Genomic DNA, 111,809 nt, shown 5'->3' on the forward strand with positions numbered 1-111,809 from the left:
GCCGGGCTCCGGCGACCTGCCGGATGTCCTGTCGCGCCCCGAACCACCCAAGTGGCTTGCGCGGTTGTCCCTGCGGGCACCGTGAATACGCGCTTGTATCTCTTGAACGACGCCCGCCCTGTGCGGGCGTTTTTCATCAGTGCGCAAGCTGACCGCCGATCGCTGGAGCCACAGCGAATACCTACAGGAATCTAACCGTGGACTATCCAAAGAGTGTCCCCAGCGCCGGACTGGTGAATGGGAAATTTGTCGATGAAAACCCGCTGACCGGAACGCCGGGATCGTTGATCCCGGCGGATTGGGGGAACAGCGTCACGCAGGAAATTCTCAATGTGATCAAGGCCGGGGATCTGACCCCGGACGAGAAAAAATACGATCAACTGCTGCAAGCGATTCAAAGCGTTTCGGCCAAGGGCTGGAGCCTGGATTCAGCGTTGCCTGTCGGCTCACTGCCTTTGCCGACCGTAGCGACACCTGACGGGCGCATGCCGATCACGCCAACGGCGGTGCTGACCAGTGGCGGACGTTTGTCGATTCCTGCCGGCGTGTTTTTGAGCATTGGCCAGGAGGTTGTTGCGGGGCAACTGGGCAGGTCTCGTACGTTCACCACGCAGGCCTGGAGCAGTGCGGATCTGTTGCCGACGACCGGCTATTTCCTGAGGGCGCAGGTCAGCGGCGGGGCCCTGACGTTCTACATGCAGCGCGGAACGATCTATGACCCGGCCCCCGAAGGATTGAAGGGCACCGTCAACAGTGCGGCGGGGGGTGGGTTTCAATCCACGCCGCTGGATATGTGTCTGGCCTGGGTGGTGACCGCAGGGCCAGGGTCGGTTCCGATCGTCAGGCCGGTCTACAACCGCAAGCATCTGGCATGGAGCCAGACGGTCAACGGTAATGGTGTGGTCTATTTGCCGGTCGATCCTCACGCCCGGGCGGCACGTCTGGTGGTAGGCAACCCGACACCGCACCCTACAGGCATTACCGGCGTGTCCTTTGCCCCGGGCGGTTGGCTGGGCGGCAACTATTGCTACCTGAATCCGACCGTGGGGACTTCGGGCAATTGGGACGGTTGGTCCACTGCCGGTGCGACGGCGTGCATCTTCACCAGCAACGTGCTCAACGACACAACGGTGTCGACCCTGACTGCCAGCTTCGACCACAACGAGTTGCGCTCTCTCTGGCAGGTCTATCAGGCCGAGCACACGTTGGGCGCCAGTAATGCTTCCAGCGACGAACTGCTGTTCAGCATGGGTCTGAAAAACCTGTCACCCGGCGACTACGCCAACGGGGTCGCCATCAATTTCAGCTCGGCGGTCAACGTCAATTTTTCATGGGAATTGATTCGATGAACATCATTCAGGAACTGCATCAATTCGAAGAGGGGTTGCGTCCGCTTCAGCCGTCCGCTGCCCATGACTGGGACGGCAAAGCCTGGGTGCTGGACAGCGCGCGGGCCGGACAACTGGATCAGCAGGCCGCCGAACAGCTGTGCGTGCGGGTCGACGCGGCCGCCGACAATGCCCGTGCCGTGCTGGCCGGTGATCCGCTCAAGGCGCTGGAATACGCTCAGGCTGCCGTCGACGCGCAAGCCTTTCAGGACGCCGGCTACCCGAGAAACGATGTGCCTCTGTCCGTCGCAGCCTGGGTCGCCAGAGGGCGCAGTGCCCGGCAGGCTGCCGATCAGATTCTGGACAAGGCGACCCGGCTCAGCGACAGCCTGCTGACCCTGCGCACCTTGCGCCTGAAGGCCAAGACCCAGATTCGTGCGCTCGCAACCAAAGGTCAGATGGATCAGGCCCGCGCTGCCGCTGATGAGGCGTTGCTGGCCATTCGTGGACTGACCGCCAACCTGACTTCGTAACCGCAGTTCGCGTCACCCAAGCCCACTTCATTGTGGGCTTTTTATTTTCAGGAATAGAAGCGTCTGCGCCGTAGCGAAAGCTTGCGCGCGGCCACGTTTCATTTGTCATTACAGAGGAACGAGCACCAATGGATTACCCAAAAAGTGTCCCCAGCGTCGGCCTGGTCAATGGCCGGTTCGTCGATGAAAACCCGGTGGCGGGAACGCCCGGGTCGTTGATACCGGCGGTATGGGGCAACAGCGTTACGCAAGAAATTCTCAACGTGATTACCGGCGCCGGGCTGACAGCCGCCGAGGTCGATACCGGTCAGTTGTTCAAAGCCATTCAGTCGATTGTCGGCAACGCCAGTCCGATGCGTTCGGTGGTGACGCGGTTGACTGCATCCAAGGCGCTGACCGACCCGGAGCTGGGCCTGGTACTGATCGATGGCGGATCCAGTGCTGTAACGGTGACATTGCCGCCGGCAAACGCCGCGCTGGGTGTACGCGATGTGATTGTTCGGCGGATGGACAACAGCGGCAACCGTCTGGTCGTCCAGGCATCGGGTTCCGACCGCATTCGTTTTCACACGCATCTTTCACCCAGCGGTTATCCGTTTCTGGTGTTGATGGGCGGCGGCGACTGGTGGCAGTTGCGCAGTGATGCTGCGGGTAGCTGGTGGCCAGTCGGCCGGTTTGACAACACCCCCCTTGGCCGGCCGTTTTTCGAGACGACCACCTTGCTCAATCCCGGTGGTTACGGTGCGCTCAACGGTACTGTCATGAAGCGTGTCGAGTGGCCCTGGCTGTGGGACCACGCCCAGCTTTCCGGGATGTTGGGCACTGAAGCTGCGCGTGCTGGCAACGAAGGCAAATGGACCTCGGGTGACGGCGCGGCAACCTTTCGAGGTCCGGAGGGGCGAGGCGAGTTTCTGCGGGTTCTGGACGAGGGCAGGGGCGTGGATACGGGCCGTGCCATGGGTACCTTTCAGGTCGGATCGACTCATTCGTATGCCATGGGTGCCAATGGTGCCGGTGCGGTAGGGGCGTGGTGGTCGGACGCCCTGACCGGTTTCGGTGCCGATACCCGTGAAGAGCCGCAATACGTGTCCGGGCTGGTCAACGGTGGCCCCGTCTTCCCTGTCGGTACGAGTTATCAGCGGGATGCGGCCAACGCCTTGCTGCTGGCGTTCAAATCCCGCCCTCGCAACATTGCCTATCCCGGCCGTATCAAACTCATCTGAGGTGCCTATGTTCAATTATCTGTTTGACGGTGCGGGCGTTTTGTCCGGGCCTGTCGAGTTTTTCGTGACCCCAGGCATTGGTATTCAACTGCCCGGCAACGCGGTGGAGTTGTCGTTCGAATTACCCGCGCCTGAAGCCGGTCGTATCTGGGCTTTGATCAACGGTGTACCGCGAGAGGTGATTGACCGGCGGGGTCCGGTTTTTCGCAAGGACGGCGGCGGGCAACAGATCTGGAGTGAGCTGGGAGAGTTGCCCGATACGCTCACAACGCAGCCTTGGCCGGGGGAGTTCCATGTGTGGCGCGACGACGCCTGGCAGCTGGATGAGCAGGCCCGTTTGCTCAGCATCAGCCAACAGGTTCTGGAAAAGCGCGACGCACTGTTGCGCGACGCCGTCCTGCGCATCGCCCCCCTGCAATACGCCGAAGACATCGGCGATGCCAGCCACGAAGAGCAACTGCAATTGCTCGAGTGGAAGCTCTACAGCGTGGAGCTGAACCGCATCGAGAAACAGCCCGGTTTCCCGGAGCAAATCACCTGGCCTTCAGTGCCTGGAACCCGCACAGCAGATTGATAAGGAGATGAATCTTGGACTATCCCAAAAGCGTACCCAGCGTCGGGCTGGTGAACGGGCAATTTGTCGATGAGGATCCCGTCGCCGGAAAGCCCGGCTCGCTGATTCCCGCCACATGGGGCAATGGCGTCACACAGGAAATTCTCAGCGTCGTACAGGCCGCCGGCATGACGCCCAACGAGGCCAACACTCATCAACTGCTTGATGCATTGCGCAGTCCGGCGCTGTTCACGACGGCAGCACAATTTGATGTCAGCCGATCGGCTGCAACGGCCGAGTTTGTCCAGCGAGCGCTAGGCAACTACGCCAGCGCTCGCGGCATCTCCGGCTCGACCCAACTGACCCTGGCCGATATCGGCTGTTCGATCGGGATGGGCGGAAACGCCGCGTACACCGTGACTTTGCCGGACGCCACTGCGGTGCCCAGCGGTGCGACGATCAGCCTGCACTGCCGAAACAGTGCAGCGGTCACGGTTGCCAGTAAAACCGGTACGCAGATAAGCCCCCAAGGGGCTTATCTGGGTTCGATCACGATGAACGCCGGCGAGAGCGCGACCTTTGTCCGGGAGTCGGGTGTCTGGGTTGTTTATGGCACTGCTGCGTTGAAGTATTCGGCGCTCTATGCGTCGCAGTTCGCCACGGCCGGATATCAGAAACTTCCCAGCGGCTTGATCGTGCAGTGGGTGACCGGGGGCTCCGATGCGAATGGCATCATGACGGTGTCGTTGCCGATGATGTTTCCCAATGCTGTCCTCGGCGGGATCGCCAATGAAGGTTATCCGGCAGGCTGGGGCAGTTCAAACGTCACTGTCTGGGCATTCGACGGGGCCAACTCCACGACATCGACGGTTGTTGCCAGGGTTCGCAATGTCCTGGCGTCGAGTGTGAAGGCTGAACCTGGAATCTCCGGACGCATATTGGTTTGGGGGCGATAACCATGGCTATTTATTTTTATGCACAGACACGCGGCTTTGAAGTGGTCGACAGCCCCCATCCGGAGCCGCCTGAAGGCGCCGTGGAAATCACCCGCGTCCAATACGCCGAACTGTTTGCCGGGCAGGCAAGCGGCAAGGTCATCAGCGCCAGTGCCAGTGGACAACCCGTACTGATAGACGCGGTCATCTCCCCGGCAGTGCTGTCTTCCCGGGAACGCGCGTGGCGCAACAACATTCTGCAGGACACGCAATGGCTGGTATGGCGTGACGCTGAAGAGCTGGAAGTCGGCGAGGGCACCACTCTGCGCACCGACGAATTCAAACAATTGCTCGCCTATCGACAGGCCCTGCGCGACTGGCCCAATGATCCGGAGTTTCCGGATACCCGGGCTCGCCCGGTAGAGCCTGACTGGCTTGAAGGCTTGCTGCGGTCGAACGGCTGAGCCGTTGACCCGATCAAAGAGGAATTAACGTGGATTATCCTAAAAGCGTTCCCGGCTCAGGCCTGGAGAATGGCAAATTCGTCGATGAAGACCCGATCGCTGGCAAACCGGGATCGTTGATCCCGGCCAGTTGGGGCAACAGTGTGACTCAGGAGATTCTCGGCGCGATCACGGCCGCCGGCCTGACGCCGGATGAGGAGCAGACCGATCAACTTGCCCAGGCCATTCGACAACTGGCGAAACCGGATCCGCTGCAGCAGTTTCCTGTGCAGGTGTATCGCAAGAATCTGTTGATTAACGGTGGATTCAATATCTGGCAACGCGGCACGACCAATCAGGCGCCGAGCATCGGTGGGTATGTGGCGGATCGCTTCCGGTGCGACTGGAACGGCAACGCGGGTATCAGCATTTCGCGCCAGGATTTTGCCCTCGGTCAAACCGAAGTCACGGGCGAACCCGCTTTCTTCCTGCGTTGGCAGCAGGTCACTGCAGGCACCGGAGCAACGGTGCATAAAGTCTCCCAGAGTATCGAATCGGTCAGGACCCTGGCCGGGCGAACGGCGACGGTCAGCTTCTGGGCCCGATCCGATGCGACGCGTCCGCTGCGAGTCACGATCACCCAGCAGTTCGGGACGGGTGGCTCGGAAAGTGTGGTGAAGGTTGTCGACGTTTTTCAGCTGAGTACTTCGTGGAAGAAATACAGCGCAACGTTTCAGGTGCCGACCATCGCCGGGAAAATGCTCGGCGTGAATGACTGCCTGACCTTGTCGTTCGATCTGCCGCTCAACGTGTTGCAGACCGTCGATCTGGCACAGATGCAATTGGAGGAGGGGCCGGTTGCAACACCGTTTGAATACCGTCCCGCGGCGGAAGAGCTGAGCCTTTGTCAGCGTTATTTCGAGAAGTCTTTTGCTAACCGTCTGCAGATCCGTTCGAACAATGGTGCCGCCACCTGCATTGGTAACTTCACCCAGGCTGCGGCAGCCAATACCGGTCAGTACGGTATGAGCGTCGATATGCAGGTGCTCAAGCGCGTACAACCTACCATCGTGCTGTATTGCCCGGGAGATGCGAGCAATCAAGTCTGGAACCAGGGCTTGATGAAAGCGTGTACCGGGACCTATTTGCAAAGTGTTACCGAACGGAGCTTTGCCATTGGCACCGTGACCCCTGTAGGCAGCGCTCCCGGGCATATCTTGCAGATCGAATGGACCGCAGACGCGGAAATCTAGGAGGCAAATCCATGAGCTATCAACTCACATCGTCTGGCGTTATGCGCCTGAGTGATTCAGCGTTTATTCCACAAGAGCCGACCAACCGTGACTGGGCGGAGTACCAGGAGTGGCTGGTGTCCGGGGGACAGGTACTGCCACTGGATCCGCCGCTAGAGAGTGCGACGGCCAATCAAGGCATGCTGGGTTTGTTCAAGCGAATGATCCAGGTTTCCCCGGACAGCACTCTGAAAACTGAGGTAAACAATGGCTGATCAGCTTCGGTCGCCAACCGTGATTCAATCGGAGCATCCAGGGAGGATCGAGCATTATGCAAATTACTGAAGACAACCTACTCAACATCATGCCCAACGCCCGCCGCCAAGCGGGCGTTTTTGTTTCTGCACTCAACGATGCCATGGCGCGCCACCGCATCGACACACCTAAACGCGTGGCCGCGTTTCTCGCCCAGATCGGACACGAATCGGGGCAGTTGCAGTACGTGCGTGAACTGGGCAACAACCAATACCTGAGCAAGTACGACACCGGTACGCTGGCTCTGCGTCTGGGCAATACGCCCGAGGCCGATGGCGACGGGCAGAAGTATCGCGGGCGCGGGCTGATCCAGATCACCGGCCGCAGCAACTATCGCCAGTGCAGCCTCGGCCTGTTCGGCGATGAGCGCTTGCTGGCGCTGCCGGAACTGCTGGAACAACCGCAATGGGCGGCCGAGTCCGCCGCATGGTTCTGGGCGCAGAACGGCCTGAATGAACTGGCCGATCAGGACCAGTTCAACAGCATTATCCGGCGGATCAACGGCGGGTTGAACGGCTTGCAGGACCGGCTGGAGCTTTGGGGGCGGGCGAGGGCGGTGCTATGCCTGCCTTCGGTATGAGCGTTTGGCGGCTGATCGGCCTGGTGCTGCTGGCTGCGGGTTCGGCGGCACTGGCCTGGCAGTTCCAGGACTGGCGCTACGGCCGCCAACTGGCCGAACAGGCGCGGTTGCATGCCGAAACCCTCAATCAATTGACCCTGACGGCCGCCACTGCACAACAGACCGAGCAGGACAAGCGTCTGGCCCTGGAGCAACGGCTCACGGCCAGCGAACAAACCCATTACCGAGCACTGAACGATGCCCAACGTGATCAGGATCGCCTGCGCGATCGCCTTGCCACTGCTGATCTGCGCCTGTCAGTCCTCATCGACGCAGGTGACGCTGCCCAAGGCTGCGGTGTGCCAGCCACCACCGGCGCCGGCGGCGTGGATCATGCAGCCGTACGCGCCCGACTTGACCCGGCGCATGCTCGACGAATTGTCGCCATCACCGGTGAAGGCGACCGCGGACTGATTGCCTTGCAGGCCTGCCAGGCCTATATCAGAGCGCTGGCGCCTGCACATTTTGAATAAGCTTGTGTATTGAAAGCGCAACCGGCTCGTGTACGGTGGTACCCATTCCATCCGATCCGGAGCGCGCCGTGAAAGAAATCACTCAACTGGCGGCCGAACTTGGCCGACGTCTGCAGTTGCTCAACGCCCACGTCACGACGGCCGAGTCCTGTACCGGTGGCGGGATTGCCGAAGCCATTACCCGCATTCCGGGGAGTTCGGCGTGGTTCGAGGCGGGTTACGTGACCTACTCCAACCGCCAGAAAACCCAGCAGTTGAATGTACCGACGGAGCTGTTCGGCACCGTGGGCGCAGTCAGTCGCGAAGTGGTCGAGGCCATGGTGCGTGGCGCCCAGGACAAAAGCCTGGCGCGGTTTGCCGTGGCGGTCAGCGGCGTGGCCGGGCCGGACGGTGGTTCGCCGAACAAACCGGTAGGCACGGTGTGGCTGGCCTGGGGCGTGGGCGACATGGTTTCCAGCGAGGTCCAGCACTTCCCCGGCAACCGTGACGAAGTCCGCCGACAAACGGTGAAGGCCGCGCTAGAGGGCTTGCTGCGACTAGCGGCACGAGAAATCGAAAATCAGGGGTAGGCGATCCGTGAACGCTGTGGAATAATACTGGCTACTTATACAGGTGTTGGCCGTCAGGCCTTATTGATTACGTGAGGACTTTAATGGACGACAACAAGAAGAAAGCCTTGGCTGCGGCCCTGGGTCAGATCGAACGTCAATTCGGCAAGGGTGCCGTAATGCGTATGGGCGATCAGGACCGTCAGGCGATCCCGGCCATTTCCACCGGCTCTCTGGGTCTGGACATCGCACTCGGCATCGGCGGCCTGCCAAAAGGCCGTATCGTTGAAATCTACGGTCCTGAATCTTCCGGTAAAACCACACTGACGCTGTCCGTGATCGCCCAGGCTCAAAAAGCCGGTGCGACCTGCGCCTTCGTCGACGCCGAACACGCCCTCGACCCTGAGTACGCCGGCAAGCTGGGCGTCAACGTCGACGACCTGCTGGTTTCCCAGCCGGACACCGGCGAACAGGCCCTCGAAATCACCGACATGCTGGTGCGCTCCAACGCCGTTGACGTGATCATCGTCGACTCCGTGGCCGCCCTGGTGCCAAAGGCTGAAATCGAAGGCGAAATGGGTGACATGCACGTGGGCCTGCAAGCCCGTCTGATGTCCCAGGCGCTGCGTAAAATCACCGGTAACATCAAGAACGCCAACTGCCTGGTGATCTTCATCAACCAGATCCGCATGAAGATCGGCGTGATGTTCGGCAGCCCGGAAACCACCACCGGTGGTAACGCGCTCAAGTTCTACGCCTCGGTCCGTCTCGACATCCGCCGTACCGGCGCGGTGAAGGAAGGCGACGAAGTGGTCGGCAGCGAAACCCGCGTCAAGGTTGTGAAGAACAAGGTGGCTTCGCCGTTCCGTCAGGCCGAGTTCCAGATTCTCTACGGCAAGGGTATCTACCTGAACGGCGAGATGATTGACCTGGGCGTGCTGCACGGTTTCGTCGAGAAGTCCGGCGCCTGGTATGCCTATGAAGGCACCAAGATCGGTCAGGGCAAGGCCAACTCGGCCAAATTCCTGGCGGACAACCCGGAAGTCGCGGCCAAGCTCGAGAAGCAACTGCGTGACAAGCTGCTGTCGCCAGCTGTGATCGCTGACTCCAAGGCTTCTGCGGTCAAAGAGACCGAAGACGACCTGGCTGACGCTGACATCTGATTGCACCGATGACAACCGCCGTACTCGATACCCTCGTCGCGGTGCGGCGAACCGCCATGGACCTGCTCGCACGCCGCGAGCATGGTCGAGTCGAGCTGACGCGCAAACTGCGTCAGCGTGGCGCTCCCCCCGAGATGATCGAAACAGCCCTCGACCGTTTGACGGAAGAAGGGCTGCTTTCCGAAGCCCGTTATCTTGAAAGCTTTGTTTCCTATCGCGCCCGCTCCGGTTACGGCCCACTGCGGATTCGTGAAGAACTGGGCCAGCGCGGTTTGCAACGCGCCGATATCGAACTCGCCTTGCGTGAGAGCGGTATCAACTGGCAGGAGCAGCTAACGGACACTTGGCAACGGAAGTTCTCCGGACAGCTTCCCGGCGATGCCAAGGAACGCGCCAGACAAGGTCGATTCCTGGCGTACCGGGGATTCTCGATGGAGATGATCAACCGCTTGTTCAGCGGCAGAGGGATGGACGATTAAATCGCTCCAGCTTCAATCAAAAAATAAAAAAACGGCCCGCTATTTCGATAGCGGGCCGTTTTTTTTTGCCTTCACGTTACCTTCGACGGTTCGCGGTTGCGTTGCGCGGTTTGGGGTTTTGACTGGGCCCAGTTTTCCGGCAGGTTGATGTAGTCCACCAGCTCACGCAGACGTCCGTGATCCCGGGCGTTGAAGGCGAAAGCCAGGCGCGTGAGGTGGCTGAATTGGGCCTCGTCGTGTTCTTCGCCGCTGTAGGCGTGTTGATGGAACTGGTCGCTCAGGCACAGATCGGCAAACGCTTCCTGCATATGGTCCAGGGCCTGATCGCTCAGCTTGTGGTTCATACGGATGACAAACTGGCGCTTGAGCCAGCGGCTTGAGTGGAAGTTGCCGTAGAACTGGTTGATCTGCTCTACCGCCTCTTCAACGTTATAGACCAGGCGGATCAGCTTCAGATCGGTCGGCAGGATGTAGCGGTTTTCTTCCAGTTGCTGGCGGATGAAGTCCAGCGCGCCTTGCCAGAACGTCCCGCCCGGTGCGTCCAGCAGCACCACCGGCACCAACGGACTTTTGCCAGTCTGAATCAATGTCAGCACTTCGAGTGCTTCGTCCAGGGTGCCGAACCCACCGGGGCACAGCACAAGCGCATCGGCTTCCTTGACGAAGAACAGCTTGCGAGTGAAGAAGAAATGGAACGGCAGCAGGTTGCCGGTACCGTCCACGGTAGGGTTGGCATGTTGTTCGAAGGGCAGGGTGATGTTGAACCCCAGGCTGTGATCGCGGCCGGCACCTTCATGGGCGGCGGCCATGATTCCGCCGCCGGCACCGGTGATGACCATCATGTTCGACCGAGCCAGCGACGCCCCGAGTTCACGAGCCATGGCGTAAAGGGGATGTTCGACTGGTGTACGGGCCGAACCGAATACCGTCACCTTGCGTCGCCCCTTGAACTGTTCAAGGGTGCGAAAGGCCTGCTCCAGTTCGCGCAGGGCTTGCAGGGTGATCTTGGCGTTCCAGCGGTTGTGGTCTTCCTGGGCCATGCGCAGCACGGTCAGGATCATATCGCGGTAGATGGGAGTGTTCGGGCTGTTGGGAGAAACCAGGTTGAGTTGTTCTTCGACCTTGCTGATGAGGTCGTGGCCGCTTTCCTGAAAATGACGGCTGAGCAGGTCATTCGGTTGGTAAGGCATGCAACTTCTCCTTCTGCACAGAGCTTTCGGCCCTGACGTGCGGCGTCAGTGCCGCGCTGCAAAAAAACAAACGTCCGGCAGCTCCTTTCCTGCCGCTAATAAAATGAACGGGAATACGTTGAATCTAGACCCTCAAAGCATTTTTCGCTCATTGAGCATTGCGCCGCAAAGTCTTTCCTGGCAACTGCTTATTGTTGCTTTGCGAAGTGTTTTCACCGCTCGTCCGATGCCACGTCGAGGGCTGAATGCTCTGATTTACTAAGTTAAAGGCGCCGTACGACAACTTAGCGTCAGCGACCGTACGCAAGGTGCACGCTATTCAAGGATTTGCGGGTGGCAAGGAGGCAGGGCACATGACCAGAGTGATTCTGGAGATCGATACGCAGCTGTATCGGTTGTTGAAAGCATCGGCCGAGACCAATCATGTAAGTCTCGAAGAGGAGTGCTGCCGACGCCTGGCGGGAGGGGATCGCCGCTCCCGTTACTTGCAGGCCTTGCTGGCCGAACTGCGCGCCGATGATGAACAGCGGCGCGCTACATCGCGATGATTACTTCTTCTTGGCTGGAGCCGCTTTCGGGCAATCCGATTCCTGGTAGCTGGCGGAGCCGATTGCCTTGTTGCTTTTCACTTCGGTGAAGTCGTAACGCATGATCGCGCCCTTGGCCATCAGCTTGCGGTACGACGGGTTGTTGCAGACCGAGGCGCCCAGCTGGAAATACACGGCTTTGGGATCGGCGCGCATTTTGTCGGCGTGGCTCTTTTGCACGCTCAGGTGATTGACCAGCGTGGTGCCTTCGACGGTGTAGCCCTGATCAAGAATGTCTTCGTTGATCGCCCGTGGCGTGCCGACGCTGCTTTGTGCGGCGACATTGCGCAGCTCTCGGTTCAGATTCTGCTCACTCAGGGATGCAGCCTGAGCGCTGAAGGACGAGGCCAGCAGAATGGCAGCGGTGGGAACGATAAGGCGCAGCATGAAACTCTCCTGGTTCAGTGACTGGTGGTTCGACCAGCCACGTGACTGTGCGTTCAGTGGCGGCGAATTATAGGGGAGCCGGTCGGGAGGGTACAGGCTTGTGCCCGTCGCTCTGGTAAACTGCCGGCCTTTATTGCCCTGCCGAGTGTCGTTCGTGTCGAGTTTCCCTGTCTGCCGGTGCCCCCTGCGATGAATCATGCCCCCAACGCCGTGGCCCGCCTGCGCGATCAGCGCGAGGACGAAGGCATCAAGCCGATTCAGGCCCGTGGCTTTCGCTCCCCGCGCTGCCGTGATTGCCGGGTAATCATCAGCCATTGCCTGTGCGCCTGGCGGCCAACTGTCGATACGCGCTCGGGCGTTTGCCTGATCATGACTGGCAAGGAAGTGTTCAAACCCAGCAACACCGGTTGGCTGATCGCCGACATTGTGCGCGACAACCATGCCTTCATCTGGTCGCGGACCGAGCCCGACGAGCAACTGCTGGCGCTGCTGAACGACCCGCAATGGCAGCCGTATCTGGTGTTCCCCGGCGAGTACGTCGAACCTTCGCGCGTGACCAACACCGTGGATCTCGATAACAGCAAGCGTCCGCTGTTCATCCTGCTGGACGCGACCTGGACCGAAGCGCGGAAGATTTTCCGCAAGAGCCCGTATTTTGACCGGTTGCCGATCCTGAGCCTGTTGCCCGACAAACTCTCGCGTTATCGCCTGCGCCGCTCGACCCGCAGCGAGCACCTGTGCACCGCTGAAGTGGCGGCGCTGTGCCTGGAACTGGCCGGTGATTCGGACGCCGCGTCGGCACTGGATGCCTATTTCGATGTGTTCAGCCAGCATTACCTGGGGGCCAAGCAGCAACTGGACGTCAATGTGTCGACGCCGGCCCACGCCGAATTGCTGCCCTATATCCGAAACGCGGCGCCAGTACCGGCCTGATCCTGGCCCATACTGCTAAAGCAGTGGTCGTGCGGCTTGACCACCTAGGCTTCGCTGGTCATGCTTGGCGCCGATTGGGGTGCGGCCAAGGTTTGAAACGCCGTTTTTGCTCGTGATTGGCGTTGAACGTGCCCCTGTGGATGCCGCTGCCGGGCGGTGTCTTGAGTTGCTTTGGCAAGGTCCGAATGCGCGGGCCGGCCATCAAAAACAGGATCATTTGAAAAATGGCCACATACGACATCCTGATTGCCGATGATCACCCTCTTTTTCGTAGCGCACTGCATCAAGCGGTGACGATGGGCCTTGGCCCGGATGTACGCATGGTGGAGGTGGCGAGCATCGCCGAACTGGAAGCCCGCCTGACCGAAAAGGCTGACTGGGATCTGGTGCTGCTGGACCTGAACATGCCGGGCGCTTTCGGGTTTTCCGGGCTGGTGATGCTGCGCGGTCAGTACCCGCAGATTCCGGTGGTGATGGTTTCGGCCCAGGAAGAAGCCTCGGTGATGGTCAAGTCCCGGGAATTCGGCGCCAGTGGCTTCATTCCCAAGTCCAGCGACCTGAGCGTGATTCAGGAAGCGGTGCGCAAAGTGCTGGACGGCGACGTGTTCTGGCCGCCTCAGGCGTTCGAAGCGGTCAGCGTTTCGGATGAAGCCAAAGCCGCCAGCGATGGCCTCGCCAGCCTGACGCCGCAGCAGTTCCGCGTGTTGACCATGGTCTGCGAAGGTTTGCTGAACAAGCAGATCGCCTACGAGCTGAGCGTGTCCGAAGCGACCATCAAGGCCCACGTCACGGCGATTTTTCGCAAGTTGAACGTGCGGACCCGGACCCAGGCAGCTTTACTGCTGCAACAACTTGAGTCAATTCCGAGCCAGTAAGCGCTGGCGTCTTCACGCTTTTTTGACTTTGGTTGATCTAGCTTCCCCACTTCTTTTCGGTCGGTTATCTACTTTATGTCACCTTTCAAGGGCCAGACGGGCCTGAAACGCATCCTCAACGCTTCCGGTTACTCGCTGGACGGCTTGCGCGCCGCCTTTACTGGTGAAGCCGCTTTCCGCCAACTCGTGCTGCTCAACGTGGTGCTGATTCCGCTGACGTTTTTCCTCAATGTCAGCCGGGTCGAGCAGGCGCTGCTGATCGCCGTGTGCCTGCTGGCGCTGATCGTCGAGCTGTTGAATTCGGCGGTGGAGGCGGCCATTGACCGCATCTCGCTGGAGTTGCACCCGCTGTCCAAGAACGCCAAGGACATGGGGAGTGCCGCGCAATTCGTGGCACTGAGCATGATCGCCCTGGTGTGGGCGGTGATTCTGCTTTAAGCGATGCTCGGCAGAACGATCTCGTCGCTGCGCTGCACCCCGGCGGTGAAGGCGCGGCACAGGTCGAGGAATTCGCGCATGGCGGAGGTCTGGTACTTCTGCTTGTGCCAGATGAAGTAGAACTGCCGCGCCAGATCCAGATCCGGTGTCTCCACCGGCACCAGGCTGCCGCGCCGGAAGGCGTCGCGCAGCGCCAGGCGTGAGATGCAGCCAATCCCAAGACCTGATTCCACCGCGCGCTTGATCGCTTCGGTGTGTTCAAGCTCCAGTCGGATGTTCAGCGCGCTGCGGTGATGACGCATCGCCTGATCGAACGTCAGGCGCGTACCCGAACCCTGTTCCCGCAAAATCCACGCTTCATGGGTCAGTTCCTCCATGGTCGCGCTGCCGCGCTTGGCCAAGGGATGCTGCGGGGCGCAGAACACCACCAGCTCATCCTCGACCCAGCTCTGCACTTCGATGTCCGGATGGCTGCAATCGCCTTCGATTAGACCCAGATCAATTTCGTAATGAGCCACCTGTTGCACGATATTGGCAGTGTTCTGCACATGCAGCTTCACTTGGCTTTCGGGGTGGCGCTGCATGAAACCGCCGATCAGCAGGGTCGCCAGGTAATTGCCGATGGTCAGGGTCGCGCCTACCGACAGCGAGCCGAAACCGGATTTGCCGTTGAGCAGGTCTTCGATTTCCTTGGCCTGATCGAGCATGGCCACCGCTTGCGGCAACAACTGTTTGCCGAGGGCGTTGAGGCTCAGCCGTTTTCCGGCGCGATCGAACAGCTGGCAGCTGGACTGGCGCTCCAGTTCGGTGATGGACGTGCTGGCAGCCGATTGCGACAGGTTGAGCAGGCCCGCAGCACGGGACACGCTTTCCTGCTGAGCGACAGCGACGAAGACTTGCAGTTGACGAAGAGTAAATCGCATATCGATATAACCGATAACCCTTATCTTAATAATCCAGTTAACAGATATTGTCGGCGCTATTAGAATGCGATGCAATTGCGCACCGTCGGCATTCTTCAACACGAGCCGGGCAGGCGCAGATCAATCTCCAGGAGTCCCACGTACATGAGCAACATGAACCACGAGCGTGTCCTCAGTGTTCATCACTGGAACGACACTCTGTTCAGCTTCAAGTGCACCCGCGATCCGGGCCTGCGCTTCGAGAACGGTCAGTTCGTGATGATCGGCCTGCAACAGCCAAACGGCCGCCCGCTTATGCGCGCTTACTCGATCGCCAGCCCGAACTGGGAAGAGCATCTCGAGTTCTTCAGCATCAAGGTGCAGGACGGTCCGCTGACCTCCCAGTTGCAGCACCTGAAGGAAGGCGACGAGATCATCATCTCGAAAAAACCGACCGGCACCCTGGTGCTGGACGACCTGAACCCGGGCAAGCACTTGTACCTGCTGAGCACCGGCACCGGTCTGGCGCCGTTCATGAGCGTGATCCAGGACCCGGAAACCTACGAGCGCTTCGAGAAAGTGATCCTGGTTCACGGTGTTCGTTACGTCAACGAAGTCGCCTACCGCGAATTCATCACCGAGCACCTGCCGCAGAACGAGTTCTTCGGCGAGGCGCTGCGTGACAAGCTGATCTACTACCCGACCGTGACTCGCGAGCCGTTCGAGAATCAGGGTCGTCTGACCGACCTGATGCGCAGCGGCAAGCTGTTCAGCGACATCGGCCTGCCACCGATCAACCCGCAGGACGACCGCGCGATGATCTGCGGCAGCCCGAGCATGCTCGACGAGACCAGCGAAGTGCTCGACAGCTTCGGCCTGAAGATTTCGGCGCGGATGCGCGAACCGGGTGACTACCTGATCGAGCGTGCGTTCGTCGAGAAGTAAGCACATTCAAATCTGTGGGGCGAGCTTGCTCGCGAATAAGGTGGAGCATTCAGCAGTTGTGTTGACTGATACGCCGCCTTCGCGAGCAAGCTCGCTCCCACACAAAGAAGCCCGCGTTGCCTGAGAAGGCAGCGCGGGCTTTTTCGTTTTTGGAATTCAGTCAGCGGCGGGGATCACTTCCAGGACGCGGATCTGTTCGGGCGTCGGGTAATGCCAGCGCACGTCCAGATCCCAGAACTGCGCGCCGTATTCGCGCTCTGGCGCGGGCGTCTGATAGGCCGGACGCGGATCCTGGGCCAGGCACTGCTCGATCAGCTCGACCAGCGGCTCGACCAGGCGCTGAGCGTGCGTGTGCGCCTGTTGCAGCGCTGCGTCCGTCCACTGCACGTCGATCAATTGCGGCGCGGCACTGGCGATGCGGTTGGAGGCGTCAGCGATGATGTCGGCGTACGGCACGTAGGGTTTGATATCGAGAATCGGCGTGCCGTCCAGCAGGTCGATACCGGAAATGAACAGGCGATTGGCCTCGACCTTGTCCAGCTTCACCACTGACTGGCCGATGCCGTTCGGCCGATGGGTGGCGCGGGTGGCGAACACGCCCATGGACTTGTTGCCACCCAGGCGCGGAGGGCGGACCTTGAGGCGCGGCTTTTCTTCCAGCGCCTGATGGAACAGGAACAGCAGCCAGACATGACTGACCTGCTCCAGTCCCTGCACCGCATCGCCCTGATCGAACGGCGCCACCAGTTCCAGCACGCCACGGGCGGCGGGGGCCAGTTGCGGCTGGCGCGGGATGGCGAACTTCTCCTTGAAGCAGGAGTGGACGAAGCCGATGGGGGAGACGCTGTAAGTCATGGTTTGCATTCGAAGCGGAGCAGGGCGGGCATGATAACCCGGCAGGCTCCAAGTCTGGTGGTGGCAGGGCTTTCGCTATCGCCGGCAAGCCAGCTCCCACAGGTTTTGTGGTGTACACAAATCCTGCTGACATTGAGATCTCCGTGGGAGCTGGCTTGCCAGCGATAGCCGCACCGCCGATATCAGAGACTGAACCCGCCATCCAGCGGAATGATATTCCCGGTCATGTAGGCCCCGGCGGTACTCGCCAGGCTGATCGCCAGCGCCGCCATTTCCTCTTCGCGACCCCAACGTTTCATCGGGATCAGCGCAGTGTCTTCGGCCAGCGCCTGCTGGTCATTGCCGATGTGCTGGGTCATCTTGCTCGGGAAGCGCCCTGGCGCGATGACATTGACGTTGATGTGCTGACTCACCAGCTCCCGGGCCAGAATCCGTGACAGTTGATGCAGGGCAGCCTTGCTCGGCCCGTAGGCGTAAGCCTGTTCGCCGAAGGAAGAAATCCCCGCCACCGAGCCAATGTTGATGATCCGCGCCGGATTGGCCGCCGATCCGGATTGGCGCAGCAACGGCAGAAATTGCTGGATGCAACTGAACACTGAGGTCACGTTGAGCTGCATGACCTTCTCCCAGCCCTTGACCGGGTAGCTCTCCAGCGGCGCGCCCCAGGTGGTACCGGCGTTGTTCACCAGAATGTCCAGATGAGTGATCTGTTCGCCCAGTCGCGATGCCAGCTCTTTTACGCCTTCTTCTGTCGCCAGATTCGCCGCCACGCCATGACACGTGCCCAGAGCACCGAGTTCTTCAGCGGTTTGATGACAGGCTTCAGCATCGCGGGAGCAGACGTACACGCGGGCGCCGGCCTCGACAAAGGCCTTGGCGATCATCTTGCCGATACCGCGAGTGCCGCCGGTCACCAGGGCGGTGCGGCCTTGCAGGGAAAAGTACGGGTGCATGGCGAATCCTGAGGGCTAGGGTTCAGTACACCCTAGTCGCCGGCCGCGAAAAGCGGAGCCACTATTTTTGGAGGGAATGGAGGGGCATGCATGAAAACGGCGACCGAAGTCGCCGTAATCGAATGGGTCAAGCGCGAACGCGCAGGGTCAGGCCCTTGAGGAAATTGCGCAGCAACTGATCGCCGCATGGACGGTAGTTGGTGTGGCCGACCTTGCGGAACAGCGCGCTCAGCTCAGGCTTGGACACCGGGAACTCGGCAGCCTTGAGGATCGCGTGCATGTCGTCTTCCTTCAGTTCGAAGGCCACGCGCAGCTTTTTCAGGATGATGTTGTTGGTCACCGGCACTTCGATCGGCAGCGGCGGACGGCTTTCGTCCTTGCCGCGCTTGAAGATCACCAGACCATCGAGAAAGTGCGCGATGACTTCGTCCGGGCAGCGTACGAAACCTTCTTCGTCTTCTTCTTTCTTGTCGAGGTACGTCACGACATCAGCCAGCGTGACGTCCAGGCCGCCTAGTTTGATGATCTCGACCACTTTCTTGTCGCTGATGTCGAGCATGTAGCGCACGCTGCGCAGAACGTCGTTGTGAACCATGTGTGCAATCCTGATTGTTCGCTGTGGGCACCGCGCGGGCGCAATGCCGGAAATGTAGGGTGGCCTCTGGCCTTAAAATTTCTCTTTACTGGTGAGGTAGCGCCATTGGCCGACCGGCACCTTGCCGATGGACACGCCGCCGATGCGGATGCGGCGGATGCCGATCACCTTCAGGCCGACCGCTTCACAGAACTGGGCAATGATTCCCGGCTGCGGGTTCTTCATGGCGAAGCGCAGACGGTTTTCGTTCTGCCAGCTGGCCTTGACCGGCGGCAGTTCCTTGCCCTTGTGGGTGAGGCCGTGCTGCAAGCGATTGAGGCCGTGGGCAACCATGTCGCCTTCAACTTCGACCACGTATTCCTGCTCGATCTTGGCCGCGTCGGCGGTGAGCTTGCGCAACACCTTCCAGTCCTGGGTGAACACCAGCAGGCCGCTGGCCTTGGGTTGCAGGTCGGCGCTGGCGGTCAGGCGCAGGAAATGCCCGCGCAGCGGACGCTTGCCGTAGCGGTGTTCTTCGCTGAGGGTTTCGGCGTTCAGCGACTGCATGGCGCTGTCCACATCCATGCCCGCCGGCACGTTGAGCAGGAGGGTCACCGGCTCCGGCGCGGTGGCCTTGGCATCCTTGTCGAGCTCGACTTTCTGGTCGCCGACCTTGAACTGCGGCTCGTCGATGACTTCGCCGTCCACGGTGACCCAGCCGCCTTCGATGAACAGCTCGGCCTCCCGGCGGGAGCAACCGACCAGCTCGATGAGGCGTTTGGAGAGGCGAATCGGGTCAGTCATGACAGGGGCCGTAACAAAAAAGGGGTGGGCATTGTACCTGCCTGGGGCCGGTTAAGCCCGATTGCATTTACAGGTGCTGAACTCAATGTGGGAGCGAGCTTGCTCGCGAAGGCGTCCTGTCAGTCTATTTCTGCAGTGGCTGTTGCACCGCATTCGCGAGCAAGTTCGCTCCCACAGTGGTTTTGTTGTGTGTCAGGCATGGTTCGAGCGTTGCTGATTCTGGCGCAAACGCATGTGCAACAACGGATACGGCTGGCCCATGCCATCGACTTCCGAACGGCCGATCACCTCGAAACCTTGCTTGAAGTAAAACCCCAGGGCCTGCGGGTTCTGTTCGTTGACGTCCAGTTCGTCGGCGTTCAGGTGTTCCATGGCGTACTTCAGCAGTTTCTTGCCAAGGCCCTGGCCGCGATGGGCCGGGTCGATGAACAGCATTTCGATCTTGCCCGCCGCAACCCCGGCGAACCCGGTGATGCGCTGGTGGCTGTCGCGGGTGCAGATCAGCATCACCGCATCGAGGTAGCGGGTCAGTACCAGATTCTTCAGCAGCTCGATGTAGGATTCCGGCAGGAAATCATGAGTCGCGCGGACCGAGGCCTCCCAGACCCGGGTCAGTTCCTGGTAATCGCTGAGTTTCGGCGTGTGGATGACCGAGTGGTGACGCATGCCCGATAGCCTCTTTGTCATGGATGAGGGAGTCCTTCCCCTCACAAACTCTAGCCGTAAAAAAGCCCCGCATCTCGTAAAAGAGAGCGGGGCTTTCTGTATTTTTCGCGCTTAGATCTGTTCGGCCCAGAGGTCGTATTCGTCGGCGTCGGTCACCTTGCACCAGACCTTGTCGCCCGGCTTGAGGTTGCTGCCGTTGTCGATGAACACGTTGCCGTCGATTTCCGGGGCATCGAAGAAGCAGCGGCCGACCGCGCCTTGCTCGTCGACTTCATCCACCAGCACTTCGATTTCACGGCCGATGCGCATTTGCAGGCGCGCCGAGCTGATGGCCTGCTGGTGCGCCATGAAGCGTTCCCAGCGATCCTGCTTGACGTCGTCCGGAACGATGTCGAGGTTCAGGTCATTGGCTGGTGCGCCTTCGACCGGCGAGTACTGGAAGCAGCCGACGCGGTCGAGCTGGGCTTCGGTCAGCCAGTCCAGCAGGTACTGGAAGTCTTCTTCGGTTTCGCCAGGGAAGCCGACGATGAAGGTCGAACGGATGATCAGGTCCGGGCAGATTTCGCGCCAGTTCTTGATCCGCGCCAGGGTCTTGTCTTCGAACGCCGGGCGTTTCATCGACTTCAGGACTTTCGGGCTGGCGTGCTGGAACGGGATGTCCAGGTACGGAAGGATCTTGCCGGCGGCCATCAGCGGGATCAGTTCGTCGACGTGCGGGTACGGGTAAACGTAGTGCAGACGGACCCAGACGCCGAGGGTGCTCAGCGCTTCGCACAGTTCGGTCATGCGGGTTTTCACTGGCGCGCCGTTCCAGAAACCGGTGCGGTATTTGACGTCAACGCCGTAGGCGCTGGTGTCCTGGGAAATCACCAGCAGTTCTTTCACGCCGGATTTGACCAGGCGCTGGGCTTCGTCGAGCACGTCGCCGACCGGACGGCTGACCAGTTTGCCGCGCATCGACGGGATGATGCAGAAGCTGCAGCTGTGGTTGCAGCCTTCGGAAATCTTCAGGTACGCGTAGTGGCGCGGGGTCAGCTTGATGCCTTGCGGCGGCACCAGGTCGATCAGCGGGTTGTGATCCTGCTTCGGCGGCACGACTTCGTGCACGGCATTGACCACTTGCTCGTACTGCTGCGGACCGGTAACGGCCAGCACGCTAGGGTGCACGTCACGGATATTGCCTTCTTCCACGCCCATGCAGCCGGTCACGATGACCTTGCCGTTTTCCTTGATCGCTTCGCCGATGACTTCCAGGGATTCGGCCTTGGCCGAGTCGATGAAGCCGCAGGTGTTGACCACGACCACGTCGGCGTCCTGATAGGTGGACACCACGTCATAGCCTTCCATACGCAGCTGGGTCAGGATGCGCTCGGAGTCGACCAGTGCTTTCGGGCAACCCAGAGAAACGAAGCCAACCTTTGGATTGGCCGGCGCAGGAGTGGTGGACATGTCTAACCTCGGTGTTTTGTGACGTCGCTTGCCTGATGGCGGAAGCCGACGGACGGACGCTTGAAGTGCGCCTCTGATCAAAAAGTGCGCAATTCTAGCGACGAGCAGCGCACTTGACCAGCTTTATGCAGGGAAATACGACGAGTGCTGCGCTATGCTTCGCGCCGTTGCGCTTTACTGAATTTTTACAGTCAAGAAAACGTCTGTTACAGGGCGTAAAAACGCGCATGCTGCACACAAAGCATAGTGCTTCATATAAGAAGCCGGTCTGGGAATCAGGAGTGTTGGATGGGTCAGGCAAGTAGTCACGCGGCGGGCGCCGAAGGTTCGGCAACCAAGCCGCTGAGCATGCTGGTCGCGGCGGTCGGGGTAGTTTACGGCGACATCGGCACGAGCCCGTTGTACACCCTCAAAGAAGTGTTTTCCGGCGCTTACGGTGTGCCTGTCAATCACGACGGGGTGCTCGGCATTCTGTCGCTGATTTTCTGGTCGCTGATCTGGGTCGTTTCAATCAAGTACATGATGTTCGTCCTGCGCGCCGACAACCAGGGTGAAGGCGGGATCATGGCGCTCACCGCGCTGGCGCGGCGGGCGGCGGCGGGGCGCAAGCGGTTGCGCACGCTGCTGGTGGTCTGCGGGCTGATCGGCGCTGCGCTGTTTTATGGCGACAGCATGATCACCCCCGCGATTTCCGTGCTTTCGGCCATTGAAGGTCTGGGCCTGGCCTTCGACGGCATCGACCACTGGGTGGTGCCGCTTTCGCTGGTGGTGCTGGTGGGTCTGTTTCTGATCCAGAAACATGGTACGGCGCGGATCGGCATCCTTTTCGGGCCGATCATGGTCACCTGGTTCCTGGTCCTCGGTGCCCTCGGCGTGTACGGCATCAGCCACACCCCGGAAGTGTTGCACGCGCTGAATCCGGCGTGGGCGGTGCGGTTCTTTACCGTCCATCCGGGCATGGGCGTGGCGATCCTCGGCGCCGTGGTGCTGGCGCTGACGGGTGCCGAAGCCCTCTACGCCGACATGGGCCACTTCGGTCGCAAGCCGATTGCCCGTGCGTGGTTCCTGCTGGTCCTGCCGGCCCTGGTGCTCAACTACTTCGGTCAGGGCGCCTTGCTGCTGGAGAACCCGGAAGCGGCGCGCAACCCGTTCTACTTGCTGGCGCCGAGCTGGGCGCTGATTCCGCTGGTGGGGCTGTCGACCCTGGCCACGGTGATCGCCTCCCAGGCGGTAATTTCCGGCGCATTCTCCCTGACCCGTCAGGCGATCCAACTCGGTTACATCCCGCGCATGTACATCCAGCACACCTCCAGCGATGAGCAGGGCCAGATCTACATCGGTGCCGTTAACTGGTCGCTGATGGTTGGCGTGGTTCTGCTGGTGATCGGCTTCGAATCCTCCGGTGCCCTGGCCTCGGCCTACGGCGTGGCGGTGACTGGCACCATGCTGATGACCACGATCCTGGTGTCGGCAGTGATGTTGCTGCTGTGGAAATGGCCACCGATTCTGGCGGTGCCGGTGCTGCTCGGCTTCCTGCTGGTGGACGGCCTGTACTTCGCCGCCAACGTGCCGAAAATCGTCCAGGGCGGTGCCTTCCCGGTGATCGCCGGTATCGCGCTGTTCGTGCTGATGACCACCTGGAAACGCGGCAAGCAACTGCTGGTCGAGCGCCTCGACGAAGGCGCGCTGCCACTGCCGATCTTCATCAGCAGTATCCGCGTCCAGCCGCCGCACCGCGTGCAGGGCACCGCCGTGTTCCTCACCGCCCGTTCCGACGCCGTGCCGCACGCTCTGTTGCACAACCTGCTGCACAACCAGGTCTTGCACGAACAAGTGGTGCTGCTGACGGTGGTCTACGAAGACATCCCGCGCGTCCCGCCATCCCGGCGCTTCGAAGTCGAAGCCCACGGCGAAGGCTTCTTCCGGGTGATCCTGCACTTCGGCTTCACCGACGAGCCGGACGTGCCGCAGGCACTGAAGCTGTGCCATCTGGACGACCTCGACTTCAGCCCGATGCGCACCACCTACTTCCTCAGCCGCGAAACGGTCATCGCCTCGAAACTCGAAGGCATGGCCCGTTGGCGTGAAGCGCTGTTTGCGTTCATGTTGAAGAATGCCAACGGGAACCTGCGGTTCTTCAATCTGCCGCTGAATAGGGTGATTGAGTTGGGGACGCAGGTGGAGATGTAGGTCCCGCCACAACTGAAAAGCCCCCGTCAGCTTTGCGGCTGGCGGGGGCTTTTTTGTGTTTGTGCACTTATCGGAACCCGGTGGAGGTCCCTGTGGGAGCGGGCTTGCCCGCGAATGCGGTGTATCAGTCAACAAATCAGTTGCCTGACCCATCGCATTCGCGGGCAAGCCCGGCTCCCACAATGATTTCTAACGTCTGCTAAAAAGAAAAAGCCCCCGCAACCTTGCGGCTGCGGGGGCTTTTCGTTGGTGCGCTTCAGATCACTCTTCCGCCACCTGCGCCGTGTTCTGACGCTTCTCGATCAAATCCACCAAACGCTTGGCCAGCGCCGGGTAGTTCTCGTCGAAGTGATGACCACCAGGCAGTTTCACCGCTTCGCCCACCGCGGTCTTGTCGGTGCAGCCGCTTTCATCGGTTTCTTCTTCACCGTAGATGCACACGACCTTGGCCGGTGGCAGCTTGGCCATTTCCGGGCCGGTGGCGGCTTCTTTGCCGGCGTTGCCGAGCCAGCCTTCGACTTCGATTTCGAAGCTGCCGGTGCGGGCGAAGGCCAGCAGGATGATTGCGTCGACGCGCTGCTGCTCGGTTTCCGGCAGGCGGTTGTAGATGGCCGGCAGGACGTCGGCGCCGAACGAGTAGCCGGTCAGGATGAAGCGCTTGGTGCCCCACTTCTGGCGGTAGTGCTGCATCAGTTCGGTCAGGTCCAGGGCGCTCTGTTCCGGGCTTTTGTGCTGCCAGTAGTAGCGCAGGGTGTCGATGCCGACGACCGGGTAGCCGATCTTGGCCATTTCACCGGCCACGTCGCGGTCGAGATCGCGCCAGCCACCGTCACCGGACAGGAACAGGGTCACGGTGTCCTTGGCCTGGCCGGCCGGGACTTCCACGACCGGGATCTGCAGACCACCGTTGGCCTTGTCGCCGCCGACGAGGATCTTGCGCAGTTCGTTGTTCAGCACTTGCGGCAGGTTGATGTCGTAGTCGCTGATGCTGGTTTCGGCGTTCGGTTGATCGCGCACGAAACCGGCGCTGGTGTCGTCCGGGTTGTCGTTCCACGCCACCAGCCAGTGGCCGTGGGCGGCGGCTTTCGGCAGCAGGTGCGTGCAACCGGGTTTTTCCAGGGCCAGGTCGACGGAGACGGCTTGAGCCTTGTCGTCTTTTTGCTCGGACAACCAGCGCCATGCCAGCACGGCGCCGGGGCCGATGCCGCTGACCAGCGTCGCCGGACCGTTCAATTCGCGCAGGCCGGCTTGCAGGGCGCGGCTTTGCAGCAGGCAGTCCTTGGGCAGAATTACCTGAACGATCTGCGCCGAGGCGCTGCGGCTCAGGGTGCTCAGTTGCTTGTCGCTGAGTTTCTGGTCGTCGTTGACCGCCACCAGCACCTGCGCCTTGGGCTTGGTGCCGGGGATGACCCGGGTCATGGCGGCGCCATCGGCCGGGGTGAGCTGTTCGAGGGTCGGTTCCGGTGCCGGGCGTTTGAGGTACCAGAAACCGCCACCGGCAATCGCGGCCAGCACCAGCAGTGCGACCAGGATGTACTTCAGGGAGCGTTGAATCATCAGCGTTTCACCAATCCAGTCAAGCCGCCCGCGATCAGGGCAGCAGTGTCGGCCAGCGCCACCAGCGGATCGAGTCCGGCGGGCACGGCCATATAACGGGGTTCCCAGTCAGGCTGGAACTTGTCTTTGAAGCGGCGCAAGCCTTGGAAGTTGTACAGCTGCTCACCACGGCGGAAAACCATCGAGCCCAGACGCTGGGTCAGCGGTGCCCCGCGCCGGGGTTGCAACCCCGACAGCGGCACCATGCCCAGGCTGAAGCGCGCGTATCCGTGACTCTTATAGTGTTGAATCAGACCGACCATCATGAATTCCATGGTCAGCTTGGGGGCGTCCGGGTGCGCGCGCATCAGGTCGAGACTGGCCAGGTCATGGCTGTAGGTCTCGAGCAGGTTGGCGAACGCCACCGGGCGGCCTTCGAAGCGAATCACCGCGATGCGGAAATACTTCAGGTAATCGTCGCTGAAACGGCCGAGGGAGAAGCCTTTCTCGCGCACGTTCTTGCCGGTCAGCCAGGCATCGGAAATCACCTTGAGTTCATCCATCGGCGCGTGGCCCGGCTCATGGATTTCCAGCGACAGGCCGTCGCGGGTACCACGGTTCCAGGTGTAGCGCAGGTCCTTCATCTCCTTGCCCTTGGCTTCCAGGTCAAAGCGATGCAGATCGACCCGTGCTTCCTCGCCCAGCTTGATCGCGGTCAGGCCGATGTCCATGTAGTACGGCAGGTTCTCGGCGCGCACTTGATAGAACACAGGGCGGGCGTGATGGATGTCGCACAGGTCGCGGAACTGCCAGATCATCTCGGCCCGTTGCTGGCCGGGGCCGATCGGGTCGTACAGCGCCACCAGACTGCGGCCGCGACGGGCGTACATCAGGAAGGCTTCGTCGTTGGGGTGAAACAGCAGCGCCTTGTCGCCGGTCAGGGCCAGGCCGCCGTCCGGTTGTGACGAGGCCATCAGGATCTTCGAGGCGCGTTCCAGCTCATCGGGTGTCGGCAGGTGAATCACCGGGCGAGCGGTGCGCAGCAGCCACGTCAGGGCAATCACCAGCAACAGCACGGCGGCGCCGAGCAGCGAGCGCAGACCGCGCGGAGCGTCGGCGTCGAGGGTGAACTGCCACCACAGTTGATGGCTGTACGGAACGTCCTGATAAGCGAAAAGCAGCAGCCACGTCGAGGCACCGAGTACGCACAGGCTGGCCACCAGATACAGCGGCGAGAACGGCAGTTCGGTCAGACGGCTCGGGCGATAGAACGAGCGACGGAACACCCCCAGCAGCGCGGCGGTGAGGGTCATCAGGGTCGCTTCTTCCCAGTCGAAACCCTTGAGCAGCGAGAGCAGGGCGCCCACCAGCAACAGAATGGTGGTCAGCATCCACGCCGCCGACAACCGGCGACGCAGGCCCTGGGCGAGCATCAGGCACAGCACGCCGATCAGGCTGGCGCCAAAGTGCGAGGCATCGACCAGACGGTGAGGAATCAGAAAACCGATGTGTTCCAGACGGGTGTCGATTTCTGGCGTCGCGCCGGAAAACAGCAGCACCACGCCGGACAGGAACACCAGCACTGCGAGGATCGGAGCCGCCAGACCGGAAGCCGCACGCATGGTCTGCGACTGAAACAGGCGCTGGCCTTCGTTGAGCAGCAACAGCACGCAGGCCACCAACAACGGCAGCACCACATAGATCAGGCGATAAAGAAGCAGGGCGGCAGCCAGTGGAGCGGCGCCGAGCTTGTCGGCGAACGCCGCGAGCAGAATGGCTTCGAAGACACCCACACCGCCCGGAACGTGACTGAGCACGCCGGCAGCCAGGGCCAGCAGATAAACCAGCAGGAAGGCACCGAAGGGCGGCGCTTCCGGCAGCAACAGATAAAGGACGGTTGCTGCGGCAGCCACGTCGAGGGCGGTGATGACCAGTTGCAGGAACGTCAGGCGGCGACCCGGCAGACGCAGGGTGCGACGACCGGCCCGGACCAGCAGATTGTCCGGGTAAGGTTGTTCCGGCAGGCGACGGCGATAGATGCCGATGGCAAGGATCGCGCCGAGCAGCAGCACCACGCTGGCAATCGTCCCCAGCAAGGTCTCGGACAGCCCCAGTGCCTGTGAGGCGGCAGGCAGGTTGCTCAGGGTCGCAAGCGCAGCCAGCGGCGGCAGGGCGCAGCCCAGCGACAGGCTGGCGAACAGGGTCATGTGCGCGACTTCGGAAGCGCCCAGGCCATGCCGTGCGTATAGACGGTAACGCACCGAGCCACCGGACAGCATCGACAGGCCGATGGCATTGCCGATGGCAAATGCGGTGAAGCCGCCCAGAGCCAGGGTTTTCGGTGCCAGCGTCACGCGGGCATAACGACTGGCCGACCATTCGTAGCCGAGCAGAATGATGAAGCCGACGACTGTCGCGCCGAGGGCACCGAGCAGGGCCGGTTTCGGCACGTCGAGAATCGAGTCATGCAGTGCGTCGAGATCGAGTTCGCTGAGCAGATGGCGACAGGCAATCAGCGCAATGGCGAACAGCAGCAAAGTAACCGCCAGACCGATCGGTTGCCGGTATTTGCTGATCCGATCCAGCAGGCGCAAACGCTCAGGCTTGATCGGTGGGTTCGCTGTGACGGTGTCTTGTGGATCAGACGAGTTGGCGCGCATCAATCACCTCTTGGATTGTGCGCGACAGGATGGGGGTATCCAGCCAAGTTACCAATCCCTGTAGAAAAAAATAATCACAAAATACTACGCCTCTCACCGGGTATCGGCGAGGGCAGGTCTTGGATTGCAGACGCCTTGCCCGCGACTTCAAGCATAGTCGCAACTTGGCGGGTCTGAAGATCCTGAACGGTTCACTGCACAGTGACAGATCATTGTTGCGAAAGGACTTTTTCCACAGATACAAAAAAGGCCACTCTTTCGAGTAGCCTTTTTTGATGTTTGGTTGCGGGAGCCGGATTTGAACCGACGACCTTCGGGTTATGAGCCCGACGAGCTACCAGACTGCTCCATCCCGCGTCTGTGTGGCGGCATTCTACAGGCGAACGGCGGGGTGTCAACCGATAATCCCGAGAAGGGTCAAATAAGTGCGCAATCGCGGCAAACGGTCGCAGGGGAGGCGCTAAGTTTCGGAATCGGAACGATTTCCGGAATACGCGACCGGATCCGAAAAACAGACGCGCACAAAAAAGGCCAATCTTTCGATTGGCCTTTTCTGATGTTTGGTTGCGGGAGCCGGATTTGAACCGACGACCTTCGGGTTATGAGCCCGACGAGCTACCAGACTGCTCCATCCCGCGTCTGTGTGGCGGCATTCTACAGAGGAACGCCGGAGTGTCAACCTTCAATTCGGATAAAACCTCTTCAGCTTCAATCGGTTAGCGCTGACGGACGGTCTTTTGATGGGCCGCAGGTCAGGCAGGGCAAGGGTTTCAGCTCTATTGGAGGCTGGCATTCGATTGAGAAAATAAATTCAAAGTCCGTTTCCTACAAGTTGAAAAGAACATTCATACCACTGGTGCTATATACAGGTGTCAGTGAGATACTGCGGGTCCGGCTCGCCATGTTTCCTTTTCTGTCATGACTCAGCGAAAAATCATCCACGTCGACTGTGACTGTTTCTACGCCGCCATCGAGATGCGGGATGACCCGAGCCTCGCCGGCAAGCCGTTGGCGGTGGGTGGCTCGGCGGACAGGCGCGGGGTGATCGCCACCTGCAACTATGAGGCGCGGGCATACGGGGTTCGCTCGGCGATGTCGTCCGGACATGCCTTGAAGCTGTGCCCGGACCTGACCATCGTCAAGCCGCGAATGGACGCCTATCGCGAGGCGTCGAAGGAAATTCACACGATCTTTCGCGATTACACCGACCTGATCGAGCCGCTTTCCCTGGATGAGGCCTACCTCGACGTCTCGGACAGCGCGCATTTCGGCGGTAGCGCCACGCGGATCGCCCAGGATATTCGTCGTCGGGTTTCCAATCAGTTGCACATCACCGTCTCCGCCGGCGTGGCGCCGAACAAGTTTCTGGCCAAGATCGCCAGCGACTGGAAAAAGCCCAACGGCTTGTTTGTGATCACCCCGGATCAGGTCGAAGAGTTCGTCAGTGGCCTGCCGGTGAGCAAGTTGCACGGGGTGGGCAAGGTCACGGCCGACAAGTTGAGTAAGCTCGGTATCAATGACTGTCTGCAATTGCGCGAGTGGGACAAGCTGGCGCTGGTGCGGGAGTTCGGCAGTTTCGGCGAGCGCTTGTGGAGTCTGGCACGTGGGATCGATGAGCGGTTGGTGCACAACGACAGTCGCCGTCAGTCGATCAGCGTCGAAAACACCTACGACGTCGATCTGCCGGATCTGCGCAGTTGCCTCGACAAGCTTCCGGAGCTGCTGGAAACCCTGAAAACCCGCATGGCGCGGATCGACAGCAGCTACCGGCCGGGCAAGCCGTTCGTCAAAGTGAAGTTTCACGATTTCACCCAGACCACGCTGGAGCAGGCCGGGGCAGGGCGGGATCTGGGCAGTTACCAGTTGATGCTGACGCAGGCGTTCAACCGCGGTGGCAAACCGGTGCGGCTATTGGGAGTGGGCGTGCGGCTGGAGGATTTACGCGGTGGGTTCGAACAAATGGAGCTGTTCGAGCGATAGACGGACAAAAAAATGCCCGAAGCAGGTTCGGGCATTTTTTCAGGGGTTTCAGTTCGGCCCCGGATCCGCCACCAGACGCCCCGCATCCCGGGTCAGAGACTTGAGGAATTCGGCCTGCAACTCGGGATCGTTGCGGGTCAGTTCGATCAGGCTTTGTTCCAGTTCACTGGCTTCTTCTTCCAGACCCAGTTCCGACAGACGCTTGACCCGGTGCACCCACTGGCTCACTTCGTCGTCTTCCAGATCGTCGTAGATCAGCCCGTGAGCTTCCAGCAACTTGCCGCGCAGGTGAGTGCTGATCGCCAGAGACGAGTCGGAATGCACGTCATCCTTGCTGTCTTCGACGCTGATCTGCAGTTTGCCTACATGATTGAGGTCGTTTTCGGCGAACGGGCTGTCCAGCAGGTTCAGGCGCAGCACGCCGTTGCGATCGGTGGTCATGTCGAAGGTCTGCTTGCCGGCCTTGACCTGCACCGGGCGCTCGCTCCACGGCAGGCTCGAATATTCCGTGCGCTTGTCGCGCTGGACTTCGTCGATGCCGGCCAGGTTCTGTTGCGCGCGACCGTTGGATTGCACGTTCATGAACGGGTTGAGCCCGGCGAAACCGTAGCTGAGCCAGTCCCGTGTCACGCTGTCCGGCAGATTGCCGAGGGCAAACACGTTGACCACGTTCGCGCCGACGCCGCCGACCACCGCCACCGCGCCCAGCGGAATCTCGTAGATTTCCCGCCATGGCTGGTAAGGCGTGTAACGGTCGTAATGGCGCGTAACCTCGAACTCGGTGACTTCGAAAGTCTTCTGTTCGTTGATCTTCACGCGCCGTTGCGGCAGCTCAAGCACCTTGGGCTCGCCGACATCGATCTGCAAACTGTGATCGAGCAGTTTGCGCTCGACACGTTCCTCGTGCTCGCTGCGTTGTGACATGTGATTGGCACAGCCGCTGACCAGCAGGGTGCCGCACAGGGCGGCACCACCGAGGCCTAAGGTGTTTCGCTTGAACATGACGTCTCTATCTGGTTTCAGCGGCGGATACGGGCCTGAAGGAAGGACAGCACGTCGGCAACCGGCAGCGCTTGCGCCTGGCCTTCGGTACGGCTCTTGTATTCCAGGTTGCCTTCGGCGAGGCCGCGATCGCTGACCACGATCCGGTGCGGAATGCCGATCAGCTCCATGTCCGCGAACTTGATGCCCGGGCTGGTTTTCTTGTCGCGGTCGTCCAGCAGCACTTCGAAGCCGGCCGCGGTGAGTTCCGCGTACAGCTTGTCGGTGGCTTCGCGCACCAGCTCGGTTTCATAGCGCAGCGGCACGAGGGCGATCTGGAACGGCGCCAGAGTGTCGCTCCAGATGATGCCGTTCTCGTCGTTGTTCTGCTCGATGGCGGCAGCCACCACGCGGGACACGCCAATACCGTAGCAACCCATTTCCAGGGTCACCGGCTTGCCGTTGTCGCCCAGCACTTCGCACTTCATCGCCTTGCTGTACTTGTTGCCCAGCTGGAAGATGTGCCCGACTTCGATGCCGCGCGCGATGCTCAGCGTGCCTTTGCCATCCGGGCTTGGGTCGCCGGCCACGACGTTGCGCAGGTCGGCCACGGTCGGAACCGGCAGGTCACGCTCCCAGTTCACGCCGAAGTAGTGCTTGTCGTCGATGTTGGCACCGATACCGAAGTCGCTCATCAGTTCGACCGAGCGGTCGATGATGATCGGCAGCGGCAGGTTCAGCGGGCCGAGGGAGCCGGCGCCGGCGCCAATGGCGTCCCGCAGTTCGGCATCGGAGGCCATGACCAGCGGGCTGGCAACGCCAGGTTGCTGGGCAGCCTTGATTTCGTTCAGTTCGTGGTCGCCACGGATGATCAGCGCGATCAGCTTGCCTTCTTCTTCGGCGTGCACGATCAGGGTCTTGATGGTCTTTTCAATCGGCAGACCGAATTTTTCCACCAGGGCCGCGATGGTCTTGGTGTCTGGCGTGTCGACCAGGCGCAGCTCTTCGCTTGGCGCGGCGCGCGAGGTTTCACGCGGCACGGCTTCGGCTTTCTCGATGTTCGCCGCGTAGTCGGAACCGTCGCTGAAGACGATATCGTCTTCGCCGGACTCGGCCAGCACGTGGAATTCGTGGGAGCCGGCGCCACCGATCGAACCGTTGTCGGCTTCCACCGGACGGAACTTCAGGCCCAGGCGGGTGAAGATGTTGCAGTACGCTTCGTGCATGCGGTCATAGGTAACCTGCAGCGACGCCTGATCCGCATGGAAGGAGTACGAGTCCTTCATGATGAATTCGCGACCGCGCATCAGGCCGAAGCGTGGACGGATTTCGTCACGGAATTTGGTCTGGATCTGGTACAGGTTGATCGGCAGCTGCTTGTAGCTGCTCAACTCGTTGCGCATCAGATCGGTGATCACTTCTTCGTGGGTCGGGCCCGCGCAGAAATCACGACCGTGGCGGTCTTTGATGCGCAGCAGCTCAGGGCCGTATTCTTCCCAGCGCCCCGACTCCTGCCACAGCTCGGCCGGTTGGGTGCTCGGCATCAACACTTCCAGAGAGCCGGCGGCGTTCATTTCTTCGCGAACGATGGCTTCCACCTTGCGCATCACTCGCAAGCCCATCGGCAGCCAGGTGTACAGGCCCGAGGCGAGTTTGCGGATCATGCCGGCGCGCAGCATCAGCTGATGGCTGATCACGACCGCGTCGGAAGGCGTTTCTTTCTGTGTGGCGAGCAAAAATTGACTGGTGCGCATGGTTGGCCGTTGTCGGTTGCTATGACTGGAAATGACGGAGCAGTGTAACGGCGAGATCCGCCGACGTACAGAAGTGCAGCCCCGGCGCAAACCCTCTCGCCGGGTGCGAGATGTCTTACGATTCTTCCACGACGGAGGTCGGTGCAGGTTCCGGCGTCGGCGTCGGGCCTTCCCGGCGGCTTTCCTGGAACCAGTGCAGGGCGATCAGCAGAAGGGTCGGAACGCCGAGCAGCGCGGTGATCAGGAAGAAGTTGTGATAGCCAAACTTCTCCACCATCACCCCCGAATAGCCGCCGATCAGGCGCGGCAGCAGGAGCATGATCGAGCTGAGCAGGGCGTACTGGGTGGCGGAGAACTTCAGGTTGGTCAGACTCGACAGGTAGGCGACGAACGCCGACGTGGCCAGGCCCGAGCTGAAGTTGTCGAGAGAGATCGTCACCACCAGCATCTGCAGGTTCGGGCCCATGTCGGCCAGCATCAGGAACAGCAGGTTGGTGGCCGCCGATGCAGCGCCGCCGATGAACAGGATCGGCAGGATACCGAAGCGTACGATCAGCAGGCCGCCCATGCCGGCGCCGACGAGGGTCATGATCAGGCCGAAGATCTTGCTGACGCTGGCGATCTGATCCTTGGTGAAGCCCTGGTCGATGTAGAACACGTTGGCCATCACCCCCATCACTGTGTCGGACATCCGATAGGTGGCGATCAGACCGAGCAGCAGCAGCGCCTGCCAGCGGTAGCGCAGGATGAAGTCGTTGACCGGCGTCAGTACCGGCGCCAGACCGCGACGGCCCATGGCCGAGAGGCACAGGCAGGTCAGCGTGGTGTAGAGAATCGCGCGCAGGAACGCCCGGTCTTCCAGCAGCAGGTCCAGCGGGCTCATGTCGCCGAACAGCACACTGGCGAAATCGGTGTTGTAGAGCTGGGTGAACATCGCCGGCACAGACACCAGCAAAATGATCAGCACGAATACCGACATCAACTGATGCATGAAGGTGTAGCGCCCGGCCTGCAACTGGGTGCGCAACGGCACCGGCGGCTCGCGCATCAGCAGGGTGGTGAGCAGGGCAGGGACCATCAGGGCGCCGAACAGTACGTAGGTGCCGGTCCAGGCCGAATGCTGGTAGTTGAAACCGGTGGAGCCAAAGCCCTCGGCGAAGAACAGTGCACCAGCGGTCGCGAGCAGGGCCGCGACCCGATAACCGGACATGTAGCTGGCGGCCAGAGCGGCCTGACGGTTATCTTCGGCGATTTCCAGGCGATAGGCATCGACCGCGATATCCTGGGTGGCGGAAGCGAATGCAACCACTACCGCGATGGCGATCAGCCAGGACAGATGTTTCTGCGGGTCGCAAAAGCCCATGCCGATCAGACCGAGGATCACCAGCGTCTGTGAGAGCACCAGCCACGAGCGGCGACGACCCAGCTTGCCCAGCAGCGGCAGGCGCCATTGGTCGAGCAGGGGCGACCAGACCCATTTGAAGGCATAGGCCAGACCGATCAGGCTGGCGTAGCCGATCGTCTCGCGGGCCACACCGGCTTCACGCAGCCAGACCGAAAGTGTCGAGAACACCAGCATGTACGGCAGGCCGGCGGCGAAACCCAGCAACAACAGCACGAGCGTCGAAGGACTGGCATAGGCGGCGAGCGCGGCGCGCCAGGTTTTACGGGGCATGGGCTGAAGTCTGCCTCAAGATTGCGAAAACAAAGCGCGCACTCTAACCGCTGTGCTCTACCGGACGCCAGCCATGGCGCCGAATATCCACACGATTGTTCAGGACGGTGACGCCTTCCATGCGCAATCGTGCCCGCTGTTCGTCCCCGGATGGGCTGCCCGCCGGCAGGCTGATCCGACCACCGGCGCCAAGCACGCGATGCCAGGGCAGTTTTGTGTCGCCGGGCAATTGGCTCAGGGTCCGGCCGACCCAGCGGGCGGCGCGCCCCAACCCCGCCAGTTCGGCCAACTGACCATAGCTGACGACTTTGCCCTCGGGCACTTGGGCGAGGGTGGAATAGAGTGCCGTGCGTCGGATTTGCGGATCGTTTTCGCAGGCATGCATCGGGTCTGTCACGTGCGCGGTTCCTGAACTTGATCGCGTTATGTCCTTAAGCGTAATCGGTGGAGGGGCAATTGAGAAATGAACTCAACAGAAATAGCCGGGTCACTCCTTGTCAGGGAATTATTCCTACGGATAATGCCGACCCTTTTTCGCAAACTTGAGTCCCCGATTCGCTTATGTTGTCCAGAACCCTGCTGTGCCTTGCTGTCTTCAGTGCGTCCACACCCTTGCTTGCCGATACCGTCTGGTTGAAGAACGGTGACAAGCTGAGCGGCAAAATCACGCTGTTCGACGGTGGCAAGTTGCTGGTCCAGACCCAGTACGCGGGTGCCGTGACCATCGACTGGAAGCAGGTCAAGACGCTGGAGAGCGATCAGGAACTGCTGGTCAAGCAGGACGCCTACAACGGTGAGAAGGCCAAGTCGCTGAGCGCCGCCGAAGACGGCAAGGTCATCCTGGCCAACGGCGAAGCACCGAAAACCGTGGAACTGGCGAGCATTCAGCAGATTCTCAAGCCCAAACCGGTGGTCGAGGATCTGGTGTGGAAGGGCAACGTCGACCTTGCGCTGGATTATCAGCGTGCGGAGAAGGACACCGACGATTACGACATCGGCTTCAAGACGTCCGCCCGTCACGGTCGCTGGCGGCATACCGCCGAGGGCGAGTACAACCGCGAAGTGCAGGACGACGTGACCACCACCGACAACTGGCGCGCCGAGTACGCACTCGACCGATTCCTGACGGACAAGTGGTTCTGGCAGGGGCGTCTGAACTACAAACGCGATCACATCGAAGAGCTGGCGCGTCAGCGCGTGGTCGGTACGGGTCCGGGCTACCAGTTCTGGGATGACGAACTGGGAGCGTTCTCCCTGGGCTCGCTGCTCAACCGCACCGACTACCAGTATCGCGATGGCAGCAAGGACAACTTCTATTCGGTTGCCATGAAGTGGGACTACAACCGCTACCTGATCGGCAAGAAGGTCGAGTTCTTCACCAATGGCGAAGTCGGCAAGCCGCTGTCCGGCGTAGCCGATTATGCGCTGGATGCGGAAATGGGCCTGCGCTACAAGGTCACCGACTGGGCCTCGCTCAACCTCAAGGCCGAACGCGACATCATCAGCGGCACCGAGGACGCGGACCTGAGCAAGACCCGCTACACCGCCGGCTTCGGCGTCGCCTGGTAAGCAACGCAAAAGATCGCAGCCTTCGCAGGCTGCGATCTTTTTTTGTGCACGGAAAACAGACGCCCACAAAAAAGCCCCGCTTTTGAGGGCGGGGCCTTTTACTAAAGAAGCTACAAGTTAGATAACTTGTACTTCTTCAGCTTGCATGCCTTTCTGACCGCGGGTAGCGATGAAAGAAACCTGTTGGCCTTCTTTCAGGCTTTTGAAGCCGTCGGATTGGATAGCTTTGAAGTGAACGAACAGGTCGTCACCGGATTGTGGAGTGATGAAGCCGAAGCCTTTTTCATCGTTGAACCACTTAACGGTACCGGTTTGGCGATTAGACATGGTGTAACTCCTTGGACAAAGATAACTGCGACTCAGGAAGAACCCTGGCCGAGACTGAGTGCAAAGAGCAGGAAAAATTCTTGTAGATGGTTGGATCGAAATTCAACATATCGTGTAGAGATTCTCAGTGACACAAGCAGCACAGTGGCGCCACCTTAACCCTTTTTCCGGAACGTGCCAATGCTTCTTGCGAAGGTTTCTCTGTTTTAAGGATCGACGGTGTGACGGTTCGTCGCCAGGCCGCGTAATTCCTGCACGTTCGGCGAGATTTGCAGCCCGGACTTTGAACCCGGCGGCGCGCCCGGTAAGATGCCGGACAGATTTTTTCCACCTCGCTATTCAGGACACCCGCCATGAGCATCAAATCGGACAAGTGGATTCGCCGCATGGCGCAGGAACACGGCATGATCGAGCCGTTCGTCGAGCGCCAGGTTCGCGGCAGCGACGACAGCCGTGTGATCTCCTACGGTGTGTCGAGCTATGGCTACGATGTGCGTTGCACCAATCATTTCAAGGTGTTCACCAACATCAATTCGGCCATCGTCGATCCGAAAAACTTCGACGCCGGCAGTTTTGTCGATGTCCACAGCGACGTCTGCATCATTCCACCGAACTCCTTCGCCCTGGCCACGACCGTTGAATACTTCCGTATTCCACGCAACGTCCTGACCATCTGCCTGGGCAAAAGCACTTACGCTCGCTGCGGCATCATCGTCAACGTCACTCCGCTCGAGCCCGAGTGGGAAGGCCAGGTGACCCTGGAGTTCTCCAACACCACCAACCTGCCGGCAAAAATCTACGCCAACGAAGGCGTGGCGCAGATGCTGTTCCTCGAATCCGACGAAGAATGTGAAGTCTCCTACAAGGACCGCGCCGGCAAGTACCAGGGCCAGCGTGGCGTGACCCTGCCGCGCACCTGATCCGTCCATCCGGCAGTTACCGGGAATTCTTCGGCGGGTAGACACTCTATGGGGTGTACTGCCCGTTTCGCGAACAGCGGGACGGGCCTTCGCCGAGGAGTGCTCCATGAAGATCGATCCGCAAATCACTGCCGAACTGGCAAGGCTCGAGCCCAATCAGGTTGGCGTATTGGCCTGGTCCTTGTTGGCACACCCACCCATCGCCATGGCTGGCGGAATTCCTCACCAGCCCGATCCCGATACCCCCAACGAAGAACCGACCGAGCCCGGCGAACCGACGTTGCCGGACAAACCGCCACCCGCGCCCGTCGCTTGAATGAACGTATGGCCCGTCGGTTGAATCCAGAACAGGACTTCAGCCGACGGGCCATATTTCGTTGTCGCCGATGACAAAGATCCGACAACTGCCTTCCTTCTCCACCGGATAACCGCCGGTGAAGGCGCCGAAGGCCGGCAACAGGCTGATGCGTTCTCCCAGCCTGAAACACGCCAGACGCAAACGCTGACGCCCCTTGCCGTTCAACCGATAGACAGGGTGGACGTGGCCAGCCAGCACGTGGCGTTCAGGATGCGGATTCGGTTCGTGCTGCAACGCGAAGGGCCCGAGCAGCAACGGTTCCGGCACCACCCGAATGTTCAGCGTCTGCGGAGGGTCACCGGCGCGCTTGTCATGATTGCCGCGAATCAGTGTGATCGGCAGATCGGCATGACGTGCCCGCCACTGCGCCAATGCCAGCAGGGTGTCGGGGGCGTGGGAGCCGGGCCCGTGCAGAAAATCCCCAAGAAAGATCAGTTGCCGACACGGCAGTTTCGCCAGCAACTGCTCGATCACGGCGATGTTGCTCGCCGTGGTGCCCTGCGGCACCGGCTGCCCCAGGCGCCGATAAGCGGCCGCCTTGCCGAAATGCACATCGGCAATCAGCAGCGCCTGTTGCGCCGGCCAGTACAGCGCTTTTTCCGGCAGCAGCCAGAGGTCTTCGCCTGCCAGACGCACCGGGTAGGGCGCGTTCATCAGGATTGGCCCTTGTCGGCGGTTTTCTCCAGATCGCCGACCATTCGGCGGATGCGGTCGGCGAGTTTTTCCGAGCTCATGCTTTCGCGCATGCGTTCCACCAGCAATGGAAAGCCGAGTGGTGTAGGACGTTTGATCAGGTGCATGTCCAGTTTCATCCGGTTGATTCGCTCCAGCGTCTGTTCCAGCCGACGAATATCCAGTTCTTCCCGCAGGACTTCTTCCCCGGCCTGGGCCAGTAGCAGGTTGTCGGCGTCGTATTGTTTGAACACTTCGAAGAACAGCCCGCTGGAGGCCTGCACCTGACGGGTGCTTTTCGGCGCACCGGGGTAGCCGGCGAATACCAGTCCGGCAATCCGCGCGATTTCCCGAAACCTGCGCAGCGCCAGTTCGCCTGCGTTGAGGCTGGCGAGTACATCGCGCAGTAAGTTCTCGGGACTGAGCAGGGCGTCATCCAGTTGCACAGACCAGTCAACCGGCGTGGCGCTGAGCAGTTCCAGTCCGTAATCGTTGACCGCAATCGAGAAGGTCACAGGCAGGCGCTGACTGACCCGCCATGCCAGGAGGCTGGCCAGCCCCAGATGCACCTGACGTCCGGCAAACGGGTAGAGGAAAAGGTGCCAGCCTTCGCGGGATTTCAACACTTCGGCCAGCAGATTGTTGACGGTCGGCAGGCCCGACCAGCGCATCTGGGTTTCCAGCAACGGGCGCAAGGCCTGCATTTCCGGGCCGACAAACTCACCGTGTGCCGCCGCGCTGAAACGGCTGACCACCGCTTCGGCCAATTCATTGGAGAGCGGCATGCGTCCGCCATTCCAGCGCGGCACCGCGGCTTTTTTCGCCGTGCTTCGTTTGACGTAGGCGGTCATGTTTTCCACCCGCACCAGCTCCAGCAAGCGCCCGGCGAACAGGAAGCCGTCGCCGGGTTTGAGGCGGGCGATGAAGCCTTCTTCAACGCTGCCCAGTTGCTTGCCGCCCCCGCCCTTGCTCCAGAACTTCAAATGGATCGCGGCATCGCTGACGATGGTGCCGATGCTCATGCGATGGCGGCGCGCCAGGCGGGCATCGGGGACGCGCCAGATTCCGTGCTCATCCGGCTCGACCCGACGGTAATCCGGGTACGCCGTCAGCGACATCCCGCCGTGGCGTACGAACGCCAGCACCCAGGCCCAGTCCGCGAGCGTCAGGTCGCGATAAGTCCAGGCACCACGGACTTCTTCGTACAGCTCATCGGGAACAAAGCCACCGCCCAAGGCCATGCTGACCAGATGCTGCACCAGCACATCCAGCGGTTTGTGCGGTGACAATCGCGGTTCGATCCGCCGCTGCGCCACGGCATCGCGGGCGGCAGCGGCTTCGATCAGTTCCAGGCTGTGGGTCGGCACCAGGGTCACCCGCGACGTTCTACCGGGCGCATGACCCGAACGTCCGGCACGCTGCATCAGGCGCGCCACGCCTTTGGCCGAACCGATTTGCAGCACCCGCTCAACCGGCAGGAAATCCACCCCCAAGTCCAGACTTGAAGTACAGACGACTGCTTTGAGTTGGCCGTTCTTCAGCGCCTGCTCGACCCAGTCGCGGGTGTCACGGGACAGCGAGCTGTGGTGCAGGGCGATCAACCCGGCCCAGTCCGGTCGCGCCTCCAGCAAGGCCTGGTACCAGATTTCCGATTGCGCCCGGGTGTTGGTGAACACCAGGCTGCTGGCGCAGACGTCCAGTTCGGCGACCACCTGCGGCAACATTTTCAAACCGATATGCCCGGCCCAGGGAAAACGTTCGATTGCCGGTGGGAGCAGTGTGTCGACCTTGAGCGACTTTTCGCTTTGCCCCTGAATACTCACGCCCCCGCCTTGTGGGATCAGTACCTGTTCGGCGTGGGACTGATTGCCGAGCGTCGCGGAAACACCCCAGACGATCAGCCCCGGATGCCAGTGGCGCAAACGGGCGAGGGCCAGTTGCAATTGCACGCCGCGCTTGTTGCCGAGCAATTCGTGCCACTCATCCACCACGACCATGCGCAACGTCGACAACGCCGTTTGCGCGTCGGCGCGGGCGAGCATCAGGGTCAGGCTCTCCGGGGTGGTGATCAGGGTGGTGGGCAGGCGCCGGTTCTGCCGGGCGCGCTCGCTGCTGCCGGTGTCGCCGGTGCGCAGGCCGACGCTCCATGGGATCTGCAGATCGTCCAGCGGCGTTTGCAGAGCGCGCGCGGTGTCGGCGGCCAGCGCGCGCATCGGCGTGATCCACAAAACGGTCAGCGGTTCGGCGGGTGGTGGGCGTTTGCGAGCGGTTTCAGCAACAGGCCCGGAGCGGGCAAAGCGATTGAGCGCGGCAAACCACACTGCGTAGGTTTTACCGGCACCGGTGCTGGCGTGCAGCAGGCCGGATTCGCCACGTTTGACCGCCGCCCACACCTGCTTCTGAAAGGCGAATGGCTTCCAGCCGCGGGCGCTGAACCAGTATTTGGCGAAGTCGGTGGAAGTGCCCATGCCGGCGACGTGTGCTCTGAAGGTATTCCTTCAATGACCGCGCCGGTAAAGGACAAGTTTAATTTTGTACAAGCACAAACCACTGTGGGAGCGAGCTTGGTCCCACAGGGTTTGGTGCAAGTCGTTATTTGAGATTGCCGCTGAGGAATTGTTTCAGGCGTTCGCTTTTCGGATTGCCCAGCACTTCCTCCGGCGCGCCTTCTTCTTCCACCAGTCCCTGATGCAGGAACAGCACCTGGCTCGAAACCTTGCGCGCAAAGCTCATTTCATGGGTGACCATGATCATGGTCCGGCCTTCTTCGGCCAGGCCCTGGATCACCTTGAGCACTTCGCCGACCAGTTCGGGGTCGAGCGCCGAAGTCGGTTCGTCGAACAGCATGACTTCCGGCTCCATCGCCAGGGCCCGAGCAATCGCCACCCGTTGCTGCTGGCCGCCGGAGAGGAACGCCGGGTACTGATCGGCCACCCGCGCCGGCAGGCCGACCTTTTCCAGATAACGCCGCGCGCGGTCGTCGGCTTCCTGTTTGCTGCAACCCAGCACCCGGCGCGGGGCCATGGTGATGTTTTCCAGCACGGTCATGTGGCTCCACAGGTTGAAGTGCTGGAACACCATCGCCAGGCGGGTGCGCAGGCGTTGCAGTTCATCGGCGTCGGCGACGTGCATGCCGTGGCGGTCGGTGACCATGCGGATCGCCTGGCCGTCGAGGCTCATCGCGCCGTCGTTGGGTTGTTCAAGAAAGTTGATGCAGCGCAAAAAGGTGCTTTTGCCCGAGCCGCTGGCGCCGATCAGGCTGATCACGTCGCCTGTCCTGGCCTTGAGCGAGACGCCTTTGAGCACCTGATGGTCGCCATAGCTTTTGTGCAGGCCTTCAACGGTCAATTTGTACATGGGACAGGCATCCTCAAGGCGAAAGTAGATAGCCGCTGCGATAGGCTTCGGCGCCCGCGACGTGGGCGATCACCATCCCGGCGGTGGCCATGCGCCGCAGCGAGCGGGCATAGAGCAGACCGGAAGCGGTGCAATGGACTGGCGTGACCCGGTCGCTGATAGGGTCGATGATTTCGGCGATTTTCTGCCCGGCTTCCAGCCACTGGCCGGGTGTGGCGCTGTACACCAGCAGCCCGCCGACGGGAGTGGCCACCGGTTCCACGCCGGCCAGCGGTGTGGCGGGATGTGGCAGCGCCGGCAAGGCTTTCGGTTCGCCGACGATGGCGCCGAAATGGATCAGGTAATCGATCAGCGCCTGGCAATCGCGACTGGCCAGCGGATGGGTGACATCCCCCTGACCGCGCAACTCGACGGTTACCGAGAAACTGCCGAGCGGAATTTCGAAGTGTTCGCCGAAGCGCTCCTTCAATTGCCACCACAGCAGGGTGAAGCACTCGTCGAACGACTGGCCGCCGGAGTCGGTGGCCAGCAGGCTTGCCTGGGATTCGATGTAGCGCGCCAGCGGCTCGACCTGCGGCCAGGCCTCGGGCGTGGTGTAGAGGTGAACCACGGATTCGAAATCGCAATGCAGGTCGAGCACCATGTCCGCATCGCAGGCCAGCCGTTGCAGGGTCAGGCGCTGGGATTGCAGCTGAGTCGTGGCGGTGTGGCGGGCGAGGGCGTTGCGCAGGCTGGACCGAATCAGTTCGAGGTTGCGCTGCGGGTTGTCGCACAGCTGCGCTTCGATTTCGTTGCCGATTTCTTCGCTGAGGTCGACGAACCAGCGATTGAAATTCTGCCCGCTCTCCAGCTCGTAGCGGCCCAGCGGCACATCCATCAGCACCTGTTCGAGGCCGACCGGGTTGGCCACCGGCACCAGCACGATTTCGCTGCGCAGGCGGCCGGCGGCTTCCAGCTCCGCCAGGCGCTGCTTGAGGTGCCAGGCCACGAGCATGCCGGGCAGTTCGTCGGCATGCAGCGAGGATTGAATGTAAATCTTGCCTTGGGCCTTGTCCGGGCCGAAGTGAAAACTGTGGATCTGTCGTGCGGTCCCCGGTAGCGGGGCCAGCAGGTCGTGTATCTGGTGGCGCATCTCAAAAGGGTCCTAGTGGGTCGGGCCGAGGAAGGCCAGCCATCGGCGTTCGGCAAGGCGGAACAGGCCGACCAGCGCAAAGGTGATGGTCAGGTAGATCAGCGCGGCGATGCCGAACGACTGGAAGGTCAGGAAGGTCGCCGAGTTGGCGTCCCGCGCGACTTTCAGGATGTCGGGAATGGTCGCGGTGAAGGCCACGGTGGTCGAGTGCAGCATAAGGATCACTTCGTTGCTGTAGTACGGCAACGAACGGCGCAGCGCCGACGGCATGATCACGTAGGCGTACAGCTTCCAGCCGGTCAGGCCGTAGGCCTTGGCTGCTTCGACTTCGCCATGGTTCATGCTGCGGATCGCCCCGGCGAAAATCTCCGTGGTGTAGGCGCAGGTATTGAGGGCGAAGGCCAGGATCGTGCAGTTCATCGCATCGCGGAAGAAACTGTCGAGTACCGGTTGCGCGCGCACGGCGGCCAGGCTGTAGATCCCGGTGTAGCAGATCAGCAGCTGGATATAGAGCGGCGTGCCACGGAACAGGTAGGTGTAGAACTGCACCGGCCAGCGAATGTAGAAGTGCGGCGAGACCCGAGCGATCGACAGCGGGATCGACACGAGGAAACCGAAGAAGATCGAGGCGCTGAGCAGCCACATCGTCATCGCAAGGCCAGTGATGTTCTGGCCGTCGGTATAAAGGAAGGCTTTCCAGTATTCCTGCAGGAGTTCGATCATCGTACGGCCTCCCGGGCACCGGCGGCGTAACGGCGTTCGAGCCAGCGCAGGATGATGTTCGAGGCACTGGTGATCAGCAGGTAAATCAGCGCGGCGAGAACCAGGAAGTAAAACAGTTGATAGGTGCTCTTGCCGGCGTCCTGCGCGGCCTTGACCAGGTCAGCCAGGCCGATGATCGATACCAGCGCGGTGGCCTTGAGCATCACCATCCAGTTGTTGCCGATGCCCGGCAGGGCGAAGCGCATCATTTGCGGGAACACCACGAAACGAAAGCGCTGGCCGCGCTTGAGGCCATAGGCGGTGGCGGCTTCGACCTGACCGCGCGGCACGGCGAGAATCGCCCCGCGAAAGGTTTCAGTGAAGTACGCGCCATAAATGAAGCCCAGGGTCAGGACCCCGGCGCTGAACGGGTCGATCTCGATGTATTCCCATTCCAGGTAATCGGTGAGCGTCGTCAGCCAGGTTTGCAGGCTGTAGAAGATCAGCAGCATCAGCACCAGGTCCGGCACCCCGCGAATCAGCGTGGTGTAGAGCTGGGCGGGCAGGCGCAGCAGTTTGACTTTTGACAGCTTGGCACTGGCGCCGAGCAGGCCGAGCAACACGGCCACCAGCAGCGACAACGCCGACAATTTGATGGTCATCCAGGTGCCTTCCAACAGCAAAGGGCCAAAACCCTTGAGGCTGAAGGCGGAGAGCCCCAGATTTTGTAAGAGGTTTTCGAACATAAATCAGCAACCTGACTGAATGAAAAAGGCGCCCATCGAGGATGGGCGCCGGGGCATTATTTGCCGCTGTACAGATTCAGATCGCCAAAGTGTTTCTTTTGAATCTCGGCGTATTTGCCATCATCGTGTAACGCTTTGATACCTTTATCCAAAAGCGCTTTCAGCTCGGTGTTACCTTTCTTAATACCGACAGCGGTCTTGGCTGGCAGCAAGTGGTTGTCGACCGGCTCGCTGACGGCATAGTCGGCACCCTGTGGCGACTTCAGAAAGCCCAGTTCGGCCTGCAGCATGTCCTGAATGCCCGCATCGAGACGGCCGGAAGTCAGGTCGGAATACACCTGGTCCTGATTCTGATAGGCCTGGGTTTTCACGCCGGCCTTGTCCAGCACGGCTTTGGCATAGGCTTCCTGAATGGTGCCTTGCTCGTAGCCGACGGTTTTGCCTTTCAGCGAGGCGACGTCGTCGGTGATGCCCGAACCTTTTTTCGACACGTACGCAGTCGGGCCGGAGAACAGCTCGCTGGAGAAGTCGATGACTTTTTCGCGGGCTTCGGTAACGGTCATCGACGAGATCACACCGTCGAATTTATTGGCCTTGAGGCCCGGAATCATACCGTCGAAGTCACTTTCGACCCATTTGCACTTGACCTTCAGCTCGGCGCAGATCGCGTTGCCCAGATCGATGTCGAAGCCAACCAGGCTACCGTCTGCCGCTTTCGACTCGAACGGTGCGTAGGAAGGGTCAACGCCAAACCGCAGTTCTTTGTATTCCTTGGCCAGCGCGGAGCCGGCGGCCATGCACAACGCCAGTGCAGAAAGGGTCAGCAATGCTTTTTTCATTATTCAATCCCTAAGAACCAATATGAGCGCTTGTGGCGCGGAATGATTGTTACTGGAGCGCTTACGACTTATAGAAAGTAGCAATTTCCGAACCAGAGTCCCGAACAAGTGTTTTAAAAGGTGTAGGAAGTGCATGCCGGGGCCGGTCAGTGCACGAAAACGGGCGCTCCGGAAATGCTGCACCAGGTTGGTTCGGGGGGATCGTTCCCACGCTCTGCGTGGGAATGCAGCCCGGGACGCTCCGCGTCCCAAAGAGCGGACGCAGAGCGTCCATTGAGGCATTCCCACGCGGAGCGTGGGAACGATCGGGGTTAGGGGGGAGTATCGTTGGGAAGGAGTCAGACCAACAGGTTTTGCAAGGTCGCCAGGCTGTCGGCCTCGTCCACGGTCTTGTCCTGGCGCCAGCGCAGCATGCGCGGGAAGCGCACGGCGATGCCGCTCTTGTGCCGGCGGGAGAGGGCGATGCCTTCGAAGCCCAGTTCGAACACCAGGCTGGGGGTCACACTGCTGACTGGACCGAATTTTTCCACGGTGGTCTTGCGCACGATGCTGTCGACTTCGCGCATTTCCGCGTCGGTCAGCCCGGAATAGGCCTTGGCGAAAGGCACCAGCGCCCGCGCACTGGAACCGGGCGGGCCGTCCCACACCGCAAAGGTGTAATCGCTGTAGAGGCTGGCGCGGCGACCATGCCCGCGCTGGGCGTAGATCAACACCGCGTCAACGCTGAACGGATCGACCTTCCATTTCCACCACACGCCCATGTCCTTGGTGCGGCCGACGCCATACATCGCGTCCCGGGCCTTGAGCATCATGCCTTCGACCCCAAGACGTCTGGAGGCCTCACGCTGGCGGGCGAGGTCGAACCAGTCGCTGCCCGTCAGAATCGGCGAAGGCAGCAGCACCGGGTTGTTGCAGCGGGCGATGACCTGCTCCAGTTGCTCACGACGTCTGGCCTGGGGCTGGTTTCGCCAGTCTTCGCCCTGCCATTCGAGCAGGTCGTAGGCGAGTACCACCACGGGCGCGTCTTCAAGGATTTTCCGGTCCAGCGACTTGCGACCGATCCGTTGTTGCAACAGCGCGAAGGGTTGCACCGCCGGGGCTTCTGTCGACTGCGGATCGAAGGCGTCTTCGGTGACCGGGCGCTGGTTTTTCCACACCACGATCTCGCCGTCGATCACCGTGCCGTCGGGCAAACCGTGCACCAGTGTGTCGAGTTCGGGAAAACGTTCGGTGACCAGTTCTTCGCCCCGGGACCAGATCCACAGTTTCCCGTCACGCTTGACCACCTGCGCCCGAATGCCATCCCACTTCCACTCCACCTGCCAGTGGCTGGCCGGCCCGAGCAGCGCGTCAAAGGTTTCCACCGGTTGCGCCAGCGCGTGGGCGAGGAAGAACGGGTAAGGCTGGCCGCCGCGCTGGGCGTGCTCTTCGCTGGATTCAGGGGCGATCAGTTTCAGATAACTGGCTGCGGTCGGCCGGTTGGACAAATCGGTATAACCCACCAGCCGTTGCGCCACGCGTTTGCTGTCCAGCCCGGCCATGGAGGCCAGGGCACGGGTCACCAGCAGTTTGGAAACCCCGACCCGGAAACTGCCGGTGATCAGTTTGATGCACAGCATCAGGCTCGGCCGATCCAGTTGCTCCCACAGTGCGGGCAACTGATGGGCGAGGTATTCCGGGGTTTCACCCCGCAGGGGCAACAGTTTGTTTTCGATCCATTCGGCGAGCCCGGCCTCGGACGTGTGCGGGTGTTCCGGCAGCACCAGCGAGATGGTTTCCGCCAGATCGCCGACCGCTTGATAACTTTCCTCAAACAGCCAGGGTTCAAGCCCGGACGTTTCAACAGCGAGTTCGCGCAGAATTCTCACCGGAACCAGTTGCCGCGGCCGTCCGCCGGACAAAAAGTACACCGCCCACGCGGCATCTTGCGGTTGCGCCTGCGCGAAGTAGGTTTGCATGGCCGCCAGTTTGGCGTTGCTGGAGGTGGTGGCGTCGAGTTCGGCGTACAACCCGGCGAAGTCTTTCATGGTTGCACCTCGACAACGGCGGGCGATGCAGTTGAAAGCTCTTCTTCATCATCCCCGTATTCGGTGTTGAAACCCTGGGCATCCAGCCCTTTTTCGCGCAGGTGGCGCACCAGTACGCCAATCGAGCCGTGGGTGACCATCACCCGTTCGGCACCGGTCTGTTCGATGGCCCACAACAGGCCGGGCCAGTCGGCGTGATCCGAAAGCACGAAACCGCGATCCACCCCGCGCCGCCGGCGGGTGCCGCGCAAACGCATCCAGCCGCTGGCAAAGCTGTCGCTGTAATCGCCGAAACGGCGCATCCAGCTGCTGCCGCCAGCCGATGGCGGAGCGATGACCAGCGCCTGGCGCATCATCGGATCATTCTTTTTCACGTCGCCAGCGTAGATCGTTGGCGGCAGGTAGACGCCGGCCTCGCGATACACGCGGTTCAGCGGCTCGACCGCACCGTGGCTGAGGATCGGCCCGAGGGTTTCGTCGATGCCGTGGAGAATCCGCTGCGCCTTGCCGAACGAATAGCAGAACAGCACGCTGGCCTTGCCGGCCTCGATGTTGGCCTGCCACCACTGATTGATCTCGGCGAACACCTGCGCCTGCGGCTGCCAGCGGTAGATCGGCAGGCCGAAGGTCGATTCGGTGATGAAGGTGTGGCAGCGCACCGGTTCGAACGGCGCGCAGGTGCCGTCGGGCTCGATCTTGTAGTCGCCGGACGCGACCCAGACTTCGCCGCCGTATTCCAGCCGCACCTGAGCCGAGCCGAGCACATGGCCGGCGGGATGAAAACTCAGGGTGACGCCGTGATGGGTCAGGCGCTGGCCGTAGTCGAGGGTTTGCAGGTTGATGTCCGCGCCCAGACGCGCGCGCAGAATCCCTTCGCCGGCGCTGGCAGCCAGGTAATGCTGGTTGCCGCCACGGGCATGGTCGCCGTGGGCATGGGTGATCACCGAGCGCTCGACTGGCCGCCACGGGTCAATGTAGAAATCCCCGGCCGGGCAGTACAGGCCTTCGGGGCGGGCGATAACAAGGTCCATGGCGTTACCGGAATGGAGGGACTTGTTAGCTATGAGGTTGGCGCGAAGTCAGAAGTTCTATTGATTTTTAGGGATACCGGAAGATCGTTCCCACGCTCTGCGTGGGAATGCAGCCCGTGACGCACCGCGTCACTGGACGCGGAGCGTCCCTTGAGGCGTTCCCACGCGGAGCGTGGGAACGAACAAAAGGGCGATGCCTATTTCCCGGGAGTCAGGGTCAACCGCGTCTTGCCATACACCCGATCAAAGTTCTGCGGTTGCATCGGCAAGCCGATGTACTGGCCCTTGAGCCACGGATCGATGCCGTTCAGGTAGTTCGGGCTCACCGGATTTCCGGATTGCCCCGTCCCGTTCTGCCCCATCAACGGCTCGCTCTGACCGAAATCGACGATGAAACGCATCGACGGCGCACGGGTGGTGTTGAAATCCTGGCCCCAGGCAAACGCTGCGGTGTTGAGCGTGGTGTGGTCGCCGCCCGCCGCGATCGGGCCGCGAACGGTCTGGCCATTGGCATTCTTCCACTCATAGCGATGCAGTTTGCCCCACTGCCAGGCTCTGCGGTCGCCACCCAGCTGACTGTCGCCGGCGCTGATCGCTGCCGCCAGACTGCGGGCCAGGATTGCCGGTTTGTCTTCTTTTTGCGGGGTACGGGCGTCGTCCCAGAACGGACTGTCTTCGCGGCCCAGCAAATGATCGGCCTGGGCGGCGTAGGACAAATCGCCATTGGCGATAAACGCTTTCCACGCCGGGCTGCCCTGCGGGCCTAGCTCGTCGAGGAAGATCTGCTTCATGCTTTCCTGCAGGAACAGCTCGTAGATCGCCGCGTCGGCGGAGGTCGGACTGAGCTTGCCGTCGAAGGCCATCAAGCGGGTATAGGCTTCGCGCGCCTTGGCCCGTTCGGCGTCCGGCAGGGCTTCGATTGCCTGTTTCAGCGGCTGCGCCATGCCCGGTGCCTCAAACATTTTCTTCAGTTTGGCGGCGAAGGTGGTGGTCTGGTCGTACTGCATGGCGATCACGCTGCGACCGTCGTGCTTGCCGCTGCCGGCTAGTTCGGCCAGGCGTTCGCCACGCTCCGGCGCCGCCCATGAATTGGACAGTTGCATGCCGTAGCCGTGAGGAATGACCCGCTGGTTGGCGGTGCCGAGCCAGCCCTGGGCCGGATCCTGATCGTAGGGGTGCAGCATCGGGTCGGCGTAACCGTCCCAGTCGTAGCGACCTTCCCAGCCTGGCGACGGCAGCAGACCTTCACCTTCACGGCGGTTCGGGAAACGCCCGGTGACTTGCCAGCCAATGTTGCTGGCGTCGGCAAACACCAGATTCAGCGCGATGGCGCGGATTTCCCGACTGGCGTCCGAGGCGCGCTCAACGTTCTGGGCGCGGCTCAGATCGAAAAATGCATCGAGGGATTTGTCGTCAGTGAAGCTCGGCGTCTGCAAGGCCAGGCCGAAGCCTGCACCCTGAGCGGCGGCCTGGGTGCTGTTGAGCAGCGCGCCATGGCGGGTTTCGTACACCGCTTCGCGAATCGGCCGCTGGCCTTTGACGAAGTAGGTTTCGTTGCGCACGGCGACCGGTTGCCACTTGCCGTTGACCTCGTAGGACAACGTGCTGCCCTGACGACGGATTTTTTCCAGGAACAGGTCCTGGTTATCGCCGAGCACGCTGGTCAGGCTCCACGCCACCTTGCCGTTGAAACCGCCGAGCACCATCGGCAGACCGGCCACGGTCACGCCGGCGGCCTGGTATTTCGGAGCGCGGATCTGCACGAAACTCCACAGCGAAGGCGCGGCCAGCGGGCCATGGCTGTCGCTGGCCAGCAGGCTCTTGCCGCTGCGGCTGCGTTGCGGGGCGATGGCCCAGTTGTTCGACGACTGAGTGCCCAGCAGGTTAATGGCGGCCAGTTGTTCGCTGGCGTTGCTCAGCTCCGTCAGCCCCGGAATCTGCCCGTTGAGCTTGATGCCTTGCAGCTTGTCGGCCTCGGCCTGCGGAAGGTTTTCGTCGGGAGCGGACGGGGTCAGCCACGCGAGTTTGTCGTTGGTCACGGTCTGGGCCAGCACCAGCGAAGCGATTTCTTCCGGCAGGTTGGCCGACTGGCTGAAGTTCAGCAGGCAGAAGATCAGTGCCGAATCTTCCGGTTTCCAGTATTCAGGCTTGTAGCCGCTGGAGGCCAGATCCCCCGGCAGTTTGTCGGCGTAGCGGAACAGGTAGGCGTTGACGCCCCGGGCATAGACTTCGAAGAAACGCTTGAGCCGTGGCGACGAAGCCTTGTACAGCTCGCCGGCGCTTTTCTTCAGATTGACGGCGCGCATGTAGCGGTCGGCGTCGAGCATCGACGCACCGGACATTTCCGCCAGACGGCCCTGAGCCAGCAGGCGCAGGGTGACCATCTGATTGATCCGGTCGCTGGCGTGCACATAACCGAGGGCGAACAGTGCGTCGTGGAAGCTGTTGCTTTCGATCAGCGGCATGCCCATGGCATTGCGGCGCACCGAAACGTTCTGCGCCAGGCCCTTGAGCGGCTGCACACCGGAGGTCGGCGGGAGGGTGTCCTGGGCGTTCCAGGTCTGACAACCGGTCAGGCTCAGAACACCGGCCACTGCTGCGGCAACGCCGAACCGGGGAAGAAAATGTGAAAGGGCTGGCGAGGCCATGGCAAAGCTCCTGCGGGGGTGTAGAGGCTGGGGGCGCAATAAAGCCGCTACGTTAGTGAGCAGGAGGGGGCCGCGCAAGCGGGGCGAGCGGTTATTTCTTCCCGCTCATGCAGATCGTTCCCACGCGGACAGCTCGACGCGTCTGCATGGAAACGATCAAGGCAGGTCAGGACTTCGGCGGATTGATCTTCTGCACCAGCGCGTAGGCCTTCACGGTCGCCGGGCGATCCTTGATGTGGTTGAACCAGCGCTGCACGTTCGGGAAGTCTTCCAGGTTCTGGCTCTGCCACTTGTGCGAGACGATCCACGGGTAGATCGCCATGTCGGCGATGCTGTATTCGCTGCCGGCGACGAACTCGTTGTTGGCCAGTTGCTTGTCCAGCACCCCGTACAGGCGCGCGGTTTCATCGATGTAGCGCTTGACCGCGTAGGGGATTTTTTCCGGGGCGAACTGGCTGAAATGATGGTTCTGCCCGGCCATCGGCCCCAGCCCGCCCATTTGCCAGAACAGCCATTGCAGCGCCACCTGGCGGCCACGCAGGTCCTTGGGCAGGAACTTGCCGGTCTTTTCCGCGAGGTACAGCAGGATCGCCCCAGACTCGAACAGCGACAACGGCTCGCCGCCATCGGCCGGCTCATGATCGACGATCGCCGGAATGCGGTTGTTCGGGGCGATTTTCAGAAAGTGCGGCTGGAACTGCTCGCCCTGGCTGATATTGATCGGGTGCACGTCGTAGCGCAGGCCCGCTTCTTCGAGGAACAGGGAAATCTTGTGGCCGTTGGGCGTGGTCCAGTAATACAGGTCGATCATGGAAAGCTCCAAATCAGGAAAATGGCTTACGTGCGGACAGCAAACGCCGGCTTCAGGTTGTCCTGTGTGCGTTCGATAGCTTGCTTAGTCACAGGAGGTGATGCTCAAGTACGGGAAATTCAATGACCCGCGTGAGAAAAATCGCCATGGAGCTCAAGGCCAACGCTGCACTGATCATCATCGATCAGCAAAAAGGCATTCTGCAGCCGCGTCTGGGGCGGCGGAACAATCCGTCGGCCGAGGCGCGGATTCTCGATTTGCTGGGCTTCTGGCGGCGCAGCGGGCGGCCGGTGATCCACGTGCAGCATTTGTCGCGCTCGCCGGATTCGGTGTTCTGGCCCGAGCAGGAAGGGGTGGAATTTCAGGACAGGTTTTTGCCGCAGGACGGCGAATGGCTGATCCAGAAACAGGTGCCGGATGCGTTTTGTGCGACGGGGCTTGAGGCGAAGTTGCGTGAGGCGGAGATCGGGCAGTTGATCATTGTCGGCGTGGCGACGAACAACTCCGTGGAGTCCACGGCACGCACGGCAGGCAATCTGGGGTTTGATGCGTGGGTGGCGGAGGATGCGTGCTTTACCTTCGACAAGGCCGACTATTTCGGTACGTTGCGTTCGGCGCAAGAGGTGCACGGGATGTCGCTGGGGAATCTGCACGGGGAGTATGCGACGGTGGTCAGCAGTGCCGGGATTCTCGGGGCAGCCTGATACTGATCGGGGAATGCCCCGGCTTCATCGCTGGCAAGCCAGCTCCCACATTCAACCGAGTTGCTCCTGATGGAGCGCGATCCCTTGTGGGAGCGAGCTTGCTCGCGATGGCGGTGTGTCAGGCGAAGTAGGTCTTCGCCCGAAACATCAAGCGCCGTGGCACTTCTTGAATTTCTTGCCGTTGCCGCAGGGGCAAGGGTCGTTGCGGCCAACGTCTTTCAGGGCGTTGCGCACCGGTTCCTGGTGAGCGTGGCCGCAGTTCGGGCCGTGGACATGGCCATGGTCGTGATCATGGTGGTGATGGTCATGATCGTGGTTGCAGTCCGGGCCATGGACATGAGGTTGCTGGGTCATCGGGGTCACTCCGTAATCAAATCGGCGGGGATTATCACGCCATTGCGCGCCAGGTGCACGTAGTGAGCGATGAATAAACCGGTTTCCATCTCGCCCTCCAGTCGGTAGGGAATCTGCTGGTGCGGGTTTTTCAGCATTTTCACCACCTCTTTCACCTTCGGCCACAGGTTGGTACGGATCGGCACCTTGTAAAACGCGCTGCTTTTGGGGCTCACCGTGATCCAGTGTTCGTGCTCGCCTTCGGCCAGCAGCATGTCGGCCAGGTGTATGCGGTATTCCAGGCCGCGCACGGTCAGGTCGCTGTCGTTAGGGTTGTCGATGCGAAAGTGCAGGATGAATTTCTGTTCCAGCAACTTGGCGCGCACCACTTCGACTTTCACCAGGTGCACGGCGGGGTCGCGGGCGTCGTCGCTGAACCATGACGTACAGCCGCCGAGCCCCGAGAGGCTGATCCCCAGAAACATGAGCAGTGAGAAGACCTTCAATGTGCGCCAATGACCGAGCATGGTTTAACTCCCTTTGCTGCCCAGTCTAGCTTCAGCTGCCGAAATACCCCGCGCAGCATTTCTTGAACTTCTGGCCGCTGGCGCACGGGCAGGCGTCGTTGCGTCCCAGCTTCAGTTGCACGGTCGGGTCGATGAAGTACCAGCGCCCGGTGTTCTGCACGAATGACGAGCGCTCGCGGTGGCTGTGCTCGCCCTGACCGTCATGCCAGCGCGCGGTGAAAGTGACGAACGCGTGTTCCGGCTGGCCGCCGAGTACTTCCGAACTTTCCACGTCCAGGCCGAGCCAGGTGCTCCGGGCACTCCAGTCGCTGATCGACTGGCGATCCAGCCCCGCTTGCTGGGCGGGCAGGGTGGTCGCCACCAGATAATCGATCAGGCCCAGCACATAGGCGCTGTAGCGCGAACGCATCAGGGCTTCGGCGCACGGGGCCGGGTGGCCGGCGTGATAGTGACCGCAGCAGGCATCCAGCAGGTTGCCGCTGCCGCAAGGGCAAATGGCTGTACTCATTGCATTACCACCAGTATTTCCCGAAGTTTTCCGGATTGGCCCAGAACCGCGAGTTGAGCCAGTCGGGGACTTGTTTGTAGTCAAGCAGATCGTAGGTGAACAGGGTCAGCACCTGTTCATCCCGGGCGAAGCGTTCGCTGGCCTGAAGGGCCAGGGAATAAAAATCGGTTTCCTGCCAGCCGCTGGCCGGCAGATCCGCCAGCACAGCGATGCGGCTGGCGTTGAGGTTGCGGATCCCGCCCAACAGATTCAGGCCGTCGCGCTTGGGCAAGTGTTCCAGGCAATCGACCACCAGCGCCAGGTCGAAACGGCGGGCCGCCAGTTCTGCCGGCAATGCACCGGGCGCGGCGTGTGCGACGCAGGTGTCCGGGTGCGCTTCCTTAAAGGCAGCCAGCGCCGGGAACTCGCTGGCGCCGATCAGCAGCAGACGTGCCGGGGCGTAGCGGTCGAGCAGGGCGGCCAATGCCTGCTGCGGCGTGCGGGAAGAAATGGCGACGTTCATCGAAGCTCCTCAATCAGAGCGCCAAGACTAGCCTGCCCGGACGCCAAGGCCTAGATCTCTGTTCTGCGGGTTTGCGGCAAATTCGTCGAAGTCCCGTGAACAGGCGCACAAACAGCAATGGCCTATTGCTGGCGGAGATTAAAACTCCGGTCTTTACTCCCTGAATCGGTTCTAAGCCGATCCCTCAGGAGAAAACTAGATGAGCATAGTTCGGACAGCATTACCCTTGGTTCTGCTAACCAGTGTGTTGACTGGTTGTGCAGGTTTGCAGAAAACCGACTGGCCGACCTGTGCGGCAGTCGGCGGTGTCGTCGGTGCGGGCCTCGGTGCGACCGAAAGCTCCGCATGGGCGGGGTATGGCGCGTTACTTGTCGGCGGTACGGCAGCGGCCTATTGCTGGGTTCACGGTGATGGCGATGAAGACGGCGATGGTGTGCCGGACAGTCGCGACAAGTGCCCGGGCACGCCTAAAGGCGTACAGGTCGATGCTGACGGCTGCCCTCCACCAGCCCCTGCGCCAGTGGTCGAAGAAGCTGTAGTGGTCAAGGAAGAAACCATTGTCATCCGCGATGTTCACTTCCAGTTCGACAAAGCCACGCTGACCCCGGCCGACAAACTGGTCCTGGATAAAGTCGCTTCGCGCCTGAAACAGGAATCCAGCACGGCACAACTGACCGTGACCGGCCACACCGACAGCGTCGGCAGCGATGCCTACAACCAGAAACTGTCGGATCGCCGCGCGCACTCGGTGGTCAAGTACCTGGTTGAGAGCGGCGTACCGCAAAGCAGCTTCGTGTCGGTGACCGGTGCCGGTGAAAGCCAGCCGGTGGCAGACAACAAAACTGCGGACGGTCGCGCGCTGAACCGTCGTACCGAAATCAAAATCAACCGCTAGCCCCCTCGCATCCGCGGCTTGTGCAGTCGCGGATGCGGGTCTTTACTCCTGTGTAACCGGTATGGGCCGGTGACACAGGAGCTTTAACGATGAGTGTTCTTACAAGGTCCGTCTTGCCGGTTCTGCTGCTGGGCAGCCTGTTGACCGGTTGCGCCACCCACAGCGATGGCACCGCTCCCCTCAATCAACGTACCTGGCCGATCTGCAGCCTTATTGGCGGACTGGTCGGCGGCGGTCTCGGCGCGCTCGAAAGTGGCGGCTGGGCCGGCGGTGGCGCTGCGCTGGGGATCCTCACCGGCGGATTGATCTGCTATGCCCAGGATGGCGATGAAGACGACGACGGCGTGTTCGATCGCCGCGACCGTTGCCCCGATACCCCGGCCAATACCCCGGTCGACCACCGTGGCTGTCCGTTGCCGCAATACCCGGTCACCGAGAAACCCGCCGAACCGGCCCCGCAAACCGAAGTCATCACCCTCAACGATGCCGGCAACGTGCTGTTCGACTTCGACAAGTCCGATTTGAAACCGGCCGCAAAAAGTCAGCTGGACACGTTGATGGACAAACTGCGCAATGCCGACGTGGTGAGCATCAAGGTCATTGGCCACACCGACAGCAAGGGTTCGGACGCCTACAACCAGGCGCTTTCGGAACGTCGCGCCAGCAGCGTGGCGGAGTATTTGCTGAGTCAGGGCCTGGCGCCGAACAAACTCACCAGTGAAGGGCGCGGCGAAAGTGAACCGGTCGCCGATAACAATACGGACGAAGGGCGTGCGCAGAACCGTCGGGTGGAACTGCACATCAATCGTTAGGATGCGTCTGTAGTCCGCAGGCTAGAGCTGTCGGTCGATGAACGTCGTCGAACCGGCAGCCGTCCGGCGGCGGTCCGGTTTTTTTCATTTTCCCCTCTGGCTTATCCCCTGCAGAAGCCGTTACTGTGCGCCCAAAGAATAATTCGCAACACGGGGGAGCGTATGAAGGTGTTCTGTGGGCTGGGGCGATTGTTGACCCTGCTGTTCTGCTGCGTGGTGCTGGCCAATCAGCTGGTGCCGTTTGTTCATCCGCTGCACCTGCTGGTCAATCTGGCCGGCGGTCTGCTGCTGGCGATCCATGTGCTCGAAGTGCTGCTGTGCAACCGCAGCCTCAAGGGCCGTCCGCACCCGTGGCGCGATCGTGGCCGCATCCTGTTGTTCGGCGTTTTCCACCTGCAAACCATCCCGGCCCCGGCCGCTCCGGAGGCTTCCCATGCGTAAACTCTGCGTGCTCGCTGCATTCATCAGTCCCCTGGCCTGCGCCCAGGTGGTCAGCGTCGAAACCAATTCCCTGATGCGTCTGCCGAACACCGCCAGCACTTTGCAGCTGGAAAAACTGGTGGTCGCCGATTACGGCACTTTGCTGATTCCTTCGAACGTGACCGAGCTGAGTGTCGGCGAATTGCAGCTGGGCCACGAAGCGCGCATCGCCATCGTGCCGAGCGAGCAGGCGCTGGATATGAAAGTCATCCGCGCCCAACTTGCCGAAGGTAGCCAGATCACTGCCCGTGGTGCACCGGGGACGTACGAAAAAGCCGCCCGCGCCGGGCGCAATCTGAACCTGCAATTCAAGGTGTTGAATGCGCCGAAACTGGTGGTCGATGCCCGTGGCGGCACGGGGGCGCCGGGGTTTGTCGGTCTTGATGGAGCTAACGGTCAGGAACCGGGCTGCACCTGGGGTCAGGCGGGACACGGTTTTGATGGCAGCAACGGCAGCGATGGTCAGCCGGGCGCACCGGGTGCGCTGGTACGTCTTGAAGTGCCGCGCGAGTTTCCGGCCGAGCTGATCAAGGTTGAAGTCGCCGGCGGTGCCGGTGGCCCGGCCGGTCCTGGCGGCAAGCCGGGGGCGGGTGGCAAGTCCAAGGGTTGCCTGGTCTATCGCGCCGATGGTGGCAAGAGCGGCAAGCCGGGGGCCGACGGGCAGCCCGGGCCTGCGGGTGCGGCGGGGGCTGTCACCGTACAGCGCCTGTAACCGATTGTTTGATCGTTCCCACGCAGAGCGTGGGAACGATCAGGTAAATCGCGCTTGTCAGAACGAGGGGCGCGCAGCAGCCACCGCCACCAGCACTACCCCGACCAGCAGATTGAACCCCACCACCTTGCGAATCCGCCCCAGTACCGCGGCACCCGCCGGCCAGTCTTTCGCCTGCACCGCCGTGCGCAATTCGGGCAGCATCAATGCCTGAATCCGGATGAACAGCGCGGCCATCACCACATACAAGCCCATCATCACCTGCACATAACGCGGCGCGTTATCGAAAGCGATATGTTGCAGATGCAGCATGCCCACCCCGGTGACCGGCAGCAGAATCACCGCCCCCCACACCCAACGAAAAAAACCTTGAAACACTTCTACCCAGAGCGTCAGGCGGCCGGGACCGTCCAGTGCCTTCATCGCCGCAGGGCGCAGCACCATCCAGGCGAAAAACATACCGCCGACCCACACCAGCGCGGCCAGTACATGGATGGGGTAAACGAGGCTAAAAGGTGTCATTGGGGTACTCCGATCTGCGCAGGATTGATTCGCGGGGTATGATAGCCCCCCATCCGAACCACTGAAAATTTATCCAGCGTTTTTTGCGCCCGACACTCAATGATCAGCACTGAACTCAAAACCACGATCCAGGGCGCCTATTCGCGTTTTCTAGAGGCCAAGAGCCTCAAGCCGCGTTACGGCCAGCGTCTGATGATCGCTGAAGTCGCCAAGGTCCTCGGGGATATCGACACCGACGACGAAGGCCGGCGCAGTGGCGACCCCGCGATTGTCGCGGTGGAAGCCGGCACCGGTACCGGCAAGACCGTGGCCTACAGCCTGGCGGCGATCCCGACGGCCAAACTGGCCGGCAAACGTCTGGTGATCGCCACCGCGACGGTCGCCCTGCAAGAGCAGATCGTCTACAAGGACTTGCCCGACCTGATGCGCAACAGCGGGCTGAACTTCAGCTTCGCGCTGGCCAAGGGCCGTGGGCGCTACATGTGCCTGTCCAAGCTCGACATGCTGTTGCAGGAAGGTCACGCGCAGACCGCCACTGCCCAGTTGTTCGAAGAAGAAGGCTTCAAGATCGAGGTTGATGAGGCCAGCCAGAAGCTGTTCACCAGCATGATCGAGAAGCTCGCCGGCAATAAATGGGACGGCGACCGCGACAGCTGGCCCAACGCGCTGGAAGATGCCGACTGGGCGCGCCTGACCACCGATCACAGCCAATGCACCAACCGTCATTGCCCGAACTTCGGCCAGTGCGCCTTCTACAAGGCCCGCGAAGGCATGGGCAAGGTCGACGTGATCGTCACCAACCACGACATGGTGCTGGCCGACCTGGCACTGGGCGGCGGGGCGGTTCTGCCGGATCCGCGCGACACCATTTATGTGTTCGACGAAGGCCACCACCTGCCGGACAAGGCCATCGGCCACTTCGCCCATTACACGCGCCTGCGTTCCACCGCCGACTGGCTGGAAACCACCGCCAAGAACCTCACTAAACTGCTGGCCCAGCACCCGCTCCCGGGTGACCTCGGCAAGCTGATCGAGCAGGTGCCGGAGCTGGCGCGGGAGATCAAGACCCAGCAGCAGTTCATGTTCACCGCTTGCGAACAGATCGCCGATTTCAAACCCGGTGAAGACGTCGAAGGCCGCGAGCGTCCGCGTCATCGCTTCATCGGTGGGGTGATTCCCGAGCACATGCGCGAGATGGGCATCGAGCTGAAAAAAGGCTTCTCCCGCCTCAACGACCTGTTCACCCGCCTGACCGATTTGCTCAAGGAAGGCATGGATGGCGAGGTCAACATCGGCATCGCCAGCAATCAGGCCGAAGAATGGTATCCACTGTTCGGCAGCCTGTTGTCCCGCGCCTCCGGCAACTGGGAGCTGTGGACCGCATTCACCGCCGAAGACCCGGAAGACAACCCGCCGATGGCCCGCTGGCTGACCCTGGCGGAAAGCGGTTCGCTGTTCGACATCGAGGTCAACGCCAGCCCGATCCTCGCCGCCGAAACCCTGCGCCGCAGCTTGTGGAACGTGGCCTACGGCTGTCTGGTGACTTCGGCGACGTTGACCGCACTCGGTACGTTCGACCGTTTCCGCATGCGCGCCGGCCTGCCGAAAAAAGCCGTCACTGCCGTGGTGCCGAGCCCGTTCCATCATGCCGATGCCGGTGTGTTGCGGGTGCCGGACCTGAAGGCCGACCCACGGGATGCCGCCGCCCACACCGCCGCGATCATCCGTGATCTGCCGGAACTGGTCGAAGGCTCGCGCGGCAGTCTGGTGCTGTTCTCGTCGCGCAAACAGATGCAGGACGTGTTCGACGGCCTCGACCGCGACTGGCGCAAGCAAGTGTTCATTCAAGGCAACCTGTCGAAACAGGAAACCCTGAACAAGCACAAGGCGCGGGTCGATGGCGGCGATTCCAGCGTGCTGTTCGGCCTCGCCAGTTTTGCCGAAGGCGTGGACTTGCCGGGCGCCTACTGCGAGCACGTAGTGATCGCCAAGATCCCGTTCTCGGTGCCGGACGATCCGGTCGAAGCTGCACTGTCGGAATGGATCGAAGCCCGGGGCGGCAATCCGTTCATGGAAATCTCGGTGCCCGATGCCTCGCTGAAGCTGGTCCAGGCCTGCGGCCGACTGCTGCGCACCGAAGAAGACCGCGGCACCATCACCTTGCTGGATCGGCGGCTGGTCACCCAGCGCTACGGCAAGGCGATCCTCAATGCGTTGCCTCCTTTCCGTCGTGAAATATCCTGAGACATCGGTGGGCAGTTTTGCCCGCCGCGCTGTCTATCTCTCTGCTATCGCTTTTCCATTGGCCCTCGTGGGTCGTTAGGGAGAAATCCGTTCTCATGATTCGTCGTTCGTTGCCTGCCTTTTTTGCCCTGGTTTTCGCTGGCCCCTTGCTGGCGGCACCTGCCGGCCAGCAGACCCTGTTCAACTTTGTCCGCCCCGCCGACGTGGTGAAGGTCGCGACCGAAAACGCCGACCTGCCGCAAGCCAACGCCGAGCAGACCCCAGAAGGCGAAGTGCTGCGCCGGGTGACGTTCAATCCGACGACCCGCCCGACCTTGCGTCTGTCCCCGCAGACGGGTGCCTGGGACTGGTCGCAGTCCGGCATGATGAGCCTGCGCATCCAGAGTGCGATGAACTGGGCGGTGACCGTCTACGTACAAATCCAGAGCAACGACGGCAAGACCCTGGTCAGCCGCGTCGATTTGCCGGCCGGCCCGGCGCAGACCTTGCTGGTGCCATTGACCGCGACCTCGCCTCTGAGCCAGGGCATGAAGGCCGGGCCGGTGATGCCGATGACGATCGACGGCCAGCGCATCCTGCTGGCGAGCAGCAGCGGTGAGCTGGATCGCAGCCAGGTGGTGTCGGTCAGCCTGTCGATGGACCAGCCGAAAGCCGCGCAAAGTCTGTTGCTTGAGCGTTTTGGCGTGCAGGACGAAGGCGAGGTGATCAAATCCGCCTACGGCAATCTGGTGGATGCCTATGGCCAGTCGACCCGCGGCAAATGGCCGGAGAAGGTCGCCAATGACGAACAACTGAAATCCGCTGCCGCCAAAGAACAGCAACAACTGAACACCTGGTTGGCCGAGCGCGAAAAGTCGTCGCTGGACAAGTTCGGTGGCTGGAGCAAAGGCCCGGCGTTCAAGGCCAGCGGTTTCTTCCGCACCGAAAAACGTGACGGCCGCTGGTATCTGGTGACACCCGAGGGCCATCCTTTTTATTCCTTGGGCGTGAACACCGTCAGCCCGGAGGTCAACCAGACCTACGTGGCCGGTCGCGAATACATGTTCGAATCCCTGCCAAAGCCTGAAGAGCCGCTGGCCAGCCACTTCGGCGAAGGTGACAACCGTGGCGGCAACGGTGTCGATCAGGGCCGTGGTTACAATTTCGGGCGCTGGTACGACTTTTACGGCGCCAACCTTCAACGTCTGTATGGCGAGCCGTGCACCCCGGACAGCGGCAACAAGGCCGGGGTCGCCGAAGCCGCCAAGGCCGGGGCCGCAGAAGAAGCCGCGACCAACGCCAGTGCACCGGTAGCTGCCTCCGAACAGCCGAAAGCCGGCGTTGCCGAGTCGGCAGCCACCAGCGGGCAAAGCGTTGCGACGCCATGCAAAAACACGGTCGACCAGCAAAAGTGGGCCAGCCACACCCTTGATCGTCTGCAAGCCTGGGGCTTCAACACGGTCGGTAACTGGAGCGCGCCTGTCCTCGGTGACGCCGAGCGCATGCCGTACACCTTGCCGTTGTCGATCGTCGGCGATTACACCAGCATCAGCACCGGCACCGACTGGTGGGGCGGCATGCCTGACCCGTTCGATCCACGTTTCGCCATGGCCACCGAACGCGCCGTGGCGATTGCTGCCCGCGATCATCGCGATGATCCGTGGCTGATCGGCTACTTCGCCGACAACGAGCTGGCCTGGGCCGGCCCCGGTGATGATCCGAAATCCCGTTACGCGCTGGCCTACGGCACCTTGAAAATGACCACCGACGTTCCGGCCAAACGTGCGTTCCTCAAGCAGTTGCGCGACAAGTACCGCAATCAGGCGGGACTGTCGAAGGCCTGGGGGATCGATCTGCCGGCGTGGGAATTGATGGAGGATCCTGGGTTCGAGGCCCCGCTGCCGAATCCGGAGCATCCGGAAATCGAGGCTGACTTCAAATATTTCCAGAAGGTCTTCGCCGACACCTACTTCAAGACCATTTCCGACTCGCTGAAATGGCACGCGCCGAACCAGTTGCTGCTCGGCGGCCGTTTCGCCACCAGCACCCCGGAAGCCGTGGCGTCCTGCGCCCAGTATTGCGACGTGCTGAGCTTCAACATGTACACCCTGCAACCGCAGGACGGTTATGACTTCGCCGCGTTGCGCAACCTCGACAAACCGGTGCTGATCACCGAATTCAACTTCGGCTCCACCGACCGTGGCCCGTTCTGGGGCGGCGTGACCACGTTGAGCAAGGAAGAAGACCGCGGCCCGGCCTACGCCAATTTTCTTAAACAAGCGCTGAGCGAGCCGTCGATTGTCGGCGTGCACTGGTTCCAGTATCTGGATCAACCGGTGACCGGTCGCTTGCTCGATGGCGAGAATGGTCACTTCGGCCTGGTCGGTGTCACCGATCTGCCATTCCAGGGTTTTGTCGAGACTGTGCGCAAGAGCAATCTGGCGACCGTCGATCAGTTGAACAAAGAGGCGCAGAAAGCGGCCGCCGCAGCCGACAAGGCCGGCCACGAAGCCGAAGGCGGCCGCAAGGCAGACGCCGGCAAAGGCCCGGGGCAGGGGGCTGGCCATACCGGCGGGCATTCGGGCAACGGTCACTGATCGTTACGAAAGCTGAAGACCGCCCGGCCCGCAGCGGTTCCCAAAACCCTCACGGGCTGGAACAATGCGGGCCACTTTGTAGAGCGTTTTCGCGGGGGAGTTGCGGGTGCAGATTCAGGGACATTACGAGCTTCAATTCGAAGCGGTGCGCGAAGCCTTTGCCGCACTGTTCGACGATCCCCAGGAACGCGGCGCCGCGTTGTGCATCCGGGTCGGCGGCGAAACCGTCCTCGACCTCTGGTCCGGTACCGCCGACAAGGACGGCGCCGAGGCCTGGCACAGCGACACCATCGCCAACCTGTTCTCCTGCACCAAGACCTTCACCGCCGTCACCGCGCTGCAACTGGTCGCCGAAGGCAAGTTGCAGCTCGATGCGCCGGTCGCCCGTTACTGGCCGGAGTTCGCCGCCGCCGGCAAGGAATCCGTCACCCTGCGCCAACTGCTTTGCCATCAGGCCGGCCTGCCGGCCCTGCGCGAGTTGCTGGCGCCTGAAGCCCTGTACGACTGGCAAACCATGGTCGACGCCCTCGCGGCCGAAGCCCCGTGGTGGACGCCGGGCACTGGTCACGGCTATGCCGCGATCACCTACGGCTGGCTGATCGGTGAGTTGCTGCGGCGCGCCGACGGTCGCGGGCCGGGGGAATCGATTGTGGCGCGGGTCGCCAAACCGCTGGGGCTGGATTTCCATGTCGGTCTGGCCGACGAAGAATTCCATCGCGTGGCGCACATCGCCCGGGGCAAGGGCAACACCGGCGACGCCGCCGCCCAACGCCTGTTGCAGGTGACCATGCGCGAGCCGACGGCCATGACCACCCGGGCCTTCACCAATCCGCCGTCGGTGCTCACCAGCACCAACAAACCGGAATGGCGCCGGATGCAGCAACCGGCGGCCAACGGCCACGGCAATGCGCGCAGTCTGGCCGGGTTCTACGCCGGTCTGCTCGACGGCAGCCTGCTGGAAAGCGAAATGCTCGACGAACTGACCCGCGAGCACAGCCTCGGCGAGGACAAGACCTTGCTGACCCGCACTCGTTTCGGTCTCGGTTGCATGCTCGATCAACCCGACGTGTCGAACGCTACTTACGGCCTCGGCCCGCGTGCATTCGGCCATCCGGGTGCAGGTGGTTCCATCGGTTTTGCTGATCCGGAGCACGATGTTGCCTTCGGATTTGTGACAAATACCCTGGGGCCATACGTCTTGATGGATCCGCGCGCGCAGAAGCTGGCGCGGGTACTTGCCACTTGTCTGTAAAGCGTGGCCCGAGGTTCCAGGGCCGGAACCTCATGGCGTTTTTCGTTTCAAAGCGTCTGTTTATCCGGGCGAAAGTCCTCTGATTGTTCACTACTTCTTTTTGTGGGTTTCCAATGTCGTCCAAACAAACTCTCGCCCTGGCCCTGTGTTTCGCAATCACCGGTTGTGCACAGACTCCGAAGAACGACGCCGATGGCGGCAGCTGGTGGCCGTTCGGTTCTTCCGACAAAGTCGCAGCCAAGGAACCGGCTCCGGCGCCAGCCCCATTGAAACCGGCGGCCACCGCGCCTGTGGCCAAGGCTGAGAGCAGCAGTCCGTGGTATTGGCCGTTTGGCTCCGATGACTCGGCGGCCAAGCCTGAAGTGAAAGCTGAAGCCAAACCCGAAGCCAAGCCGGTCGAAGTCGCCAAGGCTGAAGCCGACAAGGGCGGCAAATGGTGGTGGCCGTTTGGCGGCAAGGAACAGGACACGGCCAAAGTCGTGCCGATGCCCGATCCGAAAGTGACTCAGGCCTGGCTGGATGACTACGAACCACGTCTGCGCGAAGCAGTAAAGGACAGCAATCTGCAACTCGAACGCCGTGAAAACGTGCTGGTCGTGACGGCGCCGGTGGAAGGCTCGTTCAACCCGGATCGCCCGGCGATGCTGCTGCCGGTGACCCTCGGCCCGTTCACCCGCGTGGCGAAAATCCTCGAAGCCGATCCGAAAACCGCCGTACTGGTGCTCGGTCACAGTGACACTACCGGTGCCGCTCCGGCCAACGTCAAGCTGAGCCAGGAACGCGCCCAGGCCGTGGCGGCGATCTTTCGTCTCAGCGGCCTGCAGCGTGATCGCCTGATGCTGCGCGGCATGGGTTCCGAAGCGCCGCGTGCCGCCAACGACAGCGTTGAAGGCCGTGCCCTGAACCGCCGTGTCGAATTGCTGGTGACCCCGCAGAACACCATGGTTGCGCTGCTGAGCAAGTACAACATGCCTGCACCCAAGCCCGTGACCATGGTCGCAGCCCAGGACGTCAAGCCAGCTGCCAAACCGGTGACCCCGGCGCCAGCTGCGAAGAAAGCCGCTGTACCGGCCACCAAAAAGGCTCCGGCCAAGAAAACTGCTGCCAAGGCTCCAGCGAAAAAGGCCCCGGCCAAGGCTCCGGCGAAAAAGACCGCGCCGGCCAAAGCCGCTGCAACCGACAAGAAAGTCGCGGCGACCGATACCACCAAAAAGTGATCCGCTAACGAAAAGGAATGCGCCGTGACCCAGTCTCTGGCAGATATGCGTCGTGATTACACCCGGGACGGACTGACCGAGGCGCAAGCCCCGGCCGAGCCCTTTGCGCTGTTTCGCCAGTGGTTTGCCGAAGCGGTGAAAACCGAACAGGCGCCAGTGGAAGCCAATGCCATGACCTTGGCCACGGTGGATGCAGCCGGTCGTCCGCATTGCCGCATTCTGTTGCTCAAGGGGCTGGACGAGCAGGGCTTCACCTTCTTCACCAACTACGAAAGCGCCAAGGGCCAGCATCTGGCGGTGAACCCGTTCGCGGCCATGACGTTCTTCTGGCCGACCCTGGAGCGCCAGGTGCGAATCGAAGGACGGGTGGTGAAGGTCTCGCCTGAAGAGTCCGACGCTTACTATCAGGTGCGACCGCTGGGCAGCCGACTCGGCGCTTGGGCATCACCGCAAAGCCGCGTGATCAACGGCCGGGGTGAACTGGAAGATTTGCTCAAGGCCACGGAACAGCGCTTCACCGACACCCAGCCCGACTGCCCGGAGCACTGGGGTGGCTACCGCTTGCTCCCTGAACGCATCGAATTCTGGCAGGGCCGCGCAAGCCGTCTGCACGATCGCCTCAACTACCGTGTGCAGGGCGCGGACTGGATTCTTGAACGTCTGGCACCGTAAGCAGTCTACCGAGCGGGATAGCCTGCCGCAGCGGCCTCGAGCCACTTCGGCAGGTCCCGGCGCTTGATCTTCTGCGCCTGAGCCTGCTTCAGCCGTTCGAGCATGAAGGCGCGTTTGCCTTCATCCTTGCCGGCCAGTGACAAGGCCAGGTCGCGATCCATCCAGCGTTTGATCCGCACATACAGCCACCAGTGTAAGTACAGGCCGGCGGCGGTGGTGACGACAATGATGAAGTAATCCATGGAAATCCTTGGGTCGGCGGCGCAGGAAACGGATTTTGGCGCTACTGTTGGGTGAGTTCGCGGGTGCCTGTACCGGGCCTGAATGAAAGCAACTTTATCCGGGCGACGCCGTGACAGGCGTCAAGCTGCGGAGTTTAATGAATACCTGTCCTTTGGAGTTGATGCTATGCGTAAGTCTGTTCTGCTGGTTGCTTCCTTTTCCACGATGGCGATGTTGCTGACCGGCTGCCAGTCGAGCCTGACCGGTGACTCCTACTCCCGTGACGAAGCGCGTCGCGTGCAGACGATTCGCATGGGCACCATCGAATCCCTGCGTCCGGTGAAAATCGAAGGCACCAAAACCCCGATCGGTGGTGCTGCCGGTGCAGTGGTTGGCGGTGTCGGCGGCAGCGCCATCGGCGGCGGCCGTGGCAGCATCGTTGCAGCCGTTATCGGTGCCGTGGCCGGCGGCCTGATCGGTTCGGCCACTGAAGAAGGCCTGACCCGTACTCAAGGTGTCGAAATCACCGTGCGCGAAGACGACGGCAGCATGCGCGCCTACGTGCAGCAGGTTCAGGAGAATGAAGTGTTCCGCGTAGGTGAGCGGGTTCGGATTTCGACTGTTGGCGGAACCAGCCGCGTTTCGCACTAATCGCGAACGAGCGGTAAAACAAAACCCCGATCAGGTGACTGGTCGGGGTTTTGTTTTTAAAGACTGCATTGGCTCAGTACTGCTTAATAGGTGTTGCAGCTCAACTGAAAGAGATAGGCGGGATCATAAACCTTCTTTCCCAACAGTTTCTCCAAGGCTGCGAGCTGATCACTTGCCAGATCATAGCCTTCCCAACCTTGCTGTTCTGTTGTCCATCCCATAATGGCAGCGATCTTCTCATCGCATCCTTCAGGCAATTGTTCCTCAAATGCGAGCAACTCTGTTTTTTTATCAAAGGCTTCGATGACGTAATTCATGGTTCAACGTTCCTGGTTTTGTCTGCAGGTTTTGTCTGCTCGCCTGTTATCGGGTCATATTCGCCCAAGTGGCTCCCTCTTTTGTCATACATTTCAACCGTTCCATGTTGAGAGTCCCATTCGAATATCAGTCCTTTTGGAGTTTTCCATCTTTTCCTGAGAGAACCGCCACCTTTTACGGGAGTCTTTCGATTTGCTCTTTTTGCATCAGGGAATGCAGTTAACCCCTTCGGAGCCTCATAGTATTTGTGGTCAGTTGTACTCAGAACGATGTAAAGCGGCTTAACCCCAGACTCCGCCGGAAACACCAATATGAAATCCCGATACTCCGGCGGATAAACCGGATTAACCAGAATCCCGTCCGCCGCTTTCGTCGGCGGATACACCCAGATATGCGGCGCCTGCGGAGCAGCCTCTAGTGCCGGAATACCGAGGATATCGGAGCCGTCCACGGCAGGCGTCCAGACCAGCTCAACGCCTTCGCCAAGGTCTGCAACAAACCGGCTACCACGTGCAGCAAACTTCACGACATCAACCATCTCCCAATCGCGATTCTTGCCGGTGTAGAAGCCATAGCCCTTGAGGCTGCCATCGGCCTGCTGTTCAACGCGCAAGCGCACACGGGTTCGGGCCTGTTTGAGGGCGAGCAACTGGTCTTCGGTATAGAGCGCGCTGTCGCCCAGGTTCGAGGGCATGAACATCGCCACCAGCCCGAGCAACGGGCTGATGACGGCAGCAGAGGCCAGCGCGGGCAATGCCTTGAACGCCTCACCGGCAAGGGCGAAAGTGCCCAGCCCCGCGGGAATGGCAGTGCCGCTGATTTTCTTGAGCTCAACCCCACCGCTGTCACCGGCCTCACGGCCACCGAGCAAAATCAGCTCGCCGTAATCCTTCAGGCTGTCAGTCGGCACCATCCCCGAAGGATTCGAGTAATCGATGATCGCGTCCGGCAACTTGCAGGACTTGGCAAATACGCAGCCCGCGCGCACCGGCTCAGGCTTGTTCGCCGCCATCTCACGGCCGCGCTCGAAAGCATCCTGTCTCGCCAGCATGGCGTCGTACTTGTCTTGTCGTTCTTGCTGATCGGCCAGTTCGGTGGCCGTCATATAGCGGTAGGTAACGTGATGCCCGTCGCCTGCCGGTGGGTTGGGAACCCGGGGAATGTCCTTTTGACCCGCCACTGATTGTCCTTTCGTTCATGCATCGGCAGCCTCTCGCAAGAGGCTGCACGACGTTAACGAAGCAGGACAATCGTGGCTGTAGGACGCGTCTCTGAAGACGTGTGGATTGTTCGCTACGGCGATCCTGGAATATCAGGAAGGCAGCGCGGTGTTCTTTCTGCTCGCCGCCAACGTCACCGCATAACCGATCAATGCCGCAAACACCGAACCTGTGAGAATGCCCATCCGGTCCATCCCGGCGTATTCACTGGCGCCCGGCACGAAGGCGAGGGAGCCGACAAACAGGCTCATGGTGAAACCGATCCCGCAAAGGATCGCCACGCCCAGCACTTGACCCCAGTTGGCGCCTTGGGGCAGGGCGGCGATGCCGATTTTCACGGCGAGCCACGTAAGGCCGAACACGCCGATGGTTTTGCCCAGCAGCAGGCCGACGGCGATGCCCATCGGGACGTGGTGGGTGAAGCTTTCGGCGGTTACGCCGGTCAGCGACAGGCCGGCGTTGGCGAAGGCGAACAGCGGCAGGATGCCGTAGGCAACCCACGGATGCAGCGCGTGTTCCAGGGTCAGCAGCGGCGAAGGCTCGGCATTCCTGGTGCGCAGCGGGATGCAGAACGCCAGGGTCACGCCGGCCAGCGTCGCATGGACACCGCTCTTGAGTACGCAGACCCACAGAATCAGGCCGATGATCATGTACGGCCCGAGCTTGACCACGCCGAGCCGGTTCATCGCAACGAGCGCCGCGATGCACGCCGCGGCGAGGCCCAGCGACAGCGTCGAGAGTTCGCCGGAGTAGAAGATCGCAATGATCACGATGGCGCCAAGGTCATCAATGATCGCCAGGGTCATCAGAAACAGTTTCAACGAGACCGGCACCCGCTTGCCGAGCAAGGCCAGCACGCCGAGGGCGAAGGCAATGTCGGTGGCGGTCGGAATCGCCCAGCCGTCGAGGGCCGGCGGGTTGTCGCGATTGAGGAACCAGTAGATCAGCGCCGGCACCAGCATGCCACCGATAGCCGCCGCGCCGGGCAGGACGATCTGCGACGGTTTCGACAGCTGACCGTCGAGCACTTCGCGCTTCACTTCCAGGCCGATCAGCAGGAAGAACAGCGCCATCAGGCCGTCGTTGATCCACAGCAGCAGAGGCTTGGCGATTTTCAACGCGCCGATCTGCGCCACCACCGGGGTGTCGAGCAGGCCGCTGTACAACCACGACAGCGGCGAGTTGTTGATGATTAGAGCCAGGATGGCCGCGGCGATCAGTAACAGACCGCTGGCAGCTTCCAACTGAAAGAAACGCGTGAAAGTGCTACGCAGAGGCAAGGTCGCTCTCCATCGATAAAGTCAAAAGGTGGCACACCCTAACCCGTACCGTTAGTTGTTAAAACAAAAGTTATATTCTTTTTTGTTATATGTGGTTACAGAGCGTCAGGACGATGTGCAGCAGAGCCTAGCAGTTACCCAAGGGATTGAAGCTCAGCTGTATCTGTCGGTGCTGTAGGTTTTTTCCTAAGCTTGGGGGCTGAGCCTGTGAAGGCACTTCTGCCCGATTCAACGAGAACGACAGCCATGAGCGACAACCGACAGTGGGCCCGCGAAGCCATCCGGATCATCGAAGCGGACTTCCAGCGCAGCGCCGACACCCACCTGATCCCCTTGCCGCTGCCGGGTTTTCCGGGCATCGAGTTGTACTTCAAGGATGAGTCCAGCCACCCGACCGGCAGCCTCAAGCATCGGCTGGCCCGGTCGCTGTTTCTCTACGCGTTGTGTAACGGTTGGCTCAAACCCGGCGCGCCGGTGATCGAGGCGTCCAGCGGATCGACGGCGATTTCCGAAGCGTACTTCGCGCGGATGCTCGGCCTGCCGTTCATTGCGGTGATGCCGGCGACCACGTCCAAGGAAAAGATCGCGCAGATCGCCTTTTACGGTGGCCAGAGTCACCTGGTGGATGATCCGACGCAGATCTACGCCGAATCCGAACGCCTGGCCCGCGAGCACGACGGCCACTTCATCGACCAGTTCACCTACGCCGAGCGCGCCACCGACTGGCGGGCGAACAACAACATTGCCGAGTCGATCTTCCAGCAGATGCGTTACGAGCAGCACCCGTGCCCGGCCTGGCTGATTTCCAGCCCCGGCACCGGCGGCACCACGGCGACCCTCGGTCGATACGTGCGTTACCGCCAGCACTGCACCCGCGTGCTGTGCGCCGATGCCGAGCGTTCGGTGTTCTTCGACTTTTACCAGACCGGCGATGCCAGCCTGCGTCTGGATCACGGTTCGCGGATCGAAGGGATCGGCCGGCCACGGGTAGAAGCGTCGTTCCTGCCGAAGGTGATCGACGCGATGGTCAAGGTGCCGGATGCCTTGTCGCTGGCGGCCATGCATTACCTGGCGCAGCGTCTGGGCCGGCATGTGGGCGGGTCGAGCGGGACCAACCTGATCGGCGCGCTGATGGCGGCGCAGCAGATGAAAGCGGCGGGGGAGTCGGGTTCGATCGTGGCGATCCTGTGCGATGGCGGCGAGCGCTATGCGGATACGTATTACGATCAGGCGTGGCTCAAGGCGCAGGGCTATGAGCTGGAGGGATTGATGGCGGCTGTGGCAGCGAGTGCCGAGCGTGGCGAAGCACTGCCTACTTCAGTGTTACGCGCAAATATCTGAGTCACCGGTAACCAATGTGGGAGCTGGCTTGCCAGCGATAACGGAGTGTCAGTCAACATTAATTGTGAATCTGAGTCCGTCATCGCTGGCAAGCCAGCTCCCACAGGTTTTTGTATTGTTTCAGGTCGTGCAGATCAGTCTTTCAGGCCGAGGATGTCACGCGCCACCGCTTCAGCAATCCGAATCCCGTCAACACCCGCCGACAGAATCCCGCCCGCATAACCCGCGCCTTCACCGGCCGGGAACAGACCTTTGACGTTCATGCTCTGCAGCGTCTCGTTACGCGTGATACGCAGCGGTGATGACGTGCGGGTCTCGATCCCGGTCAGCACCGCATCGTGCAGCGAATAACCGCGAATCTGCTTCTCGAACGCCGGCAGTGCTTCGCGGATCGCGTCAATGGCGAAATCCGGCAAGGCCAGAGCCAGATCGCCCAACGCTACACCCGGTTTGTACGACGGTTCGACTTCGCCCAGTTCGGTCGAAGGAATGTCGTTGATGAAGTCGCCGACCAGTTGCGCCGGCGCCTTGTAGTCGCTTCCGCCGAGGATGAAGGCGTGAGACTCCAGACGTTCCTGCAACTCGATCCCGGCCAGCGGACCGCCCGGATAATCGACTTCCGGGGTGATGCCGACGACGATCCCGGAGTTGGCATTGCGCTCGTTACGCGAGTACTGGCTCATGCCGTTGGTGACCACGCGGTTCGGCTCGGAGGTCGCGGCGACCACGGTGCCGCCCGGGCACATGCAGAAGCTGTAGACCGAACGGCCGTTCTTGGCGTGGTGCACCAGTTTGTAGTCGGCGGCTCCCAACTTGGGGTGACCGGCGTACTTGCCGAGGCGTGCACGGTCGATCAGCGATTGCGGGTGCTCGATGCGGAAACCCACCGAGAACGGCTTGGCTTCCATGAAGACGCCACGGCTGTGCAGCATGCGGAAGGTGTCACGGGCACTGTGGCCGAGGGCCAGGACCACGTGTTTCGAATGCAGGGTTTCGCCGCTGGCCAGCTCGACGCCGACCAATTGGCCGTCTTCGATCAGCACGTCGGTGACGCGCTCCTGGAAGCGTACTTCACCGCCCAGTGCGCGGATCTCTTCACGCATGGTCTCGACCATGCCGGTCAGACGGAATGTACCGATGTGCGGCTTGCTGACGTAAAGAATTTCTTCCGGCGCGCCGGCCTTGACGAACTCGTGCAGCACCTTGCGGCCGAGGAATTTCGGGTCCTTGATCTGGCTGTACAGCTTGCCGTCGGAGAACGTGCCCGCGCCGCCTTCGCCGAACTGCACGTTGGACTCTGGGTTGAGCACGCTTTTGCGCCACAGGCCCCAGGTGTCCTTGGTGCGCTGGCGCACTTCGGTGCCGCGCTCGAGGATGATCGGCTTGAAGCCCATTTGCGCGAGCAACAGGCCGGCGAAGATCCCGCACGGACCGAAACCGACCACGATCGGGCGCTGGCTCAGGTCGCTCGGCGCCTGGCCGACGAATTTGTAGCTGACATCCGGCGCCACGTTGACGTTACGGTCGTCGGCGAACTTGCCCAGCACCTTGGCCTCGTCGCGTACTTCGAGGTCGATGGTGTAGATGAAGCACAGTTCGGAGGACTTTTTGCGCGCATCGTAGCTGCGCTTGAACAAGGTGAAATCGAGCAGGTCATCGCTGGCAATGCCCAGGCGTTGCACGATGGCAGCGCGCAGGTCTTCGTCGGGATGGTCGATCGGCAGCTTGAGTTCGGTGATTCGTAACATGACAGGATCCGGTTCGCGGGGCGCACAACTGCGCCAGGGCGTTTGAAGGCGGCGATTATAAGCCGCATCGGCCGGATCCCGTGAGGGTAAAACGATCAGTCGTTACGCGAACCGCCGAAATACCCGCAACCACGCTGCACCTTGCCGTCGATACGCAACTCGGCGCTCATGTGCTGCACGCTGCCGGTGCTGCTGTCGACGCAGCGCTGCGGCGCCACCCACAATTCGATGCGCTGGTTGTTGGCTTCGCTGCTGAGGTTGAAGCGGCCATCGCCCAGTTGTTCTTCGACGTAAGGCACGGCGAGCGGTGGCTGGCCTTCGCGGTCGATGACCAGGCCCTTGCCGCTGACTTTTACGTTCCATTCCGGGCCATGGCCGGCGGCGCGCAGGATCAGCTGTTTGAAGTTGGGGTCGTCACAGGCAGTACCGGAGCGTTCGACGCGGTAGAGCTGGGTCAGGTCGAGGCGGTCGCCGGCGATCTTTCCGCGCACGTCGGCGAACAGCTTGCCCTGTTGATCGGCCAGGGTGGCGGCCTCTTGCAGGACGCTGGTGCCGCCAATGTCATTGACCACGTACTGGCGCTGCTCGCCGCAGGCCTGGAACACCAGTTTGCCGTCGGCAGCGGTCAGTTGCCCCTGCATCCGCGTCTGGCCGACGTGGGAGGCACTTTCCCGGGCGCCATCGAACAACTGGCACGCGGCAAACAACGGGAGCAGGGCAACAACGATCAGGGAACGGGCAACACGCATCTTCGGCTCTCCAGACAAGTGCCGCCACGTTACGCAGGCTGACCGTTCATCACAAGGGTTTAGCCCACGTGAAATGTCTGACCTGTCTGCAAGCCTTCGACACTTTTGGCGTAGGCCAATGCCACATCCGCCGCAGGAACTGGCTTGTAGCCACGGAAGTACGGGGCGTAGCTGCCCATGGCTTCCACCAGCACGGTCGGACTGATCGAGTTCACGCGCAGACCGCGTGGCAGTTCGATGGCAGCGGCACGCACGAAGCTGTCCAGCGCGCCGTTGACCAGTGCAGCCGACGCGCCGCTGCGGATCGGATCGTGGCTGAGCACGCCGGTGGTGAAGGTGAACGATGCGCCGTCGTTGGCGAATTCGCGGCCGATCAGCAGCAGATTGACCTGGCCCATCAACTTGTCTTTCAGGCCGAGGGCGAAGCTGTCCTCGGTCATCTCACCCAGCGGGGCGAAGGTTACGTTGCCAGCGGCGCAGACCAGTGCGTCGAACTTGCCGGTCTGTTCGAACAGTTTGCGGATCGATGCGCTGTCGCTGATATCCACCTGGAAATCGCCGCTGCTGCGACCGATGCGAATGACTTCATGACGCTGCGACAGCTCTTTGTCCACGGCCGAACCGATGGTGCCGCCTGCGCCGATCAACAGAATTTTCATCGTGCTTGCCTCAAGTGATTGAACGAGGTTTCAGTCTAGAGTGGTTTTTTCTGCTGATAAGCGCGCTAATGGGCAACCTTTGGTTTTCAAATGGAAACAATCCATGAGCGAGATGGATGATCTGGCGGCGTTCGCGGTGTTGATCGAGGCGGGCAGCTTTACCCTGGCGGCGCAGCAACTGGGGTGCAGCAAGGGGCAGTTGTCCAAGCGCATCAGTCAGCTGGAAACGCGGTTCTCCGTGGTGCTGCTGCAACGTACCACGCGTCGGCTGAGCCTGACGGCGGCGGGTGCGGCGTTGTTGCCTCAGGCGCAGGCGCTTGTAGTCCAGGTGGAGCGAGCGCGTCAGGCATTGGCGCGATTGAAGGACGACATGGCAGGTCCCGTGCGTATGACGGTTCCGGTGTCACTGGGGGAAACCTTCTTCGACGGCTTGTTGCTGGATTTTTCGCAGAAATACCCCGAGGTGCAGATCGAACTGGAGCTGAATAACAGCTACCGCGACCTGTCCCGCGACGGCTTCGACCTGGCGATTCGCACTGAAGTGGCCAATGACGAGCGGCTGGTGGCCAAGCCGCTGCTGGCCTGGCAGGAAATGACCTGCGCCAGCCCTGAATATCTGGAGCGCTTTGGCGAACCACTGACACCGCAGGCACTGGCCGAGCACCGTTGCCTGCTCAACAGCCATTACAGCGGTCGCGAGGAATGGCTCTATCACCAGCAGCACGAACTGCTGCGGGTGCGGGTGTCGGGGCCGTTCGCCAGCAATCACTACAACCTGTTGAAAAAAGCCGCACTGGCCGGCGCCGGGATCGCTCGCCTGCCGTCCTACCTGTTGCAGGCGGAATTGGCTGACGGCCGATTGCGCTGGCTCCTTCGCGATTTTCAGACACGGCGCATGCCGATGTACCTGGTGCACCCGTATCAGGGCGGGCTGCCGAAACGCACCCAGGTGCTGGCGGATTACCTGATCGGCTGGTTCAAACTCAGCGGCGAAGCGTTGGACCGGTTGTAGTGCCGGGCGATCAGGTGATCGAGCGACACTTTGCCCGGCCCGGTCGCCATCAGGTACAGCAACACCGCTGCCCAAGTGCCGTGAGTCGGGTAGGCGTCGGGGTAGACGAATAGCTCGATGACCAGCGTCATGCCCAGCAACGCCAGCGCTGAAAACCGTGTGGCGAAGCCGATCAGGATCAGGATCGGGAAAAAATGCTCGGCGAACGCCGCCATGTGCGCGGCGATTTCCGGCGACAGCAGCGGCACGTGGTATTCGCTCTGGAACAGCGGAATCGTCGAGTCCGCCAGATGTGGCCAGCCAATCTGGAATGTTCCGTCGATCAAGTCGATGGCCAGCCCTTCGACCTTGGTCTGCCCGGATTTCCAGAACACCGCCGCGATGGAAAAGCGCGCGATGAAGGCGATCAGGCTGTGAGGGATTTTTTCCAGCAGCGCGATGGCGCGGGCAACGAGACTGTTCATGACGACACCTTTGGGTGGAGATGAGTGATGACCAGGCGACTGATCAGCAGGGCGAGGGTCTGGCTGAGGTCGAAGGCCTCGGCGGACTCCAGTGCCTGGGTCAGTGACTGGCCGGACTTGAGCCGGCGAATGAACTGGCTGGCGCCGCGATCCACGGCGAACACCTCGACCTCCAGTCCGTTGCGCAGAATCAGCGCGTTTTGGGCGTTATTCAGAACGATCCCGGCCAGCGTGGCGCCCTGCTGATGCGCGGCCCAGATGTCCACCACGGCGAAGTTTGAATCGAGCAGATGCAGCGAAGGATGTAGACCGATGCGCAGTTCGTTCAGCGCATCCGCATCTGCAAAAACAGCAGCGATCCGCTCCTGACTCAGCGGCAACGCATCGACAGCGTGATAGGCCAGCGTGCGCAGGCGCTCCAGTCGCGCGACATCGGCCAGATAGGGAACGCTTGCGGCGGGTTCGAAACCACGGATGAAGTCCGCCAGCTCTCCGCCGTAGTCGCTCATCACCGGGCAGTGGGGCGGATGGTTGCGCACGAAAACTCCGGCCATCGCCCGAAAGAACTCGTCACCCACCAACTGCCTCACCACGGGATAACTGTCGGCCAATGCGTTGATCAGCGAACCCTGTACGTTGTTGCGGTACACCGCGAAACGACTGGCCGGATCGGCGCCGTTGGCGCTGCACAAACCGTCGGGGCAGGGCAGGTCGATATCGAGCAACGCGGCGCTGAACGCGGCTTGAGTGCTCATGGCCGAGCTCCCGCGCACAGCAACAGCGCATCGGCCTGCTGCGCTTCTGCCAACAGCACGTTGAAGGCCGGCACCTGATTGTCCCGTTCGATCAGCGTCGCTACCGGACCGACGCGTTCCAGCGCCTGCCGGTACAACGACCAGACTGCCTGATCGATCGGTGCGCCGTGATCGTCGATCAGCAAGCGATCACCGAGGCTGTCGGAATCTTCGGCAAAACCCGCCAGATGAATCTCGCCGACGGCGTGCAGCGGCAGTGCTTCGAGATAAGCCAGGGGATCGCGCTGATGGTTGATGCACGAGACGTAGACATTGTTCACGTCCAGCAACAGACCGCAGCCAGTGCGCCGGATGACTTCACGGATGAAATCCGCTTCGTCGATGGTCGAGCGTTGAAACGCCAGATAGGTTGCCGGGTTCTCCAGCAGCATCGGACGCTTGAGGGTGTTCTGCACCTGGTCGATGTGGTCGCAGACGCGGTTCAGCGTCGACGTGTCGTACGCCAGGGGCAGCAGATCATTGAGGAACACCGGGCCGTGGGTCGACCAGGCCAGGTGTTCGGAAAAGGACTGGGGTTGATAGCGCTCGATCAGCGCCGCCAGGCGTTTGAGGTGCTGGACATCCAGCGAGCCTTCGGCTCCGATGGACAGTCCGACGCCGTGCAGCGACAGCGGATACGCCTCGCGGATCAAACCCAGAAAATGATGAAACGGGCCGCCGGCCACCATGTAGTTTTCGGCGTGGACTTCGAAGAAACCGATGTCCGGAAGAGAACCGAGCACTTCCCGGAAGTGCCCGCTCTTGAGCCCCAGCCCGGCACGGGGCGGGAGCCCGGTGAGGGCTGCCCGAGTGCGGCTGAAGGCATGGTCGCAGGATGTGATCATGATCGACACTCGGGCAGCCTCCGGATCAGGACTTGGCCTTGAAGGCTTCCATCTGACCGAAACCGGTCGGCGAGGTCTTGCTTTCGGTGGTGGTGCAGGTGCCTTTCGGAACGAATTTCCAGGAGTTGGCCTGGTAATCCATTTTCGCCGTGCCTGCGCAGGTGGTGCCGGCGCCAGCGGCACAGTCGTTATGACCTTTCATGGCCACGCCAAAGCATTTTTCCATGTTGGTGTTGTCGGCCGCCTGTACGGTCGAAACGGCGGCCATGCTCAGAGCGGAACCGAGGGCCAGAACCAGGGCGGTGGCGGACAGGGTGCGGGTGGTAGCAGTCATGATGTTTCTCCGGTCTTTTACTTGGATTGAACAAGCGAATGCGCTTGCTTACCCCACTAGAGAAACGACTCGGCGATGCGTTACAGCGATCGGTAAAAGTTTTTTGTCGGGCACAAAAAACGGCCCGAAGGCCGTTTTCTGTTTGAAGCGATCCATCAACCGCCGAGATACGCCTCACGCACTTTCGGGTCGGTCAGCAGCGCTTCACCGGTGCCTTGCATCACCACCCGGCCGTTCTCCAGAACGTACGCACGGTCGGCGATTTTCAGCGCCTGGTTGGCGTTCTGTTCGACCAGGAACACCGTCACACCGTCCTTGCGCAGCTGTTCGATGATGTCGAAGATCTGCTGGATGATGATCGGTGCCAGGCCCAGCGACGGCTCGTCGAGCAGCAGCAGTTTGGGCTTGCTCATCAGCGCACGGCCGATGGCGAGCATTTGCTGTTCGCCGCCGGACATGGTGCCGCCGCGCTGGTTGAAGCGTTCTTTCAGGCGTGGGAAAAGACCGAGAACTTTGTCCATCTGTTCCTGATAGTCGCCCTTGTCGGTGAAGAATCCGCCCATGGACAGGTTTTCTTCGACGGTCAGACGGGCGAACACCCGACGACCTTCCGGCACCACGGCAATGCTCTTGCGCATGATCTGCGACGAGTCCTGGCCGACGAGTTCCTCACCCATGTAGCGGATGCTGCCGCTGTGGGCCTGCGGCGAACCGCACAGCGTCATCAGCAGGGTGGACTTGCCGGCACCGTTGGCGCCGATCAGGGTCACGATCTCGCCCTGGCGGACTTCGACGTTGACGCTGTGCAGGGCCTGGATCTTGCCGTAGAAGGTGGAAACGTTTTCGAACTGCAGCATTTACGCTTCCCCCAGGTAGGCTTTGATCACTTCAGGATTGTCGCGGATCTGTTCCGGCGTGCCGTCGGCCAGGGGCGTGCCCTGGTTGATCACGACGATGTGGTCGGAAATGCTCATGACCAGTTTCATGTCGTGTTCGATCAGCAGCACGGTCACGTTGTGCTCTTCACGCAGCACGCTGATCAGCGCCTTGAGGTCTTCGGTTTCCTTCGGGTTCAGGCCGGCGGCCGGTTCGTCGAGCATGAGGATCCGCGGACGGGTCATCATGCAGCGGGCGATTTCCAGGCGACGCTGCTGACCGTAGGCCAGGGTGCCGGCGGGGCGGTTGGCGAACTCTTTCAGGTTGACCTTTTCCAGCCAGTATTCGGCGAACTCCATGGCCTCGCGCTCGCTCTTGCGAAACGCCGGGGTCTTGAACAGGCCGGACAGGAAGTTGGTGTTCAGGTGACGGTGCTGGGCGATCAACAGGTTCTCGACCGCCGTCATGTCCTTGAACAACCGCACGTTCTGGAAGGTGCGCACCACGCCTTTGAGGGCGATCTTGTGGCCCGGCAGGCCGTGGATCGGCTCGCCGTCCAGCAGGATGCTGCCGCCCGATGGCTGGTAGAAACCGGTCAGGCAGTTGAACACGGTGGTCTTGCCCGCGCCGTTCGGCCCGATCAGTGCAACCACCTGTTTTTCCTTCACGGTCAAGGCCACGCCGTTGACCGCCAGCAGGCCGCCGAAGCGCATGCTCAGATTTTCGACTTTCAGGATCTCGCGGCTCATTTGCGCAGCTCCATGTGAGGACGTTGCATGGGCAGCAGACCTTGAGGTCGCCAGATCATCATCAGCACCATCAGGGCGCCGAACATCAACATGCGGTACTCACTGAACTCACGCATCATTTCCGGCAGCAGGATCATCACCACGGCCGCGAGAATCACGCCCAGCTGCGAGCCCATGCCACCCAGCACCACGATGGCGAGGATGATCGCCGACTCGATGAAGGTGAACGATTCCGGCGTCACCAGACCCTGACGGGCGGCGAAGAAGCTGCCGGCGAAACCGGCGAAGCTCGCGCCCAGGGTGAACGCCGACAGCTTGATCACGGTCGGGTTGAGACCCAGCGCGCGGCAGGCGATCTCATCTTCACGCAGCGCTTCCCACGCACGGCCGATCGGCATGCGCAGCAGGCGGTTGATGATGAACAGCGCCGCCAGCGCCAGCAGCAGGGCAACCAGGTAGAGGAAAATCACCTTGTTGATCGAGTTGTATTGCAGGCCGAAATACTCGTGGAAGGTTTGCAGGCCTTCCGCAGCCTTGCGTTCGAAGGTGAGGCCGAAGAACGTCGGTTTCTCGATGTTGCTGATGCCGTTCGGGCCGCCGGTGATGTCGGTCAGGTTGCGCAGGAACAGGCGGATGATTTCCCCGAAACCGAGGGTCACGATCGCCAGATAGTCGCCGCGCAGACGCAACACCGGGAAGCCGAGCAGGAAGCCGAACGTCGCCGCCATCAGCCCGGCAATCGGCAGGCAGATCCAGAAGCTCAGGCCGTAGTAGTGCGACAGCAGCGCGTAGCTGTAGGCGCCGACGGCGTAGAAGCCGACGTAACCCAGGTCGAGCAGACCGGCCAGACCGACCACGATGTTCAGACCGAGGCCGAGCATTACGTAGATCAGGATCAGCGTCGCGATGTCCACCGCGCCACGGGAGCCGAAGAACGGCCACACCAGCGCACCGATGATCAGCGCAATGATGAAGTAGCGCTGGGTGGTCGGCAGGGTCAGGAAGTTGCTGGCCTTGGCCGGGATCAGCGGCATGCCCGGCGAAGACCGCCACGCCTTGCTGATCTGCTGGTTGAACAGCACCCGCAGGAACATCAGCACCGAGCAGATGGCAATGGTCGCCAGAATGGCCGGACTGGTGTTGTGCACTTCCAGGTTGATGCCGACGATGGTCAGTTTCAGACCCAGTACCGGATAGGCCACGGCCCAGACCAGCAAGGCGCTGAACAGCGCCTGTTTAAGATTCCTAGTCATACTTTCTCAACCTCCGGACGGCCCAGAATGCCGGTCGGACGGAACAACAGCACCAGAACCAACAAGCCGAAAGCCACGACGTCCTTGTACTGGTCGCCGAAGATATCGGCGCCAAAGGCTTCCGCCACCCCGAGCACCAGCCCACCGAGCATGGCGCCGGGGATGCTGCCGATCCCGCCCAGTACAGCCGCGGTGAAGGCCTTGAGGCCGACGAGGAAACCGGCGTTCGGGTTGATCACGCCGTATTGCATGCTCAGCAGCACGGCCGCGACGGCCGCCAGCGCAGCACCGATGACGAAGGTCAGGGCGATGATGTTGTTGGTGTTGATGCCCAGCAGGTTGGCCATCTTGATGTCTTCGGCGCAGGCGCGGCAGGCGCGGCCCAGGCGAGAGCGGGAGATGAACAGCGTGAGGCCGAGCATGGCGATCAGGGTCACCACGAACACCACGATTTGCATGTAGGAAATCAGCACTTCATGTGCGCCACCTGGGCCGAAGGCGAAGTTGCCCGGAATCAGGTTGGGGATTGCTTTGTCCTTGGAGTCTTGCGCCAGCAGAACCGTGTTCTGCAGGAAGATCGACATACCGATCGCGGAAATCAGCGGGATCAGACGGTTGCTGCCGCGCAACGGGCGGTAGGCAATGCGTTCGATGCTGTAACCGTAGGAGCTGGTGACGACGATGCTGGCGATGAACGCCACGGTCATCAACAGCGGGACGCTTTCGAGTCCCATCATGGTCAGCCCGGCGATGGCGATGAACGCCACGTAGGAACCGATCATGTACACCTCGCCGTGGGCGAAGTTGATCATTCCAATGATGCCGTAGACCATCGTGTAGCCGATGGCGATCAGGGCATACATGCTGCCAACGTTCAAGCCGTTAACCAGCTGTTGGAAGAAGTGATAGATGTCAGGCATTACAGCGCTCCTAAAAACCTGATACGCATTTCACTGGTGGAGTCATTTTCCCGCCCGGTCCCGTGGATCTTTATCCACTTCGAATCCGGGTTTTGCCAGCGAACCGCTGATGACGGTTTTGAGATTTTCAGGTGGGGAGACTGGCGGATCACGCCAGCGCGGCCCAATACATTCGTAAAACAAAGCCCACGGCACGCCGTGGGCTTTATTGGCAGTCAGTCAGGCAGGGCCTTACTGAGGCGACACTTCGGTTTTAGGTTTGCCTTCGTGCCACTCGTAAACCACGAATTTGAAGTCCTTCAGGTCGCCCTTGGCGTCGAAGCTCAGGTCGCCGGTCGGGGTCTTGAAGGTGCCGGCGTGGATGGCTTCAGCCACTTTGGCAGCATCTTCGGACTTGGCAGCCTTGATACCTTCGGCAATTACTTCAACTGCCGAGTAGGACGGGAACACGAAAGGACCGCTCGGGTCTTCTTTCTTGGCCTTGAATGCATCGGCCAGGGCAACGTTGGCCGGATCCTGGTCGAAGGATTTCGGCAGGGTCACCAGCAGGCCTTCTGCAGCGCTCTTGGCGATCTGGGTGATCGAGTCGTTACCCACGCCTTCCGGACCCATGAACTTGGCCTTCAGGCCTTTTTCCTGGGCTTGACGCAGGATCAGACCCAGCTCCGGGTGGTAGCCGCCGTAGTAGACGAAGTCGACGTTGGCTTGCTTGAGCTTGGCGATGATCGCGGAGAAGTCCTTGTCGCCGGCGTTGACGCCTTCGAACACGGCAACCTTGGTGCCTTTCTTCTCGAGGGTGGATTTGACGGCGGTGGCGATGCCTTCACCGTACTGCTGCTTGTCGTGCAGTACGCCGACGATTTTCGGCTTCACGTGATCGGCGATGTAGTTACCGGCGGCAGGGCCCTGGGCGCTGTCCAGACCGATAGTACGGAAGATCATTTTGTAACCACGGTTGGTGATGTCCGGGCTGGTGGCAGCCGGGGTGATCATGATCACGCCTTCGTCTTCGTAGATGTCCGAAGCAGGCTGGGTGGAGCTGGAGCACAGGTGACCGACCACGAACTTGACGCCGTCGTTGACGACCTTGTTCGCCACCGCTACCGCTTGTTTAGGATCGCACGCGTCATCGTATTCAACGGCTTCAAGCTTCTTGCCGTCGACGCCGCCTTTGGCGTTGATCTGTTCGATGGCCATTTTCGCGCCACTGAACTGCATGTCGCCGTACTGGGCTACTGGACCGGTTTTAGGGCCGGCGATACCGATCTTGATGGTGTCAGCTGCGAACGAATGGCTGGCAACCCCGGCCAGAACCATAGCGGCAAACAGTTTGGAAATCTGCTTAGTAGCCTTAGTCATAGTGCTCCACTCTTACTGTTGTATTTTTTTAGAGTCCTGACGCCGTAGCAGCAGAACCGGGACAGATATCTAGGCGATACCCTCCGGAAAAGCCCCCGGCAACTGTACCGGTACAGTGTAGAGCGCCGGTTGTTGGCCTGGGAAGCTGGCGCCAGGGGGCAAAACCTGAGGGTGTCGCTTAAATGAAAGAAAAAGACAGAATTGCGGCGGGACGTTCAGAGGGCTTATACCCCAATCATCAGCATTCCTTGGCGTTCCTGCTCTTTTCATTCGGTACGGCCTTTTGCAACCGGGTTTTTCTGCCGGACCACCGACGTTATCATTCGCGCCGATTTCTTTTCCGGACAGTCCCATGAATCAAGAACCTAGCACCCTCTATGCCAAGCTGCTTGGTGAAACCGCATCTATTACCTGGAAAGAGCTGGAGCGCTTCTACGCTCAAGGTGCCCTATTGTGGGTCGACGCTGGCCTGGATTTGATCGCGGTCGCCGAGGCCGTGGCGTCGGATCAGGGCGAGAAAGTCGCTGCCTGGCTGGCCGAAGACAAGGTCGCCAAGCTGTCTGAAACGCGGGCGCTGGATATTTTCGAACGCGATCCCGAGATGTGGGCGGTGGTGGTCCGGCCGTGGATTCTGGTCCAGGAAAGGGCGGCGGTCTGACGGGTTGCACCTTGTTGGTGCGAGTGTTGGCCGGCAAAAAGTGTGTAGCGGAGTAGCGTGATGGCCGATTGCCGTAGAGAAATGCCACAAGCGTGGGTGGCATAACGGTGACGTAAACGTAACGGGCACAGTTCAGTAAGCAGCCTGACGGCTGCTTAATTGTTTCGGGATGTTGGAGAGTTTGGGATTTGGGGTGTTTCGCCCGGCCTCTCGCGAGCAAGCTCGCTCCCACAGTATCCGTGTCGAGCACAAAACCTGTGGGAGCGAGCTTGCTCGCGAAGGGCGGCGACGCGGTCCTGGATCAGACCGAGTAAGACTTGCCGGTATGGTTATTGAGGGAAATAACCTTGGTCTTGCCGATCCGGTGACGGTAGATCTCGCGCAAGTACTTGATCGACTTCTTCACGCAATCGCGCGACAGGCGAATGTCGTTGATCGAGACAAACTTCTCTTTGTCGTTGATCAGCTCGCGGTACTTCTTCTCGTACATCGGCTTGATCGCGTACCAGTTGGTGTCGAGGATCTTCGCCGGGTTCTCGAATTCGTTGAGCAGGTCGTCGATGCGGTCTTCGTCGAATTCTTCGTTGATGATGAAGTCGAGGATCGAGTTGTCCAGGGTCTCGTCGAAACGGTACGGGGTCTTGGCGAAGCAACGCTTGATGAACGCCACGATCAGCGTCAGGAAGTCGTCCGACAGGCACGGGCTCTTGGCGATCAGGGTGGTCAGCGACAGGTTGGCCGAGGCGCCGATCACCAGCGCGTAGCGCTTGAGCGTAGTGTTCGGGAACAGGCTGTTGAGGTGGGTTTTCAACCGGTTCAGGTCCATGTACGACAGCTTGTAGTCTTTCGGCAGCGAAACGATCGAGACCACCGACGAGCAGTTCTTGAAGAAGTGCAGGTCATGCAGCGCGGCGGCGTCGTAGCCAGAGTTCTTGTATTGCTCCAGCGACGCGCGATAGCGCTTGGACTCGATCGGCAGCAGGCTGATGCCTTCGATGGCCTGGGTCACCTTGTTGAAGTGCGGCAGGTCGATCGAACGGAAGAACAGGTCGTCGATGTTCAGGCGCTGCGGCTCTTTATCGAACACCTTGAACTTGTCGCTGCTCGGCGGCGGGGTTTCCGGCACCACGGATTCGGCGTAGGCAATCGCCACCGGGCCGGCCAGGCTCATGAACAGGTCGTTGGCATCCAGGCGAATGGTCTCGCCGATGTCGATGCCGGCACGACGGAAGTAGTTCTGGTCGTAGTCGGTCGTGACCGCCTGGGCCGTCAGAATGTTGAAGATCTGCTGCGAGATGTACTGGTTGGCGTGCTTCTCCATGGCATTGACATCAATGTTCTGGATGTTGCCGTCATCGCTCTCTTCGGCGTAACGCATGATGTCGTTGGAGATCAGCATCATCGCGTTCCACGGGCGGATACGGCCCATGACGCTGGCTTCGCTGCTGTCTTCGTTGGCGAAGTTGTACGAGAAATCCCATTCTTCCGACAGGTATTTGCACAGCAGGCGACCGGCGTTGATGTGCAGCGCCTCGGACATTTCGCTGCGGTGGTCGGAAATGTTCGGCAGCACGCAGATGCCGCTGGTGAAGATCGGTTCGAACACGAACGAATGACCGCTCTTGCCGTCATGCTCGTCCATCGGCTTGGTGTCGAACGTCTTGTTCATGTACGAGTGCTGCTGGGCCAGGCCGAATTCCGAGGCCATGCCCGAACCGGTACCGCCGCCGGCACTGAAGATCGAGAAATACAGCCGCGACTGGTTGGCCTTGATGCCGCAGCTGTCGATCAGGTACGAGTGGATCATTTTCCAGTCAGGGCTGGAGAAACGCTGGGTGTCCTTGTTGAGGATGATCTTCGCCAGGTACTGGCCGAGGATCGGCGCGTTACCGGCGCCACCGGCGTGGACTTCGGACAAGTCCATGATCTTCATCTTGCTGTAGTCGCGCAGGAAACCGCTTTTTTCGCCTTTGCGCGAGAAGCGGATACGGCCCGCAATGTCCTTGTCCAGATCACCGAGCATCACCAACGGTTCCACCAGGAACACCGGTTTGCTGCCCTTGTTCGGGCCGATCCGCAGGTTGGTCTTGATCCACTGGGCCGGGCTGTAGCCCTTGTCGGCCAAGCGACGATCGTTTGAGGGGCGATCCTCGTTGTTGAATTCGTTGAGGTAGAACTTGCGCGCGTTGTACACCAGCTCCGCCACGTCGAGGGCGATGTTGGAGCCGCAGCGACCGAGGCCGATCAGGCATACCGACGGGAATTCCTGGTCGTTGTGCTGTTCATTGTCGCCTTCCAGGTGCGGTGGGCGCGGGAACACCAGGTCACGCAGGCCATCGAGGTTGTCGAGGATGCGGTCGGTGTTGGTTTCGGTGAAGTACAGGTATTGCTGGGTGCCCAGCGGGCGCGAGGGTGGCAATGGCTTCATCGGGGCAGGGCTGTTCGCCGCAGGGCTCAGAGTCAGATCGGATACCGCAGTGGCCGGATTGTTTTTAGAAGTCATTGTGCGCCATATACCTGGACTGGTTGGTTCGACGACCGCTGTCGTCGAGCCTCACGGAATGGGGATCTCGCGTCTTTTTTCTGCGCGTATTTGGCCCGTGCGTCAGGGTTGTGGCCTGAGTGCCGCGCGGGGGAATCCTTTCCTGATTGATGATGGATCGGCCATTATTCGGCGATCTTTAATCAAAAGGAGGCTAAATGATGTCAACGCGACCTTCGTTGGGGTTTGCCGGAATCGGCCTGATGGGCCTGCCGATGTGCCGCCGCTTGCTGGCCGCCGGTTATCCGCTGGCCGTGTGGAACCGCAACCCGGCCAAGTGCGCGCCGCTGGTCGAGGCCGGCGCCCGGCAAGTGGCCACTCCCGCTGAACTCTGTGAACACGCTGACGTGGTGATGCTGTGCCTGGCGGACACCGCGGTGGTGCGCGAAGTGGTGTTCGGCCCGACGGGCGTGGCCGAAGGGGCGAAACCTGGTCAGTTGCTGGTGGATTTTTCCAGCCTCGAACCGACCGCAACCCGTGAGATGGCAGCCGAGCTGGCCGGCAAGACGGGCATGGGCTGGCTCGATTCGCCGGTGTCCGGCGGGGTGGTCGGGGCCGAGGCGGGCAGTCTGGCAATCATGGTCGGCGGTAATGCAGCGGACCTGGATCGCATACGACCGGTCCTGCTCGCCCTCGGTCAGCGCGTCACACACATGGGCGGCGTCGGCGCCGGTCAGGTGACCAAGGCCTGCAATCAGATGATCGTTGCCTGCAACGCCTTGGTGATCGCCGAAGTGGTGGCGCTGGCCGAGCAGGCCGGGGTCGATGCCAGTTTGATCGCCGAAGCGCTGGCCGGTGGTTTTGCCGATTCCAGACCGTTGCAGATCCTCGCCCCGCAAATGGCCGAAAGCCGTTTCGAGCCGGTGAAGTGGCACGTGCGCACACTGCTCAAGGATCTGGATACTGCGGTGAAGTTTTCCCGGGAAACCGGCTCGGCCACGCCGATCAGCGGATTGGCCGCACAACTGATGCGCCTGCATGGGGCGCAGGGCTTTTTGCAGAAGGATCCAGCGACACTGGTGCAAATGTACCGCGCGCCAGACTCAGCGGATTGAGCGCGTGCGCGTGTTTGCGCTGGTTGATCTCCTCCAGCACCGGACGCAGTTCGGCCAGCGGCACCGGGCGGCTGAGCAGGTAACCCTGAATGAAGTCGCAGCCCGAGCGCTCGAGAAATTCGTACTGTTCCAGGCTTTCAACGCCCTCGGTAACCACCTGCAAGTGCAGGGTGTGCGCCATGACGATGATCGCCTGGACGATCTCCATGTCGGCGGTGGCTTTGGGAATGTCGAGGATGAACGAGCGATCGACTTTAAGGGTGTTGAGCGGCAGGCGCTTGAGATAGGCCAGCGACGAATAACCGGTGCCGAAGTCGTCGATCGACAGTGACACGCCGAGGGCGCGGATCTGCCGCAACAGCACCAGTGTGTTGGCGATGTTGCCCATCAAGGCGTTTTCGGTGACTTCCAGTTCCAGCCGTTCCGGAGCGACCCCGGCGCTGCGCAGGGCGTGCTCGATTTCATTGGCCAGTTCCTCCCGGGCCAGATTCAGCGGTGAGCAGTTCCAGGCAATCTTCAAGTCTTCGCAACCATGGCGCGACAGTTCGCCAAGGTCTTCACAGGCCTTGCGCAGTACCCAATTGTCCAGTTCAGCGATCAGGCCGTTGTTTTCGGCAATGGCAATGAAACGATCCGGGGGGAGCAGACCGTGTACCGGGTGCTGCCAGCGGATCAGCGCTTCGAGCTTGGTGACCTTGCCGGTCTTGAGTTCGAAGATCGGCTGGTAATACAGCCGCAGGCCGTTCTCTTCACGCAGGGCATGGCGCAGTTCTTCCTCCAGTTGCAGTTCGAGGCTGGCGCGGTTTTTCAGGTTGGAATCGAAGAAATGCACGCCGTTGCGCCCGGCGCCCTTGGATTGGTATAGCGCCAGATCCGCGTGCTTGAGCAGTTCATCGCAGGTGGAGCCGTCTTCGGGAAACAGGCTGATGCCGATACTGGTAGTCATCACCATGCGCCGCCCGGCGAGTTCGATCGGCTCTTTCATCTTGAGCATGATGCGCTGGGCCAGGTTGCGCGCTTCTTCGCGGTCGCGCAGGCCGATCAGGATGCAGAACTCGTCGCCGCCGAACCGCGCCACCACATCTTCATGACTGCGCACCGAGCCCTTGATGTGCTGGGCAATGACCTTGAGCAGTTCGTCGCCGGCGTCATGGCCGAGGCTGTCGTTGATGCGTTTGAAATGGTCGATGTCGAGAAACATCACCGCCAGCATGCCGCCTTCGCTGGATTTCTGGCTGAGTTTTTCGGCGAAGATCTGATTGAAGCCGCGCCGGTTGATCAGGTTGGTCAGGGCGTCGTAGTTGGCCACGTGTTGCAGTGACATGCGGGCCTGATCGAGCTGGCTGAGCAGGGTGTTGACCCGGCGCAGATCGTGCTCCTTGTTCTGCAGCTTCTTGTCGGCCAATGCGGCGCTGATTGCGCTGCCGAGAATCAGCAATGTGATCAGCGCGACGGTCAGGCCCAGCTGCAATTGACTGGTTTGCGCGGCCAGGGTCGGCAATTGCCCCTCGGGCAGCACCAGTTGCAGTGCCGCCATGCCGGTGAAATGCATGCTGAGGATGCCGGCGCCGAGAATCAGCGCGGCCACGTATTTGAGCATCTGGATGTGCAGGCCGCTGCCTTCACGCAAGTAACCGGCCACCCACAGTGCGGCGAAGCTGGCACCGATGGCGATCACGATCGATGACACGAACAGAGTGGGATCGTAATAAGGCGTGGCGGCGGATTCCATGGCGGCCATGCCGACGTAATGCATGCCGGCGATGCCCAGGCCAATGACGATGGCAGTCTTGAGGTATTGCAGCTGGCTCGGTTGAGGCGTGCTCAGGGTGTGCATGGCCAGCCAGGACGCCAGTAGCGCGATCAGCAGGGAAAACAGGGTGACGGGCAGATCGTACTGAATGTCGATCGGCGCCTGGAGCGCCAGCATGCTGATGAAGTGCATGGCCCAGATGCCGCCGGCCAGGCAAGTCGCGCCGATCCAGCGCCAGAGTCGTTGCGAACCGGGTTCTTCAGCGTGGGCGACCCGTTCGGCCATGTCGAGGGTGGCGAAACTCGCGGCGCAGGCGACCAGATAGGCCACCAGCACCAACAGGGGATTGTGTGTGCAATTGAGGATGACCTGCCCGCTCTCCGGCTGCTCGGCAACGAACTGCAAACCAAGCCACTCCATAGCATGCCCCGTCTCTGAGTGCGTCCTTACTGCGTCATCAACGCAGGCGAATGTTTGCAGTATAGAGGCGGTTTTTGGCGTGCAAGCGGTAGTGGCACATTGGCGCTAATGATTTTGGCATGAGCGTCATAGCGTTTGGCGCTAAGCGTTGAAACGCCTGAACTCAGGCGACTTCGTTCCAGTGCGGCTGCAGCGGCGGCAGGCCGAAACGGGCACGGGCCTTGTCGCAGTCGGTGTTCTGTTCGCCGTTTTCCCACGACGCTTCGAACTCGCGGCAGGGGCTGGAACGCTTGTCGTAGATCGTGCAGGCCACCGACTTTCCGACTTCGCCCTCCAACGCAGTGCAGCGCGGCGCCTTGCGGTCGGTGCCGATCATCGCGACCCGGCTGGGCGTGATCTGGGTGACCAGTTCATCGGGCACGGTCCCGCCGGAGGATGCGCATTCACCCCAGAAAAAAGAAACACGAAAATGGGAACAGCAGGCACCGCAATTCAGACACGGACTGACTTCGGACATGGGCGGGGGTATCAAAGGGATTGATCGGCAGGATCCGGACGGATCCGGCGGCCATTCTAGGCTTTGCCACGGCGTTGGGAAGGGGGGCGTGAAAGTATTTTTTCATTGCCGGATTTTTCCGCAAACCCCCCGGTTTTAGGGGGATTCGAAGCATTTCAAGGGCTTACGTTTCGTTACACGGCCATGGCCCGTCATCAGGCTGACGAATGATCACAGACAGCCCCGACGAGCGTGACTAGATTGCAGGTTCCGGGCTCGGATGCGTTGGCAGTGGAGCCCCAATAACAATAAAGAGACGGACCCATGCAGAACTCGACCCAAGCGGCGAATGCCTGGCGCATTCTGTTCCTGCTGTTCCTCGCCAACCTGTTCAATTTTTTCGATCGCACCATCCCCGCGATCATCATCGAGCCGATCCGCATGGAATGGCACCTCAGCGACTTTCAGCTGGGGATCGTCGGCACCGCGTTCACCATCGTCTATGCCATTGCCGGTCTGCCGCTGGGGCGAATGGCCGACACCGGTTCGCGCAGCAAACTGATGGGCTGGGGGCTGGCGACCTGGAGCGCGCTGACGGCGGTCAACGGTCTGGTCGGCAGTTTCTGGAGTTTCCTTCTGGTGCGCATGGGCATCGGCATCGGGGAGGCCAGTTACGCACCCGCCGCCAACTCGCTGATCGGCGACTTGTTCCCCGCCCACCGCCGGGCCCGGGCCATGGGCATTTTCATGCTCGGCCTGCCTTTGGGGCTGTTGCTGGCCTTCTTCACCATCGGCTGGATGGTCAAGGCGTTCGACAGCTGGCGCGCGCCGTTCTTCATCGCCGCCGTACCGGGGCTGCTGCTGGCGGTGTTCATGTTCTTCATCAAGGAACCCAAACGTGGCGCGGCGGAAACCGTGCAGGTGTCGCAGGAGAAAGTCGACAAGCCGATCCGCCGGATTCTCGCCGTGCCGACCTTCCTGTGGCTGGTACTGGCCGGGCTGTGCTTCAACTTCGCGACCTACGCCTGCAACTCGTTCCTGGTGCCGATGCTCCAGCGTTATTTCCTGATGCCGTTGCAGGAAGCGGCGGTGGCGACCGGGGTGATCGTCGGTGTGACCGGGTTGATCGGCCTGACCCTCGGCGGCTGGATCGCCGACAAGATCCACCAGCGGGTGGCCAACGGGCGCCTGCTGTTTGCCGCGTTCAGCCTGATCATCTCGACCCTGTGCACGGCGTGGGCGCTGCATGCCGGGCGTATCGAGATCGGGGTGTTTGTCGCGGTGTTCAGCGTGGGCTGGCTGTTCGCCTATAACTTCTACACCTGCGTGTACACGGCGATTCAGGACGTGGTCGAACCACGTCTGCGGGCCACGGCCATGGCCCTGTTCTTTGCCGGGTTGTATTTGCTCGGCGGCGGTCTGGGCCCGGTGGTGGTCGGTGGCTTGTCGGATCACTTCGCCAAGTCGGCGATGGTTTCGGCGGGTGCCGAGCAGATGACCGAAGCGTTCAAGGCAGTCGGGCTGCATGATGCGATGTACCTGATTCCGGTGGCGCTGTTCCTGACCATGGTGTTCCTGTTCCTCGCCTCGCGCTGCTTTGTGCGGGATGCGAAGCGGATGAAGGAAGGGCTGGTGGCGGTGGTTGAGCCGCAGAGTCAGGCCGTTACCGCTTGATGACCGGTGTCGCCTGATCGTTCCCAAGCTCCGCGTGGGAATGCCTGAAGGGACGCTCCGCGTTCCAGCTCTCGAATGGGACGCGGAGCGTCCCGGGCTGCATTCCCACGCGGAGCGTGGGAACGATCTGCGGTGTACAAAAAAAGGCCCGCATCGCTGCGGGCCTTTTCATTTGTGGCGATGGAGCAGGGCGGTTTAGCCCGCCACCAGCACCCGGATCGCTTCCAGTCGCAGCGCTGCCTTGTCGAGCATCGCCAGACCTTGTTCACGCTGCTTGCGCAGGGCATCCAGTTCGCTGTCGCGCACGGTCGGGTTGACCGCCTGCAACGCGGTCAGGCGCGCCAGTTCTTCATCAGTGTCGGCTGCCAGACGGCGGCGGGCCTCGGCCACACGCTCGGCGTGGCGCGGGGTGACCTTGTCTTCACCGGCGTTGATCCGTGGCGTCAGCTGATCGCGCTGGGCCTGGATGAACTTGTTGGCACTGGCACGCGGCACGCTTTCCAGTTGATCGTTCAGCGTTTCGAACGCCACGCGCGACGACAGGTCGTTGCCGTTGGCGTCGAGCAGGCAGCGCAGGGCGGCTGGCGGCAGGTAACGACCCAGTTGCAGCGAACGCGGGGCAACCACTTCGCTGACGTAAAGCAGTTCCAGCAGCACCGTGCCAGGCTTCAGCGCCTTGTTCTTGATCAGCGCGACGGCGGTGTTGCCCATCGAACCGGACAGCACCAGATCCATGCCGCCCTGCACCATCGGGTGTTCCCAAGTGATGAACTGCATGTCTTCGCGCGACAGCGCCTGGTTGCGATCGTAAGTGATGGTCACGCCTTCGTCGTCGCCCAGCGGGAAGCTGGCGTCGAGCATCTTCTCGCTCGGCTTGAGGATCAGGGCGTTTTCCGAATGGTCTTCGCTGTCGATGCCGAACGCGTCGAACAGGGTTTCCATGTAGATCGGCAGGGCGAACTGATCATCCTGCTCGAGGATGTCCTCGACCAGCGCTTCACCTTCGCCGGCGCCGCCGGAGTTGAGTTCCAGCAGACGGTCGCGACCGGTGTGCAGCTCGGCTTCCAGACGCTCGCGCTCGGTGCGCGCTTCGTCGATCAGCGCTTGCCACTCGCCGTCGTCGGCCTCTTCGAGCAGCGGCAGCAGGCGCGGGCCGAACTGATGCTGCAAGGCGTTGCCGGTCGGGCAGGTGTTGAGGAACGCGTTCAGTGCTTCGTGATACCACTGGAACAGGCGCTCTTGCGGGCTGGTTTCCAGGTAAGGCACGTGCAGTTCGATGATGTGCTTCTGGCCGATCCGGTCCAGACGACCGATCCGCTGTTCCAGCAGGTCCGGGTGCGACGGCAGATCGAACAGCACCAGGTGATGAGCGAACTGGAAGTTGCGACCTTCACTGCCGATTTCCGAGCAGATCAGCACCTGCGCGCCGAACTCTTCGTCGGCGAAGTAGGCGGCGGCGCGGTCACGCTCGAGGATGTTCATGCCTTCGTGGAACACTGTGGCCGGGATGCCGGAGCGCACGCGCAGGGCGTCTTCCAGGTCCATCGCGGTTTCGGCGTGGGCGCAGATCACCAGCACTTTGGTGCGTTTGAGCATTTTCAGCTGGTCGATCAGCCACTCGACGCGCGGGTCGAATTTCCACCAGCGTTCTTCTTCGCTGGCGTCCGGCTGGGCCTGGAAGCTGACTTCCGGGTACAGCTCGGCGTGTTCGCCCAGCGGCAGTTCGAGGTATTCGTCCGGGCACGGCAGCGGGTACGGGTGCAGTTTGCGCTCCGGGAAACCCTGCACGGCGGCGCGGGTGTTACGGAACAGCACGCGGCCGGTGCCGTGGCGGTCGAGCAGTTCACGCACGAGTCGGGCGCTGGCTTCGGTGTCGCCATCGTTGACGGCGGTGAGCAGGGCTTCACCTTCGTTGCCGAGGAAACCGTGGATGGTCTTGTGCGCGGCCGGCGACAGGCGACCCTTGTCCAGCAGCTCCTGAACGGCTTCGGCCACCGGGCGATAGTTTTCGCTCTCGGCGCGGAAGGCGGCCAGGTCATGGAAACGGTTCGGATCGAGCAGGCGCAGACGGGCGAAGTGGCTGTCCTGACCGAGCTGTTCCGGGGTGGCGGTGAGCAGCAGCACGCCGGGAATGACTTCGGCCAGCTGTTCGACCAGCGAGTATTCCGGGCTGACTTTCTCTTCGTGCCACACCAGGTGGTGGGCTTCGTCGACGACCATCAGGTCCCAGCCGGCAGCGAACAGGGCGTCCTGCGCCTTTTCATCGTCGACCAGCCACTCCAGCGCCACCAGGGCCAACTGGGTGTCTTCGAACGGGTTGGTGGCATCGCTTTCGATGAAGCGTTCTTCGTCGAACAGCGCGACCTGCAGGTTGAAACGGCGGCGCATTTCCACCAGCCATTGGTGCTGAAGGTTTTCCGGCACCAGGATCAGCACGCGGTTGGCGCGGCCCGACAGCAACTGGCGATGGATCACCAGGCCGGCTTCGATGGTCTTGCCCAGACCCACTTCGTCCGCCAGCAATACGCGCGGCGCGATGCGGTCGGCGACTTCACGGGCAATGTGCAACTGGTGGGCGATCGGTTGTGCGCGCACGCCGCCCAGGCCCCAGAGCGCGGACTGCAACTGGCGGCTGGTGTGTTCCAGGGTGTGATAACGCAGGGAGAACCACGCCAGCGGGTCGATCTGGCCAGCGAACAGACGGTCGCTGGCCAGACGGAACTGAATGAAGTTCGACAGCTGGGTTTCCGGCAGGGTGACCGCTTCGTTCTGCGCGTTGAGGCCGTGGTAGACCATCAGGCCGTCGACGTCGTCGACTTGCTGGACAGTCATCTTCCAGCCTTCGAAGTGAGTGATCGAATCGCCGGGCGAGAACCGCACGCGGGTGAGGGGCGCATTCCGTAGCGCGTACTGGCGAGTCTCGCCAGTGGCCGGGTAAAGCACGGTCAACAAGCGGCCGTCCTGTGCCAGAACGGTGCCTAAACCAAGCTCTGCTTCGCTGTCACTGATCCAGCGTTGCCCCGGTTGATACTGCTGCGCCATGCTGCCTGACTCCCACCTTGAAAAAGCGGGCTATCTTAACGGAATGAGGGCCCGAGGCCAAAGGATAAGGAGCCACGGCCCGGCTTTTAACCGCAATCGGCCAATTGCAGGGAAGATTAGGTCATGCATCGGTTTTACGGGATGTTGCGGCACCCCTGAGTGCCAAACCGGTCACAAGTTTGCGACCGATGGCTCAAGGCCCCCCTGGCGCCGCCGATAACCTGCTGACAGGAGACCCTTCATATGCTGCCACCGATGCTCCCCCTGAGCGCCGTGCCGATCACCTCCCAACAGGATCCGATCCGCCAGCGACCGGATATTCCCCCTGTGGTGCCGGTGCAGGAAAGCTCCAACGAAAGCACCATCGACCTGCAAAAGCGCGATCCGGAAGAGGACGGTTATCTGCTGCGCGAAGAGCAGCGCCGCCAGCAGGAACGCGATCGCCGTCGCCGCGAAGCCGACGACGACCCCGAGGCACACCTCGCTGTGCCCGGCACCGAACTGAATGCCGACAACACCGTGCCGGTGGCGCCATTGATGGAAGATCAGCCGCGTCAGGGGCTTTGGGTCGATATCGAGATTTGAATTGTTGCGGAGCCTTTAATGCGTGTTGCTGGTCAGCGCCCGCGTCAGGCCGCATTATTGGCGCAGTCCTGTCGGTGATCCGGCAGTTGTGATTCAGTCCAAACGATGCACCGAACGCCATGAGCCAAGACGACAAGCTGATCGACCTCAACACCGAACGCGCCAAGCGGGTTCATGACCTCAACGAGAAGCGCCTGAACGAAGTACGTCAGGCTTTCGAGCAGGCCATGCCGTTAGGCAAACCGAAGAAAAAGCCGAAAAACAAACCGAAAAAGCGTTGATCTCCCCTGCATCCGTTGATGCAGGTCAGTTATTTCCCTTCCTTTCCTCCGCATGGTGACCGGCATTGATCCCGGTCAATTCCTGCGCCTGTCTGATTGGTTAACTTAGTTCCATCGCAGCAGAGCAGGGGCCAGGAGGCCAGTCATGTTTTTCGATAACGTGGTGTTTGCCGGGGTCCTGACTGTGGGCCTGATGGTTCTGTTTTTTGCAGGGTTTGGATTTTTTATCTGGAAGGATGCGAACAAGCGCAAGAAGCCTTGATTCTTCCGGGTTTGATGAGCACGCAAGGCATTTTGGGCAACTTCGGTTGCCCTTTTTTTTGTCTTGGCGGCCTTTGGGCCGACCATGCTCTTGGGGTTTTGGGTGTATATCCGTTTTTGCGGGTGTTGCGGCTGGCGGTTCCGCTCTTACAGCGGCTCACTTTTCCAAACGCCGAAAAGTAAGCAAAAGGCTGGGCCCCTGCGTTCGGCGCCTCGCTGTGGCTCGGCGTTCCTTCGTTCCGGGATTCATCCGGGGGCATCGCCTACGGTTTGCTTCGCTGCACCTCCTCTCGATGTGTTCGACTTCGTCGAACGGCGCTACGCGCCCACCCCCGGATAAATCCCTCCACTCAGCCTTCCGATGGGGCCGGCACGTCAAGAGCGGTACTCGAGCTAACGCTCATCGTGTTGAGTGGTGAGGAGCGGAAGGCGGACTGCTTTTGCTTTGATCGTTCCCACGCTCCGCGTGGGAATGCAGCCCGGGACGCTCTGCGTCCCATTTCTGGAAGCAACAAAAAAGGCGTGATCCTTTCGAATCACGCCTTTTTCATCACAGCGGTCTATCAGCTACCCAGCGCCTTCGACGCCAGCCAGAACAGGCCGGCCGACAGGGCCACGGTGGCTGGCAGGGTCAGGACCCAGGCCAGCAGGATGGTTTTCACCGTGCCGCCTTGCAGGCCGCTTTTGTTGGCGACCATGGTCCCGGCCACGCCCGAGGAGAGGACGTGGGTGGTGGACACCGGCAGGCTGAAGATGTTGGCCATGCCGATCAGGCTGGCGGTGGTGATCTGGGCCGACATGCCTTGCGAGTAGGTCATGCCTTGCTTGCCGATCTTCTCGCCGATGGTCAGTACCACACGTTTCCAGCCGACCATGGTGCCCAGGCCCAGGGCCAGTGCGACCGCCAGAATCACCCAGAACGGGGCGTATTCGGTGGTTGTGGTCAGGTCTTTGCGCAGCTTGTCCAGGTCAGCCTTCTCACGCGGTGCAAGACCCGGCAGTTTGCTGACTTTTTTCGCGGTGTCGTCCAGGCAGAGCAGGTAGCGACGCACTTCGATGCGGCTTTCTGCAGACAGCGAGTGGTAGTCGGCGACGCCTTTGAGGGTGTCGAGCAGGGCGGCGATGGTCGGTTCGGTCTGTTGCGGGTTGCAACGGAATTTCTCCGGCAGGTCGCCTTCCACGCTTTTGCCCAGGGCCAGGAATTCGCCCAGGGTATCGGCGTTGCGCTTGTAGAACTGGCTCAGGTGCAGGGTCGCGTCGCGAGTGCGTTCGATCTGGTAGGTGGTGCTGTTCAGGTCGAGTACGAACTGCGCAGGCACGATACCGATCAGTACCAGCATGATCAGGCCGATGCCTTTCTGGCCGTCGTTGGAACCGTGCACGAAGCTCACGGCCATGGCCGAGATCACCAGGACCAGACGGTTCCAGAACGGTGGGTGCTTCTTGTCGTCGATCTTGCGGCGCTGTTCCGGCGTCTTGTGCATCTTCGACAGCGGGCGCCACCATTTCAGGCCGATCAGTACCAGCGCGGCGATCAGGAAACCGGCCATCGGCGAGAACACCAGCGAGGCGCCGATATCGATCGCTTTCTGCCAGTTGACGCCGTCGGCCAGTGGAATCTCGTTGATCAGGGCGTTGGCCAGACCGACACCGAGGATCGAACCGATCAGGGTGTGGGAACTGGAGGCCGGGATACCGAAGTACCAGGTGCCCAGGTTCCAGGCGATCGCGGCGGCGAGCAGCGAGAACACCATTGCCAGACCATGGCCGGTGTTCACGTTGATCAACAGTTCTACCGGCAGCAGGTGCACGATGGCATACGCCACGCCAACGCCGCCCAGCAGCACGCCGAGGAAGTTGAACACGCCCGAGAAGAACACCGCCAGGTGAGGCGGCATCGCTTTGGTGTAGATAACAGTGGCTACCGCGTTAGCGGTGTCATGAAATCCATTGATGAACTCGAAGGCGAGGACAAATGTCAGGGCGAGCAGGAGGCTCACAAGCACCCAGGCATCCAGTCCGCTGAATAAATCGATCATGAAGGTTTTCTGACCCGGTCATAAGGGGGCGCGATTATGCCAGAAAAGACTGGAAATCGATCCCCTACCTGCTCATCGGTAACCTTCTTCCCCAAATTAATTTGTATCAAGGTGCATTACCCAAGCTTTTTGCAGGGTTTTGCAAGGCATTGATTAAATTGAAAAAAATGCGAGGAGCCGGCGGATTGGCCGGTTGTCGGGAGGGGGCTGAAACTTGTATGAAATATCTGAGAAACGCGTCTGACATGCTCCAGGCCTGCGCAATACAGGGGAGTTGGCCGCTGCCCGCGGGTAGCGGGCGCGCAAGGCATCGTCAGTCCACCGCGCTTGTAGCCCGGTGAGTACGCTTACCCTCGAAAGTCTCAAAGGAAGCCATCAAGGCTCTTCGGCTTTGAGTTCCTCTTCCATTTTTTTCAGTTCTTGCTGGAAGACCTGATCCTGAACGGTAGGGCGTTTGCGCCAGGCTTTGCGTTCCGGTTCGGGCTGGGCGGCGTAGGTGGTGACTTCCCCGCCGTAAACTTCCTTGTAACGTTGTTCCTGGCGCTCAAGTTCCGCGCGCAGTTCGTCTTTCGTCACAGTGCTACCTGTATGAGTTGAGTTAAATGTCTGGTGAAACGCACTGCAACGAATCATTTAACCGGTTCGCCAACAAGCGCTTGCCCGGGCAGGCAGCGGTATTGTCGGGAAGACGGTCAGGACTTCCGTGTTGCAGGCGGCTACGGCACCAGATTAAAACTGACGCAGCATCAGTTTCCAGTTTCAGCGAGCGCGCTGGCGGTGCATGAGTAATGCGCATCAGGCGCTGGCCGGGGCTGGCGGCGATGGACATCGCGCCAGCGGGTGACACCGTCGGCAAATAAAAGCGCGGTGTCACTGAGGTGCATTATAGCGGCCGAATCGGGATTGACTATCTTTGCCAAGTTAAAAACGGTTCCGGATGTGTGATTGTTTTGTGACGTGCAACTTTCATCAATAGTTGCATCGTTGTTGCCCGGTGTTTGGTTTCTGGCGCCATTTAGTCGAACAACTAAAGCGTGTTAACTACGCAGGCGTTCCAGGTTCAAATCCGCTCTGTGCATCCGGTGGGGCTGGAAAGGGCGATTGCGATTATCGGTCGACGGTTCGATAATCGCCCGGTGTTGGCGGTCTGTCGCTTGTGTATCCGCCGGCGAGCCGCTTGTATAGCCGTTGATCCGAACAAGAAAAAAAGGACCTGACATGAACGATCAAATGCGCAATTCCTTCACCTCGGTAGCGCCGCCGATCGTCGCTTCGCCGGCCAAGCGTATCCAGGCCCTGACCGGTGATCCGGATTTCATGACCTCCCTGGCCCGTGGCCTGGCGGTGGTGCAGGCGTTTCAGGAGCGCAAGCGCCACCTGACGATTGCCCAGATCAGCCACCGCACCGAAATTCCCCGCGCCGCCGTGCGCCGTTGTCTGCATACGCTGATCAAGCTCGGCTACGCCACCACCGACGGTCGCACGTATTCGCTACTGCCCAAAGTGCTGACCCTCGGTCACGCCTATCTGTCTTCGACGCCGCTGGCTGTTTCCGCCCAGCCTTACCTCGACCGCATGAGCGAGCAACTGCACGAGGCCTGCAACATGGCCACGCTGGAAGGCGACGACATTCTCTACATCGCCCGTTCGGCCACGACTCAGCGTCTGATTTCGGTGGATCTCTCGGTGGGCGGGCGGTTGCCGGCGTATTGCACGTCGATGGGGCGGATCCTGCTGGCAGCGCTGGACGACACCTCGCTGCGCGAATACCTCGACCACGCCGAACTGGTGGCCAAGACCAGCCGCACCCTTCACACCCCCGAAGCCTTGCTCGAATGTCTGCAGGAAGTGCGGCAGCAGGGCTGGTGCATCGTCGATCAGGAACTGGAGCAAGGTCTGCGTTCGATTGCCGTGCCGGTTTACGACGCTTCCGGCCAGGTGGTGGCCGCGCTCAACGTCAGCACCCATGCCGGTCGCGTCAGCCGTACCGAACTGGAACAGCGCTTTCTGCCCGGCCTGTTGAGCGCCAGTCGCGACCTCAGCGCGCAGTTGTTCGCCTGATGAAGCTGTTCGATAAACGCACAGAGTTGCGTTTATCGAATTGACGCTAAAACCCCCGGATCATTAATGTCGCGGCAGCGTCATCCGGCGCGAATGTGAATGAGCCCGCCGGATTGTCGACTCCCATAATAATGACAAGAGGCAACTTCCCATGCGCACGTTCCCCGACCGTCGCCGCTCCTGTTCCTGTTGCCGGTATTAGCGCAACGCCTGATTCCTTCCTTATATAGTTGTGACCGTGCCGCTCTCTGGCCGGCCGCCGTTCGACTGCGTTTTCTTGCGTGGAATAAAAATAATGAACCAGCCTCAGTCCGCTGTAGGTCACTGCCTCGACGTGCAGTCCTTCATCAACGCCCAACCGATCTCGCGCTATCAATGGCGCGTGGTGATCCTGTGTTTCCTGATTGTGTTCCTCGATGGTCTCGACACCGCGGCCATGGGTTTTATCGCGCCGGCCTTGTCCCAGGACTGGGGCATCGACCGCGCCAGTCTCGGTCCGGTGATGAGTGCCGCGCTGATCGGCATGGTCTTCGGTGCGTTGGGCTCCGGCCCATTGGCTGACCGTTTCGGGCGAAAAGTCGTACTGGTCGGGGCGGTATTTCTGTTCGGTGCTTTCAGCCTGGCTTCGGCCTACGCCACCAACGTCGATCAGTTGCTGGTGCTGCGTTTCCTCACTGGTCTGGGCTTGGGCGCCGGGATGCCGAACGCCACCACACTGCTGTCGGAATACACCCCTGAGCGCAAGAAGTCGTTGCTGGTGACCAGCATGTTCTGCGGCTTCAACCTCGGCATGGCCGGCGGCGGATTCATCTCGGCCAAGTTGATCCCGGCATTCGGCTGGCACAGCCTGCTGCTGATCGGCGGGATCCTGCCACTGATCCTCACCGTGGTGTTGCTGCTCTGGCTGCCCGAGTCGGCGCGTTATCTGGTGGTGCGTAATCGTGGCACCGACAAAGTGCGCAAGACCCTCGCGCCCATTGATCCAGCCACCGTCGCTCAAGCCGCGAGTTTCAGCGTGCCGGAACAGAAAACCGTAAAGGCGCGCAACGTGTTCGCGGTGATTTTCTCCGGCACCTACAGCGTCGGCACGCTGCTGTTGTGGCTGACCTATTTCATGGGCCTGGTGATCGTTTACCTGCTGACCAGCTGGCTGCCGACCCTGATGCGCGACAGCGGCGCGAGCATGGAGCAGGCGGCGTTTATCGGCGCGCTGTTCCAGTTCGGCGGGGTATTGAGTGCAGTCGGCGTAGGCTGGGCGATGGACCGGTTCAATCCGCACAAGGTCATCGGCATTTTCTACCTGCTGGCCGGGGTGTTTGCCTACGCGGTGGGGCAGAGCCTGGGCAACATCACGTTGCTGGCGACGCTGGTGCTGGTGGCGGGCATGTGCGTCAACGGCGCGCAATCGGCGATGCCGTCGCTGGCGGCGCGGTTTTATCCGACTCAGGGCCGGGCGACCGGTGTTTCGTGGATGCTCGGCATCGGCCGCTTTGGCGCGATTCTCGGGGCGTGGATGGGCGCGACCCTGTTGGGGCTGGGCTGGAATTTCGAACAGGTGCTGACGGCGCTGGTGATTCCGGCGGGGTTGGCCACGGCTGCGGTGGTGATCAAGGGCCTGGTCAGTCATGCGGATGCGACTTGAGTTGAGTCATTTTGATCCGCGCTGAATGTTCCGGCGCCTTCGCGGGCAAGCCCGCTCCCACATTGGAATGCATTTCAAAATGTGGGAGCGGGCTTGCTCCGAGCGGCGTTGCGGCGAAGGTTGTGATGTTGATTGATAGGTTGATAACAATCTGTTCGATAAACGAACACTCAGTCGATTATCGGATTGTTTGGCGAAAATCAGCGGCTTAATCTTCAGTGACTCCGGCGCAGAACCTCGCGCCTTTTTATCACTGGCGATTCATTACAAAAACAGGAGCCCGCTCCATGGCTGAGATCCTTTCGCTGCACGACGCGGTGAAGCAATTCGTCAACGACGGCGACACCGTCGCGCTCGAAGGCTTCACTCACCTGATCCCTACGGCGGCGGGTCATGAAATCATTCGTCAGGGCAAGAAAGATCTGACCCTGGTGCGGATGACGCCTGACCTGATCTACGACCAACTGATCGGCGCCGGCTGTGCACGCAAGCTGATCTTCTCCTGGGGCGGCAACCCTGGCGTGGGTTCGCTGCACCGTCTGCGCGACGCGGTCGAGAAACAATGGCCGCACGCGCTGGAAATCGAAGAACACAGCCACGCCGACCTGGCCAACGCCTACGTCGCCGGCGCCTCCGGTCTGCCATTCGCGGTGCTGCGGGCCTACGCCGGTTCCGACCTGCCGAAGGTCAACCCGCTGATCAAATCCGTAACGTGCCCGTTCACCGGTGAAGTGCTGGCGGCGGTGCCGTCGGTGCGTCCGGACGTGACCGTGATCCACGCCCAGAAAGCCGACCGTCAGGGCAACGTGCTGCTGTGGGGCATTCTCGGCGTGCAGAAAGAAGCCGCACTGGCCGCCAAGCGTTGCATCGTTACCGTCGAAGAAATCGTCGACAACCTCAACGCGCCGATGAACGCCTGCGTGCTGCCGACCTGGGCCTTGAGCGCGGTCTGCCACGTACCCGGTGGCGCGCATCCTTCCTACGCCCACGGTTACACCGAGCGTGACAATCGCTTCTATCAGGCGTGGGATCCGATCGCCCGCGACCGTGAGACGTTTACCGCGTGGATCAACGAATACATCCATGGCTGCGCTGACTTCAGCGAGTTCCAGGCCAAGTTGGCCGCTGCTTCGGAGGCCAAGTAATGACTTACACCACCAATGAAATGATGACCGTCGCCGCGGCCCGTCGCCTGAAGAACGGCTCGGTATGCTTCGTCGGCATCGGCCTGCCGTCGAAAGCCGCCAACCTGGCGCGCCTGACCTCGTCGCCGGACGTGGTGCTGATCTACGAATCGGGCCCGATTGGCGCCAAACCCAGCGTATTGCCACTGTCCATCGGTGACGGCGAACTGGCGGAAACCGCCGACACTGTCGTGCCGACCGGTGAGATTTTTCGCTACTGGCTGCAGGGCGGACGCATCGACGTCGGTTTCCTCGGTGCAGCGCAGGTCGACCGTTTCGGCAACATCAACACCACGGTGGTCGGCGACTATCACCAGCCGAAAGTCCGTCTGCCGGGTGCCGGTGGCGCGCCGGAGATCGCCGGTTCCGCGAAAAGCGTGCTGATCATCCTTAAACAGTCGGCGCGTTCGTTTGTCGACAAACTCGATTTCATCACCTCGGTGGGCCATGGCGAGGGCGGCGATTCGCGCAAACGTCTCGGCCTGCCGGGCGCCGGCCCGGTCGGGATCATCACCGACCTGTGCATCATGGAGCCGGAAGAGGGCACCCATGAATTCGTGGTCACCGCACTGCATCCGGGCGTGACCCGCGAGCAAGTGGTCGCCGCCACCGGTTGGGCGATCCGTTTTGCCGACAGCGTGTCCACCACTGCCGAGCCGACCGAAGTCGAGCTGACCGCCCTGCGCGATCTCGAAGCCCGCACCGCAGCGGCCCACGGCCAGGCACCGGGAGAAGCATGATGCGTGACGTTTATATCTGCGATGCGATTCGTACGCCCATCGGTCGTTTCGGTGGCGGTCTGGCGGCGGTTCGCGCCGACGATCTGGCCGCCGTGCCGATCAAGGCCCTGATGGAACGCAACCCATCGGTGGACTGGAGCGCCATCGACGAAGTGTTCCTCGGCTGCGCCAACCAGGCCGGCGAAGACAACCGCAACGTCGCGCGCATGGCGCTGTTGCTGGCCGGTCTGCCGGACAGCGTTCCGGGCGTCACCCTCAATCGCCTCTGCGCGTCGGGCATGGACGCCATTGGTACAGCGTTCCGCGCCATTGCCAGTGGCGAAATGGAGCTGGCGATTGCCGGCGGCGTCGAGTCGATGTCCCGCGCACCGTTCGTAATGGGCAAGGCTGATGCGGCGTTTTCGCGCAACATGAAGCTGGAGGACACCACCATCGGCTGGCGTTTCATCAACCCGTTGATGAAAGCGCAGTACGGCGTCGACGCGATGCCGCAGACCGCCGACAACGTCGCCGACGATTACGAAATTTCCCGCGAGGATCAGGACGCTTTCGCCCTGCGCAGTCAGCAACGTACTGCCGCCGCCCAGGCTGCCGGCTACTTCGCCGAGGAAATCGTCGAAGTGCGGATCGCCCACAAGAAGGGCGAAACCGTGGTCAGCCAGGACGAACACCCTCGCGCCGACACCACGATTGAAGCCCTGACCAAATTGAAGCCAGTCAACGGCCCGGACAAGACCGTCACCGCCGGCAACGCTTCGGGCGTCAACGACGGTGCCGCCGCGCTGATTCTGGCTTCGGCCGAAGCAGTGAAAAAACACGGCCTGACTGCCCGCGCCAAAGTGCTGGGCATGGCCAGCGCCGGGGTCGCGCCACGGGTGATGGGCATCGGCCCGGTGCCGGCGGTGCGCAAACTCACCGAACGCCTTGGTGTGGCGGTCAGCGATTTCGATGTGATCGAACTCAACGAAGCGTTTGCCAGCCAGGGTCTGGCGGTATTGCGCGAGCTGGGTCTGGCGGACGACGCCGCCCAGGTCAACCCGAACGGCGGCGCGATTGCCTTGGGCCACCCGCTGGGCATGAGCGGCGCGCGTCTGGTACTGACCGCGCTGCATCAGCTGGAAAAGACCGGTGGCAAGAAAGGTCTGGCGACCATGTGCGTCGGCGTCGGCCAGGGTCTGGCCCTGGCCATCGAACGCGTCTGACGCAAGCCGTGACGAACAAGAACAGAGGAAAGCGAAATGACTGACAAGCCTGGTTACCGCCGCCCGCAGGAAGGCACCCAGCCGCCGTACCTGCACCCGAATTATCAATCCACCAATCTGCGCTCGCCGTCCAAGCCGTTGGTGTTTTTGCCGCACTCGCTGTCGGAAATCACCGGCCCGACCATCGGTGCCGAGCGTGTGGCCGACACCGATAACGATCTGACCGCCCAGCATCAGGGCGAGCCCCTCGGCGAGCGGATCATCATTCACGGGCGCGTGCTCGACGAAGACGGTCTGCCGGTGCCGGGGATTCTGGTGGAGATCTGGCAGGCCAACGCCGCCGGTCGCTACAACCACGCTCGCGATCTGCACGACGCACCGCTGGACCCGAACTTCACCGGCACCGGCCGCACCGTGACCGACGCCGACGGCTGGTATCAGTTCCAGACCATCAAGCCCGGCGCCTATCCGTGGGGCAACCACCACAACGCCTGGCGCCCGGCCCACGTGCATTTCTCGCTGTTCGGGCCGAGCATCCTGACGCGTCTGGTCACGCAGATGTATTTCCCGGGCGACCCGTTGCTGCCGTATGACCCGATCTACAACTGCGTGCCGGACACCTCGGCCAAGGAACGCCTGATCGCCGCTTTCGATCTGGAAAAAACCATTCCGTCCTACGCCCTCGCTTATCGCTGGGACATCGTGCTGCGCGGCCGCGAAGCCACGCCGATGGAGAAATGAGATGACCCTGACTGCGACCACGTCCCACACCGTCGGGCCGTATTACCACATCGGCCTGACCTGGCTGAACCGTGAAAACCTCGCCAACGAACTGACCCTCGGTCAGCGCGTGGCGATCAGCGGGCAAGTGGTGGACGGCAACGGCGATGTCGTCAACGACGCCATGCTCGAAGTCTGGCAGGCCAACGGCGCCGGCAAATACGATCACCCGGAAGACGAGCAGGCCAAGCCGCTCGATCCGAATTTCGAAGGTTTCGGCCGGGTGCCGGTGGACGCCGAAGGGCGCTTCCGTTTCACCACCATCAAGCCGGGCACGGTCGAAGGCCTGAAGGGCTCGACCCAGGCGCCGCACCTGGTGGTGCTGGTGTTCGCGCGCGGTCTGGTGAAGCACCTGCTGACGCGGATCTACTTCGAGGGCGATCCGGCGAACGTCAATGATCCGCTGCTCGAATGCGTACCGGCCGAGCGCCGCACCACGTTGCTGGCGAAGCCGGATGCAGCGGGTGTCTATCAGTGGAATGTGATTCTGCAGGGCACTGACGCCGAGACCGTGTTCTTCGATTACTAGAACACCACTTAACTCTGTGGGAGCGAGCTTGCTCGCGATGGCGGTAGATCAGTGACGTTTGTGCTGAATGACACACCGCATCGCGGGCAAGCCCGCTCCCACAGGGATTTGCAGCGCTTGAGTATCTGTGGAACGGGACTGTTGCGAAGTGTGTCTAGACTCTCACTGTCCCTATCGAGTGAAAAACAATGACAACCACCACCTCCCATTACACCGGTGAAGAGCGCAGCAAGCGCATCTTCGCCATTGTCGGCGCGTCGTCCGGCAACCTGGTCGAATGGTTCGACTTCTACGTCTACGCCTTCTGCGCGATCTATTTCGCCCCGGCGTTCTTCCCCTCCGACAACCCCACGGTGCAGCTGGTCAACACGGCAGGCGTGTTCGCCGCCGGGTTCCTGATGCGACCGATCGGCGGCTGGATTTTCGGCCGGGTCGCGGACAAGCACGGGCGCAAGAACTCGATGCTGATCTCGATTCTGATGATGTGCTTCGGTTCGTTGCTGATCGCCTGCCTGCCGACTTACAAGGACATTGGCGTCTGGGCGCCGTTGCTGCTGCTGTTCGCGCGACTGCTGCAAGGCCTGTCGGTGGGCGGTGAGTACGGCACCACCGCCACCTACATGAGCGAAGTCGCGCTCAAGGGGCAGCGCGGGTTTTTCGCCTCGTTCCAGTATGTGACCTTGATCGGCGGGCAACTGCTGGCGGTGTTGCTGGTGGTGATCCTGCAACAATTTCTCTCCGAAGAAGAGTTGCGCGCCTACGGCTGGCGGATTCCGTTCGTGGTCGGTGCGGCCGCCGCGTTGATTTCGCTGTTCCTGCGCCGTTCGCTGAAAGAAACCACCAGCAAGGAAATGCGCGAGAACAAGGACGCCGGCAGCATCCGCGCACTGTTCCGCGACCACAAGGCTGCGTTCATCACCGTGCTCGGCTACACCGCCGGCGGCTCGCTGATTTTCTACACCTTCACCACGTATATGCAGAAGTACCTGGTGAACACCGCCGGCATGCACGCCAAGACCGCCAGCTACATCATGACCGGCGCGCTGTTCCTGTACATGTGCATGCAGCCGCTGTTCGGCATGCTCGCCGACAAGATCGGCCGGCGTAACTCGATGCTCTGGTTCGGTGGCCTCGGCACACTGTTCACGGTGCCGATCCTGCTCAGCCTGAAAAGTGTCGGCAGCCCGTTCCTGGCCTTTGTGCTGATCACCCTGGCACTGGCGATCGTCAGCTTCTACACCTCGATCAGCGGTCTGGTGAAAGCCGAGATGTTCCCGCCGGAAGTCCGCGCCCTCGGCGTCGGTCTGGCGTATGCAGTGGCCAACGCGATCTTCGGCGGTTCGGCAGAATACGTCGCCCTGAGCCTGAAGGCCGGTGGCATGGAAAACGCGTTCTACTGGTATGTCACGATCATGATGGCCGTGGCGTTCCTGTTCAGCCTGCGCCTGCCCAAAGAAGCGAAGTATTTGCACCACGACCTTTAAAACGATGCGCGCGGGCCACAACGGCCCGCGCCGGCAAGGACTGTTTATGACTCAGCGACCGGGCAATCAATTGTTCGATGCCTACTTTACTGCCCGCGATATGCGCGACGTGTTCTGCGATCAGGGCCGGGTGCAGGCGATGCTCGACTTCGAAGCGGCGCTGGCCCGGGCCGAAGCGCGGGTCGGATTGATTCCGGGGGGCGCTGTCGCGTCGATCGAAAACGCCTGCCGCGCCGGGCTGTTTGATTTCGCAGCGTTGGGCGAGGCGATTGCCACGGCTGGCAACTCGGCGATCCCGCTGGTGAAAGCATTGGGCAAACAGATTGCTGCGACCGATGCTGAAGCCGAGCGCTACGTGCATCTGGGCGCCACCAGCCAGGACGTGATGGATTCCGGGCTGGTGCTGCAATTGCGTCAGGCGCTGGCGTTGATTGAAGGGGAGCTGGTGCAATTGGCTGACGCCCTCGCCATTCAGGCGCAGCGCCACGCCGCGACGCCGCTGGCCGGGCGCACCTGGCTGCAACATGCGACGCCGGTGACGCTCGGCATGAAGATCGCCGGTTGGCTTGGCGCGATCACTCGCAGCCGGCAGCGTCTGTGCGAACTCAAACCGCGACTGCTGGTGCTGCAATTCGGCGGCGCCTCGGGCACCCTCGCGGCGCTCGGCGAACAAGCGATGCCGATTGCCCGAGCACTGGCTGAAGAACTGCAACTGACTCTGCCGGAACAACCGTGGCACACCCAGCGCGATCGCATCGTCGAGTTTGGCGCCGTGCTCGGGCTGATCGCCGGCAGCCTCGGCAAACTCGGCCGCGACATCAGCCTGTTGATGCAGACCGAAGCGGCAGAAGTGTTCGAACCCTCGGCGCCGGGCAAGGGCGGTTCCTCGACCATGCCGCACAAGCGCAATCCAGTGGGTGCGGCGGTGTTGATCGGCGCGGCGACCCGCGTGCCAGGGCTGCTCTCGACGCTGTTCAGCGCCATGCCCCAGGAGCACGAACGCAGCCTCGGTCTGTGGCACGCCGAATGGGAAACCCTGCCGGAGATCTGCTGCCTGGTGTCCGGCGCACTGCAACAGGCGCGGCTGCTGGCCGACGGTCTGGAGGTCGATGTCGCGCGCATGGCCCGCAACCTGGAATTGACCCAAGGTCTGGTGCTGGCCGAAGCGGTGAGCATCGTCCTCGCGCAACGGGTCGGCCGCGACACCGCGCATCATCTGCTCGAACAATGCTGCAAACGAGCGGTGGCCGAACAGCGCCACCTGCGGGCGGTACTCGGTGACGAACCGCAGGTGACCGCCGAACTGAGCGCAACCGAACTGGATCATCTGCTCGATCCCGCCCATTACCTCGGTCAGGCGCAGGTCTGGGTCGAGCGGGCAGTGGCCGAACACAACGCATTGTCTGACTGAAAGGAGAGGGCTGTGGCTTTCGTTCAACTCGCCGATGGCGAACTGCATTACACATTGGAAGGCCCGGTCGATGCGCCGGTGCTGGTGCTTTCGAACTCGCTGGGCACCGACCTGCACATGTGGGACGTGCAGATGCCGGCCTTCACCGAACATTTTCGCGTGCTGCGTTTTGATACGCGCGGGCACGGCCAGTCGCTGGTGACGCCGGGCCCTTACAGTATCGAGCAACTGGGCCGCGATGTGTTGGCGCTGCTGGATGCGCTGCACATCGAGCGCGCACATTTCTGCGGTCTGTCGATGGGCGGGCTGATCGGCCAGTGGCTGGGGATCAATGCCGGCGAACGGCTGAACAAACTGATCGTCTGCAATACGGCGGCAAAAATCGGCGATCCGTCGGTGTGGAATCCGCGCATCGAAACCGTGCTGCGCGACGGCCCGGCGGCGATGGTCGCGTTGCGGGATGCGTCGATTGCCCGTTGGTTTACCCCGGACTTTTCTGCCGCCAATCCGGCAGCGGCCAAGCAGATCACCGACATGCTGGCCGCGACCAATCCTGAAGGTTACGCCGCCAACTGCGCGGCGGTGCGTGATGCGGATTTCCGTGAGCAGTTGTCGTCGATCAAGGCGCCGCTGCTGGTGATCGCCGGTACCGAAGATGCGGTGACGCCACCGTCCGGCGGGCATTTCATTCAGGAGCATGTGCGCGGCGCCGAGTACGCCGAGTTCTATGCCGCACATCTTTCCAACGTTCAGGCCGGCGACGCGTTCAGCGACCGTGTGCTGACCTTTCTGCTGGCCGATTGAGGGGATTTCCGTGGACGAGAAACAACGTTACGACGACGGCATGCAAGTGCGCCGCGCGGTGCTCGGCGACGCTCACGTCGATCGCAGCCTGACCACGCTGACCGAGTTCAACTCGGAATTCCAGGAGATGATCACCCGTCACGCCTGGGGTGACATCTGGACCCGTCCGGGCCTGCCGCGCCACACCCGCAGCCTGATCACCATCGCCATGCTGATCGGCATGAACCGCGAGGGTGAACTCAAGTTGCACCTGCGCGCAGCGGCCAACAATGGCGTGAGCCGCGGCGAGATCAAGGAAGTGATCATGCAGAGCGCGATCTACTGCGGGATTCCGGCGGCGAATGCGACCTTTCACTTGGCCGAATCAGTCTGGGATGAGCTGGGTACCGAATCCCGAGAGTGACGGCGGCTGATCCGGCCTCATCGCTGGCAAGCCAGCTCCCACAGGGGCTTCGGTGGACACGAATTTTGTGAACGACAGAAAACCTGTGGGAGCTGCCGTGCGACGATTCGACTTGCCAGCGATGGCGGCAGTTGCATTGATACATCACACCTTGGCGACAATGAAAATCCGCTTGAACGCAAATAGCGTATGGCCGTTTTCCTCCTGCGGATAATGCGCATGCACCCGCATCAGGTAGTGATAAATGAAGCGCGCCTGTTCCTCCGGCGTCAGCCCCTGCATCACCGGCCGCAGTGCCGACACCTTCACCCAGTCATAAATCGGTGAGCTTCCGCGCACGACCTGCAACTGTTCGGTTTCCCAGATCTCCAGCGACCGGGTCAGCGGCGCGAGCAACCGGTAGTAATCCTCCAGCGACAACAACGGTCGCGCCGCCATGCGCTGGCGCAATTGCGCAGTGCCGATGGGTCGACCGCAGGGGCCGGCATCGTCGAGGGTGTCGAGCATCAGCCGATACCACAGCGCATCGCGCCAGTCCGGCATGTGGGCGGCCAGACAGCCGTCGGGGTTGAGGTGGCGGAGCAGTCCCGGCAACAGCGTTTGATGGTCATCGATGAAATGCAGCACGGCCGCGGCGAACAACAGGTCGGCCGGCTTGCGGGGTTTCCAGTGTTGCAGCTCGGCGTGTTGCCAGCGCGCCTTGATCGGCAGGCAACGGGCGACCTGAAGCATGTCTTTCGAACTGTCGATGCCCTTGATATCTGCCTGGGGCCAGCGATCGGCCAGAACCTTGGTGGCTATGCCGGTGCCGCAACCGAGGTCATAAATGCGTCGAGGATTGTCCAGGTCGACGCGGCCGAGCAGTTCATCGACCGGTTGCTGCCTGAGACGGGAAAACTGCTGGTACGCCCTGGCGTCCCAGTCCTTGTCGGCGGGGGGCGGGTTGAATCGGGTGATCATGAGGTGGACCTCCAGTGATCAGCAGGGTCTTCCGATGACAACCTGGCCAAGTCTTGGGGACCGACATCAACAGATAACGGAAGCGAAGAGGGTGGAGCTCCTGAGTCCTTCAGGTTTTTCCACTTTAAATGATGGCTGGCGCAACGCCAGCCATTCGGACAGGCGGCTTAGAGCAGGCTGATCGGATAGCTGACGATCAACCGGTTCTCGTCGAACTCGTTGTTACTGAAATCACGACGCATGGTCGAGTTGCGCCATTTGACGTTCAGGTTCTTGAGCGCGCCGCTCTGCACCGTGTAGCCCAGTTCCGATTCGCGGCCCCATTCCTTTCCGTCGGTGACAGTGCCGGTGTGCACGTTGTCGCCGCTGATGTAGCGGTTCATCAGGGTCAGGCCGGGGAGACCGAGGACAACGAAGTTGTAGTCGTGGCGGATCTGCCAGGAGCGTTCCTGTGCGTTGTCATAGCTGGCGTTGTAGCTGTCGTTGGCCAGGGTGCCGCCGCTGGTGCCGTTGACGCGCATCCAGGCGCTGTCGCCGGTGAGTTTCTGCAGGCCGACGTAGAAGGTGTGGCCGCCGTATCGGGCCGAGAACAGGCCCGACCAGGTCTTGTTGTCGAGGTCGCCGGCGCGGGCACTGCCGTCGTCCTTGCCGTAGAAGAAGCCGAGGTTGGCGCCGAGGGTCCAGTCGCCGATTGGCTGGCTGTGGATCAGGTTGACGTACTGCTGGCTGTAGATGTCCTTGAGCTCGGCGTTCCACAAGCCGATCTGCGTGCGCTTGTCATTGAACACGTATTCGCCGCCCTGGAAGTTGAAGCGGTCTGAAGTGAAGGCAGCTTTGCCGGTCATCGACATGTCGCTCATGCTGCTGTCGTCTCGGGGGCTGTTGGCGCGGAACTGGCCGCCGTAAAGGGTCAGGCCGTCAATTTCCTTCGAAGTGATCTGGCCGCCGCGAAAGGTCTGCGGCAGCGAGCGACCGTCGTCCGAGCGCAGGATCGGCAGCACCGGCATCCACTCGCCGACCTTCACCTCGGTCTGCGACAGCTTCGCCTTGAACGCCACGTTGGTGCGGCCGAAGTTGTCCGCCGGGCGCCCGTCATGATCCAGCGGCAACAGTTGCGTACCGCCGGTGCCCTTGCCGCCATCGAGCTTCACCGAATACAGCCCGAGAACGTCCATGCCGAAACCGACGGTGCCCTGGGTGAAACCGGATTTCGCGTCGAGGATGAAGTTTTGCGTCCACTCTTCAGCCTTGCCCTGGGCCTTGGTCGGGTTGGTGAAGTTGCGGTTGATGTAGAAGTTGCGCAGGTTCAGGTTGACCTTGGCCCCTTCGATGAAACCGGCTTCTTCTGCCGCAGCGGGCAGCGCGGCGCCGGCCAGGGCGAGGGCGATCAGGCCGGGGAGTGCGTAGGGCGCAGGGGAGGTTGTCATGGGCTCGGGTCTCTCTTGTTTTTTTGGGCAAACGGGGCCACTGCGGCCGTTTTTGTGGCGCAGAAATACGATGGATTCAGTGGGCGAAGCGGCGGCGATCAGCCGGATGGAGCAGGGCGCGGGAGCATGTGTCGAACCTGTTGTTATTGGTTTTGTGGTTCGAATGGTGCGGGGGGCGGGCGAGGCGATTCAATCGGCGAAAGTGGAATTTGGGCGATTATCGAACGCAAGATTGGCAGGCAACAAAAAGCCCGCCAATCGGCGGGCTTCTTGTGTTCACCGGAAGATCAGAACAACTTCATCTTCGGC

113 protein-coding genes and 2 tRNA genes (3 of these 115 only partly in view) are annotated in these 111,809 nt (G+C 61.3%); 55 read left to right on the forward strand and 60 right to left on the reverse strand.

Annotated features, from left to right (window positions below; translation table 11 throughout):
* The 14 genes from IHQ43_RS06180 to recX all read left to right on the forward strand — a co-directional run.
* Positions 1-85, forward strand: the end of a protein-coding gene (locus tag IHQ43_RS06180) for a hypothetical protein (RefSeq protein WP_192563738.1). 317 nt of this gene lie to the left of the window's left edge; only the last 85 of its 402 coding nucleotides appear in the window; the start codon falls outside the window, past its left edge; it ends in the stop codon at positions 83-85.
* 112 nt (positions 86-197) lie between these two features.
* Positions 198-1,349, forward strand: a complete 1,152-nt coding sequence (locus tag IHQ43_RS06185; RefSeq protein WP_192563739.1) for a phage tail protein — start codon at positions 198-200, stop codon at positions 1,347-1,349.
* Positions 1,346-1,861: a phage tail protein gene (locus IHQ43_RS06190; protein ID WP_192563740.1), complete on the forward strand. Its 516-nt coding sequence runs from the start codon at positions 1,346-1,348 to the stop codon at positions 1,859-1,861. The genes IHQ43_RS06185 and IHQ43_RS06190 overlap by 4 nt, the downstream gene beginning before the upstream one ends.
* A gap of 128 nt (positions 1,862-1,989) precedes the next feature.
* Positions 1,990-3,084: a phage tail protein gene (locus tag IHQ43_RS06195; protein ID WP_192563741.1), complete on the forward strand. Its 1,095-nt coding sequence runs from the start codon at positions 1,990-1,992 to the stop codon at positions 3,082-3,084.
* A gap of 7 nt (positions 3,085-3,091) precedes the next feature.
* Positions 3,092-3,658 (forward strand): tail fiber assembly protein, encoded by a 567-nt coding sequence (locus IHQ43_RS06200; protein ID WP_192563742.1) that lies wholly within the window; start codon positions 3,092-3,094, stop codon positions 3,656-3,658.
* Between the two features lie 14 nt (positions 3,659-3,672).
* Complete coding sequence (locus IHQ43_RS06205; RefSeq protein ID WP_192563743.1) at positions 3,673-4,593, forward strand: gp53-like domain-containing protein; 921 nt, start codon at positions 3,673-3,675, stop codon at positions 4,591-4,593.
* Positions 4,594-4,595: 2 nt separating this feature from the next.
* Complete coding sequence (locus IHQ43_RS06210; RefSeq protein ID WP_192563744.1) at positions 4,596-5,036, forward strand: phage tail assembly chaperone; 441 nt, start codon at positions 4,596-4,598, stop codon at positions 5,034-5,036.
* A gap of 29 nt (positions 5,037-5,065) precedes the next feature.
* On the forward strand, positions 5,066-6,268 hold the full coding sequence (locus IHQ43_RS06215; RefSeq protein WP_192563745.1) for a carbohydrate binding domain-containing protein: 1,203 nt from the start codon (positions 5,066-5,068) through the stop codon (positions 6,266-6,268).
* A gap of 11 nt (positions 6,269-6,279) precedes the next feature.
* Positions 6,280-6,522: a hypothetical protein gene (locus IHQ43_RS06220; RefSeq protein ID WP_192563746.1), complete on the forward strand. Its 243-nt coding sequence runs from the start codon at positions 6,280-6,282 to the stop codon at positions 6,520-6,522.
* 56 nt (positions 6,523-6,578) lie between these two features.
* Positions 6,579-7,142 carry a glycoside hydrolase family 19 protein gene (locus IHQ43_RS06225; RefSeq protein WP_192563747.1) on the forward strand — a complete coding sequence of 188 codons (564 nt, stop codon included), beginning with the start codon at positions 6,579-6,581 and terminating at the stop codon, positions 7,140-7,142.
* Entirely contained in the window at positions 7,124-7,654 is a 531-nt protein-coding gene (locus IHQ43_RS06230; RefSeq protein WP_244142246.1) for a lysis system i-spanin subunit Rz, read from the forward strand. Before IHQ43_RS06225 ends, IHQ43_RS06230 begins: the two co-directional genes overlap by 19 nt.
* A gap of 68 nt (positions 7,655-7,722) precedes the next feature.
* Positions 7,723-8,223 (forward strand): CinA family protein, encoded by a 501-nt coding sequence (locus IHQ43_RS06235; protein ID WP_192563748.1) that lies wholly within the window; start codon positions 7,723-7,725, stop codon positions 8,221-8,223.
* Between the two features lie 83 nt (positions 8,224-8,306).
* Positions 8,307-9,365, forward strand: coding sequence for a recombinase RecA (gene recA / locus IHQ43_RS06240; RefSeq protein ID WP_003222269.1), 1,059 nt, complete (start codon positions 8,307-8,309; stop codon positions 9,363-9,365).
* Positions 9,366-9,373: 8 nt separating this feature from the next.
* Entirely contained in the window at positions 9,374-9,844 is a 471-nt protein-coding gene (gene recX, locus IHQ43_RS06245) for a recombination regulator RecX (RefSeq protein ID WP_085697383.1), read from the forward strand.
* A gap of 71 nt (positions 9,845-9,915) precedes the next feature.
* Here the strand turns inward: recX and IHQ43_RS06250 are convergent, their stop codons facing one another.
* Positions 9,916-11,034, reverse strand: coding sequence for an LOG family protein (locus IHQ43_RS06250; RefSeq protein ID WP_192563749.1), 1,119 nt, complete (start codon positions 11,032-11,034; stop codon positions 9,916-9,918).
* A 353-nt stretch (positions 11,035-11,387) separates the two neighbouring features.
* On the opposite strand from IHQ43_RS06250, the gene IHQ43_RS06255 reads away from it, so the two are divergent.
* Complete coding sequence (locus IHQ43_RS06255; RefSeq protein ID WP_192563750.1) at positions 11,388-11,582, forward strand: hypothetical protein; 195 nt, start codon at positions 11,388-11,390, stop codon at positions 11,580-11,582.
* Here the strand turns inward: IHQ43_RS06255 and IHQ43_RS06260 are convergent, their stop codons facing one another.
* Positions 11,583-12,008, reverse strand: coding sequence for a PA3611 family quorum-sensing-regulated virulence factor (locus IHQ43_RS06260; protein ID WP_064593873.1), 426 nt, complete (start codon positions 12,006-12,008; stop codon positions 11,583-11,585). It abuts the gene before it with no gap.
* Positions 12,009-12,197: 189 nt separating this feature from the next.
* On the opposite strand from IHQ43_RS06260, the gene IHQ43_RS06265 reads away from it, so the two are divergent.
* Positions 12,198-12,941 (forward strand): tRNA-uridine aminocarboxypropyltransferase, encoded by a 744-nt coding sequence (locus IHQ43_RS06265; protein WP_192563751.1) that lies wholly within the window; start codon positions 12,198-12,200, stop codon positions 12,939-12,941.
* A 58-nt stretch (positions 12,942-12,999) separates the two neighbouring features.
* On the opposite strand, the gene IHQ43_RS06270 is transcribed toward IHQ43_RS06265, so the two are convergent.
* Positions 13,000-13,173 carry a hypothetical protein gene (locus IHQ43_RS06270; protein ID WP_192563752.1) on the reverse strand — a complete coding sequence of 58 codons (174 nt, stop codon included), beginning with the start codon at positions 13,171-13,173 and terminating at the stop codon, positions 13,000-13,002.
* Here IHQ43_RS06270 and erdR point away from each other — a divergent pair.
* Complete coding sequence (gene erdR / locus IHQ43_RS06275) at positions 13,166-13,816, forward strand: response regulator transcription factor ErdR (RefSeq protein WP_085647827.1); 651 nt, start codon at positions 13,166-13,168, stop codon at positions 13,814-13,816. The two genes, IHQ43_RS06270 and erdR, sit on opposite strands and share 8 nt — an antisense overlap.
* A gap of 75 nt (positions 13,817-13,891) precedes the next feature.
* Positions 13,892-14,254 (forward strand): diacylglycerol kinase, encoded by a 363-nt coding sequence (locus IHQ43_RS06280; RefSeq protein ID WP_003222276.1) that lies wholly within the window; start codon positions 13,892-13,894, stop codon positions 14,252-14,254.
* Here the strand turns inward: IHQ43_RS06280 and IHQ43_RS06285 are convergent.
* Positions 14,251-15,177, reverse strand: a complete 927-nt coding sequence (locus tag IHQ43_RS06285; protein ID WP_007954941.1) for a LysR family transcriptional regulator — start codon at positions 15,175-15,177, stop codon at positions 14,251-14,253. The genes IHQ43_RS06280 and IHQ43_RS06285 overlap by 4 nt on opposite strands.
* A gap of 144 nt (positions 15,178-15,321) precedes the next feature.
* On the opposite strand from IHQ43_RS06285, the gene fpr reads away from it, so the two are divergent.
* Positions 15,322-16,101 carry a ferredoxin-NADP reductase gene (fpr, locus tag IHQ43_RS06290; RefSeq protein WP_007908723.1) on the forward strand — a complete coding sequence of 260 codons (780 nt, stop codon included), beginning with the start codon at positions 15,322-15,324 and terminating at the stop codon, positions 16,099-16,101.
* 156 nt (positions 16,102-16,257) lie between these two features.
* Here the strand turns inward: fpr and tsaA are convergent, their stop codons facing one another.
* The 6 genes from tsaA to rimO all read right to left on the reverse strand — a co-directional run bounded on the left by tsaA (position 16,258) and on the right by rimO (position 21,402).
* Positions 16,258-16,956: a tRNA (N6-threonylcarbamoyladenosine(37)-N6)-methyltransferase TrmO gene (gene tsaA, locus IHQ43_RS06295; protein WP_192563753.1), complete on the reverse strand. Its 699-nt coding sequence runs from the start codon at positions 16,954-16,956 to the stop codon at positions 16,258-16,260.
* Positions 16,957-17,138: 182 nt separating this feature from the next.
* Positions 17,139-17,909, reverse strand: a complete 771-nt coding sequence (locus IHQ43_RS06300; RefSeq protein ID WP_192563754.1) for an SDR family oxidoreductase — start codon at positions 17,907-17,909, stop codon at positions 17,139-17,141.
* 127 nt (positions 17,910-18,036) lie between these two features.
* Positions 18,037-18,504: a YehS family protein gene (locus IHQ43_RS06305; protein ID WP_039771308.1), complete on the reverse strand. Its 468-nt coding sequence runs from the start codon at positions 18,502-18,504 to the stop codon at positions 18,037-18,039.
* Positions 18,505-18,576: 72 nt separating this feature from the next.
* Positions 18,577-19,287: an rRNA pseudouridine synthase gene (locus IHQ43_RS06310; protein ID WP_192563755.1), complete on the reverse strand. Its 711-nt coding sequence runs from the start codon at positions 19,285-19,287 to the stop codon at positions 18,577-18,579.
* A gap of 192 nt (positions 19,288-19,479) precedes the next feature.
* Positions 19,480-19,953 (reverse strand): GNAT family N-acetyltransferase, encoded by a 474-nt coding sequence (locus IHQ43_RS06315; protein WP_085605315.1) that lies wholly within the window; start codon positions 19,951-19,953, stop codon positions 19,480-19,482.
* Between the two features lie 111 nt (positions 19,954-20,064).
* Positions 20,065-21,402 carry a 30S ribosomal protein S12 methylthiotransferase RimO gene (gene rimO / locus IHQ43_RS06320; RefSeq protein WP_007954955.1) on the reverse strand — a complete coding sequence of 446 codons (1,338 nt, stop codon included), beginning with the start codon at positions 21,400-21,402 and terminating at the stop codon, positions 20,065-20,067.
* Positions 21,403-21,750: 348 nt separating this feature from the next.
* Between rimO and IHQ43_RS06325 the strand changes: the two genes are divergently transcribed.
* Positions 21,751-23,592 carry a potassium transporter Kup gene (locus IHQ43_RS06325; protein ID WP_425220301.1) on the forward strand — a complete coding sequence of 614 codons (1,842 nt, stop codon included), beginning with the start codon at positions 21,751-21,753 and terminating at the stop codon, positions 23,590-23,592.
* A 261-nt stretch (positions 23,593-23,853) separates the two neighbouring features.
* Here the strand turns inward: IHQ43_RS06325 and IHQ43_RS06330 are convergent, their stop codons facing one another.
* From IHQ43_RS06330 to IHQ43_RS06345, 4 genes are all read right to left on the reverse strand, one after another.
* Entirely contained in the window at positions 23,854-25,149 is a 1,296-nt protein-coding gene (locus IHQ43_RS06330) for a virulence factor family protein (protein WP_064593891.1), read from the reverse strand.
* Positions 25,149-27,788 (reverse strand): bifunctional lysylphosphatidylglycerol flippase/synthetase MprF, encoded by a 2,640-nt coding sequence (mprF, locus tag IHQ43_RS06335; RefSeq protein ID WP_192563757.1) that lies wholly within the window; start codon positions 27,786-27,788, stop codon positions 25,149-25,151. The genes IHQ43_RS06330 and mprF overlap by 1 nt, the downstream gene beginning before the upstream one ends.
* A 280-nt stretch (positions 27,789-28,068) precedes the next feature.
* Positions 28,069-28,145, reverse strand: a tRNA-Met gene (locus IHQ43_RS06340).
* A gap of 204 nt (positions 28,146-28,349) precedes the next feature.
* A tRNA-Met gene (locus IHQ43_RS06345) sits at positions 28,350-28,426 on the reverse strand.
* A 280-nt stretch (positions 28,427-28,706) separates the two neighbouring features.
* Here IHQ43_RS06345 and dinB point away from each other — a divergent pair.
* A complete protein-coding gene (gene dinB / locus IHQ43_RS06350) occupies positions 28,707-29,768 on the forward strand; it encodes a DNA polymerase IV (protein ID WP_192563758.1) in 1,062 nt (353 codons plus the stop codon).
* Between the two features lie 48 nt (positions 29,769-29,816).
* On the opposite strand, the gene IHQ43_RS06355 is transcribed toward dinB, so the two are convergent.
* From IHQ43_RS06355 to IHQ43_RS06370, 4 genes are all read right to left on the reverse strand, one after another.
* On the reverse strand, positions 29,817-30,770 hold the full coding sequence (locus IHQ43_RS06355; RefSeq protein WP_007954977.1) for a hypothetical protein: 954 nt from the start codon (positions 30,768-30,770) through the stop codon (positions 29,817-29,819).
* 17 nt (positions 30,771-30,787) lie between these two features.
* Positions 30,788-32,503 (reverse strand): proline--tRNA ligase, encoded by a 1,716-nt coding sequence (locus IHQ43_RS06360; RefSeq protein ID WP_192563759.1) that lies wholly within the window; start codon positions 32,501-32,503, stop codon positions 30,788-30,790.
* 115 nt (positions 32,504-32,618) lie between these two features.
* Complete coding sequence (locus IHQ43_RS06365; RefSeq protein ID WP_192563760.1) at positions 32,619-34,178, reverse strand: AmpG family muropeptide MFS transporter; 1,560 nt, start codon at positions 34,176-34,178, stop codon at positions 32,619-32,621.
* 43 nt (positions 34,179-34,221) lie between these two features.
* A complete protein-coding gene (locus tag IHQ43_RS06370; protein WP_230737658.1) occupies positions 34,222-34,563 on the reverse strand; it encodes an MGMT family protein in 342 nt (113 codons plus the stop codon).
* A gap of 176 nt (positions 34,564-34,739) precedes the next feature.
* Here IHQ43_RS06370 and IHQ43_RS06375 point away from each other — a divergent pair, with 176 nt between their 5' ends.
* Positions 34,740-35,747, forward strand: a complete 1,008-nt coding sequence (locus IHQ43_RS06375) for a DUF481 domain-containing protein (protein WP_192563762.1) — start codon at positions 34,740-34,742, stop codon at positions 35,745-35,747.
* Positions 35,748-35,864: 117 nt separating this feature from the next.
* On the opposite strand, the gene IHQ43_RS06380 is transcribed toward IHQ43_RS06375, so the two are convergent.
* Positions 35,865-36,074, reverse strand: a complete 210-nt coding sequence (locus IHQ43_RS06380; protein WP_002554837.1) for a cold-shock protein — start codon at positions 36,072-36,074, stop codon at positions 35,865-35,867.
* 353 nt (positions 36,075-36,427) lie between these two features.
* Here IHQ43_RS06380 and dcd point away from each other — a divergent pair, with 353 nt between their 5' ends.
* Both dcd and IHQ43_RS06390 read left to right on the forward strand, forming a co-directional pair.
* On the forward strand, positions 36,428-36,994 hold the full coding sequence (gene dcd / locus IHQ43_RS06385) for a dCTP deaminase (protein ID WP_007954988.1): 567 nt from the start codon (positions 36,428-36,430) through the stop codon (positions 36,992-36,994).
* A gap of 106 nt (positions 36,995-37,100) precedes the next feature.
* Positions 37,101-37,310, forward strand: coding sequence for a hypothetical protein (locus IHQ43_RS06390; RefSeq protein WP_085697404.1), 210 nt, complete (start codon positions 37,101-37,103; stop codon positions 37,308-37,310).
* Positions 37,311-37,349: 39 nt separating this feature from the next.
* Here IHQ43_RS06390 and pdeM read toward each other — a convergent pair whose 3' ends face one another.
* The 11 genes from pdeM to IHQ43_RS06445 form a co-directional block, all read right to left on the reverse strand.
* Positions 37,350-38,006: a ligase-associated DNA damage response endonuclease PdeM gene (gene pdeM / locus IHQ43_RS06395; protein WP_192563763.1), complete on the reverse strand. Its 657-nt coding sequence runs from the start codon at positions 38,004-38,006 to the stop codon at positions 37,350-37,352.
* Complete coding sequence (locus IHQ43_RS06400) at positions 38,006-40,492, reverse strand: ligase-associated DNA damage response DEXH box helicase (protein WP_192563764.1); 2,487 nt, start codon at positions 40,490-40,492, stop codon at positions 38,006-38,008. The genes pdeM and IHQ43_RS06400 overlap by 1 nt, the downstream gene beginning before the upstream one ends.
* A 124-nt stretch (positions 40,493-40,616) precedes the next feature.
* A complete protein-coding gene (locus IHQ43_RS06405) occupies positions 40,617-41,381 on the reverse strand; it encodes an ABC transporter ATP-binding protein (protein ID WP_039771333.1) in 765 nt (254 codons plus the stop codon).
* 13 nt (positions 41,382-41,394) lie between these two features.
* Positions 41,395-42,513: a succinylglutamate desuccinylase/aspartoacylase family protein gene (locus IHQ43_RS06410; protein WP_192563765.1), complete on the reverse strand. Its 1,119-nt coding sequence runs from the start codon at positions 42,511-42,513 to the stop codon at positions 41,395-41,397.
* A gap of 12 nt (positions 42,514-42,525) precedes the next feature.
* The gene (locus IHQ43_RS06415) at positions 42,526-43,236 is read right to left on the reverse strand and encodes an ABC transporter permease (protein WP_007954996.1); all 711 of its coding nucleotides are present in this window, start codon (positions 43,234-43,236) and stop codon (positions 42,526-42,528) included.
* Complete coding sequence (locus IHQ43_RS06420) at positions 43,233-43,961, reverse strand: ABC transporter permease (protein WP_007955000.1); 729 nt, start codon at positions 43,959-43,961, stop codon at positions 43,233-43,235. The genes IHQ43_RS06415 and IHQ43_RS06420 overlap by 4 nt, the downstream gene beginning before the upstream one ends.
* Before the next feature lie 56 nt (positions 43,962-44,017).
* Entirely contained in the window at positions 44,018-44,800 is a 783-nt protein-coding gene (locus IHQ43_RS06425) for a transporter substrate-binding domain-containing protein (protein WP_007955002.1), read from the reverse strand.
* Positions 44,801-45,138: 338 nt separating this feature from the next.
* On the reverse strand, positions 45,139-46,827 hold the full coding sequence (locus IHQ43_RS06430) for an ATP-dependent DNA ligase (protein WP_192563766.1): 1,689 nt from the start codon (positions 46,825-46,827) through the stop codon (positions 45,139-45,141).
* A complete protein-coding gene (locus IHQ43_RS06435) occupies positions 46,824-47,858 on the reverse strand; it encodes a ligase-associated DNA damage response exonuclease (protein ID WP_192563767.1) in 1,035 nt (344 codons plus the stop codon). The genes IHQ43_RS06430 and IHQ43_RS06435 overlap by 4 nt, the downstream gene beginning before the upstream one ends.
* A 197-nt stretch (positions 47,859-48,055) precedes the next feature.
* Positions 48,056-50,506, reverse strand: coding sequence for a penicillin acylase family protein (locus IHQ43_RS06440; RefSeq protein ID WP_192563768.1), 2,451 nt, complete (start codon positions 50,504-50,506; stop codon positions 48,056-48,058).
* A 166-nt stretch (positions 50,507-50,672) separates the two neighbouring features.
* A complete protein-coding gene (locus IHQ43_RS06445; RefSeq protein WP_192563769.1) occupies positions 50,673-51,317 on the reverse strand; it encodes a glutathione binding-like protein in 645 nt (214 codons plus the stop codon).
* A 146-nt stretch (positions 51,318-51,463) separates the two neighbouring features.
* Between IHQ43_RS06445 and IHQ43_RS06450 the strand changes: the two genes are divergently transcribed.
* Entirely contained in the window at positions 51,464-52,021 is a 558-nt protein-coding gene (locus IHQ43_RS06450) for a cysteine hydrolase family protein (protein WP_192564959.1), read from the forward strand.
* Between the two features lie 147 nt (positions 52,022-52,168).
* On the opposite strand, the gene IHQ43_RS06455 is transcribed toward IHQ43_RS06450, so the two are convergent.
* The 4 genes from IHQ43_RS06455 to IHQ43_RS06470 are packed head-to-tail and all read right to left on the reverse strand — an operon-like array spanning position 52,169 to position 53,891.
* The gene (locus tag IHQ43_RS06455) at positions 52,169-52,375 is read right to left on the reverse strand and encodes an SEC-C metal-binding domain-containing protein (RefSeq protein WP_007955014.1); all 207 of its coding nucleotides are present in this window, start codon (positions 52,373-52,375) and stop codon (positions 52,169-52,171) included.
* 5 nt (positions 52,376-52,380) lie between these two features.
* Entirely contained in the window at positions 52,381-52,881 is a 501-nt protein-coding gene (locus IHQ43_RS06460) for an LEA/WHy family protein (RefSeq protein ID WP_192563770.1), read from the reverse strand.
* 31 nt (positions 52,882-52,912) lie between these two features.
* Complete coding sequence (locus IHQ43_RS06465; RefSeq protein WP_192563771.1) at positions 52,913-53,389, reverse strand: YchJ family protein; 477 nt, start codon at positions 53,387-53,389, stop codon at positions 52,913-52,915.
* A gap of 4 nt (positions 53,390-53,393) precedes the next feature.
* Complete coding sequence (locus tag IHQ43_RS06470; protein ID WP_011332778.1) at positions 53,394-53,891, reverse strand: DUF6231 family protein; 498 nt, start codon at positions 53,889-53,891, stop codon at positions 53,394-53,396.
* 199 nt (positions 53,892-54,090) lie between these two features.
* Here IHQ43_RS06470 and IHQ43_RS06475 point away from each other — a divergent pair, with 199 nt between their 5' ends.
* The 4 genes from IHQ43_RS06475 to IHQ43_RS06490 all read left to right on the forward strand — a co-directional run bounded on the left by IHQ43_RS06475 (position 54,091) and on the right by IHQ43_RS06490 (position 56,790).
* The gene (locus IHQ43_RS06475) at positions 54,091-54,786 is read left to right on the forward strand and encodes a PA1041 family peptidoglycan-binding anchor lipoprotein (protein ID WP_011332779.1); all 696 of its coding nucleotides are present in this window, start codon (positions 54,091-54,093) and stop codon (positions 54,784-54,786) included.
* Between the two features lie 89 nt (positions 54,787-54,875).
* Positions 54,876-55,598, forward strand: coding sequence for a PA1041 family peptidoglycan-binding anchor lipoprotein (locus IHQ43_RS06480; protein ID WP_007952001.1), 723 nt, complete (start codon positions 54,876-54,878; stop codon positions 55,596-55,598).
* A gap of 162 nt (positions 55,599-55,760) precedes the next feature.
* Positions 55,761-56,039, forward strand: a complete 279-nt coding sequence (locus IHQ43_RS06485; protein ID WP_039771353.1) for a DUF1145 domain-containing protein — start codon at positions 55,761-55,763, stop codon at positions 56,037-56,039.
* Positions 56,032-56,790, forward strand: a complete 759-nt coding sequence (locus IHQ43_RS06490; protein ID WP_192563772.1) for a collagen-like protein — start codon at positions 56,032-56,034, stop codon at positions 56,788-56,790. Before IHQ43_RS06485 ends, IHQ43_RS06490 begins: the two co-directional genes overlap by 8 nt.
* 57 nt (positions 56,791-56,847) lie before the next feature.
* On the opposite strand, the gene IHQ43_RS06495 is transcribed toward IHQ43_RS06490, so the two are convergent.
* The gene (locus IHQ43_RS06495) at positions 56,848-57,312 is read right to left on the reverse strand and encodes a CopD family protein (protein ID WP_192563773.1); all 465 of its coding nucleotides are present in this window, start codon (positions 57,310-57,312) and stop codon (positions 56,848-56,850) included.
* 99 nt (positions 57,313-57,411) lie between these two features.
* Here IHQ43_RS06495 and dinG point away from each other — a divergent pair, with 99 nt between their 5' ends.
* From dinG to pdxH, 5 genes are all read left to right on the forward strand, one after another.
* Positions 57,412-59,556, forward strand: a complete 2,145-nt coding sequence (gene dinG / locus IHQ43_RS06500) for an ATP-dependent DNA helicase DinG (protein WP_085605353.1) — start codon at positions 57,412-57,414, stop codon at positions 59,554-59,556.
* Between the two features lie 95 nt (positions 59,557-59,651).
* Positions 59,652-62,132 carry a beta-galactosidase gene (locus IHQ43_RS06505; protein ID WP_192563774.1) on the forward strand — a complete coding sequence of 827 codons (2,481 nt, stop codon included), beginning with the start codon at positions 59,652-59,654 and terminating at the stop codon, positions 62,130-62,132.
* Between the two features lie 106 nt (positions 62,133-62,238).
* Positions 62,239-63,384, forward strand: a complete 1,146-nt coding sequence (locus tag IHQ43_RS06510) for a serine hydrolase domain-containing protein (protein WP_192563775.1) — start codon at positions 62,239-62,241, stop codon at positions 63,382-63,384.
* Positions 63,385-63,497: 113 nt separating this feature from the next.
* Complete coding sequence (locus IHQ43_RS06515; RefSeq protein WP_192563776.1) at positions 63,498-64,601, forward strand: OmpA family protein; 1,104 nt, start codon at positions 63,498-63,500, stop codon at positions 64,599-64,601.
* A 24-nt stretch (positions 64,602-64,625) separates the two neighbouring features.
* The gene (pdxH, locus tag IHQ43_RS06520; RefSeq protein ID WP_192563777.1) at positions 64,626-65,273 is read left to right on the forward strand and encodes a pyridoxamine 5'-phosphate oxidase; all 648 of its coding nucleotides are present in this window, start codon (positions 64,626-64,628) and stop codon (positions 65,271-65,273) included.
* A gap of 5 nt (positions 65,274-65,278) precedes the next feature.
* On the opposite strand, the gene IHQ43_RS06525 is transcribed toward pdxH, so the two are convergent.
* Positions 65,279-65,515: a hypothetical protein gene (locus IHQ43_RS06525; RefSeq protein ID WP_192563778.1), complete on the reverse strand. Its 237-nt coding sequence runs from the start codon at positions 65,513-65,515 to the stop codon at positions 65,279-65,281.
* Positions 65,516-65,681: 166 nt separating this feature from the next.
* Here IHQ43_RS06525 and IHQ43_RS06530 point away from each other — a divergent pair, with 166 nt between their 5' ends.
* Positions 65,682-66,146, forward strand: a complete 465-nt coding sequence (locus IHQ43_RS06530; protein WP_024776354.1) for an outer membrane lipoprotein — start codon at positions 65,682-65,684, stop codon at positions 66,144-66,146.
* A gap of 83 nt (positions 66,147-66,229) precedes the next feature.
* Here IHQ43_RS06530 and IHQ43_RS06535 read toward each other — a convergent pair whose 3' ends face one another.
* The 3 genes from IHQ43_RS06535 to nhaA form a co-directional block, all read right to left on the reverse strand.
* Entirely contained in the window at positions 66,230-66,463 is a 234-nt protein-coding gene (locus IHQ43_RS06535) for a DUF7683 domain-containing protein (protein WP_192563779.1), read from the reverse strand.
* A complete protein-coding gene (locus IHQ43_RS06540) occupies positions 66,460-67,644 on the reverse strand; it encodes a colicin E3/pyocin S6 family cytotoxin (RefSeq protein WP_192563780.1) in 1,185 nt (394 codons plus the stop codon). Before IHQ43_RS06540 ends, IHQ43_RS06535 begins: the two co-directional genes overlap by 4 nt.
* 132 nt (positions 67,645-67,776) lie before the next feature.
* Positions 67,777-68,964, reverse strand: coding sequence for a Na+/H+ antiporter NhaA (gene nhaA / locus IHQ43_RS06545; protein WP_192563781.1), 1,188 nt, complete (start codon positions 68,962-68,964; stop codon positions 67,777-67,779).
* Between the two features lie 246 nt (positions 68,965-69,210).
* Here nhaA and IHQ43_RS06550 point away from each other — a divergent pair, with 246 nt between their 5' ends.
* Positions 69,211-70,305 carry a PLP-dependent cysteine synthase family protein gene (locus tag IHQ43_RS06550; RefSeq protein WP_039771378.1) on the forward strand — a complete coding sequence of 365 codons (1,095 nt, stop codon included), beginning with the start codon at positions 69,211-69,213 and terminating at the stop codon, positions 70,303-70,305.
* Positions 70,306-70,439: 134 nt separating this feature from the next.
* On the opposite strand, the gene IHQ43_RS06555 is transcribed toward IHQ43_RS06550, so the two are convergent.
* From IHQ43_RS06555 to IHQ43_RS06565, 3 genes are all read right to left on the reverse strand, one after another.
* Positions 70,440-72,053, reverse strand: a complete 1,614-nt coding sequence (locus tag IHQ43_RS06555; RefSeq protein ID WP_192563782.1) for an NAD(P)/FAD-dependent oxidoreductase — start codon at positions 72,051-72,053, stop codon at positions 70,440-70,442.
* 95 nt (positions 72,054-72,148) lie between these two features.
* Entirely contained in the window at positions 72,149-72,802 is a 654-nt protein-coding gene (locus IHQ43_RS06560) for a COG3650 family protein (RefSeq protein ID WP_085748187.1), read from the reverse strand.
* Positions 72,803-72,861: 59 nt separating this feature from the next.
* Complete coding sequence (locus tag IHQ43_RS06565; RefSeq protein ID WP_007959150.1) at positions 72,862-73,461, reverse strand: short chain dehydrogenase; 600 nt, start codon at positions 73,459-73,461, stop codon at positions 72,862-72,864.
* Between the two features lie 103 nt (positions 73,462-73,564).
* Here IHQ43_RS06565 and IHQ43_RS06570 point away from each other — a divergent pair, with 103 nt between their 5' ends.
* Positions 73,565-74,473, forward strand: coding sequence for a LysR family transcriptional regulator (locus IHQ43_RS06570; RefSeq protein WP_192563783.1), 909 nt, complete (start codon positions 73,565-73,567; stop codon positions 74,471-74,473).
* On the opposite strand, the gene IHQ43_RS06575 is transcribed toward IHQ43_RS06570, so the two are convergent.
* From IHQ43_RS06575 to IHQ43_RS06615, 9 genes are all read right to left on the reverse strand, one after another.
* Positions 74,422-74,937 carry a DoxX family protein gene (locus IHQ43_RS06575; protein WP_192563784.1) on the reverse strand — a complete coding sequence of 172 codons (516 nt, stop codon included), beginning with the start codon at positions 74,935-74,937 and terminating at the stop codon, positions 74,422-74,424. The two genes, IHQ43_RS06570 and IHQ43_RS06575, sit on opposite strands and share 52 nt — an antisense overlap.
* Positions 74,934-75,692 carry an HvfC/BufC N-terminal domain-containing protein gene (locus tag IHQ43_RS06580; RefSeq protein WP_192563785.1) on the reverse strand — a complete coding sequence of 253 codons (759 nt, stop codon included), beginning with the start codon at positions 75,690-75,692 and terminating at the stop codon, positions 74,934-74,936. The genes IHQ43_RS06575 and IHQ43_RS06580 overlap by 4 nt, the downstream gene beginning before the upstream one ends.
* Positions 75,689-76,576, reverse strand: coding sequence for an MNIO family bufferin maturase (gene bufB, locus IHQ43_RS06585; RefSeq protein WP_192563786.1), 888 nt, complete (start codon positions 76,574-76,576; stop codon positions 75,689-75,691). Before bufB ends, IHQ43_RS06580 begins: the two co-directional genes overlap by 4 nt.
* Before the next feature lie 25 nt (positions 76,577-76,601).
* Positions 76,602-76,910 (reverse strand): BufA1 family periplasmic bufferin-type metallophore, encoded by a 309-nt coding sequence (locus IHQ43_RS06590; RefSeq protein ID WP_192563787.1) that lies wholly within the window; start codon positions 76,908-76,910, stop codon positions 76,602-76,604.
* Positions 76,911-77,065: 155 nt separating this feature from the next.
* Positions 77,066-77,767: an ABC transporter ATP-binding protein gene (locus tag IHQ43_RS06595; protein WP_003222380.1), complete on the reverse strand. Its 702-nt coding sequence runs from the start codon at positions 77,765-77,767 to the stop codon at positions 77,066-77,068.
* The gene (gene livG / locus IHQ43_RS06600; RefSeq protein WP_007959160.1) at positions 77,768-78,535 is read right to left on the reverse strand and encodes a high-affinity branched-chain amino acid ABC transporter ATP-binding protein LivG; all 768 of its coding nucleotides are present in this window, start codon (positions 78,533-78,535) and stop codon (positions 77,768-77,770) included.
* Positions 78,532-79,788: a high-affinity branched-chain amino acid ABC transporter permease LivM gene (locus IHQ43_RS06605; protein WP_115076811.1), complete on the reverse strand. Its 1,257-nt coding sequence runs from the start codon at positions 79,786-79,788 to the stop codon at positions 78,532-78,534. Before IHQ43_RS06605 ends, livG begins: the two co-directional genes overlap by 4 nt.
* Entirely contained in the window at positions 79,785-80,708 is a 924-nt protein-coding gene (gene livH / locus IHQ43_RS06610) for a high-affinity branched-chain amino acid ABC transporter permease LivH (RefSeq protein ID WP_007959165.1), read from the reverse strand. Before livH ends, IHQ43_RS06605 begins: the two co-directional genes overlap by 4 nt.
* Before the next feature lie 231 nt (positions 80,709-80,939).
* On the reverse strand, positions 80,940-82,067 hold the full coding sequence (locus IHQ43_RS06615; RefSeq protein ID WP_192563788.1) for a branched-chain amino acid ABC transporter substrate-binding protein: 1,128 nt from the start codon (positions 82,065-82,067) through the stop codon (positions 80,940-80,942).
* Positions 82,068-82,419: 352 nt separating this feature from the next.
* Between IHQ43_RS06615 and IHQ43_RS06620 the strand changes: the two genes are divergently transcribed.
* The gene (locus tag IHQ43_RS06620; RefSeq protein ID WP_192563789.1) at positions 82,420-82,725 is read left to right on the forward strand and encodes a DUF2288 domain-containing protein; all 306 of its coding nucleotides are present in this window, start codon (positions 82,420-82,422) and stop codon (positions 82,723-82,725) included.
* Positions 82,726-83,026: 301 nt separating this feature from the next.
* Here the strand turns inward: IHQ43_RS06620 and IHQ43_RS06625 are convergent, their stop codons facing one another.
* Positions 83,027-85,228 carry a hypothetical protein gene (locus IHQ43_RS06625; RefSeq protein WP_192563790.1) on the reverse strand — a complete coding sequence of 734 codons (2,202 nt, stop codon included), beginning with the start codon at positions 85,226-85,228 and terminating at the stop codon, positions 83,027-83,029.
* A gap of 197 nt (positions 85,229-85,425) precedes the next feature.
* Here IHQ43_RS06625 and IHQ43_RS06630 point away from each other — a divergent pair, with 197 nt between their 5' ends.
* Positions 85,426-86,322 (forward strand): NAD(P)-dependent oxidoreductase, encoded by an 897-nt coding sequence (locus IHQ43_RS06630; RefSeq protein ID WP_192563791.1) that lies wholly within the window; start codon positions 85,426-85,428, stop codon positions 86,320-86,322.
* Here IHQ43_RS06630 and IHQ43_RS06635 read toward each other — a convergent pair.
* Together IHQ43_RS06635 and IHQ43_RS06640 are read right to left on the reverse strand one after the other, a co-directional pair.
* Positions 86,213-88,495, reverse strand: coding sequence for a putative bifunctional diguanylate cyclase/phosphodiesterase (locus IHQ43_RS06635; RefSeq protein WP_192563792.1), 2,283 nt, complete (start codon positions 88,493-88,495; stop codon positions 86,213-86,215). The genes IHQ43_RS06630 and IHQ43_RS06635 overlap by 110 nt on opposite strands.
* A gap of 163 nt (positions 88,496-88,658) precedes the next feature.
* Positions 88,659-89,012, reverse strand: coding sequence for a YkgJ family cysteine cluster protein (locus IHQ43_RS06640; protein WP_007959180.1), 354 nt, complete (start codon positions 89,010-89,012; stop codon positions 88,659-88,661).
* 303 nt (positions 89,013-89,315) lie between these two features.
* Here IHQ43_RS06640 and IHQ43_RS06645 point away from each other — a divergent pair, with 303 nt between their 5' ends.
* Positions 89,316-90,665 (forward strand): spinster family MFS transporter, encoded by a 1,350-nt coding sequence (locus IHQ43_RS06645; RefSeq protein WP_192563793.1) that lies wholly within the window; start codon positions 89,316-89,318, stop codon positions 90,663-90,665.
* Between the two features lie 195 nt (positions 90,666-90,860).
* Here IHQ43_RS06645 and rapA read toward each other — a convergent pair whose 3' ends face one another.
* Positions 90,861-93,707 carry an RNA polymerase-associated protein RapA gene (gene rapA / locus IHQ43_RS06650; RefSeq protein WP_102686611.1) on the reverse strand — a complete coding sequence of 949 codons (2,847 nt, stop codon included), beginning with the start codon at positions 93,705-93,707 and terminating at the stop codon, positions 90,861-90,863.
* Between the two features lie 243 nt (positions 93,708-93,950).
* Between rapA and IHQ43_RS06655 the strand changes: the two genes are divergently transcribed.
* The 3 genes from IHQ43_RS06655 (at position 93,951) to ccoM (ending at position 94,835) form a co-directional block, all read left to right on the forward strand.
* Positions 93,951-94,292: a hypothetical protein gene (locus IHQ43_RS06655; RefSeq protein ID WP_007959194.1), complete on the forward strand. Its 342-nt coding sequence runs from the start codon at positions 93,951-93,953 to the stop codon at positions 94,290-94,292.
* A gap of 119 nt (positions 94,293-94,411) precedes the next feature.
* Entirely contained in the window at positions 94,412-94,573 is a 162-nt protein-coding gene (locus IHQ43_RS06660) for a hypothetical protein (RefSeq protein WP_007959203.1), read from the forward strand.
* Between the two features lie 145 nt (positions 94,574-94,718).
* Positions 94,719-94,835, forward strand: coding sequence for a cytochrome c oxidase subunit CcoM (ccoM, locus tag IHQ43_RS29670; RefSeq protein ID WP_007959205.1), 117 nt, complete (start codon positions 94,719-94,721; stop codon positions 94,833-94,835).
* Between the two features lie 562 nt (positions 94,836-95,397).
* Here ccoM and IHQ43_RS06665 read toward each other — a convergent pair.
* Both IHQ43_RS06665 and IHQ43_RS06670 read right to left on the reverse strand, forming a co-directional pair.
* Positions 95,398-96,873 carry an inorganic phosphate transporter gene (locus IHQ43_RS06665; protein ID WP_039771417.1) on the reverse strand — a complete coding sequence of 492 codons (1,476 nt, stop codon included), beginning with the start codon at positions 96,871-96,873 and terminating at the stop codon, positions 95,398-95,400.
* Positions 96,874-97,248: 375 nt separating this feature from the next.
* A complete protein-coding gene (locus IHQ43_RS06670) occupies positions 97,249-97,449 on the reverse strand; it encodes a hypothetical protein (protein WP_007957826.1) in 201 nt (66 codons plus the stop codon).
* A gap of 642 nt (positions 97,450-98,091) precedes the next feature.
* Between IHQ43_RS06670 and pcaR the strand changes: the two genes are divergently transcribed.
* The 11 genes from pcaR (at position 98,092) to pcaC (ending at position 109,113) form a co-directional block, all read left to right on the forward strand.
* Positions 98,092-98,934, forward strand: a complete 843-nt coding sequence (gene pcaR / locus IHQ43_RS06675) for a pca regulon transcriptional regulator PcaR (RefSeq protein ID WP_192563794.1) — start codon at positions 98,092-98,094, stop codon at positions 98,932-98,934.
* A gap of 295 nt (positions 98,935-99,229) precedes the next feature.
* Entirely contained in the window at positions 99,230-100,576 is a 1,347-nt protein-coding gene (gene pcaK / locus IHQ43_RS06680; protein ID WP_007957828.1) for a 4-hydroxybenzoate transporter PcaK, read from the forward strand.
* Between the two features lie 287 nt (positions 100,577-100,863).
* Complete coding sequence (locus IHQ43_RS06685) at positions 100,864-101,721, forward strand: CoA transferase subunit A (protein ID WP_003222404.1); 858 nt, start codon at positions 100,864-100,866, stop codon at positions 101,719-101,721.
* Positions 101,721-102,500, forward strand: coding sequence for a CoA-transferase subunit beta (locus IHQ43_RS06690; protein WP_192563795.1), 780 nt, complete (start codon positions 101,721-101,723; stop codon positions 102,498-102,500). The genes IHQ43_RS06685 and IHQ43_RS06690 overlap by 1 nt, the downstream gene beginning before the upstream one ends.
* Positions 102,497-103,702 carry a 3-oxoadipyl-CoA thiolase gene (gene pcaF / locus IHQ43_RS06695; protein ID WP_173861369.1) on the forward strand — a complete coding sequence of 402 codons (1,206 nt, stop codon included), beginning with the start codon at positions 102,497-102,499 and terminating at the stop codon, positions 103,700-103,702. Before IHQ43_RS06690 ends, pcaF begins: the two co-directional genes overlap by 4 nt.
* A 36-nt stretch (positions 103,703-103,738) precedes the next feature.
* Positions 103,739-104,443 carry a protocatechuate 3,4-dioxygenase subunit beta gene (gene pcaH, locus IHQ43_RS06700; protein ID WP_007957831.1) on the forward strand — a complete coding sequence of 235 codons (705 nt, stop codon included), beginning with the start codon at positions 103,739-103,741 and terminating at the stop codon, positions 104,441-104,443.
* Position 104,444: 1 nt separating this feature from the next.
* Positions 104,445-105,011, forward strand: a complete 567-nt coding sequence (pcaG, locus tag IHQ43_RS06705) for a protocatechuate 3,4-dioxygenase subunit alpha (RefSeq protein ID WP_192563796.1) — start codon at positions 104,445-104,447, stop codon at positions 105,009-105,011.
* Between the two features lie 188 nt (positions 105,012-105,199).
* Entirely contained in the window at positions 105,200-106,495 is a 1,296-nt protein-coding gene (locus IHQ43_RS06710) for an MFS family transporter (RefSeq protein WP_192563797.1), read from the forward strand.
* 46 nt (positions 106,496-106,541) lie between these two features.
* Entirely contained in the window at positions 106,542-107,906 is a 1,365-nt protein-coding gene (locus tag IHQ43_RS06715) for a 3-carboxy-cis,cis-muconate cycloisomerase (RefSeq protein WP_192563798.1), read from the forward strand.
* Between the two features lie 12 nt (positions 107,907-107,918).
* Entirely contained in the window at positions 107,919-108,710 is a 792-nt protein-coding gene (gene pcaD, locus IHQ43_RS06720) for a 3-oxoadipate enol-lactonase (RefSeq protein ID WP_192563799.1), read from the forward strand.
* A 10-nt stretch (positions 108,711-108,720) separates the two neighbouring features.
* On the forward strand, positions 108,721-109,113 hold the full coding sequence (gene pcaC, locus IHQ43_RS06725) for a 4-carboxymuconolactone decarboxylase (RefSeq protein ID WP_011332825.1): 393 nt from the start codon (positions 108,721-108,723) through the stop codon (positions 109,111-109,113).
* Between the two features lie 144 nt (positions 109,114-109,257).
* On the opposite strand, the gene IHQ43_RS06730 is transcribed toward pcaC, so the two are convergent.
* Entirely contained in the window at positions 109,258-110,073 is an 816-nt protein-coding gene (locus IHQ43_RS06730) for a methyltransferase domain-containing protein (RefSeq protein ID WP_192563800.1), read from the reverse strand.
* Positions 110,074-110,240: 167 nt separating this feature from the next.
* A complete protein-coding gene (locus IHQ43_RS06735) occupies positions 110,241-111,500 on the reverse strand; it encodes an OprD family porin (protein ID WP_192563801.1) in 1,260 nt (419 codons plus the stop codon).
* On the opposite strand from IHQ43_RS06735, the gene IHQ43_RS06740 reads away from it, so the two are divergent.
* Positions 111,499-111,809, forward strand: the 5' portion of a protein-coding gene (locus IHQ43_RS06740; RefSeq protein ID WP_192563802.1) for a hypothetical protein. It continues 13 nt past the right edge of the window; only the first 311 of its 324 coding nucleotides appear in the window; the start codon lies at positions 111,499-111,501; the stop codon falls past the right edge of the window. The genes IHQ43_RS06735 and IHQ43_RS06740 overlap by 2 nt on opposite strands.
* Positions 111,788-111,809, reverse strand: partial view of an efflux RND transporter outer membrane subunit EmhC gene (gene emhC, locus IHQ43_RS06745; RefSeq protein WP_192563803.1) — the 3' portion only. 1,439 nt of this gene lie beyond the right edge of the window; only the last 22 of its 1,461 coding nucleotides appear in the window; the start codon falls outside the window, past its right edge — the gene reads right to left on this strand; it ends in the stop codon at positions 111,788-111,790. The two genes, IHQ43_RS06740 and emhC, sit on opposite strands and share 35 nt — an antisense overlap.

Origin of the sequence: Pseudomonas gozinkensis, from assembly GCF_014863585.1 — a bacterium.
Classification (GTDB): domain Bacteria; phylum Pseudomonadota; class Gammaproteobacteria; order Pseudomonadales; family Pseudomonadaceae; genus Aquipseudomonas; species Aquipseudomonas gozinkensis.

Bases quoted from the DNA above. Each gene is read 5' to 3' on its own strand.
- IHQ43_RS06190 (WP_192563740.1), top strand. From the start codon at position 1,346: ATGAACATCATTCAGGAACTGCATCAATTCGAAGAGGGGTTGCGTCCG.
- IHQ43_RS06195 (WP_192563741.1), top strand. From the start codon at position 1,990: ATGGATTACCCAAAAAGTGTCCCCAGCGTCGGCCTGGTCAATGGCCGG.
- IHQ43_RS06200 (WP_192563742.1), top strand. From the start codon at position 3,092: ATGTTCAATTATCTGTTTGACGGTGCGGGCGTTTTGTCCGGGCCTGTC.
- IHQ43_RS06210 (WP_192563744.1), top strand. From the start codon at position 4,596: ATGGCTATTTATTTTTATGCACAGACACGCGGCTTTGAAGTGGTCGAC.
- IHQ43_RS06220 (WP_192563746.1), top strand. From the start codon at position 6,280: ATGAGCTATCAACTCACATCGTCTGGCGTTATGCGCCTGAGTGATTCA.
- IHQ43_RS06225 (WP_192563747.1), top strand. From the start codon at position 6,579: ATGCAAATTACTGAAGACAACCTACTCAACATCATGCCCAACGCCCGC.
- IHQ43_RS06230 (WP_244142246.1), top strand. From the start codon at position 7,124: ATGCCTGCCTTCGGTATGAGCGTTTGGCGGCTGATCGGCCTGGTGCTG.
- recA (WP_003222269.1), top strand. From the start codon at position 8,307: ATGGACGACAACAAGAAGAAAGCCTTGGCTGCGGCCCTGGGTCAGATC.
- recX (WP_085697383.1), top strand. From the start codon at position 9,374: ATGACAACCGCCGTACTCGATACCCTCGTCGCGGTGCGGCGAACCGCC.
- IHQ43_RS06250 (WP_192563749.1), bottom strand. From the start codon at position 11,034: ATGCCTTACCAACCGAATGACCTGCTCAGCCGTCATTTTCAGGAAAGC.
- IHQ43_RS06255 (WP_192563750.1), top strand. From the start codon at position 11,388: ATGACCAGAGTGATTCTGGAGATCGATACGCAGCTGTATCGGTTGTTG.
- IHQ43_RS06260 (WP_064593873.1), bottom strand. From the start codon at position 12,008: ATGCTGCGCCTTATCGTTCCCACCGCTGCCATTCTGCTGGCCTCGTCC.
- IHQ43_RS06265 (WP_192563751.1), top strand. From the start codon at position 12,198: ATGAATCATGCCCCCAACGCCGTGGCCCGCCTGCGCGATCAGCGCGAG.
- erdR (WP_085647827.1), top strand. From the start codon at position 13,166: ATGGCCACATACGACATCCTGATTGCCGATGATCACCCTCTTTTTCGT.
- IHQ43_RS06280 (WP_003222276.1), top strand. From the start codon at position 13,892: ATGTCACCTTTCAAGGGCCAGACGGGCCTGAAACGCATCCTCAACGCT.
- IHQ43_RS06285 (WP_007954941.1), bottom strand. From the start codon at position 15,177: ATGCGATTTACTCTTCGTCAACTGCAAGTCTTCGTCGCTGTCGCTCAG.
- fpr (WP_007908723.1), top strand. From the start codon at position 15,322: ATGAGCAACATGAACCACGAGCGTGTCCTCAGTGTTCATCACTGGAAC.
- tsaA (WP_192563753.1), bottom strand. From the start codon at position 16,956: ATGACTTACAGCGTCTCCCCCATCGGCTTCGTCCACTCCTGCTTCAAG.
- IHQ43_RS06300 (WP_192563754.1), bottom strand. From the start codon at position 17,909: ATGCACCCGTACTTTTCCCTGCAAGGCCGCACCGCCCTGGTGACCGGC.
- IHQ43_RS06305 (WP_039771308.1), bottom strand. From the start codon at position 18,504: ATGGTTCACAACGACGTTCTGCGCAGCGTGCGCTACATGCTCGACATC.
- IHQ43_RS06310 (WP_192563755.1), bottom strand. From the start codon at position 19,287: ATGACTGACCCGATTCGCCTCTCCAAACGCCTCATCGAGCTGGTCGGT.
- IHQ43_RS06315 (WP_085605315.1), bottom strand. From the start codon at position 19,953: ATGCGTCACCACTCGGTCATCCACACGCCGAAACTCAGCGATTACCAG.
- rimO (WP_007954955.1), bottom strand. From the start codon at position 21,402: ATGTCCACCACTCCTGCGCCGGCCAATCCAAAGGTTGGCTTCGTTTCT.
- IHQ43_RS06325 (WP_425220301.1), top strand. From the start codon at position 21,751: ATGCTGGTCGCGGCGGTCGGGGTAGTTTACGGCGACATCGGCACGAGC.
- IHQ43_RS06330 (WP_064593891.1), bottom strand. From the start codon at position 25,149: ATGATTCAACGCTCCCTGAAGTACATCCTGGTCGCACTGCTGGTGCTG.
- mprF (WP_192563757.1), bottom strand. From the start codon at position 27,788: ATGCGCGCCAACTCGTCTGATCCACAAGACACCGTCACAGCGAACCCA.
- dinB (WP_192563758.1), top strand. From the start codon at position 28,707: ATGACTCAGCGAAAAATCATCCACGTCGACTGTGACTGTTTCTACGCC.
- IHQ43_RS06355 (WP_007954977.1), bottom strand. From the start codon at position 30,770: ATGTTCAAGCGAAACACCTTAGGCCTCGGTGGTGCCGCCCTGTGCGGC.
- IHQ43_RS06360 (WP_192563759.1), bottom strand. From the start codon at position 32,503: ATGCGCACCAGTCAATTTTTGCTCGCCACACAGAAAGAAACGCCTTCC.
- IHQ43_RS06365 (WP_192563760.1), bottom strand. From the start codon at position 34,178: ATGCCCCGTAAAACCTGGCGCGCCGCGCTCGCCGCCTATGCCAGTCCT.
- IHQ43_RS06370 (WP_230737658.1), bottom strand. From the start codon at position 34,563: ATGCATGCCTGCGAAAACGATCCGCAAATCCGACGCACGGCACTCTAT.
- IHQ43_RS06375 (WP_192563762.1), top strand. From the start codon at position 34,740: ATGTTGTCCAGAACCCTGCTGTGCCTTGCTGTCTTCAGTGCGTCCACA.
- IHQ43_RS06380 (WP_002554837.1), bottom strand. From the start codon at position 36,074: ATGTCTAATCGCCAAACCGGTACCGTTAAGTGGTTCAACGATGAAAAA.
- dcd (WP_007954988.1), top strand. From the start codon at position 36,428: ATGAGCATCAAATCGGACAAGTGGATTCGCCGCATGGCGCAGGAACAC.
- IHQ43_RS06390 (WP_085697404.1), top strand. From the start codon at position 37,101: ATGAAGATCGATCCGCAAATCACTGCCGAACTGGCAAGGCTCGAGCCC.
- pdeM (WP_192563763.1), bottom strand. From the start codon at position 38,006: ATGAACGCGCCCTACCCGGTGCGTCTGGCAGGCGAAGACCTCTGGCTG.
- IHQ43_RS06400 (WP_192563764.1), bottom strand. From the start codon at position 40,492: ATGGGCACTTCCACCGACTTCGCCAAATACTGGTTCAGCGCCCGCGGC.
- IHQ43_RS06405 (WP_039771333.1), bottom strand. From the start codon at position 41,381: ATGTACAAATTGACCGTTGAAGGCCTGCACAAAAGCTATGGCGACCAT.
- IHQ43_RS06410 (WP_192563765.1), bottom strand. From the start codon at position 42,513: ATGCGCCACCAGATACACGACCTGCTGGCCCCGCTACCGGGGACCGCA.
- IHQ43_RS06415 (WP_007954996.1), bottom strand. From the start codon at position 43,236: ATGATCGAACTCCTGCAGGAATACTGGAAAGCCTTCCTTTATACCGAC.
- IHQ43_RS06420 (WP_007955000.1), bottom strand. From the start codon at position 43,961: ATGTTCGAAAACCTCTTACAAAATCTGGGGCTCTCCGCCTTCAGCCTC.
- IHQ43_RS06425 (WP_007955002.1), bottom strand. From the start codon at position 44,800: ATGAAAAAAGCATTGCTGACCCTTTCTGCACTGGCGTTGTGCATGGCC.
- IHQ43_RS06430 (WP_192563766.1), bottom strand. From the start codon at position 46,827: ATGAAAGACTTCGCCGGGTTGTACGCCGAACTCGACGCCACCACCTCC.
- IHQ43_RS06435 (WP_192563767.1), bottom strand. From the start codon at position 47,858: ATGGACCTTGTTATCGCCCGCCCCGAAGGCCTGTACTGCCCGGCCGGG.
- IHQ43_RS06440 (WP_192563768.1), bottom strand. From the start codon at position 50,506: ATGGCCTCGCCAGCCCTTTCACATTTTCTTCCCCGGTTCGGCGTTGCC.
- IHQ43_RS06445 (WP_192563769.1), bottom strand. From the start codon at position 51,317: ATGATCGACCTGTATTACTGGACCACGCCCAACGGCCACAAGATTTCC.
- IHQ43_RS06450 (WP_192564959.1), top strand. From the start codon at position 51,464: ATGGAGCTCAAGGCCAACGCTGCACTGATCATCATCGATCAGCAAAAA.
- IHQ43_RS06455 (WP_007955014.1), bottom strand. From the start codon at position 52,375: ATGACCCAGCAACCTCATGTCCATGGCCCGGACTGCAACCACGATCAT.
- IHQ43_RS06460 (WP_192563770.1), bottom strand. From the start codon at position 52,881: ATGCTCGGTCATTGGCGCACATTGAAGGTCTTCTCACTGCTCATGTTT.
- IHQ43_RS06465 (WP_192563771.1), bottom strand. From the start codon at position 53,389: ATGAGTACAGCCATTTGCCCTTGCGGCAGCGGCAACCTGCTGGATGCC.
- IHQ43_RS06470 (WP_011332778.1), bottom strand. From the start codon at position 53,891: ATGAACGTCGCCATTTCTTCCCGCACGCCGCAGCAGGCATTGGCCGCC.
- IHQ43_RS06475 (WP_011332779.1), top strand. From the start codon at position 54,091: ATGAGCATAGTTCGGACAGCATTACCCTTGGTTCTGCTAACCAGTGTG.
- IHQ43_RS06480 (WP_007952001.1), top strand. From the start codon at position 54,876: ATGAGTGTTCTTACAAGGTCCGTCTTGCCGGTTCTGCTGCTGGGCAGC.
- IHQ43_RS06485 (WP_039771353.1), top strand. From the start codon at position 55,761: ATGAAGGTGTTCTGTGGGCTGGGGCGATTGTTGACCCTGCTGTTCTGC.
- IHQ43_RS06490 (WP_192563772.1), top strand. From the start codon at position 56,032: ATGCGTAAACTCTGCGTGCTCGCTGCATTCATCAGTCCCCTGGCCTGC.
- IHQ43_RS06495 (WP_192563773.1), bottom strand. From the start codon at position 57,312: ATGACACCTTTTAGCCTCGTTTACCCCATCCATGTACTGGCCGCGCTG.
- dinG (WP_085605353.1), top strand. From the start codon at position 57,412: ATGATCAGCACTGAACTCAAAACCACGATCCAGGGCGCCTATTCGCGT.
- IHQ43_RS06505 (WP_192563774.1), top strand. From the start codon at position 59,652: ATGATTCGTCGTTCGTTGCCTGCCTTTTTTGCCCTGGTTTTCGCTGGC.
- IHQ43_RS06515 (WP_192563776.1), top strand. From the start codon at position 63,498: ATGTCGTCCAAACAAACTCTCGCCCTGGCCCTGTGTTTCGCAATCACC.
- IHQ43_RS06525 (WP_192563778.1), bottom strand. From the start codon at position 65,515: ATGGATTACTTCATCATTGTCGTCACCACCGCCGCCGGCCTGTACTTA.
- IHQ43_RS06530 (WP_024776354.1), top strand. From the start codon at position 65,682: ATGCGTAAGTCTGTTCTGCTGGTTGCTTCCTTTTCCACGATGGCGATG.
- IHQ43_RS06535 (WP_192563779.1), bottom strand. From the start codon at position 66,463: ATGAATTACGTCATCGAAGCCTTTGATAAAAAAACAGAGTTGCTCGCA.
- IHQ43_RS06550 (WP_039771378.1), top strand. From the start codon at position 69,211: ATGAGCGACAACCGACAGTGGGCCCGCGAAGCCATCCGGATCATCGAA.
- IHQ43_RS06555 (WP_192563782.1), bottom strand. From the start codon at position 72,053: ATGTTACGAATCACCGAACTCAAGCTGCCGATCGACCATCCCGACGAA.
- IHQ43_RS06560 (WP_085748187.1), bottom strand. From the start codon at position 72,802: ATGCGTGTTGCCCGTTCCCTGATCGTTGTTGCCCTGCTCCCGTTGTTT.
- IHQ43_RS06565 (WP_007959150.1), bottom strand. From the start codon at position 73,461: ATGAAAATTCTGTTGATCGGCGCAGGCGGCACCATCGGTTCGGCCGTG.
- IHQ43_RS06570 (WP_192563783.1), top strand. From the start codon at position 73,565: ATGAGCGAGATGGATGATCTGGCGGCGTTCGCGGTGTTGATCGAGGCG.
- IHQ43_RS06575 (WP_192563784.1), bottom strand. From the start codon at position 74,937: ATGAACAGTCTCGTTGCCCGCGCCATCGCGCTGCTGGAAAAAATCCCT.
- IHQ43_RS06580 (WP_192563785.1), bottom strand. From the start codon at position 75,692: ATGAGCACTCAAGCCGCGTTCAGCGCCGCGTTGCTCGATATCGACCTG.
- bufB (WP_192563786.1), bottom strand. From the start codon at position 76,576: ATGATCACATCCTGCGACCATGCCTTCAGCCGCACTCGGGCAGCCCTC.
- IHQ43_RS06590 (WP_192563787.1), bottom strand. From the start codon at position 76,910: ATGACTGCTACCACCCGCACCCTGTCCGCCACCGCCCTGGTTCTGGCC.
- IHQ43_RS06595 (WP_003222380.1), bottom strand. From the start codon at position 77,767: ATGCTGCAGTTCGAAAACGTTTCCACCTTCTACGGCAAGATCCAGGCC.
- livG (WP_007959160.1), bottom strand. From the start codon at position 78,535: ATGAGCCGCGAGATCCTGAAAGTCGAAAATCTGAGCATGCGCTTCGGC.
- IHQ43_RS06605 (WP_115076811.1), bottom strand. From the start codon at position 79,788: ATGACTAGGAATCTTAAACAGGCGCTGTTCAGCGCCTTGCTGGTCTGG.
- livH (WP_007959165.1), bottom strand. From the start codon at position 80,708: ATGCCTGACATCTATCACTTCTTCCAACAGCTGGTTAACGGCTTGAAC.
- IHQ43_RS06615 (WP_192563788.1), bottom strand. From the start codon at position 82,067: ATGACTAAGGCTACTAAGCAGATTTCCAAACTGTTTGCCGCTATGGTT.
- IHQ43_RS06620 (WP_192563789.1), top strand. From the start codon at position 82,420: ATGAATCAAGAACCTAGCACCCTCTATGCCAAGCTGCTTGGTGAAACC.
- IHQ43_RS06625 (WP_192563790.1), bottom strand. From the start codon at position 85,228: ATGACTTCTAAAAACAATCCGGCCACTGCGGTATCCGATCTGACTCTG.
- IHQ43_RS06630 (WP_192563791.1), top strand. From the start codon at position 85,426: ATGATGTCAACGCGACCTTCGTTGGGGTTTGCCGGAATCGGCCTGATG.
- IHQ43_RS06635 (WP_192563792.1), bottom strand. From the start codon at position 88,495: ATGGAGTGGCTTGGTTTGCAGTTCGTTGCCGAGCAGCCGGAGAGCGGG.
- IHQ43_RS06640 (WP_007959180.1), bottom strand. From the start codon at position 89,012: ATGTCCGAAGTCAGTCCGTGTCTGAATTGCGGTGCCTGCTGTTCCCAT.
- IHQ43_RS06645 (WP_192563793.1), top strand. From the start codon at position 89,316: ATGCAGAACTCGACCCAAGCGGCGAATGCCTGGCGCATTCTGTTCCTG.
- rapA (WP_102686611.1), bottom strand. From the start codon at position 93,707: ATGGCGCAGCAGTATCAACCGGGGCAACGCTGGATCAGTGACAGCGAA.
- IHQ43_RS06655 (WP_007959194.1), top strand. From the start codon at position 93,951: ATGCTGCCACCGATGCTCCCCCTGAGCGCCGTGCCGATCACCTCCCAA.
- IHQ43_RS06660 (WP_007959203.1), top strand. From the start codon at position 94,412: ATGAGCCAAGACGACAAGCTGATCGACCTCAACACCGAACGCGCCAAG.
- ccoM (WP_007959205.1), top strand. From the start codon at position 94,719: ATGTTTTTCGATAACGTGGTGTTTGCCGGGGTCCTGACTGTGGGCCTG.
- IHQ43_RS06665 (WP_039771417.1), bottom strand. From the start codon at position 96,873: ATGATCGATTTATTCAGCGGACTGGATGCCTGGGTGCTTGTGAGCCTC.
- pcaR (WP_192563794.1), top strand. From the start codon at position 98,092: ATGAACGATCAAATGCGCAATTCCTTCACCTCGGTAGCGCCGCCGATC.
- pcaK (WP_007957828.1), top strand. From the start codon at position 99,230: ATGAACCAGCCTCAGTCCGCTGTAGGTCACTGCCTCGACGTGCAGTCC.
- IHQ43_RS06685 (WP_003222404.1), top strand. From the start codon at position 100,864: ATGGCTGAGATCCTTTCGCTGCACGACGCGGTGAAGCAATTCGTCAAC.
- IHQ43_RS06690 (WP_192563795.1), top strand. From the start codon at position 101,721: ATGACTTACACCACCAATGAAATGATGACCGTCGCCGCGGCCCGTCGC.
- pcaF (WP_173861369.1), top strand. From the start codon at position 102,497: ATGATGCGTGACGTTTATATCTGCGATGCGATTCGTACGCCCATCGGT.
- pcaH (WP_007957831.1), top strand. From the start codon at position 103,739: ATGACTGACAAGCCTGGTTACCGCCGCCCGCAGGAAGGCACCCAGCCG.
- pcaG (WP_192563796.1), top strand. From the start codon at position 104,445: ATGACCCTGACTGCGACCACGTCCCACACCGTCGGGCCGTATTACCAC.
- IHQ43_RS06710 (WP_192563797.1), top strand. From the start codon at position 105,200: ATGACAACCACCACCTCCCATTACACCGGTGAAGAGCGCAGCAAGCGC.
- IHQ43_RS06715 (WP_192563798.1), top strand. From the start codon at position 106,542: ATGACTCAGCGACCGGGCAATCAATTGTTCGATGCCTACTTTACTGCC.
- IHQ43_RS06730 (WP_192563800.1), bottom strand. From the start codon at position 110,073: ATGATCACCCGATTCAACCCGCCCCCCGCCGACAAGGACTGGGACGCC.
- IHQ43_RS06735 (WP_192563801.1), bottom strand. From the start codon at position 111,500: ATGACAACCTCCCCTGCGCCCTACGCACTCCCCGGCCTGATCGCCCTC.